This window comes from Peribacillus frigoritolerans (genome assembly GCF_040250305.1).
GTDB lineage: Bacteria > Bacillota > Bacilli > Bacillales > DSM-1321 > Peribacillus.
Map to the genome: position 1 here is coordinate 803,629 of NZ_CP158190.1, position 115,343 is coordinate 918,971.

At 34.7% G+C, this 115,343-nt stretch carries 132 protein-coding genes and 6 pseudogenes (2 of these 138 only partly in view); 115 read left to right on the forward strand and 23 right to left on the reverse strand.

Annotated features, from left to right (window positions below; translation table 11 throughout):
- Both ABOA58_RS03855 and ABOA58_RS03860 read left to right on the forward strand, forming a co-directional pair.
- Window positions 1-159 carry the final stretch of a cell wall hydrolase gene (locus tag ABOA58_RS03855; protein WP_137018548.1) on the forward strand. The gene continues 285 nt to the left of window position 1, outside the view, so the window shows 159 of its 444 coding nt (coding positions 286-444); the start codon falls outside the window, past its left edge; the stop codon is at window positions 157-159.
- Window positions 160-290: 131 nt separating this feature from the next.
- Window positions 291-485: a hypothetical protein gene (locus ABOA58_RS03860; RefSeq protein ID WP_350301282.1), complete on the forward strand. Its 195-nt coding sequence runs from the start codon at window positions 291-293 to the stop codon at window positions 483-485.
- A 111-nt stretch (window positions 486-596) separates the two neighbouring features.
- On the opposite strand, the gene ABOA58_RS03865 is transcribed toward ABOA58_RS03860, so the two are convergent.
- Window positions 597-959: a hypothetical protein gene (locus ABOA58_RS03865; RefSeq protein ID WP_350301283.1), complete on the reverse strand. Its 363-nt coding sequence runs from the start codon at window positions 957-959 to the stop codon at window positions 597-599.
- Between the two features lie 369 nt (window positions 960-1,328).
- On the opposite strand from ABOA58_RS03865, the gene ABOA58_RS03870 reads away from it, so the two are divergent.
- From ABOA58_RS03870 to ABOA58_RS03920, 11 genes are all read left to right on the forward strand, one after another.
- Window positions 1,329-1,487: an SDR family oxidoreductase gene (locus tag ABOA58_RS03870; RefSeq protein ID WP_350301284.1), complete on the forward strand. Its 159-nt coding sequence runs from the start codon at window positions 1,329-1,331 to the stop codon at window positions 1,485-1,487.
- Window positions 1,488-1,807: 320 nt separating this feature from the next.
- Window positions 1,808-2,899 carry a GerAB/ArcD/ProY family transporter gene (locus tag ABOA58_RS03875; RefSeq protein WP_350301285.1) on the forward strand — a complete coding sequence of 364 codons (1,092 nt, stop codon included), beginning with the start codon at window positions 1,808-1,810 and terminating at the stop codon, window positions 2,897-2,899.
- A complete protein-coding gene (locus ABOA58_RS03880; protein ID WP_350301286.1) occupies window positions 2,896-3,156 on the forward strand; it encodes a hypothetical protein in 261 nt (86 codons plus the stop codon). The genes ABOA58_RS03875 and ABOA58_RS03880 overlap by 4 nt, the downstream gene beginning before the upstream one ends.
- Window positions 3,157-3,185: 29 nt before the next feature.
- Window positions 3,186-3,416, forward strand: coding sequence for a hypothetical protein (locus ABOA58_RS03885; protein WP_350301287.1), 231 nt, complete (start codon window positions 3,186-3,188; stop codon window positions 3,414-3,416).
- A 582-nt stretch (window positions 3,417-3,998) separates the two neighbouring features.
- Complete coding sequence (locus ABOA58_RS03890) at window positions 3,999-4,814, forward strand: lipid II flippase Amj family protein (RefSeq protein WP_350301288.1); 816 nt, start codon at window positions 3,999-4,001, stop codon at window positions 4,812-4,814.
- 174 nt (window positions 4,815-4,988) lie between these two features.
- Window positions 4,989-5,522, forward strand: coding sequence for a hypothetical protein (locus ABOA58_RS03895; RefSeq protein ID WP_350301289.1), 534 nt, complete (start codon window positions 4,989-4,991; stop codon window positions 5,520-5,522).
- Window positions 5,523-5,942: 420 nt separating this feature from the next.
- Window positions 5,943-6,293, forward strand: coding sequence for a PadR family transcriptional regulator (locus ABOA58_RS03900; protein ID WP_350301290.1), 351 nt, complete (start codon window positions 5,943-5,945; stop codon window positions 6,291-6,293).
- The gene (locus ABOA58_RS03905) at window positions 6,280-7,122 is read left to right on the forward strand and encodes a permease prefix domain 1-containing protein (protein ID WP_350301291.1); all 843 of its coding nucleotides are present in this window, start codon (window positions 6,280-6,282) and stop codon (window positions 7,120-7,122) included. The genes ABOA58_RS03900 and ABOA58_RS03905 overlap by 14 nt, the downstream gene beginning before the upstream one ends.
- 543 nt (window positions 7,123-7,665) lie before the next feature.
- Window positions 7,666-8,697, forward strand: coding sequence for an alpha/beta hydrolase (locus tag ABOA58_RS03910; protein WP_350301292.1), 1,032 nt, complete (start codon window positions 7,666-7,668; stop codon window positions 8,695-8,697).
- Window positions 8,698-8,928: 231 nt separating this feature from the next.
- Entirely contained in the window at window positions 8,929-9,528 is a 600-nt protein-coding gene (locus tag ABOA58_RS03915; protein WP_350301293.1) for a hypothetical protein, read from the forward strand.
- A gap of 629 nt (window positions 9,529-10,157) precedes the next feature.
- Window positions 10,158-10,307: a hypothetical protein gene (locus ABOA58_RS03920; protein WP_048680414.1), complete on the forward strand. Its 150-nt coding sequence runs from the start codon at window positions 10,158-10,160 to the stop codon at window positions 10,305-10,307.
- A 59-nt stretch (window positions 10,308-10,366) separates the two neighbouring features.
- Here ABOA58_RS03920 and ABOA58_RS03925 read toward each other — a convergent pair whose 3' ends face one another.
- A complete protein-coding gene (locus ABOA58_RS03925) occupies window positions 10,367-10,591 on the reverse strand; it encodes a hypothetical protein (protein WP_350301294.1) in 225 nt (74 codons plus the stop codon).
- Between the two features lie 872 nt (window positions 10,592-11,463).
- On the opposite strand from ABOA58_RS03925, the gene ABOA58_RS03930 reads away from it, so the two are divergent.
- From ABOA58_RS03930 to ABOA58_RS03945, 4 genes are all read left to right on the forward strand, one after another.
- Window positions 11,464-11,970 (forward strand): DNA topology modulation protein, encoded by a 507-nt coding sequence (locus tag ABOA58_RS03930; protein WP_350301295.1) that lies wholly within the window; start codon window positions 11,464-11,466, stop codon window positions 11,968-11,970.
- 170 nt (window positions 11,971-12,140) lie between these two features.
- Window positions 12,141-12,674 carry a GNAT family N-acetyltransferase gene (locus tag ABOA58_RS03935; protein WP_350301296.1) on the forward strand — a complete coding sequence of 178 codons (534 nt, stop codon included), beginning with the start codon at window positions 12,141-12,143 and terminating at the stop codon, window positions 12,672-12,674.
- A 158-nt stretch (window positions 12,675-12,832) separates the two neighbouring features.
- The gene (locus ABOA58_RS03940; RefSeq protein ID WP_350301297.1) at window positions 12,833-13,762 is read left to right on the forward strand and encodes an aminoglycoside phosphotransferase family protein; all 930 of its coding nucleotides are present in this window, start codon (window positions 12,833-12,835) and stop codon (window positions 13,760-13,762) included.
- A gap of 134 nt (window positions 13,763-13,896) precedes the next feature.
- Window positions 13,897-14,457: a histidine phosphatase family protein gene (locus ABOA58_RS03945; RefSeq protein ID WP_350302783.1), complete on the forward strand. Its 561-nt coding sequence runs from the start codon at window positions 13,897-13,899 to the stop codon at window positions 14,455-14,457.
- 222 nt (window positions 14,458-14,679) lie between these two features.
- On the opposite strand, the gene ABOA58_RS03950 is transcribed toward ABOA58_RS03945, so the two are convergent.
- Window positions 14,680-15,903 carry an IS110 family transposase gene (locus tag ABOA58_RS03950; RefSeq protein WP_350299195.1) on the reverse strand — a complete coding sequence of 408 codons (1,224 nt, stop codon included), beginning with the start codon at window positions 15,901-15,903 and terminating at the stop codon, window positions 14,680-14,682.
- A 564-nt stretch (window positions 15,904-16,467) separates the two neighbouring features.
- Here ABOA58_RS03950 and ABOA58_RS03955 point away from each other — a divergent pair.
- Window positions 16,468-16,848 (forward strand): winged helix-turn-helix transcriptional regulator, encoded by a 381-nt coding sequence (locus ABOA58_RS03955; protein WP_350301298.1) that lies wholly within the window; start codon window positions 16,468-16,470, stop codon window positions 16,846-16,848.
- A 34-nt stretch (window positions 16,849-16,882) separates the two neighbouring features.
- Here the strand turns inward: ABOA58_RS03955 and ABOA58_RS03960 are convergent, their stop codons facing one another.
- Window positions 16,883-17,953, reverse strand: a complete 1,071-nt coding sequence (locus tag ABOA58_RS03960) for an SDR family oxidoreductase (protein WP_350301299.1) — start codon at window positions 17,951-17,953, stop codon at window positions 16,883-16,885.
- Window positions 17,954-18,400: 447 nt separating this feature from the next.
- Between ABOA58_RS03960 and ABOA58_RS03965 the strand changes: the two genes are divergently transcribed.
- From ABOA58_RS03965 to ABOA58_RS03980, 4 genes are all read left to right on the forward strand, one after another.
- Window positions 18,401-18,865, forward strand: coding sequence for a DnaD domain protein (locus tag ABOA58_RS03965; RefSeq protein ID WP_350301300.1), 465 nt, complete (start codon window positions 18,401-18,403; stop codon window positions 18,863-18,865).
- A gap of 712 nt (window positions 18,866-19,577) precedes the next feature.
- Window positions 19,578-20,000 (forward strand): DUF4181 domain-containing protein, encoded by a 423-nt coding sequence (locus ABOA58_RS03970; RefSeq protein ID WP_350301301.1) that lies wholly within the window; start codon window positions 19,578-19,580, stop codon window positions 19,998-20,000.
- Between the two features lie 195 nt (window positions 20,001-20,195).
- Entirely contained in the window at window positions 20,196-20,987 is a 792-nt protein-coding gene (locus tag ABOA58_RS03975) for a phosphotransferase (protein ID WP_350301302.1), read from the forward strand.
- 155 nt (window positions 20,988-21,142) lie between these two features.
- Window positions 21,143-21,508, forward strand: a complete 366-nt coding sequence (locus tag ABOA58_RS03980; RefSeq protein WP_350302784.1) for a DUF4440 domain-containing protein — start codon at window positions 21,143-21,145, stop codon at window positions 21,506-21,508.
- A 161-nt stretch (window positions 21,509-21,669) separates the two neighbouring features.
- On the opposite strand, the gene ABOA58_RS03985 is transcribed toward ABOA58_RS03980, so the two are convergent.
- The gene (locus tag ABOA58_RS03985; protein ID WP_350302785.1) at window positions 21,670-21,756 is read right to left on the reverse strand and encodes an IS3 family transposase; all 87 of its coding nucleotides are present in this window, start codon (window positions 21,754-21,756) and stop codon (window positions 21,670-21,672) included.
- 254 nt (window positions 21,757-22,010) lie between these two features.
- On the opposite strand from ABOA58_RS03985, the gene ABOA58_RS03990 reads away from it, so the two are divergent.
- The 9 genes from ABOA58_RS03990 to ABOA58_RS04030 all read left to right on the forward strand — a co-directional run bounded on the left by ABOA58_RS03990 (window position 22,011) and on the right by ABOA58_RS04030 (window position 33,395).
- Window positions 22,011-23,504: an aldehyde dehydrogenase family protein gene (locus tag ABOA58_RS03990; RefSeq protein ID WP_350301303.1), complete on the forward strand. Its 1,494-nt coding sequence runs from the start codon at window positions 22,011-22,013 to the stop codon at window positions 23,502-23,504.
- 143 nt (window positions 23,505-23,647) lie between these two features.
- The gene (dapA, locus tag ABOA58_RS03995; RefSeq protein WP_350301304.1) at window positions 23,648-24,550 is read left to right on the forward strand and encodes a 4-hydroxy-tetrahydrodipicolinate synthase; all 903 of its coding nucleotides are present in this window, start codon (window positions 23,648-23,650) and stop codon (window positions 24,548-24,550) included.
- Window positions 24,551-24,596: 46 nt separating this feature from the next.
- Complete coding sequence (locus ABOA58_RS04000) at window positions 24,597-25,988, forward strand: flavin monoamine oxidase family protein (RefSeq protein WP_350301305.1); 1,392 nt, start codon at window positions 24,597-24,599, stop codon at window positions 25,986-25,988.
- A gap of 426 nt (window positions 25,989-26,414) precedes the next feature.
- A complete protein-coding gene (locus tag ABOA58_RS04005) occupies window positions 26,415-27,791 on the forward strand; it encodes an MFS transporter (protein ID WP_350301306.1) in 1,377 nt (458 codons plus the stop codon).
- Between the two features lie 602 nt (window positions 27,792-28,393).
- Window positions 28,394-29,305: a DMT family transporter gene (locus ABOA58_RS04010; RefSeq protein ID WP_350301307.1), complete on the forward strand. Its 912-nt coding sequence runs from the start codon at window positions 28,394-28,396 to the stop codon at window positions 29,303-29,305.
- Between the two features lie 590 nt (window positions 29,306-29,895).
- On the forward strand, window positions 29,896-30,807 hold the full coding sequence (locus ABOA58_RS04015; RefSeq protein WP_350301308.1) for a MurR/RpiR family transcriptional regulator: 912 nt from the start codon (window positions 29,896-29,898) through the stop codon (window positions 30,805-30,807).
- 326 nt (window positions 30,808-31,133) lie between these two features.
- A complete protein-coding gene (locus tag ABOA58_RS04020) occupies window positions 31,134-31,508 on the forward strand; it encodes a hypothetical protein (RefSeq protein ID WP_350302786.1) in 375 nt (124 codons plus the stop codon).
- Between the two features lie 222 nt (window positions 31,509-31,730).
- Complete coding sequence (locus ABOA58_RS04025; protein WP_350301309.1) at window positions 31,731-32,591, forward strand: transporter substrate-binding domain-containing protein; 861 nt, start codon at window positions 31,731-31,733, stop codon at window positions 32,589-32,591.
- A 153-nt stretch (window positions 32,592-32,744) separates the two neighbouring features.
- On the forward strand, window positions 32,745-33,395 hold the full coding sequence (locus ABOA58_RS04030; protein ID WP_350301310.1) for a class I SAM-dependent methyltransferase: 651 nt from the start codon (window positions 32,745-32,747) through the stop codon (window positions 33,393-33,395).
- 145 nt (window positions 33,396-33,540) lie between these two features.
- Here ABOA58_RS04030 and ABOA58_RS04035 read toward each other — a convergent pair whose 3' ends face one another.
- Complete coding sequence (locus ABOA58_RS04035) at window positions 33,541-33,699, reverse strand: hypothetical protein (RefSeq protein WP_350301311.1); 159 nt, start codon at window positions 33,697-33,699, stop codon at window positions 33,541-33,543.
- A gap of 908 nt (window positions 33,700-34,607) precedes the next feature.
- On the opposite strand from ABOA58_RS04035, the gene ABOA58_RS04040 reads away from it, so the two are divergent.
- A complete protein-coding gene (locus ABOA58_RS04040) occupies window positions 34,608-35,102 on the forward strand; it encodes a helix-turn-helix transcriptional regulator (RefSeq protein WP_350301312.1) in 495 nt (164 codons plus the stop codon).
- A gap of 4 nt (window positions 35,103-35,106) precedes the next feature.
- On the forward strand, window positions 35,107-35,484 hold the full coding sequence (locus ABOA58_RS04045) for a hypothetical protein (RefSeq protein WP_350301313.1): 378 nt from the start codon (window positions 35,107-35,109) through the stop codon (window positions 35,482-35,484).
- A gap of 188 nt (window positions 35,485-35,672) precedes the next feature.
- Here the strand turns inward: ABOA58_RS04045 and ABOA58_RS04050 are convergent, their stop codons facing one another.
- Genes ABOA58_RS04050 through ABOA58_RS04065 form a run of 4 tightly spaced genes read right to left on the reverse strand, consistent with a single transcriptional unit; the run spans window position 35,673 to window position 39,071 of the window.
- Window positions 35,673-36,461 (reverse strand): carbon-nitrogen family hydrolase, encoded by a 789-nt coding sequence (locus ABOA58_RS04050; RefSeq protein WP_350301314.1) that lies wholly within the window; start codon window positions 36,459-36,461, stop codon window positions 35,673-35,675.
- A gap of 5 nt (window positions 36,462-36,466) precedes the next feature.
- Entirely contained in the window at window positions 36,467-37,735 is a 1,269-nt protein-coding gene (locus ABOA58_RS04055) for an MFS transporter (RefSeq protein ID WP_350301315.1), read from the reverse strand.
- A gap of 12 nt (window positions 37,736-37,747) precedes the next feature.
- A complete protein-coding gene (locus ABOA58_RS04060) occupies window positions 37,748-38,419 on the reverse strand; it encodes a DUF2848 family protein (protein ID WP_350301316.1) in 672 nt (223 codons plus the stop codon).
- Window positions 38,403-39,071 (reverse strand): GntR family transcriptional regulator, encoded by a 669-nt coding sequence (locus tag ABOA58_RS04065; RefSeq protein WP_350301317.1) that lies wholly within the window; start codon window positions 39,069-39,071, stop codon window positions 38,403-38,405. The genes ABOA58_RS04060 and ABOA58_RS04065 overlap by 17 nt, the downstream gene beginning before the upstream one ends.
- 173 nt (window positions 39,072-39,244) lie before the next feature.
- On the opposite strand from ABOA58_RS04065, the gene ABOA58_RS04070 reads away from it, so the two are divergent.
- The 9 genes and pseudogenes from ABOA58_RS04070 (at window position 39,245) to ABOA58_RS04110 (ending at window position 46,445) form a co-directional block, all read left to right on the forward strand.
- Window positions 39,245-39,718: a hypothetical protein gene (locus ABOA58_RS04070; RefSeq protein WP_350301318.1), complete on the forward strand. Its 474-nt coding sequence runs from the start codon at window positions 39,245-39,247 to the stop codon at window positions 39,716-39,718.
- Between the two features lie 238 nt (window positions 39,719-39,956).
- On the forward strand, window positions 39,957-40,382 hold the full coding sequence (locus tag ABOA58_RS04075) for a cytidine deaminase (RefSeq protein ID WP_048684121.1): 426 nt from the start codon (window positions 39,957-39,959) through the stop codon (window positions 40,380-40,382).
- Window positions 40,383-40,640: 258 nt separating this feature from the next.
- The gene (locus ABOA58_RS04080; RefSeq protein WP_350301319.1) at window positions 40,641-40,940 is read left to right on the forward strand and encodes a hypothetical protein; all 300 of its coding nucleotides are present in this window, start codon (window positions 40,641-40,643) and stop codon (window positions 40,938-40,940) included.
- Between the two features lie 569 nt (window positions 40,941-41,509).
- Entirely contained in the window at window positions 41,510-42,043 is a 534-nt protein-coding gene (locus tag ABOA58_RS04085; RefSeq protein ID WP_350301320.1) for an SF0329 family protein, read from the forward strand.
- A 724-nt stretch (window positions 42,044-42,767) separates the two neighbouring features.
- A pseudogene (locus tag ABOA58_RS04090) lies at window positions 42,768-43,019 on the forward strand (recombinase family protein); the annotation flags it as partial.
- 63 nt (window positions 43,020-43,082) lie between these two features.
- Window positions 43,083-44,045 (forward strand): helix-turn-helix transcriptional regulator, encoded by a 963-nt coding sequence (locus ABOA58_RS04095; RefSeq protein ID WP_054396776.1) that lies wholly within the window; start codon window positions 43,083-43,085, stop codon window positions 44,043-44,045.
- A gap of 76 nt (window positions 44,046-44,121) precedes the next feature.
- Window positions 44,122-44,754 (forward strand): type 1 glutamine amidotransferase family protein, encoded by a 633-nt coding sequence (locus tag ABOA58_RS04100; RefSeq protein ID WP_054396774.1) that lies wholly within the window; start codon window positions 44,122-44,124, stop codon window positions 44,752-44,754.
- A 402-nt stretch (window positions 44,755-45,156) separates the two neighbouring features.
- Window positions 45,157-45,684 carry a sigma-70 family RNA polymerase sigma factor gene (locus tag ABOA58_RS04105; RefSeq protein ID WP_350302787.1) on the forward strand — a complete coding sequence of 176 codons (528 nt, stop codon included), beginning with the start codon at window positions 45,157-45,159 and terminating at the stop codon, window positions 45,682-45,684.
- Window positions 45,681-46,445 (forward strand): LolA family protein, encoded by a 765-nt coding sequence (locus ABOA58_RS04110; protein ID WP_350301321.1) that lies wholly within the window; start codon window positions 45,681-45,683, stop codon window positions 46,443-46,445. The genes ABOA58_RS04105 and ABOA58_RS04110 overlap by 4 nt, the downstream gene beginning before the upstream one ends.
- A gap of 30 nt (window positions 46,446-46,475) precedes the next feature.
- Here the strand turns inward: ABOA58_RS04110 and ABOA58_RS04115 are convergent, their stop codons facing one another.
- Window positions 46,476-46,592, reverse strand: a complete 117-nt coding sequence (locus ABOA58_RS04115; RefSeq protein WP_350302788.1) for a peptidoglycan-binding domain-containing protein — start codon at window positions 46,590-46,592, stop codon at window positions 46,476-46,478.
- A 195-nt stretch (window positions 46,593-46,787) separates the two neighbouring features.
- On the opposite strand from ABOA58_RS04115, the gene ABOA58_RS04120 reads away from it, so the two are divergent.
- Entirely contained in the window at window positions 46,788-47,237 is a 450-nt protein-coding gene (locus tag ABOA58_RS04120) for a YrvL family regulatory protein (RefSeq protein ID WP_350301322.1), read from the forward strand.
- A gap of 364 nt (window positions 47,238-47,601) precedes the next feature.
- On the opposite strand, the gene fabF is transcribed toward ABOA58_RS04120, so the two are convergent.
- Window positions 47,602-48,837, reverse strand: a complete 1,236-nt coding sequence (gene fabF / locus ABOA58_RS04125) for a beta-ketoacyl-ACP synthase II (protein ID WP_350301323.1) — start codon at window positions 48,835-48,837, stop codon at window positions 47,602-47,604.
- A gap of 121 nt (window positions 48,838-48,958) precedes the next feature.
- Here fabF and ABOA58_RS04130 point away from each other — a divergent pair, with 121 nt between their 5' ends.
- The 7 genes from ABOA58_RS04130 to ABOA58_RS04160 all read left to right on the forward strand — a co-directional run bounded on the left by ABOA58_RS04130 (window position 48,959) and on the right by ABOA58_RS04160 (window position 53,452).
- Window positions 48,959-49,813, forward strand: a complete 855-nt coding sequence (locus tag ABOA58_RS04130; RefSeq protein WP_350301324.1) for a helix-turn-helix transcriptional regulator — start codon at window positions 48,959-48,961, stop codon at window positions 49,811-49,813.
- Window positions 49,814-50,097: 284 nt separating this feature from the next.
- On the forward strand, window positions 50,098-50,607 hold the full coding sequence (locus ABOA58_RS04135; protein WP_350301325.1) for a hypothetical protein: 510 nt from the start codon (window positions 50,098-50,100) through the stop codon (window positions 50,605-50,607).
- A gap of 106 nt (window positions 50,608-50,713) precedes the next feature.
- Window positions 50,714-50,863, forward strand: a complete 150-nt coding sequence (locus ABOA58_RS04140; protein ID WP_350301326.1) for a hypothetical protein — start codon at window positions 50,714-50,716, stop codon at window positions 50,861-50,863.
- A 53-nt stretch (window positions 50,864-50,916) separates the two neighbouring features.
- Window positions 50,917-51,225: a hypothetical protein gene (locus tag ABOA58_RS04145; RefSeq protein ID WP_350301327.1), complete on the forward strand. Its 309-nt coding sequence runs from the start codon at window positions 50,917-50,919 to the stop codon at window positions 51,223-51,225.
- A 324-nt stretch (window positions 51,226-51,549) separates the two neighbouring features.
- Window positions 51,550-51,777, forward strand: a complete 228-nt coding sequence (locus tag ABOA58_RS27735; RefSeq protein ID WP_434547761.1) for a hypothetical protein — start codon at window positions 51,550-51,552, stop codon at window positions 51,775-51,777.
- Window positions 51,778-52,023: 246 nt separating this feature from the next.
- The gene (locus ABOA58_RS04155) at window positions 52,024-52,791 is read left to right on the forward strand and encodes a hypothetical protein (RefSeq protein WP_350301328.1); all 768 of its coding nucleotides are present in this window, start codon (window positions 52,024-52,026) and stop codon (window positions 52,789-52,791) included.
- Window positions 52,792-53,119: 328 nt separating this feature from the next.
- Window positions 53,120-53,452 carry a hypothetical protein gene (locus tag ABOA58_RS04160; RefSeq protein ID WP_350301329.1) on the forward strand — a complete coding sequence of 111 codons (333 nt, stop codon included), beginning with the start codon at window positions 53,120-53,122 and terminating at the stop codon, window positions 53,450-53,452.
- A gap of 152 nt (window positions 53,453-53,604) precedes the next feature.
- Here ABOA58_RS04160 and ABOA58_RS04165 read toward each other — a convergent pair whose 3' ends face one another.
- The gene (locus ABOA58_RS04165) at window positions 53,605-54,828 is read right to left on the reverse strand and encodes an IS110 family transposase (RefSeq protein WP_350299195.1); all 1,224 of its coding nucleotides are present in this window, start codon (window positions 54,826-54,828) and stop codon (window positions 53,605-53,607) included.
- Window positions 54,829-55,233: 405 nt separating this feature from the next.
- On the opposite strand from ABOA58_RS04165, the gene ABOA58_RS04170 reads away from it, so the two are divergent.
- From ABOA58_RS04170 to ABOA58_RS04190, 5 genes are all read left to right on the forward strand, one after another.
- Window positions 55,234-55,539, forward strand: a complete 306-nt coding sequence (locus tag ABOA58_RS04170) for a cell division protein FtsK (RefSeq protein WP_137020893.1) — start codon at window positions 55,234-55,236, stop codon at window positions 55,537-55,539.
- A 471-nt stretch (window positions 55,540-56,010) separates the two neighbouring features.
- Entirely contained in the window at window positions 56,011-56,550 is a 540-nt protein-coding gene (locus ABOA58_RS04175; RefSeq protein ID WP_350301330.1) for a sigma-70 family RNA polymerase sigma factor, read from the forward strand.
- On the forward strand, window positions 56,543-57,958 hold the full coding sequence (locus tag ABOA58_RS04180) for a DUF4179 domain-containing protein (protein ID WP_350301331.1): 1,416 nt from the start codon (window positions 56,543-56,545) through the stop codon (window positions 57,956-57,958). Before ABOA58_RS04175 ends, ABOA58_RS04180 begins: the two co-directional genes overlap by 8 nt.
- Before the next feature lie 587 nt (window positions 57,959-58,545).
- Window positions 58,546-58,941 carry a hypothetical protein gene (locus tag ABOA58_RS04185; protein ID WP_350301332.1) on the forward strand — a complete coding sequence of 132 codons (396 nt, stop codon included), beginning with the start codon at window positions 58,546-58,548 and terminating at the stop codon, window positions 58,939-58,941.
- 199 nt (window positions 58,942-59,140) lie between these two features.
- A complete protein-coding gene (locus ABOA58_RS04190; protein WP_350302789.1) occupies window positions 59,141-59,632 on the forward strand; it encodes a DUF6584 family protein in 492 nt (163 codons plus the stop codon).
- A 136-nt stretch (window positions 59,633-59,768) separates the two neighbouring features.
- Here ABOA58_RS04190 and ABOA58_RS04195 read toward each other — a convergent pair whose 3' ends face one another.
- Window positions 59,769-60,413 (reverse strand): YczE/YyaS/YitT family protein, encoded by a 645-nt coding sequence (locus ABOA58_RS04195; protein WP_350301333.1) that lies wholly within the window; start codon window positions 60,411-60,413, stop codon window positions 59,769-59,771.
- A gap of 114 nt (window positions 60,414-60,527) precedes the next feature.
- On the opposite strand from ABOA58_RS04195, the gene ABOA58_RS04200 reads away from it, so the two are divergent.
- The 10 genes and pseudogenes from ABOA58_RS04200 to ABOA58_RS04245 all read left to right on the forward strand — a co-directional run bounded on the left by ABOA58_RS04200 (window position 60,528) and on the right by ABOA58_RS04245 (window position 67,724).
- On the forward strand, window positions 60,528-60,980 hold the full coding sequence (locus tag ABOA58_RS04200) for a MarR family winged helix-turn-helix transcriptional regulator (RefSeq protein ID WP_350301334.1): 453 nt from the start codon (window positions 60,528-60,530) through the stop codon (window positions 60,978-60,980).
- 25 nt (window positions 60,981-61,005) lie between these two features.
- The gene (locus tag ABOA58_RS04205; protein ID WP_350301335.1) at window positions 61,006-61,518 is read left to right on the forward strand and encodes a GNAT family N-acetyltransferase; all 513 of its coding nucleotides are present in this window, start codon (window positions 61,006-61,008) and stop codon (window positions 61,516-61,518) included.
- Window positions 61,519-61,547: 29 nt separating this feature from the next.
- Window positions 61,548-62,166: pseudogene (locus ABOA58_RS04210) on the forward strand (FMN-binding negative transcriptional regulator).
- A gap of 182 nt (window positions 62,167-62,348) precedes the next feature.
- Entirely contained in the window at window positions 62,349-62,531 is a 183-nt protein-coding gene (locus tag ABOA58_RS04215; protein ID WP_350301336.1) for a hypothetical protein, read from the forward strand.
- A gap of 122 nt (window positions 62,532-62,653) precedes the next feature.
- Window positions 62,654-62,785 (forward strand): DUF6254 family protein, encoded by a 132-nt coding sequence (locus tag ABOA58_RS04220; RefSeq protein WP_350301337.1) that lies wholly within the window; start codon window positions 62,654-62,656, stop codon window positions 62,783-62,785.
- Window positions 62,786-63,067: 282 nt separating this feature from the next.
- Window positions 63,068-63,496, forward strand: coding sequence for a hypothetical protein (locus ABOA58_RS04225; protein ID WP_350301338.1), 429 nt, complete (start codon window positions 63,068-63,070; stop codon window positions 63,494-63,496).
- Between the two features lie 441 nt (window positions 63,497-63,937).
- Window positions 63,938-64,282, forward strand: coding sequence for a hypothetical protein (locus tag ABOA58_RS04230; RefSeq protein ID WP_350301339.1), 345 nt, complete (start codon window positions 63,938-63,940; stop codon window positions 64,280-64,282).
- A gap of 139 nt (window positions 64,283-64,421) precedes the next feature.
- Entirely contained in the window at window positions 64,422-64,910 is a 489-nt protein-coding gene (locus ABOA58_RS04235; RefSeq protein WP_350301340.1) for a GNAT family N-acetyltransferase, read from the forward strand.
- A 643-nt stretch (window positions 64,911-65,553) separates the two neighbouring features.
- Complete coding sequence (locus tag ABOA58_RS04240) at window positions 65,554-66,309, forward strand: class I SAM-dependent methyltransferase (protein WP_350301341.1); 756 nt, start codon at window positions 65,554-65,556, stop codon at window positions 66,307-66,309.
- Between the two features lie 134 nt (window positions 66,310-66,443).
- A complete protein-coding gene (locus ABOA58_RS04245) occupies window positions 66,444-67,724 on the forward strand; it encodes an MFS transporter (protein ID WP_350301342.1) in 1,281 nt (426 codons plus the stop codon).
- 182 nt (window positions 67,725-67,906) lie between these two features.
- On the opposite strand, the gene ABOA58_RS04250 is transcribed toward ABOA58_RS04245, so the two are convergent.
- Complete coding sequence (locus ABOA58_RS04250) at window positions 67,907-68,623, reverse strand: vanadium-dependent haloperoxidase (RefSeq protein WP_350301343.1); 717 nt, start codon at window positions 68,621-68,623, stop codon at window positions 67,907-67,909.
- A 253-nt stretch (window positions 68,624-68,876) separates the two neighbouring features.
- Here ABOA58_RS04250 and ABOA58_RS04255 point away from each other — a divergent pair, with 253 nt between their 5' ends.
- Window positions 68,877-69,737, forward strand: coding sequence for a hypothetical protein (locus ABOA58_RS04255; RefSeq protein ID WP_350301344.1), 861 nt, complete (start codon window positions 68,877-68,879; stop codon window positions 69,735-69,737).
- A 52-nt stretch (window positions 69,738-69,789) separates the two neighbouring features.
- The gene (locus ABOA58_RS04260; protein ID WP_350301345.1) at window positions 69,790-70,701 is read left to right on the forward strand and encodes a VanW family protein; all 912 of its coding nucleotides are present in this window, start codon (window positions 69,790-69,792) and stop codon (window positions 70,699-70,701) included.
- Window positions 70,702-70,951: 250 nt separating this feature from the next.
- On the opposite strand, the pseudogene ABOA58_RS27740 reads toward ABOA58_RS04260, so the two are convergent.
- Window positions 70,952-71,032: pseudogene (locus ABOA58_RS27740) on the reverse strand (ATP-dependent DNA ligase); the annotation flags it as partial.
- A 183-nt stretch (window positions 71,033-71,215) separates the two neighbouring features.
- Here ABOA58_RS27740 and ABOA58_RS04265 point away from each other — a divergent pair.
- The 4 genes and pseudogenes from ABOA58_RS04265 to ABOA58_RS04280 all read left to right on the forward strand — a co-directional run.
- A pseudogene (locus tag ABOA58_RS04265) lies at window positions 71,216-72,288 on the forward strand (helix-turn-helix domain-containing protein).
- Between the two features lie 372 nt (window positions 72,289-72,660).
- Window positions 72,661-73,101: a CoxG family protein gene (locus ABOA58_RS04270; protein ID WP_350301346.1), complete on the forward strand. Its 441-nt coding sequence runs from the start codon at window positions 72,661-72,663 to the stop codon at window positions 73,099-73,101.
- Window positions 73,102-73,420: 319 nt separating this feature from the next.
- Entirely contained in the window at window positions 73,421-73,708 is a 288-nt protein-coding gene (locus tag ABOA58_RS04275; protein ID WP_350301347.1) for a hypothetical protein, read from the forward strand.
- 99 nt (window positions 73,709-73,807) lie between these two features.
- Window positions 73,808-73,912, forward strand: a pseudogene (locus ABOA58_RS04280) (IS3 family transposase); the annotation flags it as partial.
- A 323-nt stretch (window positions 73,913-74,235) separates the two neighbouring features.
- Here ABOA58_RS04280 and ABOA58_RS04285 read toward each other — a convergent pair.
- From ABOA58_RS04285 to ABOA58_RS04295, 3 genes are all read right to left on the reverse strand, one after another.
- Window positions 74,236-75,204 (reverse strand): hypothetical protein, encoded by a 969-nt coding sequence (locus ABOA58_RS04285; RefSeq protein ID WP_350301348.1) that lies wholly within the window; start codon window positions 75,202-75,204, stop codon window positions 74,236-74,238.
- Window positions 75,176-75,841 (reverse strand): ATP-binding cassette domain-containing protein, encoded by a 666-nt coding sequence (locus tag ABOA58_RS04290; protein WP_350301349.1) that lies wholly within the window; start codon window positions 75,839-75,841, stop codon window positions 75,176-75,178. Before ABOA58_RS04290 ends, ABOA58_RS04285 begins: the two co-directional genes overlap by 29 nt.
- A 76-nt stretch (window positions 75,842-75,917) precedes the next feature.
- Window positions 75,918-76,400, reverse strand: a complete 483-nt coding sequence (locus tag ABOA58_RS04295) for a hypothetical protein (protein WP_350301350.1) — start codon at window positions 76,398-76,400, stop codon at window positions 75,918-75,920.
- 548 nt (window positions 76,401-76,948) lie between these two features.
- On the opposite strand from ABOA58_RS04295, the gene ABOA58_RS04300 reads away from it, so the two are divergent.
- The 10 genes from ABOA58_RS04300 to ABOA58_RS04345 all read left to right on the forward strand — a co-directional run bounded on the left by ABOA58_RS04300 (window position 76,949) and on the right by ABOA58_RS04345 (window position 85,157).
- Complete coding sequence (locus ABOA58_RS04300; RefSeq protein ID WP_350301351.1) at window positions 76,949-77,506, forward strand: cysteine hydrolase family protein; 558 nt, start codon at window positions 76,949-76,951, stop codon at window positions 77,504-77,506.
- A gap of 153 nt (window positions 77,507-77,659) precedes the next feature.
- Window positions 77,660-78,418, forward strand: a complete 759-nt coding sequence (locus tag ABOA58_RS04305; protein ID WP_350301352.1) for a carbon-nitrogen hydrolase family protein — start codon at window positions 77,660-77,662, stop codon at window positions 78,416-78,418.
- A gap of 317 nt (window positions 78,419-78,735) precedes the next feature.
- The gene (gene map / locus ABOA58_RS04310; protein ID WP_350301353.1) at window positions 78,736-79,476 is read left to right on the forward strand and encodes a type I methionyl aminopeptidase; all 741 of its coding nucleotides are present in this window, start codon (window positions 78,736-78,738) and stop codon (window positions 79,474-79,476) included.
- A 292-nt stretch (window positions 79,477-79,768) separates the two neighbouring features.
- Window positions 79,769-80,587, forward strand: coding sequence for an alpha/beta fold hydrolase (locus tag ABOA58_RS04315; protein ID WP_350301354.1), 819 nt, complete (start codon window positions 79,769-79,771; stop codon window positions 80,585-80,587).
- A 318-nt stretch (window positions 80,588-80,905) separates the two neighbouring features.
- Window positions 80,906-81,346 carry a CoxG family protein gene (locus ABOA58_RS04320; RefSeq protein ID WP_350301346.1) on the forward strand — a complete coding sequence of 147 codons (441 nt, stop codon included), beginning with the start codon at window positions 80,906-80,908 and terminating at the stop codon, window positions 81,344-81,346.
- Window positions 81,347-82,288: 942 nt separating this feature from the next.
- Window positions 82,289-82,687, forward strand: a complete 399-nt coding sequence (locus tag ABOA58_RS04325) for a hypothetical protein (protein WP_350301355.1) — start codon at window positions 82,289-82,291, stop codon at window positions 82,685-82,687.
- Window positions 82,688-82,909: 222 nt separating this feature from the next.
- Complete coding sequence (locus tag ABOA58_RS04330; protein WP_350301356.1) at window positions 82,910-83,371, forward strand: flavodoxin; 462 nt, start codon at window positions 82,910-82,912, stop codon at window positions 83,369-83,371.
- 36 nt (window positions 83,372-83,407) lie between these two features.
- Window positions 83,408-84,181 carry a hypothetical protein gene (locus ABOA58_RS04335; protein WP_350301357.1) on the forward strand — a complete coding sequence of 258 codons (774 nt, stop codon included), beginning with the start codon at window positions 83,408-83,410 and terminating at the stop codon, window positions 84,179-84,181.
- Window positions 84,182-84,294: 113 nt separating this feature from the next.
- Window positions 84,295-84,420, forward strand: a complete 126-nt coding sequence (locus ABOA58_RS04340; RefSeq protein ID WP_350301358.1) for a hypothetical protein — start codon at window positions 84,295-84,297, stop codon at window positions 84,418-84,420.
- Window positions 84,421-84,593: 173 nt separating this feature from the next.
- A complete protein-coding gene (locus ABOA58_RS04345) occupies window positions 84,594-85,157 on the forward strand; it encodes an MOSC domain-containing protein (RefSeq protein ID WP_350301359.1) in 564 nt (187 codons plus the stop codon).
- Between the two features lie 320 nt (window positions 85,158-85,477).
- Here ABOA58_RS04345 and blaI read toward each other — a convergent pair whose 3' ends face one another.
- Both blaI and ABOA58_RS04355 read right to left on the reverse strand, forming a co-directional pair.
- Window positions 85,478-85,858: a penicillinase repressor BlaI gene (blaI, locus tag ABOA58_RS04350; RefSeq protein WP_350301360.1), complete on the reverse strand. Its 381-nt coding sequence runs from the start codon at window positions 85,856-85,858 to the stop codon at window positions 85,478-85,480.
- Complete coding sequence (locus tag ABOA58_RS04355) at window positions 85,839-87,650, reverse strand: BlaR1 family beta-lactam sensor/signal transducer (RefSeq protein WP_350301361.1); 1,812 nt, start codon at window positions 87,648-87,650, stop codon at window positions 85,839-85,841. The genes blaI and ABOA58_RS04355 overlap by 20 nt, the downstream gene beginning before the upstream one ends.
- Window positions 87,651-87,881: 231 nt before the next feature.
- Here ABOA58_RS04355 and bla point away from each other — a divergent pair, with 231 nt between their 5' ends.
- From bla to ABOA58_RS04415, 12 genes are all read left to right on the forward strand, one after another.
- Window positions 87,882-88,829 (forward strand): class A beta-lactamase, encoded by a 948-nt coding sequence (bla, locus tag ABOA58_RS04360; RefSeq protein WP_413015663.1) that lies wholly within the window; start codon window positions 87,882-87,884, stop codon window positions 88,827-88,829.
- Between the two features lie 238 nt (window positions 88,830-89,067).
- Entirely contained in the window at window positions 89,068-89,469 is a 402-nt protein-coding gene (locus ABOA58_RS04365; protein ID WP_350301362.1) for a DUF6157 family protein, read from the forward strand.
- A 145-nt stretch (window positions 89,470-89,614) separates the two neighbouring features.
- A complete protein-coding gene (locus ABOA58_RS04370) occupies window positions 89,615-90,040 on the forward strand; it encodes a hypothetical protein (protein ID WP_350301363.1) in 426 nt (141 codons plus the stop codon).
- A gap of 332 nt (window positions 90,041-90,372) precedes the next feature.
- Entirely contained in the window at window positions 90,373-90,606 is a 234-nt protein-coding gene (locus ABOA58_RS04375) for a cyclase (protein WP_350301364.1), read from the forward strand.
- Between the two features lie 74 nt (window positions 90,607-90,680).
- Entirely contained in the window at window positions 90,681-91,250 is a 570-nt protein-coding gene (locus ABOA58_RS04380) for a dihydrofolate reductase family protein (RefSeq protein WP_350301365.1), read from the forward strand.
- Window positions 91,251-91,719: 469 nt separating this feature from the next.
- The gene (locus tag ABOA58_RS04385; protein ID WP_350301366.1) at window positions 91,720-92,106 is read left to right on the forward strand and encodes a DUF192 domain-containing protein; all 387 of its coding nucleotides are present in this window, start codon (window positions 91,720-91,722) and stop codon (window positions 92,104-92,106) included.
- Window positions 92,107-92,303: 197 nt separating this feature from the next.
- The gene (locus ABOA58_RS04390; RefSeq protein ID WP_350301367.1) at window positions 92,304-93,182 is read left to right on the forward strand and encodes a CPBP family intramembrane glutamic endopeptidase; all 879 of its coding nucleotides are present in this window, start codon (window positions 92,304-92,306) and stop codon (window positions 93,180-93,182) included.
- A gap of 230 nt (window positions 93,183-93,412) precedes the next feature.
- A complete protein-coding gene (locus ABOA58_RS04395) occupies window positions 93,413-93,622 on the forward strand; it encodes a hypothetical protein (protein WP_063235826.1) in 210 nt (69 codons plus the stop codon).
- 281 nt (window positions 93,623-93,903) lie between these two features.
- On the forward strand, window positions 93,904-94,125 hold the full coding sequence (locus ABOA58_RS04400; protein WP_350301368.1) for a DUF4272 domain-containing protein: 222 nt from the start codon (window positions 93,904-93,906) through the stop codon (window positions 94,123-94,125).
- Window positions 94,095-94,511: a DUF4272 domain-containing protein gene (locus tag ABOA58_RS04405; RefSeq protein ID WP_350302791.1), complete on the forward strand. Its 417-nt coding sequence runs from the start codon at window positions 94,095-94,097 to the stop codon at window positions 94,509-94,511. Before ABOA58_RS04400 ends, ABOA58_RS04405 begins: the two co-directional genes overlap by 31 nt.
- A gap of 518 nt (window positions 94,512-95,029) precedes the next feature.
- A complete protein-coding gene (locus ABOA58_RS04410; protein WP_101226022.1) occupies window positions 95,030-95,827 on the forward strand; it encodes a fumarylacetoacetate hydrolase family protein in 798 nt (265 codons plus the stop codon).
- Between the two features lie 404 nt (window positions 95,828-96,231).
- Window positions 96,232-96,813: a hypothetical protein gene (locus ABOA58_RS04415; protein WP_350301369.1), complete on the forward strand. Its 582-nt coding sequence runs from the start codon at window positions 96,232-96,234 to the stop codon at window positions 96,811-96,813.
- A 355-nt stretch (window positions 96,814-97,168) separates the two neighbouring features.
- Here the strand turns inward: ABOA58_RS04415 and ABOA58_RS04420 are convergent, their stop codons facing one another.
- Complete coding sequence (locus ABOA58_RS04420) at window positions 97,169-98,164, reverse strand: zinc-dependent alcohol dehydrogenase family protein (RefSeq protein ID WP_350301370.1); 996 nt, start codon at window positions 98,162-98,164, stop codon at window positions 97,169-97,171.
- Window positions 98,165-98,588: 424 nt separating this feature from the next.
- Here ABOA58_RS04420 and ABOA58_RS04425 point away from each other — a divergent pair, with 424 nt between their 5' ends.
- From ABOA58_RS04425 to ABOA58_RS04505, 17 genes are all read left to right on the forward strand, one after another.
- Window positions 98,589-100,274, forward strand: a complete 1,686-nt coding sequence (locus ABOA58_RS04425) for a methyl-accepting chemotaxis protein (RefSeq protein WP_350301371.1) — start codon at window positions 98,589-98,591, stop codon at window positions 100,272-100,274.
- 417 nt (window positions 100,275-100,691) lie between these two features.
- Window positions 100,692-101,036: a DUF4181 domain-containing protein gene (locus ABOA58_RS04430; protein WP_350302792.1), complete on the forward strand. Its 345-nt coding sequence runs from the start codon at window positions 100,692-100,694 to the stop codon at window positions 101,034-101,036.
- Between the two features lie 139 nt (window positions 101,037-101,175).
- Complete coding sequence (locus ABOA58_RS04435; protein ID WP_350301372.1) at window positions 101,176-101,619, forward strand: GNAT family N-acetyltransferase; 444 nt, start codon at window positions 101,176-101,178, stop codon at window positions 101,617-101,619.
- 23 nt (window positions 101,620-101,642) lie between these two features.
- Window positions 101,643-102,173: a PepSY-associated TM helix domain-containing protein gene (locus tag ABOA58_RS04440; protein ID WP_350301373.1), complete on the forward strand. Its 531-nt coding sequence runs from the start codon at window positions 101,643-101,645 to the stop codon at window positions 102,171-102,173.
- A 14-nt stretch (window positions 102,174-102,187) separates the two neighbouring features.
- On the forward strand, window positions 102,188-102,610 hold the full coding sequence (gene fosM, locus ABOA58_RS04445; protein WP_350301374.1) for a FosM family fosfomycin resistance protein: 423 nt from the start codon (window positions 102,188-102,190) through the stop codon (window positions 102,608-102,610).
- 36 nt (window positions 102,611-102,646) lie between these two features.
- Complete coding sequence (locus ABOA58_RS04450) at window positions 102,647-103,339, forward strand: aspartate/glutamate racemase family protein (RefSeq protein WP_350301375.1); 693 nt, start codon at window positions 102,647-102,649, stop codon at window positions 103,337-103,339.
- Between the two features lie 429 nt (window positions 103,340-103,768).
- Entirely contained in the window at window positions 103,769-103,966 is a 198-nt protein-coding gene (locus ABOA58_RS04455; protein WP_350301376.1) for a hypothetical protein, read from the forward strand.
- Window positions 103,967-104,111: 145 nt separating this feature from the next.
- Window positions 104,112-104,663: a GNAT family N-acetyltransferase gene (locus ABOA58_RS04460; RefSeq protein WP_350301377.1), complete on the forward strand. Its 552-nt coding sequence runs from the start codon at window positions 104,112-104,114 to the stop codon at window positions 104,661-104,663.
- A gap of 268 nt (window positions 104,664-104,931) precedes the next feature.
- Window positions 104,932-105,381 carry a YrvL family regulatory protein gene (locus ABOA58_RS04465; RefSeq protein ID WP_350301378.1) on the forward strand — a complete coding sequence of 150 codons (450 nt, stop codon included), beginning with the start codon at window positions 104,932-104,934 and terminating at the stop codon, window positions 105,379-105,381.
- Between the two features lie 503 nt (window positions 105,382-105,884).
- Complete coding sequence (locus tag ABOA58_RS04470) at window positions 105,885-106,259, forward strand: STAS/SEC14 domain-containing protein (protein ID WP_350301379.1); 375 nt, start codon at window positions 105,885-105,887, stop codon at window positions 106,257-106,259.
- A gap of 306 nt (window positions 106,260-106,565) precedes the next feature.
- Entirely contained in the window at window positions 106,566-106,916 is a 351-nt protein-coding gene (locus tag ABOA58_RS04475) for a cupin domain-containing protein (protein ID WP_350301380.1), read from the forward strand.
- Between the two features lie 188 nt (window positions 106,917-107,104).
- On the forward strand, window positions 107,105-107,497 hold the full coding sequence (locus tag ABOA58_RS04480; protein ID WP_350301381.1) for a MarR family winged helix-turn-helix transcriptional regulator: 393 nt from the start codon (window positions 107,105-107,107) through the stop codon (window positions 107,495-107,497).
- On the forward strand, window positions 107,484-107,885 hold the full coding sequence (locus tag ABOA58_RS04485) for a rhodanese-like domain-containing protein (RefSeq protein ID WP_350301382.1): 402 nt from the start codon (window positions 107,484-107,486) through the stop codon (window positions 107,883-107,885). The genes ABOA58_RS04480 and ABOA58_RS04485 overlap by 14 nt, the downstream gene beginning before the upstream one ends.
- Before the next feature lie 586 nt (window positions 107,886-108,471).
- Window positions 108,472-109,377 (forward strand): macrolide 2'-phosphotransferase MphM, encoded by a 906-nt coding sequence (mphM, locus tag ABOA58_RS04490; protein ID WP_350302793.1) that lies wholly within the window; start codon window positions 108,472-108,474, stop codon window positions 109,375-109,377.
- Between the two features lie 434 nt (window positions 109,378-109,811).
- On the forward strand, window positions 109,812-110,300 hold the full coding sequence (locus tag ABOA58_RS04495) for a YjdJ family protein (RefSeq protein ID WP_350301383.1): 489 nt from the start codon (window positions 109,812-109,814) through the stop codon (window positions 110,298-110,300).
- Between the two features lie 91 nt (window positions 110,301-110,391).
- The gene (locus tag ABOA58_RS04500) at window positions 110,392-110,871 is read left to right on the forward strand and encodes a VOC family protein (RefSeq protein ID WP_350301384.1); all 480 of its coding nucleotides are present in this window, start codon (window positions 110,392-110,394) and stop codon (window positions 110,869-110,871) included.
- A 163-nt stretch (window positions 110,872-111,034) separates the two neighbouring features.
- Window positions 111,035-111,349: a hypothetical protein gene (locus tag ABOA58_RS04505; protein WP_350301385.1), complete on the forward strand. Its 315-nt coding sequence runs from the start codon at window positions 111,035-111,037 to the stop codon at window positions 111,347-111,349.
- 255 nt (window positions 111,350-111,604) lie between these two features.
- Here the strand turns inward: ABOA58_RS04505 and ABOA58_RS04510 are convergent, their stop codons facing one another.
- A complete protein-coding gene (locus ABOA58_RS04510; RefSeq protein ID WP_350301386.1) occupies window positions 111,605-112,375 on the reverse strand; it encodes a sporulation protein in 771 nt (256 codons plus the stop codon).
- A gap of 57 nt (window positions 112,376-112,432) precedes the next feature.
- Here ABOA58_RS04510 and ABOA58_RS04515 point away from each other — a divergent pair.
- The 5 genes and pseudogenes from ABOA58_RS04515 to ABOA58_RS04535 form a co-directional block, all read left to right on the forward strand.
- Window positions 112,433-112,546 (forward strand): annotated as a pseudogene (locus ABOA58_RS04515) (integrase); the annotation flags it as partial.
- Window positions 112,547-112,665: 119 nt separating this feature from the next.
- Window positions 112,666-113,172: a hypothetical protein gene (locus ABOA58_RS04520; protein WP_350301387.1), complete on the forward strand. Its 507-nt coding sequence runs from the start codon at window positions 112,666-112,668 to the stop codon at window positions 113,170-113,172.
- Window positions 113,173-113,363: 191 nt separating this feature from the next.
- The gene (locus tag ABOA58_RS04525) at window positions 113,364-113,858 is read left to right on the forward strand and encodes a DinB family protein (protein WP_350301388.1); all 495 of its coding nucleotides are present in this window, start codon (window positions 113,364-113,366) and stop codon (window positions 113,856-113,858) included.
- A 134-nt stretch (window positions 113,859-113,992) separates the two neighbouring features.
- Entirely contained in the window at window positions 113,993-114,373 is a 381-nt protein-coding gene (locus ABOA58_RS04530) for a hypothetical protein (RefSeq protein ID WP_056529874.1), read from the forward strand.
- Between the two features lie 572 nt (window positions 114,374-114,945).
- Window positions 114,946-115,343 carry the 5' portion of a hypothetical protein gene (locus ABOA58_RS04535; RefSeq protein WP_350301389.1) on the forward strand. 49 nt of this gene lie beyond the right edge of the window, so 398 of the gene's 447 nt are visible here — the first part of the coding sequence; its start codon is at window positions 114,946-114,948; the stop codon falls past the right edge of the window.

Here is a 115,343-nt window from a genome sequence, read left to right on the forward strand (position 1 = left end):
TGGAGAGAACACCCAGGTAAATATGCCCTTTGGTATTTTAATCCATATGCCCCGTGCCCGCCAACATGGTACGATCAACCTTTTGCTGGTCAATTTAAAAATCATTGTTATTATGAACCAAAACCTGGAACATGTGCAAGTGTTTATACCGGAGGTTGACTGGGAGTTATTATTTCATTTCAAGGAGCTGATCAGCAGCTCCTTTTTTTATATGCAACAATCGGGCATTTCAAAAAGGAGATTTGTGGTAAAATATAGTAAAAAATGGATTGCTTTATGGGGGATTTTTAGTGGAGGTTATTATATTTCTTGTTTATTTTACTATTGGGTCATTCATTCTCTATATAGTTATTGAAACAGCAGTAAGAAAAGGAATTGACAATTCAATTATCGGTCAATTTCTTGAAAAAAAGTATGGAGTTAAAGAAGATAAAAAGTCTTTTCTTGATGATGATTTAGATAATGAAAATAAAACGGATCATTAAAATAAGGGAGGTTGCTGCGGCAACCTTTTTTTAGTGGGGATTTTTTAAAAAATAAATTCAAAGACAACAATTGTCTTAGTCAAACAGGCGCCAGTTTGTGGAACAGCACACCTATTCAGCGTCTTTCCGAGGGCGACGAAATTCTCCGTAGTAGACCTTCCGCTTTTCTGGTTCGGATTCAATATTTTCAATGAAAGCTGTTTTGGCTTCCTCCATTAACATCGCCTTTAAATTCCCAAGCTTTATTGGTCCCACTCCTGGCAACTTATCAGGTATAAGAACTTCGAAATCACCCTGCCGTTTATAAAAACGAATGCTGCCAAGACCCGTTCTTTCGACTTTCCCCAAGGTATATGCGAATTCAAATCGTTGCTGAATGAATGAGGATAACTCAGGCAGCCCTAAACCTTCATAGAGGGGAGGGAATTCATGATAAACTGGAGGTTCTTTGAATGATATTGAAGAGATCTTCAAATGCATACTCCTCCTTTGGTGGAATAAAGTCAGACAGACGTTGCCTATATTATTGTGCTATGGGGCGTTTTTTTAAACATCCTTACAGTGATCGTGCTTTCCTGTAACCAGGAACAGTGCAGTTTTTATTAGGTCCGCATCGGCACTTTCCTTATACTACAATATCAACTATACAATCAATATTCCTAAGCTCGCCGAATATTATATAAATCAAGATAGTTATAAATCTATTAAATTTGGGTGCTAAAGTTCCATATGTAATAGCAATAAATCTTTAGCAAACGTGCGCGATTCTTAATAGGATCGCTTTTTTTATTGAACTAACGGGACACCTCAATAAGAAGTCTATGGTATGGTGAAACTGAAGAAGTGAAAAATGCTCTAGCTGCACAGCATATGCGGGAAAAGCTTATTCAACCGAAGCAAGTAGCTAGCGTAGTTACGTTCTTGTTTAGTGAAGGGGCAAGTGCAATTAATGGTCAAACAATTCCTGTTGACGATGGTTTCCTAAGCTTCAAATCTAAGTAAGAATTCTTAAAAAAAGACTTAACGGTGTGAATTTTTTACACCGTATTTTTATGTGAATGATAGTGAATTAGCTTTCAATTGAGAAGCATACCTAAGATTTTTAGATCTTAGAAGAGAAGGTTAATGGTTGTAGAATTAATACCATATTCTATATAAGAATGGAACCTTCCTTTCAGTTGTTGTTGAAATCCTAATAATTTTAGAGCAGTCGCGAGATTGTGATTAGTGTACTTAACGTTTATATTTTTTTGAATAAATTAATCCTGTAAAAGCCAGATTATTAACATAGGAAATACGAGTGATGTAAATGAGGGTCCTGTATGAACCAAGCTGGTGTGAATGAAAAGTATAAGGTATCGCCATTTTATGTGTTATTTTTAGTGCACTCCATGCAAATAGGATTAGGCGTGTTGAGCTTTCAAAGAGAATTAGCTAAGGCGACGGGAACGGATGGTTGGATTTCGATAATCCTAGCCGGACTGATCGTTCATATATTAATTTGGGTGATATATAAGATTTTTAGCTTTGTTCCTGGTGATATCATTTCTGCTAATAATCTTGCATTGGGTAAATGGATAGGGAATTTCTTCAGTCTCTTATTCATTCTTTATTTTTTTATCCTTGGAATGACGATCATTATCGGCTATATAAATGTCATTCATGTTTGGATGTTTGAAGAGGTACCTTCTTGGGCGTTAGCTTTGGTTTTCCTGATCCTGATTTATTATATAAATACGGGGGGGTTCCGAACCATTACGGGTATTGCCTTTTTAACTGTAATCGTTTCATACTGGCTTTTATTTGTACCATTATATGGTTTTAAATACGCTGAGTTCACCGGTTTTCTTCCCATTTTCGATCATACGTTAATGGAAATAATGAAAGGAACTAGAAGTACATCATTATCAATGCTAGGTTTTGAAATGATCCTGATGTATTATCCGTTCATCAAAAATCCTGAAACATCACAAAAATATGCTCATGGAGGAGCCTTGGCAACTACGTTATTGATCTTATTGATTTATTTTGTTTCGACAGTCTTTTATTCACAGAAACAGTTGGTCCTTACCCTATGGCCAACACTGACAATGACCAGTACTATTGAATTGCCATTTATTCAACGGTTCGAATACATAACTGTTTCTTGGTGGTACATCGTTATCATACCTAACATGGTCATTCCTTTGTGGGCTGCCAGCAGGGGTGTCAAGCGCTTATTCAATGTCCAGCAAAAGTATCCCTTATGGGCAATGTCCATAATCATACTGCTTGTCAGTATATTTTTTTTCGATATTGATTCCTTATATGTATTAAATAAAATAATCAATCCATACAGCGTGGGCTTCCTTGTTTTATACTTACCTCTTCTTTTTGTTTTATTAAGCATAAAAAAAGCGAGGAAACGTTTATGACAAATTATCATTTATATAAATATATTACTCAGACTGTAGACAAACTTGAAGAAAAGAGAGTTTGCCTGCACTTTTTCATATTAAAAAACGTTCCAGCTGATTTCAGAAATCCGCTCCCTTTCCGCCTAATGTCTGCAAAGCCTCACCAAAGCAAGCGTCTATTTTTAAATGAGCTATTACAGAACTTCAATCATCTTAGTTTAGGTCAAATTCACAATAAGTCTTATGGAGGTAACGGGGCTGAATTAGAGGTATAATTTTATAAAAGCTCACAGGTGGTGGGAAGATGACTTTAAAAGAGTTTATTGAGTTCCAAGAAGGTATAGCAATCGGGGAAGAATATTCATTTACATATCAAAATGAAGAATATTGGATAAGCCAAAATCCAGGTGCATATTATCTTACACGAGTCAGAGGTTCCTATACTCAAGTGTTTGGAGCATCTGAGGCTCTTTTTAAAAATGGAACAATCGAAGGAAGACTTCTTTCAGAAATTTATATGGATATTGAGTGGTAATATAAATCGTTAATATGTTCTTGTTGAACTAACGGGTGCGTTAGCTGAAAATCGGAGCTGTCTTTAAGGCAGCTTTTTCTTATGGAACTATCGGGGCAGGATAGTTGCATAAGATGATACAATGTTATTTAGCAGATGTTGCAGCAAGAGCGATAGTATTTTTCATACTCTAAATAATTTGGAAGTGAGTAAAAGATGTATTTATTTTTTTTGATATTGGTGGTTATTACTGGAATTGTCTCAATTGTTGATATTGTTTTGGGATTAAAAGATATTAACGAAGGAATAAAACTGTTAGTGAATTTGTCTAATGTTTTATTTTTTGTTTCTTTGCTATTTTTTGTGATTAAAAGTGGAAAAAGCTATAAGCATAAAAATAGACCCCTTTGAGGAACGGCAATTAGGTGGGTCTATCTTACTTTTAAGCCAACCTTTAGGGGTTGGCTATTTATAACTTCAATAAGAGAGTTGCTTTGACAGCACTTTTTCTTATGGAACTAAAGGGGCAGGTTAGTTCCATAACACAAACTGGAAATATATGTGTTAATATGGGAAGAAATATATTAAAGTAGGTAATTTGTTTTGGAACTCTTAACAGAAAAATTAATTCTTATATCTCTATTTATATTTATTATCCATTCTATCGAAACACTTGCATATGCAGTCAGATTATCTGGTGCAAGAGTAAGATTGTTAGCTTCAGCTCTATCCTTATTTAACTTGATGGTTATGATTTCTCGAATAGCGAATATGATGCAGCAACCATTTACAGGGAGCCTGGTTGATAATGCTCCTAAAGTAAATACACTAGAGTTTGTTGAAAATCAATACAGGATCATTATTGGTTCATCAACATTAGGAACAATAATAGGTATTCTTTTACTTCCTACTTTTATTGCTATTTTTTCAAGGGCTATTGTTCATTTATCTGAAGAAAGAGGCTCTATACCATCTTTGATTAAAAAGGGGTTAACTTTCGAATACATTAAGCGTGGGATAAAACACATTCATTTACCAAAGTTTTCTTACTTAAAGGATATTAGATTTAAAAATATTCCAATAAGATTGTTTTTAATTAATATGGTAATAACTGCAATCTATACAATTGGAGTGTTATCTGCGTTATATGCTGCTTTAATAGCTCCAGAAAGGGCAACAACTGCTATTATGGCATCGGGTCTTATAAATGGAATAGCTACAATTTTACTTATAATTTTTATTGACCCTAAAATATCTATTCTTGCTGATGACGTAATAAATCAAAAGGGAAGTTACCTTAATCTCAAGGGTGTATCTCTTATGATGGTTACTTCTCGGTTATTAGGAACGATTCTAGCCCAAGTGTTTTTTATTCCAGGGGCAGGATATATTGCGTGGTTTACTAAATTTATTGTCTAATAAATATCTGATTTCTAAACAACTAACGGGTGCGTTAGCTAAAGATCGGAGCTGTCTTTAAGGCAGCTTTTTCTTATGGAACTAAAGGGGCAGTTTAGTTCAAGAAGAATTCACACTTATTTCCGGAAATTATTGTTATAATAATACAGTTATGTTAAATAAAGGGGTGTTGAATTGATTGGTTGGTTAATTATTTTCTGTGAGATTGGATTTTGGGTGTTTGTTTTAGCAGGATTATTAGTTAGATATATTTTAAAGAAAAAGAAGCTTGGTACATTGTTGCTTATTTGTACGCCTATCGTCGATATCATTTTACTCATTGCTACTGTTTTAGATTTAAAAAATGGGGCAATTGCAACAACCGTACATGGACTTTCTGCCATTTATATAGGGGTAAGTGTAGCGTTTGGGCATCAGATGATCAAATGGGCGGATGCGCATTTCGCTTATAAATATGGAAATGGTGAAAAACCTATAAAAAAGAAAAGATTCGGATGGGAACATGCTAGACAGGAGCGTATAGGATGGTTCCGGCATTTTGTTTCTTGGTTAATAGGAGGATCTGTTTTAGCAGTGATGATCTTTTCGATTAATAATTCTTCTCAGACTCAAGCATTGCTTAATACTTTAAAATTATGGACATTGATCTTGGTTATTGATTTTATTATCAGTTTTAGTTATACCTTGTTTCCAAAAAAAGAAAGGTAAAGTTTTCTTTCCATCTTGAAAATAGTTGAAACGAATATGGTAAGAGGACTAGAAGATAAAAGAGTAAAGTCTCTTTTTTTAAGTAATGGAGGAGGTTAAGTGGAAGATGAAATATTGTCTTTATCCTGTTTCATATACACCTTGATGTAAATACAGTAGAGGAGGAATTGAATTTTAAAAAAGATTAGCATGCTTCCATTATTAATCTATTAAAAAAAAGCCAAAAAGTCACTCCAAAAACTGAAGCTCCTTTTTCAACTAAAAGGTGCTTTACTTCAATAAGAAAGGTTGCTGAGGCAGCCTTTTTCTTTATGGAACTATCGGGGCAGGTTAGTTAATTAAGGAACAACATGTTTTTTTGAAGGAATACCTTGCATTATAAGGTAATGTAAAATATATTTATACCAAGAGGTGGTAAAATTGGAAATTAATAAGGAAGTCTTGAAAGGTCATATAGACACTCTCATCCTTTCTCTTTTACATAGGAGGGATATGTACGGCTATGAATTAGCCAAAATCGTTCGAGAAAAGAGTGATGACCAATTTGAATTAAAAGAAGGTACGCTTTATCTATCTTTAAAGAGATTAGAAAAGAATGAATGGGTTTCTTCTTACTGGGGGGATGAACAAGGACCAGGAGGAAGAAGAAAATATTACAAGCTTACAGCCATGGGTGAAGAAGAATTTGAAAAAAAGCGTTCGGAATGGAAATTTGTAAAAAAATTAATCGATACGTTTTTGGAAGGGGGAGAAAAGAGTGAAGCAAATTGAAGAGTATGTTAATTCTGTTTATCGAAATGTTGATGGTGATAAAAATGAAATTGACGAATTAAAAGAGGAAATGCAATCGCATTTATTAGAGGCTGCCTATGAGTTAAAAGAAAAGGGAGTATCGGAAGAAGAAGCGAGCAGAATGGCTATTGAAAACTTCGGAGATAAAAAACATATGATTAAAGGATTATCAGAATTTTTTAGTGTACAAAAGAGATTTGCTCGTTATATCTTATTATTTTCATTGGTTTCACTTGTGCTAGGAGCTATCATTTTTGTAAATACCTCCTTAGAAATATATAATTTCAAGGAAGAAAGAAGCATCATCATGAACGATGTGTTAACCATTGTAGGTGATGATGATGTGATTTCTGACTCCAAAAAAGAGGATATTCAAACTCTTTTCGACGAACATAAGGATCATTTGAATTATCTTGCAATATTTAACACAGAAGAGAACGCTCAATTAAAAGATTGGTTGAAAGAATTTAATATAACACAAAAACCTTCTACCACTTACCCCATTGAATATCAGTATGCAACATTTATGATTGAAGATCCGTATGAAATTTTTAATAAAGAAGGAATTGTTAGCGATAATTATGATTTAGGAACAGTGGCGAGTACAAAGGATAATTGGATTGTTCAATATGAATATAAGGATACCTACCAGAATGTTATTGAAGCAAATAATTCATGGGCATTAGGAGATTACATGGATATTTTTCAGCTGCCGATTTTGTTCTTTGTAGTGTTTGGGGTTCTAATTATTGTTTGGGGATTCTTAAAAAAATATCATAAAACATATTTAAAAGGACTTATAAACTGAATTTCTTAATGAACTAACGGGTGGTTTAGTTCAATAAGGGAGGTTGCTGAAGCAACCTTTTTTTTATGCAACTAAAGGGGCAGGATAGTTCAATAAGGAAATGGAAACATAACCCAATATATCGGTCTTTATGCTATAGTTAAATAGACATATAGAGTATAGTGATGAAAAAAGCCGTTATTATATTTTATTAATTCAATAATAAAAAGGTGGTGAGATAAATGATGGTTTTTGTACCAGGAGTCTAAACAGTTATAGCTGCTAATTCTATTTTACAATGGTTTCGTAAACATAAGGGGACTAGAAGGGGTTGCTTAGGGGATTCTCTATGTCCTTTCAATTTGTTTTGCGATTTTATCGTTAATTATGGCAAAAAGGCCATCAAAGGCACGATAAAAAGAGCTTATTATTTCTTGAACTACCAGGTGCTTAGTGCAATAAGGATTATCAAAATTAATCAATATCCATCACATTAAATAAGAGCATGTTTTGATCAATCGTATATTTGGATTACATTAAGCAGAAAGGAATTAAAGGAATTAGATGAAAAATATAAAGAAATTAATAAAATATATCGGAGTAATTATTATATTAGTACTAATCATAGCACTTTTTTCCCCTACATGGACTCCGCATATAAAAGGTGATAACAGTATAAGTGCATTAGAACAAGTAGAGATAAATGGAAGTAGTCATGAAATTATGATACGTGGCAATGATAAGGATAATCCAGTTATTATTTTTGTACATGGAGGACCCGGATGTCCGGAAATACCATATGCCGATAAATACCAAGACTTATTGGAAACCAATTTTACGGTTGTTAATTACGACCAAAGAGCAAGTGGAAAATCATATCATTTTTTGGAGGACTATTCTAATCTTTCATCAGACTTACTGGTAGAGGACTTATTGGCTATGACCGATTATATATCAGAACGTCTTGGCAAAGAAAAGGTAATACTAATTGGTCATTCTTATGGTACATATATTGCAATGCAAGCTGCCTATAAAGCCCCTGAAAAATATGAAGCATATATTGGTATTGGACAGATGAGTGATACAACAGAAAGCGAGATTGACAGTTTGAACTACAGTATTAATCAGGCTCAAAATGTTGGTAATACGGATGATGTTTTATATTTACAAGGGTTAACTGAAAAAATCAAAAATGGCGATACGTTTACCCCACGAAATTATGTTATGAAATATGGTGGGGCTTCAAGACTTATTGATAACCCCGATGGTGATAACATAGGTATTTTATTGAGTAGTGAGTATAACTTATTAGATGTAATCCGTTATAACTATGGGTTATCCTATTCTCAAAAGACTTTGTTAAAGGAAGTATTAAAAAATCCATTACCTACTATAGTAACGAAACTTAAATTACCGTGCTATTTTATCATGGGTAAATATGACTATATGACTTCATCTAATGCAGCAAAAAAATATTTTGATATGATTGAAGCAAATAAAAAAGAATTTATTACTTTTGAACAATCAGCTCATTATCCACAATTTGAAGAGAAGGAAAAATTTTATGAATGGATGTGCGATACATTCATAAAATAAATATAAATAAATAGGGTAGCTTTTTTCTTACCTTGAAAGAGAGATTGTGAAGGATTGTACTTAAACTAACGGGTGCGTTAGCTGAAGATCGGAGCTGTCTTTAAGACAGCTTTTTCTTATGGAACTAAAGGGGCAGGTTAGTTGAAGAACATTATTTCTAATAAATCCATTATTTGTTAATATAGAGGTAACTAATGATTTGCTTTTGAAATAAAAATGAGGGGGAATACAATGAAACGAATGCCATTCGAACAACCAACCGACCATTATGATGAAAAGGTTTTTTCAATAGATGAACAACTTTGTGCATTATTAAAACAACGTAAGGAAATTTCAAATAATGATCCAGGTTTTCCACCTCATAAAAATATCTCAAATTGGGCAAAAAGGTTCGGACTGTACGAAGATTTGTTAAATTCGGTATTCGGTACATTGAGAAATGATGAAGAATTTAGACCACGTGTTGAACCAAAAGATTTTAGACGGCATTTACCCATCTTAAAATCAGTTGATAAAGGTGAATATTTATATACCGTAACTTTTATTCGGCAATATCAGAATGCAAGCGTGGTTCATCTTAATATCGATTGGGATTCGACGAAGGAGTCACCATACGACGGGCATCAACACAATTTTTTCGAATTGTTTTTAGGAGAACAATATGATTGTCGATGGGATACTGGAAGTGGTTCAACAGGACAATTCGTATATAGTTTTATCGTGTCTCCGCCGTTACCTGACGATATTTCAGGACTTGATTTAGTTTTTAGAGAATATAGCGTGCCTTTTGGGGACAAACCCACAGGTCTAGAGATTTCAATGCATTTGTAATAATTTCTAAAGAGTGATTTACTTCATTATTGGGAGATATTGGAAGCCTCCCTTTCTTAATTGTGCGTTTGCTGAAGATTGGAGCTGTCTTTAAGGCAGCTTTTTTTATAGAACTAAAGGGGGAGGTTAGTTGAATAAGGAAATATTTGGATTGAGGTAGATATAAGTAGAAAAGTTAAGAATAAGGGGTGATTTTTTGGAGAAAAATATTGGGGATGTAGATTTTTTTAAACAAGTAGTAAAAAGACTTTGCAAAAAAAAGAAACCTTAATTGAAATCATCGAGAACGTAATGGTTATTAGCATTAAGAATCATTTAAAAGATGGAGTAGACTTAGATTGTTTTAATATTTTAAACCTTATTTACCGAACAATTGGACCTTTAGAAGAGAGCTGAACAAACAAGAAATAGAATTATTGAGGCTTATGCAGAGTGCATTTTATTTTGATTATAGCAATGAAATGAATACCATTTGGCGATGAATTATTTACTAAGTTTTTAATGTTTTTACTGATATATGCAAAGTTACCAGTACACTAATAAAGTAATAAGGTTTATTTCAGTAAAATAAGGTATATTATATTTGTTGAATAGATTCTCTTTAAAGACAAGAAAAGTAGGTGAACAAAGTGGGAAAATATCAATTGGATACCAAAGGTAAGGTAGCTGTGACAAAGTTTCATGAAAAACAGAAGCCTGCCAAATTTGATAAAAAGCAGCAACTTGAAAAAATACGTGCGGAGTATTTGAAAAAGAAGCAAAAACAAACAGATAAATAATATGAATGAAAACATAGGAAGACTAAAATCTCCCTATGTTTTTCTTATTCGAAGTTCTTTTAGAGTTTATTATTCCCATAAATTTCAGATTCGGTGACAAAAAACTCGTCATCAGATATCCATTCCTCACTAAAAATTTCAGTAGCAGAATCAATAGACCAGCCGTTATTTTGGATACACCAGTAATCTCCAACAGAAATTTTTAAAACATTTGGATACTCACTTGGCTTAGGTAGCTGAATAAAAAGATAAGTCTCGATCTTTTCAGCAAGATACTTTCTCAACACCCCACACTCAAAGAAAGTCAGGGAATACCAATGCGCTGAATTTACTTCTAATAACTTAAAGGTAAACCAATGAGTAAACCTATAAAAAACCTACTATATCAACGTTTATATGTTAAAAGGTTTACAGGTTTATGCAATTATTGAATTCTTATATAAAAAAATAGATAGATGATGAGTTAGAGTTAGCCTTAGACAAAATTAGCTTATCAATCATCATTAGAAAGTTTGAAAATCGCTTAGAATGGTTTTCTGAACACACAAAGCTGATTAATAAGCATAGATGGAATGTAGCAAGCTACCAGCGTTTAGCTTAAAAGCTTTTATTGCTAGTAGTTTTCTTACCACAGCTAAACATTTCTGATATGCTCCAATAAAAAATAAAGCAACGCATTCCAATATAGAAACGGCTGCTTTAATTCATACTTTCAATTTTACGCTTGACGAGTTTTTTATAAAAATGGCTACGGTTTTGGTTACGTTTCTAAATAGTTGTAAATCAACTCTAGTCAAATGCGATAGTTAAGAAACATTGTATTCATCGTAAGAACTAATATAGAATAATTTAAAATAATTGGGAAAATATACCTCAAATAAATAAACTGCAATCTATTAAATTGTTGATATATCAATGTTTCTAACGTGTTTTTTGATGAATTTATAAACTTAGTTACGTTATTGATTACGTTTTTCCCAATTTTCTGTATATGGTGCAAACAAAAACAAGAAAATAGGTAAGTTATTCATCGTTCAAATTTTATGGGGCTGGAAACTGCTCCATTTTCTAATGGAACTAAAGGGGCAGGATTGCTTAAGAAGGATTATTACCCTTTTTTGTGGAATTAGTTTGCTTTTATAAGGGGAGGTATCTGGTGAAAAAAATTGTCATTATTGGTTCGGGGGGTTCTGGAAAATCCACTTTGGCAAAGCAGTTAGGCGAAAAGTCAAAAAGAAATGTTTATCATCTTGATGCATTATTCTGGAAACCTAATTGGATAGGTGTTCCAAGAGATGAACAAAGAAGAGTTCAAAAAGAATTAGTTAAAGAAGAAGAATGGATAATTGATGGGAACTATGGTGGGACAATGGAGATAAGACTTAATGCAGCAGATACAATAATCTTTCTCGATATTCCGAGAACAATTTGCGTCTTTCGTGCATTTAAAAGAATGCTTCAATATCGAAATAAAACAAGACCAGATATGGGAGAGGGTTGCGAAGAAAGGTTTTCCTTTGAGTTTTTTAAATGGATATGGGAATATCCCAAGACGAAAAGACCTAAAATTTTAGAGAGACTTGATCAGTTGTCTAAAGATAAAGAAGTTATTATCTTAAAATCACCAAAAGAAGTTCAATATTTTTTGGAAAAAGTGCAATAACTATAACTTTTTGTTTAGCTAACAGGTGCTTTAACTGAAGATCGGAGCTGTCTTTAAGGCAGCTTTTTCTTATGGAACTAACGGGGCAGGTTAGGTCATTAAGAATCTAATGAAATATATGGTATAATATGTAATAAATATACATAAGACCTAACAAGGGAGAGTTATTAATGTTTCCAATATTAGAGACAGAAAGACTAATACTAAGAGAAATAAAAAAAGAGGATGCAGAAGGTATTTTCGCTTGTTTTTCTAACAACAATGTAACACGTTATTATGGGCAAGAAACATTACGGAGTATAGAACAAGCAGAGAAGTTCGTTGATTTCTTTTCAAAAAACTACGATGAACAAAGAGGCATACGCTGGGGGATTGAAAGAAAAGAGACCAAAGGTATAATTGGAACAATTGGCTTTAATGCTTGGTTGCCTAAACATAAAAGAGCAGAAATAGGGTATGAAATCCATCCAGAGCAGTGGAGAAAAGGATATACTTCAGAAGCAATAGCTAAAGTTCTTTCATATGGCTTTGATGTTATGGATTTAACTCGTATAGGTGCTGTTGTATTTATTGACAATGAAGCATCTAATAATTTACTAATTAAAATTGGTTTTCAAAAAGAGGGAGTTTTGAAGAAATATATGTATCAAAATGGTGAAGCACACGATACCTATGTCTATTCATTACTCGAAAGTAATAATTAATTAAAGTTCTTCAGCCAACAGGTGCGTTCGTTTAACAAAGGGTTGCTGCGGCAGCCTTTTTCTAATGGAACTAAAGGGACAGGTTAGTGGAATAACTGAAAACTAAAGGGACATTTGTTAATGTTATAGAAGTGAAAAGATAAAAGTTGAGGTAATATATGGATGAAATTATAAAAACTCTTCGAGACAGAATAAAGTTTTTAAAAAACGCCACTAAAATTGAAAAACTATCAAAAGGGTACTCTCCCGATAAAAAATATGTGGTTTATGTTGATGATAACAAATTTTTGTTACGGGTATATGATATGGTGGGGCATGAAAAGAAGAAGGCAGAGTTTCAAATATTGAACAAAATGAAACAGTATAATGTTCAATCATCACAACCGATTGATATAGGTATTATTGAAGCGTTAAACGCCGGTTATAATATTTACTCTTATATCGATGGTATAGATGCAAAAGAGGCAATACATACACTTAAAGAAGAAGAACAATATAAAATTGGAATGGAAGCAGGTATACAACTATCGAGGATGCATTTATATGAAGCTCCTTCAACAGTTAAAAACTGGTATGAACGAGCGATGGATAAGCATTATAGATATCTAAATGCTTACAAATCTTGTGGAATAAAGATTAAAAATGAAGAAAAGATTATTGATTTTATTGAAAAGAATAAACATCATGTAAAATATCGTTCCAATCACTTGCAGCATGATGATTTTCATCTGGAGAATATTATTGTGAATGATAAGCAGTATGCTGGTGTAATTGATTTTAATAATTTTGATTGGGGGGACCCATATCATGACTTTGTAAAAGTAGCATTATTTCAAAGGGAATTAAGCGTTCCATTTTCAATTGGACAAATTGAAGGATATTTTGTTGGTAGTGTTCCTGAAGATTTTTGGATGCTTTATTCTATCTATACGGGAATGGTTATCTTTTCATCAGTTGTATGGTCTTTACGATTTGCACCAGACAATTTAGATGCAATGATAACACGATTATACGTTGTGTTGGAAGACCACAAAGATTTTGAATTACTAAAACCTACATGGTATGAACCAAATAAGTTATTAAACTAACAGGTGCTTTAATAAGGGAGGTTGCTGCGGCAGCCCTTTACTTATGGAACTAAAGGAGCAGTTTAGTTAATCAAGGAAAATAAAAGAGAATAGTAGAATAAGCTTTTACTATTTAATTGGGGGATACTTGTATGATAAAAAAGATTTATGTTGTTAGACATTGTGAAGCACAGGGCCAATCTTCTGAAGCACGATTAACAAAAAAAGGATTGAAACAAGCGAAATATTTATCTGAATTTTTCTCCAATACTAAAATTGACCGAATCATATCAAGTCCATTTTTACGTGCTATTCAATCAGCAGAACCAATAAGTAAGAAAAAAAACTTGAAAATAGAGATTGATGAACGTTTGTCAGAACGCACACTAAGTACAACGGACTTACCTGACTGGTTTGAAAAACTTAAAGCAACGTTCAATGATATGGAGTTGAAATTTGAAGGAGGAGAGTCGAGTCAAGAAGCAATGAACCGAATAGTAAACGTTGTAGGTGAAGTGTTTAAAAGTGAAACTGAAAACACAATAATCGTTACTCACGGAAATTTAATGTCTTTACTGCTAAAGAATTATAATAATAACTTTGATTTTGAATGTTGGAAGAATCTTAGTAATCCTGACGTCTTTCAATTAACTTTTACAAAAAATGATGTAAATATGGAACGTATATGGCAAGAAGAAACAATAATAAATATTTGATTAGGCGTATTATTTTGTTCAACTAACAAGGGATTTAATCAATAAGGGAGTTGCATGGCAGCTCTTGTTCTTATATTTGTGAAGGATGTACTTAAACTACCATGAAAATAGACTTCTGGAATTTAGGGGAAAAGGCAATACTTAAGAAGACGCAGCTCATTGTTTTTTTAAAAAGGGGAGAGCGCCTAATTTACTGATTTATTGTAGGTAAGTGGACTGAATTTAAGATGCTTCAGGTTCTTGTAACGTAACTGTGTATCCTAAACTTTCAAGTCTTCTTAGTGAGTGCCGAAAAATTGATTGTTGTCTCTGCTTATCAAAGTAGTCTTCGCCTAAGTCTACATACATTTCTTTTCGAGTTAAGAGATAATAGGAGATACGTAACATGGCATGAGCGACTACTATTCCTGCTCGTTTCTTACCTTTTCGTGATGCTGTACGCCTATACAGTGCTCCGAGATAGTTTTTAGATCCTCTTACAGAATGAGCTGCTTCTGTTAATGCTGATCTCAAATACTTGTTTCCTTTTTTTGTTTTAGCCGATTTTCTTTTTCCCGCACTTTCGTTATGCCCAGGAACTAGTCCTGCCCAAGAACACATATGAGCTGCACTTGGAAACTGTTTCTTAATATCAGTCCCAATTTCAGATAAAATTTGCTCAGCCATTCTTGTAGCTATGCCAGGAATAGAGTCTAATCGTTCCACATCTTCTTGATAGGAGCTTACTCTTTCCTCGACCTCTTGGTCGAGCATCTCGATTTGCTCTGTTAAAAAATCAATATGCTTTAAAATGGTTTTTAACATGAGGCGTTGATGCGAATTGATATAACCTTTAAGGGCGAGTTCTAGTTCATCTTTCTTCTTTTTCATTGTGCGTCGAGCAAAGTTTGCTAGTTTTTCAGGGTCTTCTTCACCTTCGGCAATTGCGTTAAGCATGTCACGAGCCGAAACACCCATAACGTCTGAAACCACTGAGCCTAGCTTAATATTTGCGCCCTCTAACACTTTTTGGATGCGATTATGTTGTCTAGCACGTTCTTCAATGATACTTCTACGGTACCGAACTAGTTCACGTAGTTCCCGTTGATTTCGATCTGGAATGTAACTAGCTTTTAGAAGTCCATGACGAAGAAGTTTGGCAATCCATTCTGCATCTTTAACATCTGTTTTACGCCCTGGCACTGCTTTCATATGTTGAGCATTCACAACTAAAAACTCAATCTCTTCAGCTTCTAATAAATTAACAATAGGTTTCCAATATACACTGGTACTCTCCATGGCAACATGAGTACAGTTATTCTGTTTAATCCAATCCACTAACTGAATTAGAAAAACAGTTTTTGTTGAAAACGTTTGAATCTCCTTTCCTTCTGGTGTCATAATACATGCAGTAATATTGTCCTTATGGACATCCATACCACATGCTCTTTCAATGACTACTTCCATTGAAAACATCCTTTCTACGGCTCTCAATATAATTGGAGGCTGGTGCAAAAACCAGAATAGGATTAATCTACCATGTGTGCTTCCCGTAAGGGAGCGACAGTCAGTGGTGCACCTTGGTCGTTGGAGTCAGACTAACGGATGGGCTCTAACGCACCATAGTTCATCGACCTTCCTCTCCCAGCCGTAGAATCAGTATTGACCGTTCTGAACCATTTTCATTCTCTGTGGTGAAGCGCTGATTTTTGCGCTTCATGGATGGCTAACGGGTGCATTAGCTGAAGATCATAGCTGTCTTTTAGGCAGCTTTTTCTTATAGAACTAAAGGGCAGGATAGTTAAAGAGTGCTGTTTGACCTTTGTTCAGCAATTGGGCCATGTTCTTGAATAAGAGAAGAGATTAATCGTAAGAATCGAACTATAAGTTATTCAATTAACGGGGGCAGGATAGCGCAATATTTTGCTTGCAGTTATAATGTTCAAAAACGGATATTTACTGGCTCCAATTCATATGATGTTTACCAGTGACCTGTGTCGAAATATTCTAAAAAGGGAGGTAAGGTGTGTAATGAAGGATCCTAATAAGATTTACAACACTGCGGTAGAGGGAACTTTGGAGGTGATTGGAGGAAAGTGGAAACCAGTAATTCTCTTTCATCTAACATTTGGAAAGAAACGTAACAATGAATTGAAAAGCTTGATACCCGCAATTACTCAAAAAATGTTAACGCAGCAACTTCGGGAGCTTGAAGAGGAAGGCGTCATCTTGCGCATTTCTTACAATCAGGTTCCACCAAAAGTCGAATATGAGTTAACAGACTACGGCTGGAGTCTAAAGGAGATCCTTCATCTGATGTGTAGGTGGGGGGATTTGCATATAGAGAGAAAGTACGGGGGAAGGGCTACCGTTCTAGCCAATCCACAGCTTGAAGACGTACATGACATATAAGAAGCCGACCTAATTTACAAGGCCGGCTTTTCGTTTATGGGATAACTTTACGTTTGCGGAAGTCGTCGAAGATGTTCATAAACATCGCTTCGGTATCGACGTATTCGTGAAAACCTAAGCGACGGGCCTTAGTTCCGTCGGCGAAGAAATCGTAATCCCAAGAGAACACGAAATCACCAAATCGCCAGGAGGATACGTCTTTATAGGAATGCCGAGCAAGCCCATGATTCTTGACCATTTTGTTCCAAAGTTGCTCCTTGTCCGCCATGACAACGTCAAGTGGCATCTGAAGCGGAGGCGCCGTCTCCAAGCCGAAGTAGTGAGCGATCTTCGGCCATAATTCATTCCAACGGAACAGATCGCCGTTCGTGATGTTGAATGCCTGATTAGCACAACGCTCGTCTGTCGCCGCCCATACTGTTGCCTTCGCGAGAAGCCCCGCATCTGTCATCTCCAAGAGGCTGTCATAAGCACCCGGTTTGCCCGGAAACCGTAGCGGAAGTCCAAGCTCCTTCGAAATTGAGGCGTAGATCGCAATAACCATGGCGAGGTTCATCGGATTTCCAAGCGAGAAACCGCAGACTACAGAAGGACGGAGCGCCGACCAAGTCCAAGCCTTACCTTTTTGCCTTTGTTCTAAGAAATCTTGCTGATCGATATTGAACTCGGGTGGCATATGGTTAGCGTCTGTCTCACGAGCAGGGGTCTTGAACGGGCCGAGATGTGCGCCGTATACCTTGTATCCCTGCATCAAACTGACATGTTCTAAACCCGACGCGATTGGTTCTATCGCCTCTACGGTATTCACTAGCATGGCGAGGTTGGGCGGAACAAGTTCGGCCCAAGTTGGACGGTCCTGATAGGCGGCATAGAAGATGTGTGTTACCTCAGTTAAACTGTTTAGCTTCTCGCGGGTGTCGTCTATATTGAGTAGATCTGCAGCCACATACCGGACACGGCCGACAGACTCTCCGCCTCGACGCGATACGCCGATCACGTCCCAGTCAGGGAGAGTAATGAGGTGATCAATAAGGTTGCGTCCGATAACACCATTTGCGCCTACGACCAAGGCGACTTTGCGTGTTGTTTGAGATTCATTATTCATAATGTTTCAGCTCCTTCTGTATTGTGCTTTGTTCACTGTTATTTTGCATCAAGAAACCACACTTGAGAAGTACGCACTTTGAAGTACCATAAGAACTTTTTTGTAATCCAGCAGTGCTCTTAAGACAAATATTTTGTATTAATAACATCAAAAAAGCCATCATTTTAAAATAATGCTAGTTTACTAAATTGTTATATAATCCTCTCACTTCTCTTATTCGTTCTTGCGCTAACGGGTACGTTAGTAAAATAACTTAGAAGCCATTTTTGAAGCTCTTTCATATTTTTCAATCTTTCGCAATCGGGCCATATAATTGAAAAGCACGTTTTAAAAAATCTTGAATTAGGTGAGATTGTGAAGAAATGTACTTAAACTATCGGGGCAGTTTAGTTCAATAGGCAGGGAAATATTGAAGGTGTAATGAAATAGAAATTTAAGGAGAAAAGGATGACGAAAAAGAAGAAAACATTAAAAAAAACAAAGGGTAAAATAATACAAGGTAAGACAACAGAAGATAGATTTAAAGAAATACATGGAATGACTATTCAGGAATGGAACGCAAAGCAAGAAGAAGAATTTAAAGCTAAAACAGGAATGACTTACGATGAATGGTATGTAAATCAAGTAAAAACAACGACACCGATTGAATTTATTAAAGAACCCAAAGGTACTATTACAGAAGAAGATGTAAAGTTAATTAAGGATTTGCAAGAATTGGGACTGAAAGATGAAGTAATAATCGTTTTACTGCATTATGTTATAGTGGTCAGTAGAATCGGAATGGTACACTCCTTGGTTAAAGAATTGGGTAAAAGTTGGCACGAAAACAATCTAACTACTGTTGAAGAAGCTTTTGTCTTTGTTAGGGATGAACAGAAAAAATACAAAGAATCACCAGGGAAAAATTACTGATATGGTCGTAATTAGAAATTTATTCTTTAAGTAACGGGTGCGTTAGCTTAAGATCGGAGCTGTCTTTAAGGGCAGCTTTTTCTTTATGGAACTATCGGGGTATGTTAGTTCCATAAAGATTTGGATTTTTATGGTATAATTTTAAAGGTTGCAACGGATCCTGTATCATGCTCACCCTTCAGTCACCTTGCTCTATATCATTACCGAACAAGATACAAATAACGTATTGAAAATATTAGTGTTTTTCACTGAAGTTTTGTTTCATTCGTAGTGATCGTTATAAATTACAAAAAAGGACGATTTATTATGTCTAAAAAAATAGTAATTATTCTAGGAGCATTTATATTAACTCTACTTACTTTAAATAACCCTTTAACTGTTATGTGGGAAACCTCTGGAGTATTTGAAGTTTGGAGTTTTTGGATTATAGTTCTTGTTCTATTTTTCTATTTATGATTCTGTTCTACATCACCTTTTTTAGATCCGTGGGCTGCCATTTGGCCTTTTTTGCTTAAACGGGTGCGTTAGCTGAAGATCGTAGCTGTCTATAAGGCAGCTTTTTCTAAGGGGCAGGATAGTTCAAGAGTGTATATGGAGTTGTTCAACAATTGGGCCACTTTATTGAAGATGGGTCTTGTTTAGAATGAGTATATTTGAAATAATTGGAGCTTGATAAAAAAGAAAGAGTTTTTTTGTAGGTGGTGATTCGTTCGTGGAGAGTGTTTTCGTAAAGTTAATTTTAATGTTATCCGTTTTTGGACTTTTTCTCTTTTTCATTAATAAAGTTTTGAGAAAATGGCTTAATGTTGAAAAGAAAAAATTGTTTTCCTATGGCCATGTAAATGATAAACACAAAAAAATTGATTGGACAATTAGAATCATTTTTATTGTCTTTTTGTTTATCGGTTTTTTCACTAACGTCAAACGTGAACCTTTAGAACATATTTGGTTTTTGGAAACGCATATCCTTTTGTTTGTTTTTATAATTGCATCTGAAACAGTTAGAGTAATTATGGAGAAGAGATATGCTGAAAATAGAAATGATTATATTTTTTCAACTATTCAATTAGTGATAATATCAATATTTTTACTTTCAGTGTTTACGACTGATTTTTTTGGGTTGTTGAAATGGTAAAAAATCTATCTTCAGCAATCGTGCGCGATTCTTGAATAAGGTTCGCTTTTCTTATAGAACTAATGGGTGCGTTAGCTGAAGATCGGAGCTGTCTTTAAGGCAGCTCTTTTCTTATGGAACTAAAGGGGCAGAATAGTTGGACAAACAGGAATTGGTTTACGGATATAGAAAGTCATAGTTGGGAGGTATATATAGATGTCAAACCATGAAAACGAAGAGATGCTAACAGGAGGGAATGTTTCTAATGTTTGCCATTCGGGAGATACAGTGCGACGGGAATTAAAGCCAGATAGTCCCAAAATTCATAAGCTATTAAAGCATTTGGAGAACAAAGGTTTCAGTTATGCACCAAAGTTTTTAGGTGTTGATGAAAAAAGAAGAGAGATATTATCATTTATTGAAGGAGAAGCGGGTAATTATCCTTTAAAGGAATACATGTGGTCTGATGATGTCTTAATGGATATAGCGAAAATGCTCCGTCTTTATCATGATTCTGTCAGTGATTTTTCATTTGATGGTAGCTGGGAATCGATAGATAACACCCCCCAACAATTTGAGGTACTATGCCATAATGATTTTGCAATGTACAACATTATTTTTAATCATAAAAGACCAATAGGCATTATTGATTTTGATGTTGCTGGACCTGGTCCAAGACTTTGGGACATAGCTTATACTCTTTATACTTGCGTTCCCTTAAGCAGATTTTATCTTTCTGAAACAGGTGAGAAAGTTTATTATAATTCATTACAGCATGCTAACCGTATAAAACGAAGAGTTAGATTGTTTTTTGAATCTTACGGTGAGGGAATAGAAGAAAATTATTTGGAAATGGTATTGCTGCGATTAGAAGGTTTATGTAAAACCATTACAAGAAAAGCCAGGGAAGGTGATATTCCTTTTCAAAAAATGATTGCTGAAGGGCATCTTAAACATTATCAAAATGATATCAATTTCATTCGACAACATGGAAAAGAGTGGATTTAAGGGTAGGTTTTTGTTGAACTAACCGGTGCTTTACTTCATTGACAGAAGCTGATCAGCAGCTCCTTTTTGCAACAAACGGGGCAGGTTAGCTTGAGGAAGGAAAAGCGAGTATTTGGGATGTTTTTATAATGGACAGTAAAAAAGGGGAGTGGAAAATGGAAAGTGAATCTTCGTTAGAAGAACATTTACGTCAACTGGAAGAGAAGTTGTTAAAACCAGAAATTCGTACATCCAAAAAAGAGCTTAATAATTTACTTGCAGACAATTTTTTTGAATTTGGAAGTTCTGGTAACGTCTTGTACAAAGATGAGGGGATTGGTGAAGAAGGAATAGGTGAGGTAAAGATGACATTGAGTGATTTTGAAATACATCCATTGTCTGAAGAAATAGTGTTAACTACCTACCGAATATTTAACGAAGGTAAAAAACAACATTCATTGCGAAGTTCAATTTGGAAATTTAGAGATGGAAGATGGAAAATGTTCTTTCACCAAGGTACAAAAACAACTCCTTCGCTTTAGTTACTTAATGAACTAACGGGTGCGTAGCTTAAGATCGGAACTGTCTTTTAGGCAGTTTTTTCTTTATGGAGCTATCGTAATTGTACATCCTTCACAAAGTAAGAAAAAAAGCCAACCTCTACTGAAACTATGCTCCATTTTTCGAAAGTATAAAAAAGTGCCTATGCTGCTATTAGGCGGCCCCGGTATTGTACCGGGGCCATTTTCTTTAGTCCCCATTGATAACGACACTCATTGTATTCTTCTATAACTCAATTAACTTCTTCCTTCACATCCGTTAAATTAGTTTTTTACGTTTTCAGCCAATTAACATTAGTATGCCTGAAAATACCCGAATGTTAGATGTTATGAATATTAAACGAATGAATAAAAATATTCCCTTTTAAAAAAAATGGTTTACAACAATTCATTTTGTTGGTAACATTTGTTTTAATAAATAATTTGAAAAATTCAGTTATTTATCGTTTGGAAACTTAAAAACTAAAAAGGAGAGATAAATAAAATGGAGGCAACTGATTACAAATTAAAACCGAAAGTAAAAAAATTCTTGGAAGAATCTATAGGTCTATATATTAATGGAGAATACGTACCAGCGGTTGGTGGAGAAACATTCGATGTCATTAACCCTGCTACTGAAGAGGTAATTGCACAAGTTAGCGAAGCACAAACTGAAGACATCGATATTGCCGTGCGAGCTGCAAGAAAAGCATTCGATGAAGGTGAATGGCCGGAAATGAAAGCGGCTACACGTTCGCACCTTCTTTATAAGTTCGCAGATCTTTTGGAAGAAAACCGTGAAGAGCTTGCGCAACTCGAGTCCCTTGATAACGGTAAGCCATATAAAGTCGCATTAACAGATGACGTTGATGGTTCAATCCAACACTTCAGATATTATTCGGGTTTCGCAACGAAAATACAAGGAAAAACGACACAAGTATCACCAGAATATGTGAATTACACTGTTCATGAACCTGTCGGGGTTGTAGGCCAGATTATCCCTTGGAACTTTCCTCTTTTGATGGCTGCTTGGAAGCTGGGATCGGCTCTGGCTGTTGGTTGTACAGTGGTTATTAAACCGGCAAGTGAAACACCACTTTCTCTACTCTATATAGCAAAACTGTTCAAAGAAGCTGGTTTTCCGGACGGCGTTGTTAACATCACTCCTGGCTCCGGTAGAGTTGCTGGAGAAGCAATTATCACTCATAAAATGGTGGACAAATTGTCGTTCACTGGATCAACAGCTGTCGGAAAAGAAGTCATGAAGAAAGCTGCAGATCAAATCAAAGGAGTCACGCTAGAGCTAGGTGGTAAATCACCTGCAATCATCCTGGAGGACGCCAACCTAGAAGAAGCGATTGAAGGGGCATTCAATGGCACGATGTACAACCATGGACAAAACTGTAGTGCTTGTACACGTATCTATGTTCATCGTAAACATTACGAACAGGTAGTGCAGGCATTGGCAGAACGTGTGAACATGTTGAAACTGGGCCCAGGAATGGATCCGGAAACAGATATGGGTCCCCTCGTCTCAGCAAAACAGCAACAAGCTGTTCTTGGCTACATCGAGCAAGGAAAAAGAGAAGGCGCACGTCTTGTTACGGGAGACGAAAATGCATTTAATAAAGGCTATTTTGTTCCACCAACGATTTTTGCGGATGTAGAAGATGACATGGCCATTGCGCGTGAAGAAATCTTTGGTCCAGTAATGTCGGTTTTGGTTTTTGATACGGTTGAAGAAGTTATTAAAAGAGCAAATGATAGCGATTATGGTTTAGCAGCTAGTATTTGGACAGAAAATATCAAAACCGGTCACTATATTTCCCGTAAACTGCAAGCGGGGACAGTTTGGATTAATGATGTTGGTCTTGAATGGGAGTCAATGCCGTTTGGCGGTTACAAACAATCTGGTATTGGACGCGAAATGGGCGGGGAGTATGGCTTAGAGAACTACACGGAAGTGAAAAGTGTGTATGTGAATCTTAAACAAAAGTAGACTGGGAGATTTTAAAATCATGCAAGTCTGTAAAAACTACACACCACCTATATAGATAGATGTAGCTTTTCCATGTGTTTTATCAAGGTTCAAGAAATCAATTGGTAGAAAATCTTTTTAACATGTATGAGGAGGAGAAATATATGTATAAACCATTTGGAATGATTCCAGCTTTACCTACACCTATGAATGAGGATAACAGTATTGATTATAAGGGGCTTGAACAAATAATAGAACATTTGATAAATGGAGGAATGAACTGTCTTTTAGTGGGAGGAAGTACTGGAGAATACTCACTAATGAGCATGGAAGAGCGAAAAGAAGTAATTAAATTTGTGTGTGAAACATCAAACGGTAGATTACCAGTTATGGCGGGTACAGGATGTCATCGAACAGAAGATACAATTGAACTTACTCAATACGCAGCCGAAGTTGGTGCAGATTGTGCCTTGGTCATTAATCCTTATTATATGACAACTAGTAGACAGGGAATTATTGATCATTACAAGGCAGTGGCGGAAAACTCCAGCATTGGGATTGTCATCTATCATTATCCAGATGCTACAGGTGTTGAACTTGATCCAGAATTAATTAATGAAATAAGTCAAATAGATGGAATCGTTGGCATTAAAAATACTGCTGATGGACAGCATACTTCTAAACTTATTGCATTGACAAAAGACAATCCTAACTTTGCGGTACTTACTGGATTTGAACATTTAATCTTACCTACATTAGCATTAGGGGGACATGGTGCTGTTGGATTAGTCCACAACCTGGCTCCGAAAAAAATAGCAAAACTATATGATTTGATCGTAAATGAAAACAACTTAAAAGAAGCAACTAAATTAAATCAGCAATTGTTGGATTTATATAATGTTATTGAAGAAGAAACGATTCCAGGAACATTAAAGGCAGGCTTGGAAGCACTAGGATTACCAGGAGGATCAAGTAGATTACCACTAGTGCCTGCTTCCGAAAAGTTCAAATCAAAGATTGAAACAATATTAAATGAATTAGGGGAACTAAGGTTGAAACAACATTAATTGAATTAGGAGAATGATAGACATACAAGGGATGGGAGGAAATCCAATGAAAGATGTAATTATCATAGGCGGCGGACTTGCTGGTTTGTCTGCTGCCTGGCGCCTTAAACACCATGATATTTTACTTTTAGAATCCGATGATCGTATTGGCGGGCGTGTACGATCTGAACGCCGAGGAGATTATTGGTTGAATTGGGGCGGACATCTATATGCTGGAGCTGGTTCAGCTACAGATGAATTATTTCAATCTGTAGGCATAACTGCATTACCTGTACCAGGAATTTTAACGGCAATGTCTTTGAATGGGAAGTTGCTTTTAGATGGTCCGGTTGAACTGTATCCATTTAGGGCCCCTATGGCATGGAAAGCTAGATTTGCTATGATACGTGCAGGTGCTAAAGTGCGTGCAGCTGTTATCAAGTATGGCAAAGTAGCAAAAAAACGTCCGGGAGAGGACTATAGAGTTCGACAACAACGAATTTTAGAATTTATGGGTGATCGAACCTTTGCCGAATTCACTGGTGAATTACCACCAGATGCAGATGCAATTTTTAGACCTACAGTTAGCCGTTCGACTGGCAGTCCTGAGACGATGACTGCAGGATCAGGTGTAGGATATTTCCACACTGTATGGAACAAAGATGATGGGTTAGGGAGAAATATTGTTGGGGGAGCATCAACGCTTACAAACACGATTGCAACAACATTAGGTGAGCGGGCTCAACTAAATGCAAAAGTTTCAGAAGTTCTTCAGAAAGAAGACTCTGTCGTCGTACACTATACTCAAAATGGCGTGAAGCATGTGGTGGAAGCACGTTATGCAGTCCTCGCGACTCCTGCCACAATTACAAAAAATATTGCGAAAAACATTGATCCGGAAATCGCAGACGCTCTTGGTAAGGTTAAATATGGTCCACATGTTAGTGCAGCATTTTTAACAAATGAAACAGGACCTCAAGTTTGGGATAATGTATATTCTTTTGCTACGCCTAAAAGGTCATTTGACATTATTCTTCATCAATCTAATCTAGTCCGTTCAATAGAAACTGAGAGACAGCCAGGTAGCAGTCTTATGACATTTTCACCGGGGGAAAGCGGGCGTCGGTTAATGGAAAAATCTGATGAGGAAATTATTCAAATATATTTGAAAGATTTAAATGAAATATTTCCTGGTTTTAGTGATCATGTAGTGGAGGCTCACGTAGAAAAATTTCCATTCGGATCAGCTTATATTTTCCCAGGTCGTGCAGAAATACAACCGGTTTTAACAAAATCTGCGGGTCGATTGTTCTTAGCAGGTGATTATTTAGGCTCCTATTATACTGAAACAGCCATTCAAACAGGATTCACTGCAGCCCAGAGTATTAATAGCTTCCTGGATTTCGAGCTTCCCGCATCCCAAAAAGAGAAGAAATTAAAGACTGCAGTTTCTAATTAATTAACATGGCTTTGTTGAGGGAATCAGTTAAACTCATTTTGAAATTATACTAAAGCATGTATATGATTTGCTTGGTCCTTTTTTATAGTACATGAGGCAACCATCTGAGGGATTTCCCAGTTCCTTCAGTTGAGCAGATGTGCTGGATTCGTCCATTCGCCGGAGTTCCCTTTTCTTGTTCTTGAGACAGAAAAGGAGTCGTCCCGGTGAAGCCCCATCCTGTCTAAATTTCGTGACATACTTAGGAATTGTCAATTGAAGTTAACGCAGGACGTACAATACTTAAGCAATAACCCTTTCTATAACTTTGATGAAGTATAATACATGCGCAAAATGGAAGCGTTATCTTTATAACCAAGGTGCTACTTCGCTATTAGGAGCAGATGAATCGAAATTAAAATTTTTTAAAATAATGGGAGGGAATTTATGAATAAAGTCCGTACAATGGATGAGCTGCCTTTAAGTAGATTCCATTATAAAATGTTTGCCTACGCCAGTGGGAGTACATTCATTGATGGTTATATTATCGGAATTATTGCGGTAGCACTTTCTGTCATGCAGTCCCAATTCGATATGTCTTTGACCATTATGGGGTTGATTGGGATGGCAACTCTTGCGGGTATGTTTGTTGGTGGAATAATAGGGGGCTATCTTACAGATATTATCGGCCGGAAGAAGATGTTTCTCATCGATATGCTTATCATGGCTATTGTGTCAATCCTTCAGTTTTTTATCGAAGATCCCATTCAGTTAATAATTTTGCGATTTATTTTAGGTGTTGCAATAGGGGCAGATTACCCAATTGCAGGAGCGTTGATGGCGGAATTTTCTCCGAAAAAAAATCGGGGTTCCTTGCTTGGAGGGCTTAATGGACTCTGGTATGTCGGTTACGCCAGTTCCTATTTAGTCGGTTTCTTTTTGCTATCCATAGGTGATACGAGCTGGAGATGGATGCTTTTAAGCAGTGCGATTCCAGTGATCATCATGCTTGTCGCACGTTTAAATATGCCAGAATCCCCTCTTTGGCTGGCTAGCAAAGGAAGAGAAAAAGAAGCAAACGCTATTGTTCAGAAAATATTCGGGGATCATGTCATCATGTCAGACGAACCAGAGACCAAGGAGAAAACCGCCTTTCTCGATATGTTTCGAAATGGTTATGGAAAATGGATATTTTTCGTGTCTGCATTCTGGTCGCTTCAAGTTATCCCCACCTTTGGAATAGGAACCTATATCCCTGAGATCCTTGCACAATTTGGTTTTGCTAATGGAACGAGGGAATATCTGGGATCGGCAGTCATTAATATCGTCTATCTTGTCGGCTTGCTTCCTGCCCTTTATTTAATTGAAAAATATGGGAGGAGACCTACGCTTATTATTCCGTTTTTGGTATCTGCCATCTCTTTATTCGTACTGGCAGCAACCTCTGGAATGAATACATCGTTTGTTTTTATCCTAGTCCTCTTTATAATATATGGAACGTTTAATACTGCGATGGGAGCTCATGATTGGATCTATCCTAACGAGCTTTTCCCCACTCATATTCGGGGCACGGCAATGGGCTTTATCACAGGAGTAACCCGTATCGCCTCCGCCATCGGAACGTTTTTCTTTCCGTTCATTTTGGAGAATTATGGTTTGGCAGCTACGTTGTATATTTGTGGGGCCTTGTTCTTCATTGGATTTTTAATCTCTCTCTTCATGGCCCCGGAAACAAAGAATATGAGTTTAACGCAAACCAGCTCCATCAACAAATCCAGAAATAAAAGACAAGACAGCTTCGCACCGAAAAAAAACATTAATTAGAAAAGAGAGAGCTTTTAATAAGATTTAGAGAAAAGTATTTTGTCTTCGTTTGGAAGGAACAGTGTTGATAGGAGGTGAAAACGAGGGAGAATTGCTGGAACCAATGGGATGTTGAATGTCTGGAGAGGGTTTGACCCGGCTAGTGGCAAAGTGATTGGCCGGCCTCATTCCCTTTATAGGAAAAGTCATGCCTTTGTGTGAAGGGATCCAGCAAGGGAAGTACCGTACTATTGAATGCAATCGTTACGGGAAATGCCCAGCTGGCTTACCTCTAAAACGAAATCCTAGCCTTGGGAGTGGTCGACTGTTAAAGAACTTTTCCCTGGGGTATATTTTATGAGTGATGAACATAACACTTATCATGAACAAAAGGAGGCGGAGGAGCATGACTCATCATGACATTTGACTCTGCTTCCGTTCAAAAAAAATCTCTGCATGTTAATTTTATCAATATTTAGATTTAATAAAACCACTAGTCATCTTCCGCCTAGACGGATAGGTGGCTTTAAATTTGATGTTATAGTTATGGAGATTCATACTTAATGGAAGCTAAATATTTTGAAGATTGAAATTAACGTACAACTGAATAGGGGGTGAATGAAATGAAAAAATTATCGGGCCTGAGAATTTACTTCATTACAATTGCTGGTGCGGTATGTTGGGGGCTTATTGGTTTATTTATTGCTCCACTGTATGCTCGCGGCTTCACGGCTTGGGATGTAGTTGCCATTCGAGGTATCTTTACCTTTGTAATCTTAATTCTACTTATGGCAGTTTTTTATCGTGATCAGTTACGTACCAGATTAAAAGATCATATTTTTTTCGCTGGTGCGGGAATCTTTAGTATCGCCTTATTTAATTTTTTTTACTTTGAAGTTTTTTCTCAATCGAGTTTATCCCTTGCAGTAACACTTTTATATACAGGTCCCTTGTTTGTAACCATCCTATCTCGGCTCTTTTTTAAAGAGCCCTTGACCATTCGTAAAGGCTGGGCACTTGCTCTTGCTATTACAGGTTGCGCATTTGTTGTAGGTTTACTGCCATTCGGCCAAGAAAGTATACCTATGAATACCTTGTTAATGGGGATTCTATCTGGATTTTGTTATGCGTTGTACAGTATTTTCAGTAAACCTGTAACGAAACGTTATTCTGCATTGACAATTACCACGTACACATTTTTTTATACGAGTATTTTCATGTTATTGACAAGTGACATAATAAGAAAGACCGATAAATTTCAATATGCAGATGTTTGGATGTCAGCGGTGTTGTTAGCGTTAGTATCAACGGTTGCAGCTTTTGTTTTGTACACTTCAGGACTAAAGTATTTAGAAGCTAGTAAGGCTTCCATTTTAGCAACGATAGAACCAATCGTTGCAGTAGTAACTGGAGTACTTTTTCTTGGGGAGCATCTGCGGGGATGGCAGGTGTTAGGGATCGCATTGGTTTTGTATTCAGCAATTCTTGTCGCAGGCGGACGGTCTAAGAGTAAGAAAGCTGTTGATATACAATGATGGACTGGATTGGAGCCCGTTCTCCTATCACTTGAAGTGAACCCGAAAAGTTAGACACTTTATTTAATTAGCAGCCTTGAGGGAATGAACCCGGTAATCCACCGGGCTCATTCTTTTTAATTCTCTTTGATTCGTCTGTGTGATTATGAATATAATCTTCTAGTTCTTGTTTTAAATGCTCAAGCATCTTGAAGTTAAGGAATAAATAGGACGTGATTCGATATTGTTAGCAATAATCTCCCCATTAAATAAGTCAAGAATGAACATAAATACAATTTCAATAGAAGAAGTATGGACAAGATTCAAACAAGGATCGGGAGAAGACCAAGGAAGAGAATTTATTTAAAGCACGATCCTTTGTTATTACTAATCTAATAAACAAAATGTATCCTCCCCAAACTCCCGTGAGAACCCATTTGATTTTTCCGTATACACATTCATTCCTCCGGCTACCTTAACCTATAAATAATTGGCTAATCAGATGAAAGGATTCACCTTATAATACGAACCGGCGCCATTCAGAAGTGTCCTTTTTGATTCCGGCCATTTTCTTTTAATATAAGATATAATGAACCCAAGGTGGATCAATTTTGACGTATAATCTGCAAATTGAAGGTGAAAAGGGGATTGTAATGAGTTTATATAATCAAACAACAACCATTAATAAAATAGTTGATATTAAAGATTCTTTACCAAAAAAACAAAGACAGTTATGCGATTATATTCTAAAAAATTATCAGTCAATAGGATTAATAACAATTAAAGAGCTTGCCGATAATGCCGAAGTTGGAATTTCAACTGTGGTGCGTACGATAAATGCATTAGGGTATGAAAATTTTAATGACTTACGAAAAGATATCTATGATGAATCGGTGCCTTCTGTCTCAAAATGGACATTGAAGAAGTCTTTTACAGAAATACAAAATGAAGGAGGGAAGGTTCCAACCTTAGTGCAGGTTTGGAAAGAATCAGTTAATTTATTAAACAAATCATTAGATGATAATTTAATGGAAAATTTCGAAAATGCAATTGATTGCATTTTAAAATCAGGTTATATCAATGTTTTAGGTACTAGACCTTATAAAGCAACTGCATTATATTTCGAACTGTTGCTTCAAGAATTCTATCCCAAGATAAGGCAACTAGGCCATGATACGGAAGTGATTTATGACAGGATTTTGCAATTTGAAAAGGATGAAATCTTAGTAGTTTTTGCATTCGAACCCTACACTAATCGAATTATCGAAGCAGTTAAGCTGACCTATGAACAAGGAAATAGCATTATATTGATAACAGATCATATCTCATGTCCAATTATTTCATATGCGTCTGTAACGTTGAAAGTAGAGGTTAGTGAAGAACAATTTTCAGTAATACCTATTATGGCATTAATTGATGCATTGGTAATTGAAATTGGTAAACGGTCATCAGAAGAATCGATTAAAAAGTTGAAAAGACTTGAACAAACACTTATAGAAAAGAATATAACGTTTACTTATTAATACTAGAAAATGGGGATTGGTGTTGAGTTAGTAAGAGAATGAACGATATGGATTAGAAATTGTTACCTTAACGTATGACCATAAACATAAAAACTTTTATGAAACTTGTGGCTTTAATCCCTGTTCAGGAGGGGTGTGAAAAAAATTTTAATGAACTAACGGGTTCTTTACTTCATTACCAGGATTCGATCAGCATCTTTTTCTTATGGAACTAGGCAGGATAATTCAACAAGGATAATGGTCATTGGTGTTAAAATAGTTCAGGAAGGAATAACTAGGAGTGAGTAGAAATGAGTTTGGCTTCCTATATTGGGTGTAATAAATAAATTCCTTTTAATGATGATGAATATTCAGATGCACTTTTTTATATTGGCTGTTGTTTTGCCAGTGAGTTTGACTTGCTGAATGTAAAGAAATATCAGTTTACTACTCCTTACGTTTATGAGGTATCAAGTCATTGGGGAATTGAGATTTCAGAATATATGAACCCCAAAACGTGTGCCGAATCAAAAATGAAGCTAATCGAATTATGTGAAGTTATGGACAGTTACCTTGGTAAAGGTGATTTTTTTGAATTGTATAGTTGTTGGATAGGAGAAGAAGCTGAAAAGCGAGATGGTGAGATTACCCTCCAAATCAATAACTTTGATATTGACCAAATAGAAATTCCCGAAAAAACATTAGTTAGATTTAAAAAATGAATTTTTCTTCAACTAACAGCTGCTAGTTCAATCAGAAATTAAATTAGGACTACACATTTTAGATATGACTAATATGTGTAGTCCTTTTCATATCTACTGCTATGCTAATCTAACCTAAATATAAAAAAGTGTTTTTTTTTGAAGGTGATTCATTTATTTTGTTGTATTTTTAATAATTGGTAGATCAATTAAAAATATAGAAAAAAATGGAGGTAAAATCACATGTATAACCATTGGAAAAAAGCACTGATGGCTGGAGTGATCAGCTTATCCTTGCTAGGTACTGGTTACGTCGGTCACGACCTGATCTCCTCGCAAAACGTCTCGGCTGAACCGGCATCTGAAAAAGCACCAGGGCATTTGAAAAAAGTTGACTCTTCTCAGCTTGATGAAATAATCAAACGTGGGTACATCCGGGTAGGAATGACCGGGGACTACAAACCATTTACCTATTTGAACCCTGAAACAAATGAGTATGAAGGCTTTGACGTGGACGCTGCCAAAGAGCTTGGCAAAGACCTTGGTGTGGAGGTGAAATTTGTCGCTACCACATGGCCTGCGATGATGAAAGACCTGCAAGCGGACAAATTTGATATCGCTGTGGGAGGTGTGACTCGCAACACAGCCAGACAAAAAAGCGCTTATGTATCCCAAGGTTACCTTTCATTCGGTAAGGTGCCTTTGATTCGCAAGGAAGATAAAGACAAGTATCTTACCATTGAAGATATCAACAAGCCTTCTGTACGCATTGGCGTAAATCCAGGCGGAACAAACGAAGAATTTGTTCGTCAGTATCTAAGCAATGCTAAAGTAACGGTTGTAGAAAACAATCTTGATATCCCACATCTTGTTGCAGAAGGTACGTATGATGTAATGATCACTGACACAGTAGAAGCAATGCTGTATGCAAAAGCTGATTCCAGACTGTATGCGGCTCAAACTGACAAGCCTTTCACAAATAGTGAAAAAGGTTATATGATTCCAAGAGGTGATTTCATTTATGCAAGCTACTTGGAAATGTGGATGGATGAAATGAAGCTTCAAGGGAAATTTGAAGCCCTCTACAAAAAGTGGATGGAATAGAATAAGGAGATGCTCCCAAAAGCTACTCTAATACTGCCGTGTAGGGAAGCATTTTTTCACTAACAGGTGCTTTGATAGTATTAGAATGCCACAGTGAATTTAAAAAAAGAATATAGTTTTGAGTTAGATGAAAGCAAAAACCGGGGGTGACAAATGAAACAAAATATATGGGAGAAGGAATATAGAAATGTGGATAGTTTATGGGGTTTCAATCCTAATGGCATCTTATCTCAATACGTTGAAATGCTTCCTGAAAACGGAGAGGTTTTAGACATAGGTATTGGAGAAGGAAGAAATGCCCTTTTTTTCGCTGAACAGGGATTTGCTGTTGAGGGTATTGATATTTCGGAAACAGCAGTAGAGCGATGTTTGGAACTTTCAAAAGAGCACAATTTGAATGTTAACGCTAAAGTTCAAGATATTAATTCTTTTGAGATTGAACCAAATAAATACTCTTTAATCATACTTTCGAATGTACTTAATTTTTTTCCTGATAATGAAATTAAAAATATTATCGACAAGGTGAAAATTGGGTTGCAAAAAAATGGGTTTGTATATATTAATGTCTTTGATGATAAAGAACCAGGTAGAAAGAAAGCACCAGAGAGGTATGAACAGTTAGCAGAGCATACGTTTTATAATGAAAATTCAAATATGTTTCTTCATTATTTTACAAGAAGTGAATTAGAAGGCTTTTTTACGGATTATAAAACCATATGCTTGTCTCAGTCGTACTCTTTGGACATTACGCACGGTCAACCTCATTTCCATAGTACATTAGAAATAATGTCACAAAAGTCTTAAATAGGTTAACATTCTTTATTTAACCACCTGTGTTAGTACCTTAAATTAGGCCATCATTTGATGGCCTATTAAATGTGAAAAAATATCCTTAATTAACTAAAGGGGCAGGCTAGCTAGAAAAATAAAAAACCACTCAGAGTGTTTTTTAATCGCGCATTGCTCCTGCCTCTCGGGAAGTCATTGCACCTTGTCCTTCGCTTACATCTTTTTGAATTTCTTGTTTTACTTTTTGTGCATCAGTTCCGGAAAATTCTGGTTTCATAACAGAACCCAAATTCTCTTTAGCTTGTTGATTCTGTTGCATACAAAGTCCTCCTCAATTCATTGTTCAACAATTGGGCCAGATTGTTGAAGAACAAAAGCAAATTGCTTTTGCAAAAATAGCCCTAAAACCATTAACACCTCTCGGAAACTCAAGTGATACTCTACATACTTGATCGTATTATTTTGTGGGAGTTGAAGGGAATATATGTGTCGTAAAGAATATATATTGAAAAAAATTATATTGATGAGAGGGAATATATCATGATTAGTGAAAAGAGCAAATAAATCATTGAAAATTATATTATGACCTACAATTCATTTGATATTTGAAAGTATCGTTAAACTCCTTCATAAAGAGATAATGTTTAGGAATTTCACGAATGGCGAAATGAACACAGAGACCAGAGGAATACAGGAGTTTAGAGAACTGGCGGAAAAGTCGTCAAAGATTTTCTCCAGTCGCCGTCAGACGGTTATTGACTATAGTGCTATAGATGATAAAGCAGAAGTGCAAATTATATGAAGCAATACTGGCTGTTGATTTGCCTAACGGATTAAAAAGTGGAGATAAGATTCAATTAAAAGAAAGTCCATATTTGGACTTACTGAAGGGAAGATATCATTAATTGAAGATTATAGTTGAGTGCATCTAACATTCTAACGGATTTCTTTATTGCAATAAACGCGTGAACAGGCTTCAAAAGCCTTTAATAATATTGTCGGTATTCAACAAAAGGGAGCGGTTCTTTAATAAGAAATGCTTAATGAATTAACAGATGCTTTACTTCATTATCAGGAGCTGATCAGCAGCTCCTTTTCTTATGCAGCTAACAGCTAAAGGGCCAGGACAAACAATTAATATGCGAGGTTTTATTCAAGAAGGGTATTTTTTGTTGAAAAATAATACTTTTAGTGTAAAATTACACTAAAAAGGAGTATTTAGTATATATGGAAAAAGAAGAATTCATCAATTTAATATCAGAAAAAATGAAACTTGTCCGAACAGAACAAAGCTTTTCTCAAGATAAGATGTCTGAAATTCTAGGGATTTCAAAAAAAACACTAGTTCAAATTGAAAAAAGAAGAACAGAAGCCAATTGGACCACCGTTGTTGCCTTTTGTGCTTTGTTTAATCATAGCCAATTGTTGATATCTTCAATTGGTGACAATCCTGTTGATTTTGTTCAGTTAATTGCTAGCAAAAATGGTGGGACGCCTAAAGAAAAAACAATGGGTGGTAAGATATGGTGGAAAGAAATCGAGTATAGAGGGGATTTTCGTTTGCAACAAAATTTGATTAGTAACCATTACCGTATATTGGATCAATATGATTATCGTTGGCATAGTTCTTTTGATAAAGAAGAGAGTTTAAGTCGTTTAAATGAATTACAGGATGTGGGGAATATCGAGATAGACAAAGGTATAGGGATATATGAGGAATAAGATTTTGCTTGTTCTAAGAAAAATAGTAATTGGTATTCTAATAGTCTGTTTATACTGTTTTCCTTTTGTTTATTTTTCAATGCACCAAGATTTTGCTAACCGTTCAATGCTTGGCTATTTAATTATGCTTGTAGTGACTTCACTTCTTGCTTTCTTCGGCAAACTCTTTAATAATTCAATCTCTCTTATTATTGGTAATATATTATCTGTAATAATTTCATTTTATTTTATAAGCGAGATGACAGGGAACGAACGATGGGGTGGCTATTTTAAGCCATTAACTCCATATCAATTATTAATCTTGGTGAGTTTTTTGAATTTGATTCCTCAGTTCTTCGCTATGAAGTTAGCAAATAGAACCAAAAATAAAGTTAAAGATTAATTTGATTAAGAAGAGTAACTTCTTTGAATTAAAAATTAGTTCTTTTCTTCTGGAGCTAACAAGGCAGTTTAGGTGTTTTTAATTATCCCAATATATAACTGTCTGAATTTTATATCAAATTAATGCTTTGTTGAATTAAACCTGAAAAGCTACTCCTAAAGGTTGGTATCTCTGGAGTAGCTCCTACTTTATAACTTTCTATACTTTTCTGGTACTCTGGAATCGAATATGGGAACATCTTTTCTTATTTGGGGTACTTTTTCTAAATCTAAAGTTGCCTTTAATTCACCAACTTCTTGATCTAATTTTTGAACAATGTCTCCCCATGGATCTACAATTTGTGAGCAACCTGCGAATTCCACTCCTAACTTTGTTCCCGTTACATTTGATGCAACAACATACATTTGGTTCTCAATTGCGCGCGCACGAAGTAACGTATTCCAATGTGTCTCCCTTGCGAGTGGCCATTCTGCTACGATATGTAGCACTTGAATACCTTGTAATGCTAAGTCACGAATAATTTCAGGGAATCGTAAATCGTAACAAATAATAATCCCCATTTTCACACCTTCAAGTTCAAATACTTCCACTTGATTATGACCGCCTGTTAAAAACTTGGGTTCATCTAACATCGGAACAAGGTGCATCTTGTCATATGTATGAACAATATCACCTATTCGATTGACAATAACTGCACGATTAAAGATATCTTTACCTTCTAGTACGGCAACCGAGCCACCCACCAAGTTTACATTAAACTTCTTAGCCAGTGATTGTAAAAATTCAATTGATTGATTACCATCCACTTTGCAGAGTTCTTTCAATTCTTCTAACGCATAACCCGTAGACCACATTTCAGGAAGTACTACAACGTCCAAATCATCACTGTAGTTAGCTTCTAACCAGCGTTCAATGATTTTCCTATTCTCTTCTGGATTCCCAACTTCTAATTCCATTTGAAATACCAAATAATTCACATTATTCACTCCTCAATATTATTTAGTAACGAAGTATCCGGTTTTACAAACAACCATAATATAGCTGCAATAAACACTGGGATTACAGTTACTCCTAATGTGATATTCCAACCAAAATTTTCTGCTAACCATCCACATAATAACGGTGAGACAAATGCTCCTAGATTTCCCCACAAGTTCATCCAACCTGAAACGGACCCTGAAAAGTTTCTGCCTAAGTCTGTAGCAGAAGCCCAAGAACAAACTACTGTGAATCCTAGTGACCCCAAGCATAATGATAACCATAAAACATTCATATAAGGCGATACTGTCATAACAGCCAGGTACATTGAAATAATAAATACTATTAAACCTGATATAGCTAACGAAGTTCTAGATATTTGTTTAGAAAAACCTTTACGTACTAAATAATCAGAAAGAATACCCCCAGTCATTACCGTTATTAGTATTGCTAACCATGGTAGGCTTGCAGCAAATCCCATTTTACTTAATGAGAATCCTCTATCTTCTAGTAGATAAGTAGGTAACCAAACTAAAAAGAAAGTAATAATATATAAAACAACAAAATACTGCATTCCTAACGCCCAAAATCTATAGCTTTTTAGAAAAGTATTCCATGGTGCTCTAACTTTAGCGGTTTCGACAAGTTCTCTGTCTTCAAGTATATATTCTTTTTCTTGTTCATTTACTAACTTGTGAATTTCAGGATAGTCTCTAGCTACAATGTACCATACACCTGCAATGATTATTCCAATTAATCCAAAAATATAAAATACAGCTTGCCAGCCAAAATATTGATATATATAAACTGTAACGATAGGGGCTATAACTGGTCCAAAATATGAACCTGCCAATAGAGCACTAGATGCTCTAGCCTTTTCATCTCTTCTAAACCAGTTTGTATTAAATACGGCGTTAGCTGGGAACATTGGTCCTTCACCGATCCCAAAGAAGAATCTCACCATATACAATAGACCGTGAGATTTAACTACACCCGTCAAACCCGTAAATACTGACCACCATACTAGAGCAAAAGTGATCATTTTTCTTGGGCCAAACTTTTCTGCCATAAGTCCTGCTGGAATTTGAACTAACGCGTAACCTAATGAGAATAATGATGCAAGCATACCAAACTGAACTTTATCTAAGCCTAAATCATCCATCATTGGTTTTGCTATTATTGAAATATTTGACCTATCCATGTAAGCGATTACACCGATGATAAAGAAGAAGAATGCTAGTCCCCATCTAACTTTTGTCGGTTTCTTTTTCAAAACAATCCCCCCTTAATAAACAATGGAATAATGATGTTTAATTTTTCTGTTTAATTTGGGGTGTTCAATTTCGTATTCAAATTTATCACCAAAAACAAATCCATTTTTTGTAGGCACGGTACCTGAAAAAATAACAGTATGTTCTAAATCTTTTTCCCCGAATTTGTCCAGCTTTTCCAATAAAACATCAACCTCTAAAAGAGCTTCTAGTGTGTCTTCTTGATATAAACTTTTTTCTCCATTTGAAGTAACATAAGAACGTAAAATAATATTATCCCAGTCTTCCTTTAAATCTGCTAATCTCCAAAAGTCAGTTGCAAGAGGTTTATCACATATTGATTTAGACTTTAAAATATCTTCTTTTTCTACTTCTCGATCTGTATGATCGCTTCCAAGGGTAACCAACCATTCTTTTCCGTCATGGAATAACACATATTCTGTTTCCCCAGAGGAGAATTTGCTTCCATGACATTCATTAGAAAAATTCAGTTGTTCTATTTTTTGTGGATAAATCATCGGTACATTAGGTGGAGGTGCAATTCCTAATTCTTTTAATTCATCTATGTGTTCTTGGATCTTTTCTATATTTCTTCCACCATACCCAACAACAATTACTTTATTAATATCAATTTCATGTTTTTTAACCTCTCCATTAGAAAGATGTAAATTAATTTCTTTTCTCATTTGAATTCCTCCTCAATTGATTAACAATTTCATTTTTTGTATTTTCGACATGGTTATTTGATGCTATCAGAAGTTGATTTATATCTTGTGATTTTAAAGCTTGTACAATTTCTTTATGTTCAGATATTGTTTCCTCAATACGCGACTTTTCAGTTATTGCTTTTAACCCAAACCATCTAATCTGATCGCCAATTTCCTCAAACCATTTTTCTAATCGCTGGTTTTTAGTTAATAATACAATTTCAGAATGAAACTCCTTATCTAATTCAATAAATCTTTGGTGATCTGTTTTATTTTTTTCTTGCTCCTCAATGAAACCTTCCAAAACTTTTATTTGTTCTTCCGTAATATTTCCACATATTTTCTCTAGTGAGAATCGGTCAAAAATCATTCGTATTTCCATGACTTCAATTACATTTTCTTCTGTAATTTCATTAATAAACGTACCAACTCGTGGCTTTGAAATTATCCACTTTTCTCTTTCTAATAACGATAGGGATTCTCTTACAGGAGTTCTACTTACACCTAATTTTTCACTGAGGTCTCTTTCATATATTGCTTGACCAGGTAGAAGTTCATAATTCAAAATTGATTTCTTAATTGCCTCAAAAGCTATATCTCTTAACGGCATAACTGTCTCTATTTTTTTCATTTTTCCTCCTCTTGGTATGTGGTATACCAACTGTATCACATGCCGAAAATTCAGTCAATTCAAATAATATGTTTTATTCGGTAGCCCTTTTCTTAATGAACTAAAGGGGCAGGATAGTTGCATAAGGAATGGAGAATATAAGCTATAAAAATTATGAATGCGGGTGATGTTTATTGAAATTTCCTAAAGGAGTAACTGGTTTTTATAATGTAAAACATAATAAGCCACCAACAATTGATAGGAAACAATTTAAACAGCAATGTTTTAGTATCATTAAAAGGAATAACGGAAAAGTGTTGGCATTCATCGAACCACAGTTTCCAACTAATTTTTTAAATGTCGAAGTTAAAGTTTTTAATAAACATTTGCATATATTGCTTAATGAACATTATCCTTTTTTAGCTTTTGCTTCTTTTGTTGATTTTGAAAATATTAAATTTATTGATGAACCCGAATTATTGAAACAGTTTAGTCCTTTTTATAGGGTTTTGAGTATGGAGGAACTTAACAAACCATTATACATTAAAGAGAGTACTGGAAAGATTATTTTAGAAAATGATAATGAATTGAACAGTGCTGAATTGGAACAAATAGCGTATTGGAAGCCAAAAAGTTCTGGAGAGGTAATCTTTAACTTTTGGGATTAGATCTAATAACGCTATTGAACAAACAGGTACGTTAGCTTAAGAAGAGCTATCTTTAAGGTAGCTCTTTCTTATGGCACTAAAGGGGCAGAATAGTTCAACAAGGATTTTTGGTAAAAACATAATAATATTTATATTATTCATAAAAAGAACACTTCTTAAGTTAGAATATAGAGATACTGTAAATAAAAATACTTTAAATATAAGTAGGTAAACAAATAAGAAAAAATGAGGGGAAATTATGAAAACTTATCCTTTAACAGAAAATGATTTTAAATTAATTGATGAAGCTAAAAGTAAAATTACTCATCTCTATGAAGATGATAGGCATCATGTAGGAGCAGCGTTAAAAACAAAGTCAGGAAATATTGTTTCTGCGGTACATATAGAAGCATACATTGGACGGATTACAGTATGTGCTGAAGCTATCGCGATTGGAAATGCAATTTCAAACGGAGAAAAATACTTTGATACAATTGTTGCCGTTAGACATCCTTATTCCGATGAAAAAAATAGAGAGTTAAGAGTAGTTAGTCCGTGTGGGATGTGTAGGGAACTAATCTCCGATTATTCACCAGATTGTTTTGTTGTTTTAGATATAGATGGCGAGTTACAGAAAACTAAAATTGGTGAACTAATTCCACTAAAATATAGTCGCGAATCATAAATGAAAAACCTTAATGAACTAACGGGTGCTTTAGCTGAAGATCGGAGCTGTCTTTAAGGCAGCTTTTTCTTATGGAACTAACGTGGCAGTTTAGTTGAATAAGCTTAGTGTATTCACAAAGCGCCATAACAACTGATGGAACCTTGCTAGGATTGGTTTTTTAGGGTGTTTCTATGATTAATCTTTAAAATATTTTACAGAGATTATTCCCTTTTCCGTTTAGGTAAATTTTGGTAATATAGGGGTAGGGGTGATATTTTGGAAAACCAAAAAGTTAATAAACAAGCAGCTATACCAATGATATTGACTGTAGTTTTAGTGATTGCTGCACTACTAGTTTTTTATATCGGCAGATTTTTCCCAAACTCGGATTTAAGGATACCCATTTTTTTATTTTTTATAATTGATATTGGATTTTTAGTAGCTCTGATTTTGGGAATCAAGACAAAGCAATTTGGTATAAGAGTAATCAGTGTTATATCGAATAGCATATTTTTTATCGCTTTAACTCTTTTTACTTTGGCCCTAACTTTAGCCTATGGGATTTCGGAACCATAAAAGGCATTATGAGAATAGGAGACAATAATAATGAGAAGAAATGTACTTAAACTAACGGGTGCGTTAGCTGAAGATCGGGGCTGTCTTTAAGGCAGCTTTTTCTTATGGAACTAAGGGCGCAGGTTAGTTTTATATGAAATATCTACTATAGATGAATCAAACAGAAAAAACTAGAGGCTGTCGAGGGTTTCTCGACAGCCTGAAGAGCTTTTCAGCTCCTTTTTATTTTTGCGATTATACTTCTTTTTTTACATATATTCTGTTAATTAATCCGACTATGCTAATAAAAATCATGGCAGCCACATTAGTAACTATATTAAATTGTTCATTATCACTAAAAACATTAACAACGCAAACTACGAAAAAAATAACTAATAAGATGTTTTTGTAGTTATTTGCAATAGTTTTGATAGTAAACATCCTTTCTTTATTATCATTATTCTATTATACATAGCGAAGATTGTGAAGAAATGCACTTAAACTAACGGGTGCGTTAGCTGAAGATCGGTGCTGTCTTTTAGATAGCTTTTTCTTGTGGAAATAAAGGGCAAAATATTTGGGGGTGTAAATTGTTATATAGTCCAAAATGGAGTAAAGCAAAAAAACGTTTATCGAGTTTTCTATGTGAGCCATTGCGTTCTAGAGTGGATTTTCAAGTTATCAATTACCGTAAAGCTCATGATCAATTAGGCAGAGCTATAATTACCGTTGATAAAGTGGAAATATTAAGTATGTGTACAATTACAGCTGAAAGAGAAGAGTTTTATAGAGAAAGTGACATACGAGCCAAATCTAATCAGTATAACGATGATGATGTAACTGAAAATCTAGCTTTACAAGATCAAGCTCATAAAATGCTTAAAGCAGATGGAATTTATGGTCAATATGATTTTTTCTTTGCAATAGAAAAATACTTTAACTCTCCAATTGAGGAATTAATAAAGTCTTCGGATACTTTGATTAGAATTCTTTGTCTATTAGATCGTCGTATAGGAAAAAGAACACTACTCAAGATGGAAGAAACAATTTTAAAAGAGCATGAACTTATTCAATATTTTTATAAACTACGTTGTGATGTAGAAAATATAAAAGTTATCATATAGTTCACTTATATAGGTGACAAGTACCATCCTTTGGGAAGTAGTTCAAGAATTTATGAGAGTAATAACCAAAAATCATTTTTGAGCTTAGCGATTTTTTATTAAACCAATGGCTTTTCTTAATGAACTATCGGGGCAGTTTAGTTCATTAAGATGATATAATAAAATTACAGGGATTAAATGTAAGTACCTTGTTCCACTAACAGCTTCAAGAGTTGAGGAATATATGATTAAATTGAACTTTATCACTTAAGGAATTATAGTTGAGGAGTCCAAAAGTAAATGGAATTATACCCCAAACGAACCGAAAAATATAAAAGGAAACAGCCTCCAGGTATTTTGTTTTTTTTTGGAAGTTGTTATCTATTAACTGAATTACTTCCTATCCAATATAGGAACATATGGACAACATTGGGTGTATCCCTGGGTATATCTCTTATTGTTATTATTACTCTTTTTGTAGTTATTGATAGAATAAAGGGCTGGTATTATACAAAGTGGATTGTGTTTATTCTTATTTTTATATTGGGTGTAGGTTTATATATCTTCAATGACATAAATGGGAATTGAAATACCACTATTCTAATTTAACTAACGGGTGCTTTAGGTTAGGATCGGAGCTGTCTTTAAAAGGCAGTTTTTTCTTTATGCAACTAACGGGGCAGTTTAGTTGAAGATGGAACCACCCATTTTTTAGCAATTCACTTAAATTCGATGGCCAACCGGGATACCGAAGATGGCGGGTGTAAACCAATTAGAACGTGATCTTATCCGTATGCGGCAGCGTGAAGGGATTGAACTGGCTAAGAAAGAAGGAAAGTTTAAAGGTCGGTTAAAGAAGTACCATAAAAATCATGCAGGAATGAATTATGCAGTAAAGCTTTATAAAGAGGGAGATATGACTGTAAATCAAATTTGTGAAATTACAAATGTGTCTAGGGCCTCATTATATAGAAAGCTATCGGAAAGGAACAGTTGATGAGTTATACCAAAAATCGGAAATATATAATAGAAAATAAATTCCATATAGAGGTGGAATTATATGCCTAAAATTGACAATATGTTAGCAATTCTATGGATGCTTCGTTCAGGTGAAAAAATTACTGCAAAACAAATTTCAGAAAAGTTAGAGATGAATATAAGGACTGTGTATCGTTATATTGATACAATTTCAACAAGTGGCGTACCTATAATTTCAGAACCAGGACATAACGGTGGATACACTTTATTGAACAATTTTATTGAGGCTCCTCTTTTTTTTGATTTTGAGGAGCAAACTTCACTATTTCACGCTGCTGTTTTTGCAGAAGAAGCCGGATATTATGGAAGTGAAGCACTAAATAGGGCCATTTCAAAACTAAGTAAATACTCAAATCAAGAGCAGGAAACAAAGATAAACCAACATTTAACTAGTCTTGAAGTAATAAGTCGATTAAGTTCAATCTCTATGGAACCTTTTTTGAAGGAGTTGGAGCAGGCCGTAGCTGACGGGTACTCAGTAAAAATTCTTTACCATAAAAGTGGCGAAAAGCAATTAAATTATAGATTGGTAGATCCGTACAGAATTATCTATTGGAATAATAAGTGGTATGTGATTGGATTTTGTCATCTTAGGGATGATATCCGTAGTTTTAGAGTAGATCGAATTGAAAGTCTAATGCTAACCGAAAATAAGTTTAACCGGCCAGAAAATTTTTCAGCACGTGACTTTTTTATGAAAAACCTCCTTCCAACTATAGAAGATAAGGGAGGGAATACTTCTTTAGTTATTAATGGGAATACAAGGACGTTGGGAGATATTTGCCAACATTGGTTTTTAGGACATTATTTACAAGAACGGACTTCAAATCAAGCAGTATTTCTTCTTGAAAAGGATATGATACATACATATGTACCTTATTTACTTTTACCGTACGGTAAATCTATTCAAGTTATTGAGCCAATAAGTCTAAAGAAAAGACTTATTGAAGTTCTGTCGGAATTAATAAAATTTCATCAAGTATGATAACTTCCCTGACGTTAGCTGTCAGGGAAGTTATATTATAATTGGCTATATCAATTGTGATTGGGAGTGTTATTGGATGCAAACAAAAAAAGTTTATCTATATGTATTTAACACAATGTCAGACTGGGAATATGGATATTTAATTGCCGAACTAAACACAGGAAGATATTTCAAAAAAGATATAGCACCTTTAAAAGTAGTTACAGTAGGAGCTAATAAAGAAATTATTACTACGATGGGGGGACTGAGCATAAAACCAGATATTCCCCTTGATGAGTGTACTCTTGAGAGTAAAGATCTTTTAGTTTTGCCTGGAGGGAATACTTGGGGAGAAGTTATTCATCAACCAATCATGAAAAAAATTGGCGAAGCTTTAAAGCTTGGCACTATTGTTGCTGCAATTTGTGGCGCAACTGAGGCCCTTGCGAATATGGGATACCTAGATTCTAGAAAGCATACAAGCAATAACTTAGAGTATATTAAAATGGTTTGTCCTAATTATAAAGGAGAAAAATTTTATGAGATGGGACCTGCGGTATCTGGTGAGAATTTGGTTACTGCATCAGGAGTAGCTCCTCTGGAATTTGCGATGGAAGTACTGAAAAAATTAGATGTATTTGCACCAGATACATTACATTCATGGTATAACCTAAATAAGACTCACAAACCTGAATACTTCTTCCAGTTAATGAATTCAATAAATAGATGAGCTAAAAAAATCAACTTAGCAGATTTATATTAGTTTAAATAATTACCATGCTTTAGACAATGTCAAAGCATGGTTTTTGAATATAACTTAAAAATGCTTATGGAGTAATGAAAAAAGCCCAATTTCTCTTAATTAACGATGAAGTTGGGCTTTTTAGTATTGAAAATTCCTTAACGTTGTAAATCCGCATTTTCCTGACGGTACCCCTAATTGTATTCCTTATGGAACTAACGGGTGCGTTAGCGCCATAAGAGTGCCGCCAATTGGCGGCCTTTTGAATGTGCGATCTTTAAAAAAATTATACATTCAGATTCAAAAAAAAATATATAAACAAAATAAAAAAAGTAAAGCCAAATACTCTAGATTTTCGTCTAATATTTGTAATAAGAGAAAAAGAAGGTGATGAAAATTGAAAGGTTAGTTAGAAAAGCACAAAAGGGTGATAAAAACGCTTTTGAAACATTATTTCAAAACTATAAAGAGGAAATATATCGAACTGCTTTTACTTATATGGGAACTCAAGAAGATTCTTTGGATATTGTACAAGAAGTAGCGTATAAAGCTTTTAAATCAATCAAATTCTTAAAAGAACCAAAGTACTTTAAAACATGGTTAATAAAGATTGTAATAACTTGCTCTATTGATATGTTAAGAAAGCATAAAAAAGTTTTTGCCTTAAAACCCGAACACATGGAATTAATAACTATTGATAAAAAAGAAGAAGATACCGCATTATCTTTGTATTTACAGACTTTAATTGGAGAGATTAGCGAAGTCGAAAAAAGTGTTATTCTTTTAAAATATTTTCATGATTACACTTTAAATGAAATCGCAATCACATTGGATATGCCTTTAGGTACAATAAAAACCACTTTGTATAGAGCATTAGAAAAGTTAAGAAAAAGATTAAATAAGGAGGATATCCTATGAAAAATAAGATAAAACAAGAACTCGAAAATATTGAAATACCCAAAGAGTTCGAACTGATGAGTCAAAAAGGAATTAACAAAGCCTATAGTGAAATGAATAACAATAGAAAAAAGTTAAAATGGTTAATTGGGTTTATTGCAAGTGCTGCAATTCTATTGCTTAGTATTGGATCATTGTCAACACCCGTTGTAAAGGCATCCATTCAAAACGCTCTTAACGTAATACTGGCTGATAAATTCGAAAAAATGGATAGTGGTAGCAAAATATCACCCGAAGAAATACTAGTAAGTGTTGAAGAAAACAGCAACGGCGAATTAATCACAACATATATTTCTGGTAATCAAGAACGAACTGAAAATGAAAACGGGGATTTTTCTGTATCGGATGGTAAAACCATCGCTTCTTACACAAAAAATGATAATCAATTTTTAATTGAAACAAATGATAATCCAGGGCCATCTATTGAATCAAAGATATTTTCTGAATTTGAAAAAGAAAAAATTCAATCGTTAGGGACGAAAAAAATATTAGATAGGGATGCAGAAGTCTACAAAATAACAATATCAAACGAAGAAACACTTGAGCTTTGGTTTGATAAAAATACTGATGTGTTAGTAAGAGAGATACAGATTATTGATGGTAAAACTTATGAAGAAGGGAAACTAATTTCACTTAAAACAATAGATAAGAAATCTAATTTGGACCTGTTTAAAGTCAAAGCGCCTAAAGAGGCCAATATAATTGACCATACAAAAAAGTAAGCTAGGAAAAATCCTAGCTTACTTTTTAATTTAATATGCTGCAAATGATAGATAATGATAAGTCTTTTTACCAACTTGTCCATCAACCGTTAATCCTCTTCTCTTTTGAAAAGCTTTAACGGCTGCTTCAGAACCATCACCATATATACCATCAACTGTACGGGTGCGTTAGCTGAAGATCGAAGCTGTCTTTAAGGCAGCTTTTTCTTATGGCACTAACGGGTCAGGTTAGTTCAACAAGCGTAGTGTAGTTCGAATGGTCAATGTTTCTAAAAAGCTTAGTTATTGGTAAAATAAGTTAGGGTTTCAGAAGTAAAAGATCTAACGAAGAGAAACAGAACTATGCCAGAAAATAACAATGATTCATTTCGCGATATGAATATAAAAGAAAAGATGGCAACAGTTACCGGATTAGCATTTCTCATTATCCTGGTAGTGGGCTTTGTATTGGGGCTTTATTTCTTTGGACTGGCAGGGGTTTTTGAACTGCTCGGCGTTCAATATGAATCTATCTGGTCATTGATTGTTTTTGTTGTCAGTTTCTTTATTTTAGGAATCATTGTCGAATTGTTTTCCAAAGCAATTTTCAAGCTTTCTGTCCGAAATATTGCAGGGAAAATAAAAGTATTTTTTGTCCGAATCAGTTTTGAAGGCACATCGAACTGGTTAGTCCTGTTCGCAGTGGATGAGTTTATGAAAAGTATTACACTCTCCTTGAAAACAGAGATTATTATTGCATTGCTACTTGCCATAATAGAAATTGTTTTCGACGATGATAAGGAAATCTCCTAATAAAAAATTCACCTAAGTATAATTGGGGATTTTTTGTACCTCGGGTAGAGAATAATGGAATTGGGATTTGGGAAGTGCACAGTTCGAAAATAATGAAGAGAAGTCTTGTTCAACTATCGGGTGCGTTAGTTCATTAAGAGGAAGGAAAAAAAGTCAACTCCTTAACGACGAGGAGATTGACTTTTCAGGTTGGATTCTCTTAACGTATAAAATTTCCGAAATGGGCGGTATAGCATTGTTGCTGCCGTTCGTAAAAGGACACTTTTATGAACAAGAAAAAAGCCCTTAATAGAAGAAAAAAGGGCTTTTTCGTATTTACTTTTATATAAGACCCATTATGGTAACTAACTAAAGGTTCTTTAATTCACTCGTATTTTTTTAAAACGATAGCTGCATTATGACCTCCAAAGCCAAATGAATTGGATAGACCAGTACTTATTTCCACTTTACGCGCAACACCTGGTACATAATCTAAATCACATAATGAATCAGGCTTTTCTAAGTTGATGGTTGGAGGAATAATTCCTTCCTTTAAACTTTTTGCCAAAGCAATTGCTTCCACGCCTCCAGCTGCTCCTAACATGTGACCAAGCATAGATTTATTAGCTGTTATTGGGATTTGATAAGCTTTTGATTCAAATAGTTTTTTAATGGCTAGTGTCTCAGATCGATCTCCCACTTCTGTACTTGTTGCATGAGCGCTAATAACATCAATCTCTTCAGGAGAAATTTTTGCATTTTTCAAAGCCATTTTCATTGCAAGATAGGCTCCTTTACCTTCTGGGTGTGTAGCTACCATATGATAGGCATCAGAACTCGCACCATACCCAATGACCTCTGCATAAATTTTTGCATCTCTACTTAAAGCGTGAGACAAAGATTCCAAGATTAAAATTCCTGCCCCTTCTGACATGACGAATCCATCTCGATTTACATCAAAAGGACGGCTGGCTTTAGTTGGATTATCGTTTCTCGTTGATAATGCTGTAGCATTACCAAAACTAGCTAAAGATAAATCAGTTATAGCTGCCTCTGCTCCTCCTGCAAAAACGGCATCTGCTTCTCCAAAGCGAATAAGTCTGAATGCTTCGCCAATAGCTGTATTTCCGATCGCACAAGCAGAAACAGGTGACATAGTAGGTCCCATTGCGTTCCACTTGATACTAATTTGGGCTGCGGCAGCATTTGAAATCATGGCTGGTACCAGGGTTGGACTAACTCGTCTTGGTCCTTTCTCTCGAAGAGTATCCACATTATCAATCAATGTTTCAATTCCTCCTATCCCCGAACCAACATATACGCCAAGTCTTTCTAGATTGATATCATCAATATCTAAATTAGAATCAGTCCAAGCTTGTTCAGCAGCAGCCAAAGCAAATTGAGAAAAGCGATCTAGACGTCGTGCTTCATTTTTTCCTAAAGTATGATCTGCATTAAAATCACGAATAATTCCTGCAATTTTTGCTTTATGATTGCTTACGTCAAATGTATCAATAGAGGAAATGCCCGACTTCCCTTCAGTCAGATTTCTCCAAAATTTTTCTACGTTGTTTCCAATAGGAGAGACTACTCCCATTCCGGTAATAACGACTCTTTCCATTTTTCATCACTCCAAATGAATAGTATACTTGTATTATACTTCGGAATTATCCTATTACAAGTGAGTGTTTATCCTGGTATAATAACTACTAGGTTAAATTGTTATGATGGAGGTTTTAGAAATGAATGATAAAACCAGACTTGAAGCTTTGTCTTCATTTTTGAAAACGAAGCGATCCCAAATAAAGCCTGAATCTATAGGTATACCTGCTGGTACACGGAGAAGAACACCTGGCTTACGAAGAGAAGAAGTTGCACAATTGGCGGGAGTTAGTACTACTTGGTATACGTGGCTAGAGCAAGGTCGGGATATAAAGGTCTCTTCAAGCGTATTGGATTGCATATCTACAGCCCTACAATTAAATAATGATGAACGAGAGTATCTATATGATTTAGCTTTAGAAGTGAAATCATCCATTATTCATCGAAAAAAGGATCAGCCAAAACTTAGTCCTTCTTTGGAAAGAATTTTAGCTGAGTTAACGTATTGCCCTACTATCATTACAGATCGACATTGTCATATTGTAGGCTGGAACAATGCTGCTGCTCATGTATTTTTAGATTTTGAACAACTCCCAGATGACCAACGAAATTTGATCCATCTAGTATTTACAAGAAAAGAATTAAAAACATTAGCTGTGAATTGGGAGCATTTTGTTAAAGGATTTCTTGCCATTTTTCGTGCATATTATGGTCACTACTTAGGTGATGAATGGTATAACCTATTTATTAAAGAAATGAGTAATTCTCACCCAGAATTTCAATCTTTATGGCAAGAAAGTCAAGTGAGTAAAGCTCCAGAAATGATGATTGAATTTAGACATGCTAAAGCCGGAAAGATGCTGTTTAATTTAACTTCTCTTCAAGTCCAGGGGGACATGGACTTAAGGTGCAGTATCTATACACCAGTAGAGGGAACAGCTACAGAAGATAAATTAAAACGATTAATGAAGAAAATCTCCATTGAAAGTTCATAAACCAGTATATTTACTGTGCTAAAAAATGTAAACTAAGGTGTTTTTTCATACTAAGCTAAAGGGTGCGGAGCTTAAGATCGGAACTGTCTTTAAGGCAGTTTTTTCTTTATGGAACTAACGGGTGCGTTAGCTGAAAGATCTGAGCTGTCTTTAAGGCAGCTTTTTCTTATGGTACTAACGGGGCAGGTTAGTGGAATGAAAAATTTTCAATTGAAACTTAATGGAAAACCTTTAAATGGTAAAATTGAAAAGAAATGCAATTTTATCATTCGGGAGGAGTTAAAGTGAAGAAAATCTTTACTGTATTATTTTTAATGATGGTTTTAACAGCTTGTGGTTCCAACAGCTCTAACAAAGATTTTAATTCGGATACCATTAACTTGGAAACCACTAAAAAAGATACTATTTCGGAGGAAAAGACTGAACATAATTATCAATTTACAGGAGAAAGCGAACATTGGGAAGCTGTATATTCTTATGAAGCAACTGAATTCTGGGGAGAGAATGACGAACAAACCACTCATTCTAGCAAAGATAGCTATGAACTTGTATTAAAATATAAGGGGTCTTTGAATGAGTTATCTTCCATGAAAAACCTTGAATATACTTATGAAACAACCACTTCAAGTGGAACTAAAACTGAGGCATACAAAGAACCACTTAGCGAAAAAGTATTTACAATTAGAGGTGGATCAGAAAATGGAGCAATAATAGGTGAAGGCGAAGTTATAAAAGTAAATGTAAAATGGGATGGCTCTGAAGAGTCATTTGATCTGCATAATAAGGCTAAGTGATTTTGTTGAACTAACGGGTGCGTTAGCTGAAGATCAGAGCTGTCTTTAAGGCAGCTCTTTTCTTATGGAACTAAAGGGGCAGTTTAGTTGAAGAGAGGTTTTTAACTTGTGTTCAACAATCGGGCCATATTGTGGAGGATATTCCCTAAAGATAATTGGAGATTTTGTTAAAATAGATGGAGATTGTGAAGGAATGTACTTAAACTATAGGGGAAGGTTTGCTGAAGAAGGAAATAAAGAGTGGGAAAGAGAATAATAAATATGTAATCTTTGAAGCAAAAAAAGGATTAGGGATAATGAGGGTGGAAAATGGTAGAGTTATTTGGATTGATTCTTTTATGGGGAATCCCAGCACTATTATTATGGAGCGTTGTTTTAAGTATCATTCATATAGCAAAAGAGCCTATATCAGGACAATTCTTAGGGCGAACACTGACGTTTATTGGCGCCATATATACCTATACTGTCAGTTCGCTGTCTTCCTGGTTTGGTCTTATTTGTATAATTTTAGGAATCGTCGGTTTTGCAGAAGATGCGATTTTTGGCCCGATCATGTTCATATTATTCGGCGCATTTATGGTGTATAACTTTTTCCCGCGTTATAATATGCCAGAATGAATAGAAAAACAATCATCTTTCTTGATCTTCAACAAAAGGGCGCTTTTCTTTAATAAGAAGGAGGCGCTTTTTGTATTGCACTAGATTCTGGAACAACACATTTTAGGGATTGGATTATGTTAAAATTTAGAAGAAATTGTGAAGGTTTCTACTTAAACTAAAGGGTGCTTTACTTCATTATCAGGAGCTGATCAGCAGCATCTTTTCTTATGCAACTATAGGGGCAGGTTAGTTCATTAACACCCATAATATTACAGATTATGATAAACTGAGAATATACGTTCGATAAAGGGTCATAGTCTTAAATTTTTAGGGGGTAAACAAATGAAGGAAACAAAGTATCTGCAAGTATGGAGCTTGGATGAATTGTTTCAGGATGGAAACCAATCATCTCAATTTCGTGAACATTTAAAACAATTGGAAATCAAAGTTTCTAAATTTGAAGAAAAATTGAAGTTTTTTGAAGGTTGTATCAGACAAGCAGAATGGTTGTATGACCATTATGTTGACCATATTGTTTACGGTATGTTAGTTAAGGATTGGAATAAGTAGTAATACCTTAATGAACTAAGGGTGCGTTAGCTGAAGATCGGGGCTGTCTTTAAAGGTAGCTCTTTCTTTATGCAACTAACGGGGCAGGTTAGTTGCATAACAAATATGGGCTATTGTGGTAATCTTAGGGTGTAGAGGGGTGACTATATAAATTGTTTCTTTATTAACTTTTGTAGGAGTGTGCTGTAATTGTGGAATTATACTATTTTCGTTCTAAATAAATATACAACTAAAGGGAGGGATTAAATGGATGTTGAAAGTCTGGTAAAGAGGAAAATAACAGTCACATATGTCACGACAACGGTTACTTCTATTATCTTAGCTTATTTGTATATGGCTGGCGGAATTAAGGTAGGAACTCCCTATAATTTAGGAGGTGAATTTTTAGGCTGGTTATCTATATATAGTATGTATGTGGGTGCAATTGTCTTGATTTATGGAAACCTGGTTTCGGTAGGCATAGAATATCTACAAAAAAAATGGTTTATTAAACATACATGGCTTTACGTTTTGTTTCATGGTTTTTTCGGTTTATCAAATGGTTTGCTTTTTCAGGAAACGACATTAGCATTAGCCGGAATGGTAGTTGCTTTATTCTATGCTTTTATTGATAGATGGCTATATGTTAGAGCTAAAGTTCAACTGAGTACAAAGATGTTTTTTCTTTTCCCTGTCTTAGCATGTGGTTTGCTTTCGGGATATTTTCAGATAATATCAGAACCTTTGCCACCCTTTTCAATGAAAGAGGCTGTTGAATTTGCCACTGCTGGTAATGGTACTGTTACTGATGTTTTCCCTAAAAATATTGGCATATGGGATGGAATGATTGACGGTTATCATGTCGAGAGAGAAACATCTGCAAAAGAAATAGGAAAGGAAAAATATATCATTACTTTTACTGAGAGATGGGACAAAGGAAAGGAAAAGGGTTCCTGGTTCTTTTCGTATGAAGTAGAACGTGGAACTTTATCCGCTAATGGTGGTGAGGGGGGGGACCCTCCATACAATAAATAAATGATTGGAATCTCCCAGACTCTTTTAGCTATTTGTCTTGTCTTTAATATCATACTGGCTGATTTGCTTGTAAAATTCTCTAACTAAATAAAGGTTGCTGCGACACCTTTTTCCTAATGAACTAACGGGTGCGTTAGCTGAAGATCGGAGCTGTCTTTATGGCAGCTCTTTCTTTATGCAACTATCGGGGCAGTTTAGTTTAATAAGAGAGAAGCCTATTTTATGTAGCTTTTAATCATCTAAATACCAGATAGTTCTACAGATAGATAAATATGATAAAGTTAAAAAGGATGTAAAAGAGACAGAATTTTGGACAAGGAGATATAAAGTGAAGAAATTAAAAAAACGTGTTTTTCTAGGGTTAGGTGTGCTCATGGCTGCGTATATACTTTTTGTAGTCTATGATTACTTAGACAATCAGAAAAAGGAAGAACAGAGCCGAGTATTCATGGAAGAAAGCAATAAGGTATTTAATGAATATGATATTATATCGCTCGGAGTCAATCCAAATAACAAAACGATTAAAGTCCATGTGCCGATAGAGGAAGAACAACGGAATGAACTGGCCTATTCTTTGGCTCAAATCGCCCAAAAGCATGGCATGAAGGATTATGAAGTCATAGTTAGAGCTATAAGAGATGGGTACCCAATTTCCAATTGAAAGCCTTGTGAAGGATTGTACTTAAACTACCATGAAAATAGACTTCTGGAATTTAGGGGAAAAGGCAATACTTAAGAAGACGCAGCTCATTGTTTTTTTAAAAAGGGGAGAGCGCCTAATTTACTGATTTATTGTAGGTAAGTGGACTGAATTTAAGATGCTTCAGGTTCTTGTAACGTAACTGTGTATCCTAAACTTTCAAGTCTTCTTAGTGAGTGCCGAAAAATTGATTGTTGTCTCTGCTTATCAAAGTAGTCTTCGCCTAAGTCTACATACATTTCTTTTCGAGTTAAGAGATAATAGGAGATACGTAACATGGCATGAGCGACTACTATTCCTGCTCGTTTCTTACCTTTTCGTGATGCTGTACGCCTATACAGTGCTCCGAGATAGTTTTTAGATCCTCTTACAGAATGAGCTGCTTCTGTTAATGCTGATCTCAAATACTTGTTTCCTTTTTTTGTTTTAGCCGATTTTCTTTTTCCCGCACTTTCGTTATGCCCAGGAACTAGTCCTGCCCAAGAACACATATGAGCTGCACTTGGAAACTGTTTCTTAATATCAGTCCCAATTTCAGATAAAATTTGCTCAGCCATTCTTGTAGCTATGCCAGGAATAGAGTCTAATCGTTCCACATCTTCTTGATAGGAGCTTACTCTTTCCTCGACCTCTTGGTCGAGCATCTCGATTTGCTCTGTTAAAAAATCAATATGCTTTAAAATGGTTTTTAACATGAGGCGTTGATGCGAATTGATATAACCTTTAAGGGCGAGTTCTAGTTCATCTTTCTTCTTTTTCATTGTGCGTCGAGCAAAGTTTGCTAGTTTTTCAGGGTCTTCTTCACCTTCGGCAATTGCGTTAAGCATGTCACGAGCCGAAACACCCATAACGTCTGAAACCACTGAGCCTAGCTTAATATTTGCGCCCTCTAACACTTTTTGGATGCGATTATGTTGTCTAGCACGTTCTTCAATGATACTTCTACGGTACCGAACTAGTTCACGTAGTTCCCGTTGATTTCGATCTGGAATGTAACTAGCTTTTAGAAGTCCATGACGAAGAAGTTTGGCAATCCATTCTGCATCTTTAACATCTGTTTTACGCCCTGGCACTGCTTTCATATGTTGAGCATTCACAACTAAAAACTCAATCTCTTCAGCTTCTAATAAATTAACAATAGGTTTCCAATATACACTGGTACTCTCCATGGCAACATGAGTACAGTTATTCTGTTTAATCCAATCCACTAACTGAATTAGAAAAACAGTTTTTGTTGAAAACGTTTGAATCTCCTTTCCTTCTGGTGTCATAATACATGCAGTAATATTGTCCTTATGGACATCCATACCACATGCTCTTTCAATGACTACTTCCATTGAAAACATCCTTTCTACGGCTCTCAATATAATTGGAGGCTGGTGCAAAAACCAGAATAGGATTAATCTACCATGTGTGCTTCCCGTAAGGGAGCGACAGTCAGTGGTGCACCTTGGTCGTTGGAGTCAGACTAACGGATGGGCTCTAACGCACCATAGTTCATCGACCTTCCTCTCCCAGCCGTAGAATCAGTATTGACCGTTCTGAACCATTTTCATTCTCTGTGGTGAAGCGCTGATTTTTGCGCTTCATGGATGGCTAACGGGTGCGTTAGTTGAATTACAGGGTCCGAGGGTACGGTGATGTTTCTACAATTTTTTTACAAATCAAGTTAACCAATAATTAACAATTATGGTAAGCTTAATTTTGTTATAAACATCATTTTTCAAGGGAGGGTGCAAGGGATGCTTAAACGAATAATAACTAAGTACGAACACGAGGGTCTGACCCCGGAGGAAATTGAGCATTTAAATACTATAAAAGGACAAAATCCTTATGGGATGCTAACTCTATTATTAGGTTTAGTATCCTTTATTTTTGGGCCACAGTATATAATTATTCCTATCGTATCTTTGTTATTGGGTTTTATTACTTACCGAACCTTTGATTCTGAAAAAGAGGATAATCCTTGGACTTTTTACATTGGACTATTATTTGCTTTTATAGGATTAATATTGAACTTTTTACATTATGTACACGTATTGAACTGATGTTATGGTTCATTTCAGCAATAAAAGAAGAAAAGGAATAAGAAGGCAGAAATAACGAAAAATTTCTATTGGTCGTAAGATGCGTTAAATTAAAATTGAAGTGAGTTTCTTCGATAACTCCTTTTTTTCTTGATGACCTTACTAACGGGTGCATTAGCTTAAGATCGGAGCTGTCTTTAAGGCAGCTTTTTCTTATGGAACTAACGGGGCAGGTTAGTTCAATAAGAGATTTTGTAGAATGAAGTGTAAACTCACAACACCTTTGAGTTGCAGAATACACTCAACAAATTCAAAAGCTATCAAAAAAAAGCAACAGTTTAAATAAGCAGAAATCGCAAAGTGGTTTCTGTTTATTTTGTTAAACTTAGGTTTTTATTTGCATGTTATGCTTTTTCTAAAAATACTTTAACTTTTTGAAACTTTTTCTGAAGATATATTCCACTAATAGTTGAAAGGAGTTGAGAGAGAGAGATGGAGTTTGAGAATGATAAGATGGTTAAAAAAGCAATCAGGGGCAATAAAAAAGCTTTTGAACAACTCATAAAGCAGCACTATGAACGAATCTACCGGACTGCTTATCTTTATGTACATAACGAAGAAGATGCATTGGATGTCGTTCAAGAGACGACATATCAAGCTTATAAGAGTATTCACTCGTTAAAGCAACCAGATTACTTTATGACTTGGCTTACCAGGATCATTATCCGATGTGCTGGTCATATTCTCAAAAGAAGAAATAATATTGTGCCACTAACAGACGAAGTATTGTCTAATTTAACGGTAACCTATCATTCAGGTCATGACGAAGCAATAGATCTATTAAATGCGATCGGACAGTTAAAAGGGAATTATAGATCCGCCATTATTTTGTTTTACTACTATGATTATTCTATTAAAACCATTAGTGAAATCATGGAGATCCCCGAAGGGACTGTAAAAACTTATTTAAGCAGGGGGAAAGCCGAATTAAAAAAGTCCTATAAAGATGAGGAGGGCAAATGCAATGGATAACAAAGAAGTAAAAAGTGCTATTGAAAAAATAGTTGTACCAAAAGAAAAAGTGTTTGGCGCTATTGATAAAGGCTTAAAAATGTCAGGGCAAGGTAGGAAAATAAAGAAAAAGAAAGTTCTTGCAGGTTCAGCTGCTGTAGCTGCTCTTCTTGGAATCACCATTGCTTCTGGATTTGTTAATCCTACAATGAATAGAGTATTGGCTAATACCCCTATAATAGGCGGAATTTTTCAAGAATTCAATGATTCAATGGGCGTTGAACTTGCGAATCAAGATGCAGTTACAGAATTAAATCAATCCTTAACTAAAAATGGAGTGACTGTAAAACTCACCAGCGCTTATTTTGATGGCAATGTGGTATCAATTACAGGATTTGTAGATGAAGATGTTGAAAAAGGGCATAACGAAAAAGGGGAAGTAAGCTTTGATATGAATTTCGAACACAACAAAGGGGATAATGACCCTTGGTTGAATGGAAAGTCGACAGACATTAGAAAGGTCAAGGGGGGATACAATTTCCAATGGAAAATGGAATATCCATATAAATCATTTAAGGAGAATTCTACTCTCCCCATAACAATTCATAATATTAACGGGATAAAAGGTGAATGGAATTTTGATATCCCAATTCAGCAAGAAAAAAACAGTACACTTGTTATTGATCAGGAGCAAGGATACCCGGATGATGAGGTCAAAATCCGTATTAAAGAGATCCTAACCGCAAGGGTGTCATCTTCGCTTATTTATGAGACGGTGGAAAAATATAAAGATGATGAAATTTATATACTAAAAGCAATTGATAATAAAGGAAAGGTATATAGGTTTGGAAACGGAACATCTCTAGAGGGGGCAGCACAAGAGGATGGATATCATAGTACTGTTCGAACAAAAATGACCAAGCTAAAGTCAAATATTACCTCACTTACTTTTTATCCGCAGCTTACTGTGGCGGACCCAAAAGTACAACAGCTATTGGACAAAAAATCGTTTACATTAAAAAGTAAACGATTCAATGTAGGCCTTCAGGTAAATGATATAACTAAAAAGGGCAGTAAACTTGTAATCGATTATCAATTTACAGGGCTCCCCAAGGAATTGAGTAAGCATCAGCTTGAATTGTTTGAAAATAACTTGCAGTATGTATTACTGCTAGTAGATAAAGAATATATTGGTAAAATCGATCCTGAAAATCCAGTACCACCTAAAAATCATAGTATTCATCTGAATAAAGTGAAAACTATCGATAAAAAAGCAGCGCACTTCCAATCTACATTCGATTTAAATGGGGAAGAAAAAATAATGAACTTTAAGTTGGAAAATACAATTTTGCAATTTAATTTTTCAAGCTTTTTCCCAGCTAAGGAATTACAACCATTTACTGTTGTACTTCCAGTGGGGAATGAATAAACTATTAAAGTAGCTTATTTTAGGGACCATATAGTTGACGAGTGGGATTCTACTAGTGCATTGAATAATTAGTAATATCGGGGCGATGACTTATGTAAGTCACCGTCTTTTTTTTATTAGTTTTAGAAGTTTGTGAAATATTGTACTTAAACTATAGGGTGCGTTAGCTGAAGATCAGAGCTGTCTTTAAGGCAGCTCTTTTCTTATGGCACTATCGAGGCAGGTTAGTTCATTAACCTTAGCGGAGTATAGTCGAACTGTGCGGTAAACATTAATACTCCTATAGAATGATAAAAAGTTAATTAATGTGGTATCCTACTAATTAGTAATATTATCCAGATAAGGAGTGTGTAAAAGAGTATGAGTGACAAACAATGCCCTAAATGTAATTCAAACAACATTAAGAAAGGTGTTCTAGGAACCGGGTTTAAATTTGTTCTAATGTTTTCCCATGATAATCCAAAGAATAAACCTTCCAAGATTATCTCTTATTATTGTTCAGATTGCGGCTACATACTTAGTTCTAATTTGGAAAACCCATCTAATTTAGATTAATAAACTAAATGTATAAAGTGGAGGCTTTTAACATGGGTGAATACACTGGTTTCTTCGTGATGATGGGACTTTTATTTATAGTTGTAATTTCCAATAAGTTTTTATTTTGGTGGGTTAAGCTCACAATAGTAGCTTACTATTTTGTAATTTCTTATATCTTTATCAAAGTTACAGCCAAAATAAATGAAGAATATGAAACTCCTCTTCCTGATGCCTATTGGGATAAAAATACAGGTTGGGTAGATACCATTGCAGGTTACATATTCTTTCCGTTGTCATTTATACTTCTTTTTATCTTTTACAAATGGTATTCAAGCCGGAAAGATCTGCAAGCTAACGGTTATGTTATAGCTATGTCTGTTCCTACAATTGCTATTGTCCTATTTTTCTTTTTGATGTTTAAGTTTGTATACGGGTACAGACCATAAGGGTTGTACTTTTTTATTGCACAGTTTGTGTCAACTCTACACTAATCCTTGATGAACTAATGGGTGTGTTAGCTGAAGAACTGAGCTGTCTTTAAGACAGCTTTTTCTTATGGAACTAAAGGGGCAGTTTGTTGGAGAAGGAACTATTTTGAACGATCTAGAAATAAAGACTATAAAGAAAAGATAATGAGGTGTTTGTATAGAAAAGATACCTGTTAAAACGATTAAGAAGATAGAAGAGGACATTGAAAAAAATGATTTAGGGAAAGCAAGGGATAGGCTACACGGGTTAATTTCGACCTATCCTAATGAGTTAGAACTCCGCAGAAAGTTGGGGGAGATCTATTTTGCATTGAAATACCCTTCAATGGCAGGTCGTTACTGGTATTTAGAAAAGAATAAGACATCAGAGATGGTAAAAGCTTGTATTTTGTTCGAAAAATCTATGGGAAACGATCCTTTCAGAATAGCACGAGCTCTGAAATTTAAAGGTGATAGTGAAATTTTAATAAGACTGGAATTGAATCAGGTAATTTCGCCTATACAAAATAAAGTGAAAGAGAGTCTACTGGAACAACCTGACGATCTATTGAAAGATAATTTGGTTAGTTTGGGTTGCTTCTCAATAATCATATTAACAATTCTCTTTGCATTAATCGGAGTTTACGCTCTTTTCAACTGGATTTTTTGATCCGTAATCTTGCTTTATAAGAGAGTTTTATAGTACTTGTTCTTTACCTAACGGGTGCGTACTTTTAAAATCTGGCTGCCATCGCTGGCAGTCTTTTTAGGGGCAGGTTAGTTGAGCAATAAAGATAAAAACCATTCTATAATGAATGGTTTTTATCTTTATCATAATTTGGTGATGTACTGGAATGTGTTAATATGCGGTCTATTACTTTTTCAGTAACTGGCATAAAGAAATTAAGTATTAGCCCCCCTAAACAAACGGTTAATAAAGTTCCAACGCCAATTGGTCCATTTGAAATCATTGCCAATATCAAGAATAGGAGGTAAATGGATGTTCTCGAAAGGAATATATTTGTTCTAGTTAATTCTTGTATGATTAATGTTAATCGGTCAACTGGAATCGGTGCAAAATTTGTGTGTAAATATGTTGCCGTTCCTAATCCTACAACAACCAAGCCGATTCCAAAACAAATAACTTTGCTGAACCATAGTTCAGGTGTTATCAAATTGTGCAATAAAAAAAGCCACATATCAATCCCGATACCCGTTATAAATGCTGTTAACAACCCCAAAACTTCTGGTCTTTGCCTTTTTAAAAATGAATTAAAACATATCAAGATCAAAGCTATTATTATTTCCCAACTTCCCACAGTAAGCCCCACATTTATGGAAAGTCCCACCAAAAGAGCATCAAAAGGTGAAGTTCCAAGGTCTGATTGTATAGTGAATGAAATACCAAGGGTTAATATTAAAATTCCCAATACATAAAAAACATATTTCACTTTACTTGACCCCTTTATCATATTTTTTGTTGCAAACGCAACAAAGTTGAGTTAAATTAAATATATGTCATTTTTATTGCATTTGCAACAAAAATACGTGCTAAGGAGTTAATTATGAAGGAAATTCTTCGTGAAATTGGAATGATAGCAAGGGCATTAGATTCCATAAGTAATATTGAATTTAAAGAATATGACCTTACAAAAGGGCAGTATTTGTACCTTGTCCGAATATGTGAAAACCCAGGAATCATTCAGGAAAAGTTAGCTGAGATGATAAAAGTAGATCGAACAACAGCAGCTCGTGCTATAAAAAAACTTGAAATCAATGGCTTTGTTGAAAAGAAAGAAGATAAACATAACAAAAAAATTAAAAAACTCTTTCCAACAGAGAAAGGGAATAATGTTTATCCTTTTATAAAAAGCGAAAATGATTATTCCAATATCGTTGCATTAGAGGGATTTTCCAAAAGAGAAGTAGAAAGCATTTCCAATCTTCTTCAAAGAGTAAGGGAAAATGTGGAAAAAGACTGGGAATTTGTAAAAAAGGGAAACAAGAGAAATTATTGATTATATAAAGGAGCGGCATATTTAAATGACTATTAAAAAGTGTACCCTAGACGATTCACGCATTCTTCAAGAAATTAGTTATGAAACATTTAATGAGACATTTAAGCATCAGAATTCACCCGAAAATATGAATGCCTATTTGGAAAGGGCATTTAACTTAAAACAATTAGAAAAAGAATTATCCAATATTTCTTCGCAATTCTTTTTTGTTTATTTTAATAACGAAGTCGCTGGATATTTAAAGGTCAATACCAATGGTGCTCAGACTGAAGAAATGGGTGATGAATCACTTGAAGTCGAGCGAATTTATATAAAGAACAAATTTCAAAAACATGGGCTTGGTAAATATCTGCTAAATAAAGCTATGGAAATTGCGATGGAACGTAATAAAAAGGAAATTTGGCTAGGCGTATGGGAAAAAAATGAAAATGCCATTGGTTTTTATAAGAAAATTGGGTTTGTTCAAACTGGAGCCCATTCTTTTTATATGGGTGATGAAGAACAAACGGACTTTATAATGACCAAAACACTTCTATAACTTATTTTGAAAGGTGGATCATTATGTAAATTCCAAAATATTTTAAGGTCACTAATGTTGACTGAAATTTGGGATATTGTTCAAAAAAACTCTTTTGGAACGATTGTCACAACAGAACAAGGAAAACCAATTGCGACTCATTTGCCTTTGGGGTTAAATAAAAAAGGTGATGATTACTATATTACTGGGCATCTGGCAAATGGAAATCCTCAGTGGAGAACATATGAAACCTGTGAAGATGTGCTTGTAATGTTTCAGGGACCGAACGCTTACATTTCTTCTTCTTGGTATGGGCATGAAGGAGTTCCAACATGGAATTATCAAGCCGTCCATGTATATGGTAAAGCAAGCGTTTTAGAGAAAGATGAATTAATCGAGGAATTAACAATAATGCTGGAAAAATATGAAGAAAATCGTGAAAACCCTGTTTTATGGGATAAACTTTCTCCTCAGCTCTTAGAAAGTGAACTGAAAGGTATAGTTGGATTTAGGATTAAGGTGGGAGAAATTCAGGCTGCATATAAATTAAGTCAGAACAGAAATGAAACGGATTATATTAACATCATTGATAAATTACAAAATGAAGGAAATCAAAATTCTAAACAAATGGCAGAACTGATGGAAAAGAGATTAAAAAATTACATATAAGCCCACTTTATTTTGATGGTACTGCACTAATGGTTTCGTTAGCTGAAATACGAATGGAAGAACTTATTATTCACTTTATTATTTACCCTAATTACATGACGGATTCATGTTACTATCGGTTTTTATTCGGGGTATATTTCTTCTTTCTGATCTCATACTAAAGATAAGAAGGAGGGGTTTACATGGCAAAACGAACAAAGAAAAATGATGCAGATCAAAAAAACAAACAAGGATTTGATTCAAGCAAAACTGATTCTGAATTCTCTAAGGAATTTGGCAGTACAAATGCTAATCAAGCACATAAAAATAAAGCAAAAAAAGAAAAAGCATCTAAAAATCAAGGTGAGTGGAAAGGCATGCATTAAGCATTAATTAATAATTGCCAGACTCGAACTCATGATAAGTGATGCCTGCACCGAGTTCAAAGGGTGGAGGCTTATCGTGCTTCAAACTTTTTACTGAACTTTATGTAAAGGAGCTTATTTAGATGACTCAATCTAAGCGACAACAAGAACGCCAATGGAAAGATCGTAAACAATCGCAGAATCCACATGGTAAAGTCAATTCATTTGAACAATTAGCCGAAGATACGGGCAAAAATGAATCTGAAACTAAGTAAAACTGTTTAAGAATGAGGCCCAAGGGTGATGGCACCCACATAATAGTGAGTTCGCTCCCTTGGGTACCCCTAAAAGGCCGTAATTATCGGTAGTGATGATTATGGCCTTTTAGGTTTACATATACGAGCTGTTTTTTTTATGGTAATAGTATGGACAATGATTCGTATGTCATCCCCTCAATTAGATACTGTAAAGACAAAAGACGAAGACTACATAAAAATACGGATTATTACAAAACCTTTTAGTAAGGAGTTTTTTGGAAGGGGGAAAAGATCAGATATATGTTTTCATTACGGGGAGATGCTCATAAAATTTATCTTCAATTAAAAAAAGCATCATACAAAGACCGATCTTTCAAAGGTATGAAGAAACTAATTGAAGTGGAAGAAATTCAAAATTTTTATAATTCCATTGATAGCGATACGTTAAAAAAAGTTTATTATTGTATGATAAAAGAGAAAAACGGATCGGGGATCATTCCTATTATAATATCCTCTGGACCTTGGCTTTTTCTTCTGTTTTCAAATCAATTGCAAGATTTCCTTTTTAGAGATGGGAGTTTGCTTTGGGTCGTCTTCAGTTTAATATATATTTCCATTCTTTCCATAAGTGTGTTTCTTCACTTTCATGAAAGATCATGGTCTTTTGTTCATATTGAAATCATTCAAGAAATTTTACATGAACGAAAAGGGATAAGGGAAAAGGCCTGAGGTGAGAACCTATAACGGAGTCCCTCAATGGGGAGTTGTGCGAGAAAAACATATACTTTCGTACTGTTTTCTTGTGTGTTTTTAGCACGAAATACTATAGCAAAAAAGAGGCATCGAAACCGATGCACATTTTATGAATAGTGATTATATTTCTACAAATGCAATCTTAATCCCATTTACTCTTTCATCCAATTCGTAAGTTCGGATGTTTTTTTTTATACAGTTTTTTAGGGGCTTGTACACTTTGAACGTTGATTTCCTCTCCAAGCACTCGCTCCAATCAACTTTGTTTTACTTTTAGATAGAACCCTTTTGTCTACAAACTCAGCGATTCTTTAAGAAGAATCGCTTTTCTTATTAAACTAACAGGGCAGGTTACTTTAACAAATAGTAATGTAAAATATAATAAAAAGGTGTGTAGTAGAGGAGTCAGAAAATAATATGGAATGTTTTTGTGAACAAAAAGAAACAAATGAGTTAAAAGTTGAAGGTGATGTTGGGGCGGACCCTATATGGTGCAATCAATGTGGTTGTAATTTGGATATAGAGGACGTTCCGATTTCAAATACGTTAACAAATGAATTGATTGAATGGGTAAATATGTATGGTGAATGGATTGATTGGGATGAAGATAAATTGCTTCCTAATGGGATTGAACTTGAAGAGGAACACAATAAACAAGGATTAAATTTAACAGAAAAAATTAAGAAAGAACTTGAAGGGAAATATAGAATTAAATTTTCACCTTCGACAATGGCAAGTATGTATGCAAATAAAAATTATTAACCCTTTTACCACGGAGCTGTCTTTAAGGCAGCTTTTTCTTTATGCAACTAACAGGGCAGGTTAGTTCATGAAGGACAAATGAAAGTTTATATCGAAATTATTAAGTAAGAGATTAATTAATTATAAAAGAGGTAGAACAATGACTGTTTCAATCAACCCCATTTCCGAAGATGAAAAGCATATTCTTCAGAATTTATATTCCCTTTATTTACATGACCTTTCGGAGTTTACCGAGGGTTTAGACATATCAATAGATGGTTCATTTGAATTTGATTCATTTGAATTAATTTGGAAGAAGGAAGGATTAACACCATATTTTTTGAAAAAAGATATGAAAATTGTTGGGTTTTTATTACTGTTAGAAAGGCCGTTTTTAAATAAGGACTATGATTACAGCATTAATGATATTTTCATTTTAAAAAAATATAGAAGAAAAGGTGCTGCAATTTCATTATTAAAGGAATTGTTTAAACAAAAAAAAGGTAGTTACTTTGTTGTTCAATTAGCTAAGAATATTCCTGCTGTTATATTTTGGAGAAAGATTTTTAGTGAGCTAAATATAGATTTTGAAGAAGTAAAGAAAATTGTCGATAATGAAGAATGTTTGGTTCAATCCTTTCAAATTTAAACAGATATTAAACAACGGGTGCGTTAGCTGAAAATCGGAGCTGTCATTAAGGCAGCTTTTCCTATGGACCTGTGGGCAGGTTAGTTCAATAAGGAATTGGTGTATTATGGTATAATTTTTAGGTGATTGTTTTCGATACTCAATGTTAGGGTGGTAATTTAATGGTTTGAAATTTACCTCAACTTGGAATTGGTCTACAAGTAGTTTTCTTTATTTTATTCTTTGGAACTTTATTACCAAAAATAAATAACATGGTAGCCGCCTTCGTTTGTCTATTTATAGGTTTTTCAAGTTTAATTGTTGGTATATACTCTGTTATATGGCAAAAAAACTTAATTTTATCTATGGCAGTCATCATTATTGCATTTCTTATTTTAGGCTTTACAATATTCGCATATTTTTTGGGCGAGGCGGGTTACCCACCACTAATAATGCAATGAAAATTTCAATCTGCATTATATTAACTGTGAAGATTGCAGATAAAGATATCACCTTTTCTTATGGAACTGAAAGGGTGCATTAGCTGAAGATCGGAGCTGTCATTAAGGCAGCTTTTTATTAATGCAACTATCGGGGCAGGTTAGAAGAAGCTTATCGAAGTGACGGGAATGAATTTAAAGCAAAAGAACAGGGAGGAGTTAAAATGAATCAAAATATTGGTACAGAAGAAGCGATTAAAAGGTGGGATAGTTTCGCGGATACATATTCTGCAAATCATACCGAGCAAGGAGACCTTCATAAAGAAGTTTTTTTAAATCCAACTTTATTATCACTTATGGAAACATTAAGTAATAAAAAGGTTTTAGATGCCGGGTGTGGTGAGGGGTATTTAAGTCGAATTTTAGCGAGGTCTGAAGCGACTGTAACTGCTGTGGATTATTCATCACGGATGATAGAAATTGCTAAGGGAAGAACTCCAAATGATTTGTTGATTGATTATAGGCAGGGTAATTGTGAGGACTTGAATTGTTTAGAAGATAAAAGCTTCGATTTAATAGTATCCAATATGGTTATTCAAGATCTTGCAAATTACGAAAAAGCATTTCAAGAAATGTATCGTCTATTAGTAGATGGAGGCTGTTTTATATTTTCGATTTTACATCCTTGTTTTGTTACTCCAGAAAGTGGTTGGGAGAAAACAAAAGACGGTAAAAAGTTGCATTGGAACGTAGATAAATATTTTTATGAAGGTGTGTATGAACAAGGTATAGGAGATAAAGAAAAAATGCTATTCTTTCATAGAACATTAACAAGTTATATAAACACTTTAATCAAAACAGGTTTTATTTTAGAAAGCATAATAGAACCTAAGCCATCAAAAGAGATGTTGGAAAAATATCCTTCATTTGAAGAAGATTTCAGATGTGCTGATTTTATGGTTTTTAAACTTAAAAAGTAAAGGTGAATATTTCTTTTAGAAATCATTTGTTCAACTACCAGGTGTGTTAGTTGAGGATCCAAAGGTGTTAATGCTTTTCGTCTAGAGGAAGGTGTACATGAGAAATTTCAGAATGATAAATGAGGTCTTAACAAATGTCCAGTAAAAAATATCAAATGAACCAGAGTTATGTAGATTCCCAAGAAAAACAAAAAATGTTATACAAACGTACATTAATTATTATAAGTATTTCACAAATTTTTGGTGGTGCCGGGTTAGCGGCTGGAGTTACGGTGGGGGCACTTCTTGCACAACAAATGCTTGGCACAGACGCATTTGCTGGACTTCCTTCGGGTTTATTTACTTTAGGGTCTGCAGGGGCTGCTTTAATCGTAGGTAGACTTTCTCAACGTTACGGTCGTCGTACAGGTTTAACAGCTGGTTTTATGATAGGTGGACTTGGAGCAATAGGAGTCATAACCGCAGCTATAATAAATAGCGTTTTCCTTTTATTTGCTTCCCTGCTTATTTATGGTGCAGGAACAGCGACGAATTTACAAGCTCGTTACGCTGGTACGGACTTAGCAAACAATAAACAACGAGCTACTGCTATTAGTATTACTATGGTGTTTACAACATTTGGTGCAGTTGCAGGTCCGAATTTAGTGAATGTAATGGGGGATTTTGCACTTTCTATTGGCGTTCCATCACTTGCTGGTCCTTTCATTTTATCAGCAGCAGCATTTATCTTAGCAGGTCTTGTACTTTTCGTTTTGCTTCGCCCAGACCCATTAGTAATAGCTAGAACAATAGAAGCGTCCAACCAGGAAAGTAATCGAATAGAATATTCGACTGATACTGAACAAATAGAAAACAAAAGAGGTATTATTGTTGGTGCGACAATTATGGTTCTTACTCAAATTGTAATGGTAGCTATTATGACAATGACACCAGTTCATATGAGACATCATGGACATGACTTGGGTGAAATAGGTCTCGTTATTGGATTTCATATAGCTGCAATGTATCTTCCTTCACTGGTTACAGGTGTCCTTGTTGATAAGTTTGGCCGTACTGCCATGGCTATTGCCTCTGGAGCTACGCTGCTTCTGGCAGGTTTAATATCAGCGATTGCACCAGGTGATTCTATGATTCTCCTAGTAATTGCTCTTTCTTTACTTGGATTAGGATGGAATTTTGGTTTAATAAGTGGGACTGCTCTTATTGTGGATTCAACTGACACTTCAAATCGGGCTAAAACTCAAGGTACAGTGGATGTTTTAATTGCATTATCAGGAGCTTCTGGTGGCGCCTTATCAGGAATGATTGTGGCCGGTTCAAGCTACACAACATTATCATTTATTGGAGGGTTATTATCTTTATTATTGATTCCAGTGGTTATCTGGTCTCGGGGAAGTAAAATAACCAATTTCTAAAGAATCCATACAATAAGAGAAAAAAGTCATTTCCTAACGTACAGGAAACGGCTTTTTTTGCTGCGATTTGCTTATCATACAAAAATGAGTGACTTCACCGTTAACAGTCATTCGACCAATTTAATGCAGCTCTTTCTTTATTTAACTAAAGGTTCAGGTTAGCGCAACCTGAACCAAAAATATTATTGAAGCGTATTTAGATTTTGTGCCCTTAAAAAGCTTACAACTACCTCTCCAATTTGTCTGCCTAACCTTAAGCCTTCATTGTTATCCACGTTAAAATGTACGCCAGCGTACAAACGAGATTGAGCACTTTCTTCCATTAGTTTTTTTATTTCGGAAGACTCTTGAGGGAAGATATAACTTAATACTGTCTCTGCACATCCCGCCACAGTTGCGTGTGCAGATGGGTAAGCTGGAAAACGAGGGGTAAACAACACAGTAGACAGATTTCTGCCATATTGATTTGGACGTGCAACATCCCATTGATATTTAAAAAACCACGTGATAACAAAGGTATCATTCATAGCAGCGTGGAAATAACTCTGAACCCTTGCAACACTCGGTGATCCCAGCATATACTTTTCAGCTAAATTGAAAATTAGAGTGGTAATTTTCGCGGTTAATTCACCTGTTCCCCAATATTGTGCGATGCGTATTTGCTGGGAAGTCAATGACTTTAATGTCTCTTCTACAATGAATAACTCTGTTTCCCAATCTATATCTAGAGGATTTTTAATTCGCCAAATGATTCGTTGATGAAAGGGGTCCAGGAAATCATTATCTCTTCCCCTTGAAATAAAAAACATTGGCCAATTTCCTGCCTCTGGAGAACCTTTAGGTGGGTTACTTTCCCCTGGGTAAGGAAATTCTGTCCATCTTCTATAACTTGTTCTCATAAAGACCACCCCCTAATAAATGTTCTCCTTGTTCCTTATGATTACGAGTAATGAAATATGACCATTTAACTTTTGGCTCCCTTATCAGAAAGATCAGGGGTTTTAGCCATTTTAAGCTTTTATAGCTGATTCCCCCAAACCTTTACAACATAAATTAACATTTCAAAGTTTTATTTGAAAAATTTCCAAATATTCAAAGGTATTCAAATGATCATGTCCTGAAATAATAAGAAAAACGCAGGAGAAACGCTATATGAACAGAAAAAAATGTTATAAAGAATTTATCGCTATTTTTATTTTTATATTCGTCTTAATGGTGAATCATTCGGTCTATGCAATTGATTGGGAAGATGAAGAAGTACCTATAAACTTTAAAATTGAGGTATTACCTTGGGAGATAGTAAACGACACTATTCCTAATAGAACAAATTTCACCATCATAGACATTGAAACCGGATTATCATTTAAGGTTCAACGAAGAGCAGGTAGTCATCATGCAGATGCTCAGCCACTAACCAAGGATGATACTCAGATTATGAAGGAAATTTATCATAATCAATGGAGTTGGAAAAGAAGAGCAATTATTGTATTAATTAATAATCAAATGATCGCTGCCTCTATGAATGGAATGCCTCATGGCGCAGGCTCCCTTCAAAATGGTTTTTCAGGTCACTTCTGTATTCATTTCTATGGAAGTTTAACACATCGTTTAAAAAACGAAGATTCCGCTCATAAATTGATGATATTGAAAGCGGCCGGTAAGCTTGATGATTATTTAGGCACGGTAAGTCCCTATGAACTTATCCATATTTTTACCATTTCCATAAATCAAGGAGATCGAAAATTATTATCAATGACCTTATCAAATCCGGATCATTCCAAACGTTTCATTAAACTTGCTGAAAATATTACATACTTTGGGGTTAAAGATTTTTCAAGACAACCACTTGAAGACGCAAACGGGTTAATATTCGTGGATGTACCGGTTCAAGTGAAGATTTATAAAGAGAGAAAAGGGAGTGAAAGCAAAATCATCCATTTTATGATCCGAAGGGAGAGTTTGACTGATCGTTGGTTCATTGATCAAGATGCGATCTATGAAGCCTTAAAATGAGATTTGTAAGATTCGGAAAAATAAATTCCAATCCATTGTGGGGGTGCATTTTATGCGATTATCATGGATTGCCGGACTTTTACTATTCGTTCAACCAGTGAATATTTCTGAAAGCATATCGGTAACCCACCAAGGACAAACGATTGCCAGTGTCAACCATGCTGATATTACTTTGCCCTTACTAGATGTTCCTATCATGGACGTGGATAAATACAATCAATTTGTCGAGAAAATAGATCGACAAGTGTACCAAAAACCTGTAAATGCCACAATAGACAAGCAAGGTAATATTCTTCCTGGGCGGGTAGGTTACAAGCTATACCATCAAGCATTTAAAGAGCAATTTTATTCCTTTTTGTACAGTAGTAAAGCATACAAACTAGAAGTACCTTTACTTGCTATTCATCCAAAAGTTGACAACGAATTACTTGCGGAGATTCGTGAAAAAAAGATAGGTGAATATAGAACTTATTTTAATGTGAACAACAAAAATCGTACAAATAATATCTCGCTTGCTACAGAAGCCATTAATAATTATGTCGTGTTTCCTGGAGAGGTGTTTTCTTTTAATCAAGCCGTTGGCAGAAGATCAGTAAATAAAGGATATATGCTCGCTCGAGTTATCGTTAAAGGAGAGTTTTCCGAAGGGATTGGTGGGGGGATATGTCAGGTGTCATCCACCCTGTTTAATGCTATCGACAATGCAGGGTTGCAAACTATTCAACGCTATTCCCATACTAGGAGCGTTCCGTATGTTCCATCTGGCCGCGATGCTACAGTAAGCTGGTATGGTCCTGATTTTAGTTTTAAAAACATGTACAATCAACCTATTCTAATCCGAGCTACAACCCAAGGAGGAATGGTAAGTATCATGGTTTACTCTTCAGATATGATAAATTATAAGACACGAAAAGTTCCCGCTGCTTCAAATCAGAAATCAAAAGAACAGATTTACCGTTCCTAAAAGTACACTTTTACGAACGGTTACTTTTTTATAAAATCATCTACTATAATATTTCTGATAAATTTCATTTTCAATCCAACAATATGGACGGAATACGCAATAGCCCCTCCGTTGTATAATTTCTGAGCCTTCCCTTGCACCTAATCTTCGGATCTATAAATGAATTTCACAACAATTAAATCCGGATACTAGCTATAGAATTGTTTCCTGGCTGCAGGAGTGACAAACTCCTTTATGCCGGCTGGCTTTCTCCGGTTATTAATGCATCGGTATATTGATAATTAATAACCTTAAGCCAATCATGTGATCGTTTTCCAATCTCTAAGGTAGATTATGTGAATGAAAAGCCGACACTATATTTTAATAGTGTCGGCTTATATTGTAGCTTCAATATAAAGTTAGATAATTTTAAACAGTATTTCGAGATTTTTTGTAGGTTTAATTTTATGTATCACAAGAAATATCAAATAAGAGAAATTGATACCTCTAATAATTTTATTAAGGAGTGAGATAAATGAATGAACAGATACAGCTTATGATTGATTGGATTGAAGCCAATTTAAAAAATCAATTTTCATTAGATGAACTATCTATTTATATGGAATATTCCCCTTATTATTGTTCGTTTAAATTTCACCAAGTAACTGGTATAAGTATTAGGCGCTATGTTCTTCTTAGAAGATTGTATTCATCCACGGAAGATTTAGCAAATAACAGGAAGATAATTGACGTCGCCTTTGATTACGATTATTCTTCGCAAGAAGCATATAGCAGAGCCTTTAAACTGTTTTTGGTATCAATCCTAGAGAATATCAACTTAACAGGTTGCCTGTCCAGTCAATTATTAAACTCAATATTAATAAGAACGGGGAATGGTGTAGAATGAATGTTTCTAGAAAAATTGAGGTTGAACAGTTACAAAATGAGAAGAGTGAATTGTTTTATAAAGACGTACTCAACATTTTGAATGGTCAAGTTATGTATGAGGAGTTTAAAGATAACAGACTAATGGGAGATTCTGATTACGCTCCATTTAATGAAGCGATGTGTGTAAACGCGACTACTAAACAAGTTTTTAATGAAGAATTTATAAACACACGAGCTTCTGGACATCATGAGTCAGTAGAGAATTATTTCAAAAAGGTCATTGTTCCATTAGACAATCTTTTTAATAAAGAGTATAAATGTATCGTTTTATGGTTTGGTGAAGACATGTTTTGTCAAATGAACCTACTTACCATACTTTCCTATCTTGAACAGTCCGGATATGAAGGCAAAGTGTTCTTAAATTGCTTCAGAGAGGATGAATTTAAAATTAATCAAACTGAACTTAAATTAGGTCATTATTATTCTGTATACAAGGAAGTATTGGTCAATCATAATAAACCATCAAATGAACTACTTCCAGTCATGTATCAGGCAATAGACATATATTTAGATATGCTAAAAGAAGATAATGCAGTAGTAAAGTATATTTCCAAAAATAAAGATTTACCAACATCAGAATTAATTAATAGGTTATTTGCTCTGTTCCCAACAGTAGGCTATGGAGATTTACAATATAGAGAGCTTATTAATAAAATTTAAAATTGGAAGTGGAAACAAGAATTTTTAAAGACAATCATTGAAGGGGTTTCCAATACAGTGAAAAAAACTAAACCTCTTTTTCCTCATCCGGGACTATTCTGAACGACTTGTCACATAAACTTTTGTTAAAATGGATAATTCCATAAGGAATACTGTTAAGTGACATTAAAGTCGTTTAAAAACGTCAGTCCTGTTATTCCATTAAAGGGCCGGATTGTGGAGGATTGGGAAATTTTGATTCTGCAAATAATTGGGGGATTGAAAAAAGGAAATCTATGTATAATTAGTGATGTAAGTTTATGCTTTTTATGTAATAATTATTTTGTAGAAATGTAAAGTTACAATTCATACATAGTGAAGGTGGGGATCATAATGGCAACGGGAACGCATACTGTAGTAGTTCCAGTAGATGTACAAGCAGTTTGGGATTATGTCAGTGATCTCGAAAAATGGGCAACGACAGTACCAGCCTATAAAGAGCATGAAATCATAAATGACAAGCAATCTATTTGGACATTTGAAGGTCGTGTGAAAGGTATTAAAAAAACAATACAAGCGCAGGTAGATATTACCGAATGGAATGAACCTTCAAATATTAAGTTTGAACTAAAAGGTTTATCAGATAATTTTACAGGAAGCGGTCACTTTACTGCAGAAGATGTTAATGGAAAAACAATAATGACTTGTACGGTGGAAATCCATGCAGGCGGATTATCTGGTGCGGTGTTAACACCAATTATTAAATGGGCTGTTCCAAAAGTAGCATCTCGTTTAACAGAATCTATCGCACGTAAAATTGCAGTATTCTCATAGTTTTCAAAGATTGAAAGCCAATTCATTTTGGAGATACCTTCACTGAAGTATAGATGGTAACATTCTGAAGTGACCAATATAATGATATCGAGCTCTACTAGAAATTTTATAATTAGCGGAAAGGGGGCTGTCCAAAAAGGATAGCCTCTTTTTATCAATATTCCAGAATCGCTTTTCTTAATGAACTAACGGGTGCGTTAGCTGTAGATCTGAGCTGTCTTTAAGGCAGCTCTTTTCTTATGCAACTATCGGGACAGTTTAGTTGAAGAAAGAAAACACCCAAATCAAATTGTATAATCTAGACAAAGGGGTGATTTGGTTGAAAAGTGTTCCGAAGGTAAGGGAAATATTGCTTGACGAAGAAATAGATGAACAGGAGTTTGTTGGTATAATCAATGGCATTTATAAGCAAGACTGTTATATCTATGCCGTTATTCCTGATTGGGAACTCTTTAACGAACTTTCAAATGATTTTATTATAATTAATAAATTTCCGTTCCCTCTAACACGCATTTTTCCAAGAACAATTAGGTTTTTAGGATATGTAAAGGATAGAAAAAAACAAAATATATATAAATTTTACTTACGACTGCACCCCAATTGTTAGACACAACTAACAATTGGAGGTGCAGTTCAAGATTGGAAATTGGCTATGGGGAGAATTTTCCTTAGCGTTGTAAATCCGCATTTTCCTGACGCTACGCCTTATATAGCTATTCAGGAGTATATAGACTTCTACAATACCGATCGCTTCCAAGAAAAATTTACCGGCCTTTCCCCAATTGAATACCGAGAAAAGGCCGCAGCTTGAAATACTCTTTTTTTATTGTTCGGTCTACCTCCTCTTATTAATCATGATATTCAGTAAAAGGTTTCAACACCCTTTCTGGATAACTGTAGCTGTATGTAAAAGGAACTAATCCTTTCTCATTTCTATCTTTAGGTTTAGATAGGCTTGAATCAAATTATTGATGTTGTAATATATTTAATTCTAAGGTCTTAAATTAGTATAGCCCCGTTCTGTTTTTAGGACGGAGAGTTGTTTAATTTTTGACGTAAAACACAATATTTAAGTACCTTGATATTAAAACAACTCATATTGGAACCGAAATCAAATAGGGCATAAACATTATACTAGATAACATATTTACTTCGTTTCTCTGATATCTTATATATGAAGATTGTGAAAATAGTTCCAATAAAAAATAATAAAGAGAAAACTAAAGTAGTTGAAACATCTTTCGGTTCAAATAATTTAAAATTCCCTGTGAAACTAAAAATTTTATGTGCTAACACAGCAATTAAATTTCTTAGGTCATATTCACCGAATACCGGTAAAATAAAATTATATGATATTAATAAAATAGTTGGAGCAATAATACCTTTAAAAAGAAGTCCTAGATAAAATCCCAAAGTAGAATAAATTATAGCAACGCTTAGGCTCAATAAAAATTGTAGAAACATATTATCATCAGGAGTTTGAATATTTAATTGGAATTCATTAATAGGAATTCTATCGGAAAGCATCTTTAGGAAAATACTTCCTGTTACATACGAAACCAATAGACTAGAACTTAATATTATTATAGCTGAAAGATACATTGAAAGTTGTTTACTAAATAAAAGCAAAAAGAAATTTTGTTGTACAGCTTTAATTTTAATTGTCTTATATTTCAAATCATATGTACCTATATATATACCAAATATTGCGAAGAAAAAGGGGAAAAATACAAAAGTTAACCATTCTAATGTTATACTCCCAATTCGCTCCATTTTTAAATTATTCACTGATGAGGCAACATTTTCATAGTCGTATCTTACGATATTACTTACAATTTCCCCATTAGTACTATCTTCTCCTTCCAAACTTTGAACATCTATTGGAGAATTTAAAGCCTCTTTTAAGGATTCATCAGTATTTGCATACTTATCTACACTATGTAAATATAACTCATAATTGTATTCTGCAGTTAATTTTTGAGAGTACAAGTTCCATATAGAGAATAACGAAATGGATATAAATAAAATTATTAATATTTTTGAGTAGTGCTGAAATTTTAATTCCTTTAAAGTGTTATTTGACAATTCTTTTATATATTTCACTTAACTCACCACTTTCTTTACTATAATCTGTAATGTGAGTTATTGAACTATCTTTTAAGAGAAATAACTCATCAATAATTGTAGAATAAAAATCAAATTGATGTCCTACTGTTAGGATAGTCATGTTTTTTGACCACTCTTGCAATTTTTCTTTTAAAAATTCCATAGTTTCAAAATCTAACCCATTTGATACTTCATCCAAAAATAAATATTTTGGTTCTGAAAGTGTTGCAATTATTAAACTAAGTTTTTTTCGTTGACCGTATGAGTATCCCTTAACTTTTGATTTTAAGATATCATCATTTAAGTAATGTGAAGCTACTTCTTTAACTCGATCAAGTGTAACTTTTTTATTTAATAGTAATGTAATATTTTTATATCCGGATAAGTGTAAATAAAATGGTGTGTCATCATATACAACGTAAATATCATTTTTTGCACTACTAAATTGATTTCCATCGAATAAAATTTCACCTTGGTAATTCTCTAAATTTAGTAAACATTTTATTAATGTTGTTTTTCCAACACCATTTTCACCCATAAGGAATGAAATTTTATTTTCGGGTATTTTAAAATTTAAATCTCCTAAAATGATTTTTTTTTTATAAGATTTTACCAAATTAGATATACTAATCATTTACTTTCACCTTTTTCTAGAAAATATTAAACCAGTATTAGATTTAAAAAATTCTAATACTGGTTTTAAAATACTTTTAAGATCTACTACCAGTACCGTTTTTATTAACTTTCATGATATCGACATATGTTCGGCTATAAAAGTCAATATCTCCCCACGGAGTAGGTATTCCATGTGATAAAGTTGTTGTCCCACGGTACTTATGATAAGAAGACATTTTTTCTGTACGTTTTATACCTTTTAATGAAACTTTATTCGGGAAGACCCAACCACTAGATTGCCACGCAGAACTGGAACTAACTTTTGATCCAGTATAATTCCATTCTACAATATTTTTAGACCATGCCAAGGCTCCACCGCGCTTAACTGTGAATCTTTTAGATTTACTACTAGAAGTACTGGCCATTATATCCATACTTTGTTCCAGTTGATTAATTTCAGCTTTCTGATAATCTGAAAGTTGTTCATAAGTTGCAGCTGATGCGGGTGATGTAAAAACAGTAAAAGCTAAAGCAGCTGTTCCTAATATCCCTAAAATTTTCCCTTTTTTCATTACCAATATTAATACCTTCTTCCTATTTTTGGATTTACATTTTTCATTATATTACAAATATTTCATTTATCAACAATTTTATCCAATTTAGTTGAAAAAATTATTTTTTTTGTATAATTATAGGTGAATATACTTATTGGAGGTTATTGGTAAAAGTCCACTTGTGAAAACCATATTAGGTAAAGCCTTCAGCTTTAAATTGTCATTCAAAACTCCCTTTGCCTTAATGTTGTGAAAGACAGTTATATTATCATTTCAATCAAAGAGCAAATAGAATAATTTTATTAATCCAAAATTAAAAAAATAACGAAAGAATTTCTATTGGTCGTAAGATGCGTTAAATTAAAATTGAAGTGAGTTACTTCGGTAACTCTTTTTTTCTTGTTGGACTTACTAACGGGTGCATTAGCTTAAGATCGGAGCTGTCTTTAAGGCAGCTTTTTCTTATGGAACTAAAGGGGCAGGTTAGCTCAATAACAATAAAGTTTTTACATTTAGAGTCTGAATATAAAATGTAATAATTGTTAAAGAAAAAAAAATAGGGGGGAATTATCATGGATAAAGGAAAAAATGCTTTAATTATAGTTGATGTACAAAAAGCTTTTGAGGATAAAAAATGGGGAGAACGAAACAATCTAAGTGCAGAAGAAAATATTAGAAAGATTCTAACATTATGGAGGGAAAAGTGCTGGCAAGTAATACATATTCAACACATGTCCGATAACCCTAGTTCTGTATTCCATCCAAAGAATGAAGGATTCGCTATAAAAGAATTGGTTGAGCCTCTTGGAGAAGAAGTAATTATAACAAAGAAAGTAAATAGTAGTTTTATCGGTACAAAATTAGAAGAGTTTTTAAAATTAAATGATATCACAACAGTAGTAATAACAGGTTTGACTACGCCCCACTGTGTGTCTACTACCACAAGAATGAGTGAGAATTTAGGTTTTAATACATACCTTATTTCAGATGCGACAGCAGCATTTGGCATAAAAGACCAAAATGATAACTATTATGATGCCGAGACTATACATAATATTTCTTTAGCTACCTTAAATGACGAGTTCGCAACTATACTTACAACAGAACAATTAATAAATGAAGTATTTTAAGTTTGTTAAACTAACACGGTGCTTTTACTTCAAAAAGGGAGATTGCTGCGGCAATCTTTTTTCTTAAGGAACTAAAGGGGCAGGATAGTTGAACAAGCAATTCAATGTCATGCTACAATTATTACAAGCAAAGTTGATGTTTGGGAGATCACTATGGGAAAAATAAAAATAGCTTTATTACACCTATTGCCAATCGCTGGTGATGTGGAGTATAACCAAAAACTAATTGAACAAGCCATTCATATAGCATCAAATAATAATGCCGAATGGATTATAACACCCGAACTATGTGTCAGCGGACTTCAATTCAATCATAAGATTGGGACTGGATGGATTAACCGGCAACCTGATGTCTGGATGAGTAATTTGAGCCGTAAACTAAAGAATTTGAAAAGCACTGTATTTTTGGGGTGCCCTGAAAAAGGCAGTAACGGAGAGTTGTATAATTCTGTGTTTGTCATAGATAAACAAGGTCATTTATTAGGCAAACAGAGAAAAATAAGTGTTATTGATGATTGGTCAGCATCAGGGGATGTAATAGAGCCAATAAAAACAGACAATGTTGAGGTTGGTATTATGATTTGTGCAGACGCCTATCCCAAAGATATTGCTTACAACTTATTTGAAAAAGGAGCAGAAATATTAATTGCACCGTCTTCCTGGGGTCCCGGATTACACGGTCCAGAGGGAGAATGGGAACAAAGGTCATTAGAAACAGGACTGCCCGTATTTGTCTGTAATCGTACTGGAGAAGACGAAACTGTCCGTTTTTGGGATGCAGAAAGCATGATCATAAAAAATGGAGTACGCCTTTTAACACATAAATCAAAACAATCAGCCATCCTTACTTTTGAATGGGATTTACAAAGAATGGAATTAATATCCCCTCATTTCGTTATTGATTACATATAATGAGTACATACTAATATACTACACTCTTGTTGAATTAAAGGGTGCGTTAGTTCTTTAAGGGAGTTGCTTTGGCAGCTCTTTTTTCTTATGGAGCTAAAGGGGCAGGTTAGCTCTATAAGAAAAGTGGAAGTTAAATCCAATTAATAGTATAGTCATATGTACTAGATCCTTTTTGTAGTCTATTTCTTAATCTAAGAAAAATTCAGCTGAGGGGTATTGTACCATATTATTTACATTACTTTTATTTTTCGAGAAAATAAAGGTACAATTAATACTTATATAGTTTATATGATAAAAGATAATGAGGTAGGAATAAAATGATTGCAAAAACAGAAGAAGATTTTAATGGTTTGAAGGAAATTGGCAAAATTATTGCCTCCATTAGAGATGAATTGGTACAAAGAACAATTCCTGGCATAACGACCAAAGAACTTGATGATATCGCCGGAGAACTTTTAGAAAAAGCAGGTGCAGTTTCAGCTCCAAAAGGTGAATATGATTTTCCTGGCTATACTTGCATTAGTCTTAATGAAGAAGTGGCACATGGTATTCCGGGTCATCGGATTATTCATGAAGGGGATCTAGTAAATATAGATGTATCTGCTTCAAAGAACGGTTATTTCGCAGATACAGGAATCTCTTTTGTAGTAGGAGAAGGAGAAGAAGTATTAACGAAAATATGTGACGTTGCTAAAAAGGCATTTGAAGCAGGTCTTAAGAAAGCAAAACCCGGTTCTAAAAAAAGTAGAATCGGAAAAGCAGTATTCGAAACAGCGAGACAGCATGGATTCACTGTTATCAAAAACCTTACAGGACATGGTGTGGGACGTAGAATACACGAAGCACCTGACCATATTTGTAATTATTATGATCCATGGGATAATGAAATATTAAAGGAAGGGATGGTTATCGCATTCGAACCATTTATCTCAACCTTTGAAGAAGATGTATTCCAAAAAGAAGACGGTTGGACCTATGCTACAGAAAAAAGCTATGTAGCCCAAATGGAACATACGATTATCCTTACTAAAAATGGTCCGATTATTGTCACGCTTTAATTCAAGCATAGACGGAAAAGACTCGTATTAATATAAGTAGTTCGCTTACCTTGTAGGAAACTTAAATGGAGTAACATATAAATTCGTAACAATTTTAAAAAATGTTACTCGCATCAAAAAAAAGAAGGATTCGATTGGTGTATCCCACATCAACCTACTCAAATAAAGGAGTTGCTTTGGCAGCTCTTTTTCTTATGGAACTATCGGGGCAGTTTAGTTGAAGAAGGAATGAAGAAACAAAAAGAGAATAGGTACTGATAGTTAAAATGATTTTATAGAAAGAAGGATTAAAATGGCATATTGCAAAGTTCGCCAAGCTGAAATATATTATGAAGATTTAGGGGAAGGTATACCAATTTTAATGATACACGGTTATTCTCCGGACCATCGATTAATGAGTGGTTGTATGGAACCTATATTTACTAATAGGGAGGGGTGGCGACGTATTTATATTGACCTACCTGGAATGGGATTAACAAAAGAATATAACGAAATATGCAGTTCTGATGAAATGTTGAATGCTGTTTTAGATTTTATTCAAGCTGTAATTCCTAACCAAGAGTACGTAATTGCTGGGGAATCTTACGGTGGCTATATAGCTAGGGGCATTATTGAAAAGCATCAAGAACAAATACTCGGTGCAGCATTTATATGCCCTCTTATTATTCCTCTTCCAGAAAATAGAACAGTTGAGAAACATAAAATAATGAAAACGGATGAAAAATTTATTGGAAATTTATCAAAGGATGAATTAGAAGATTTTAGAAATAACAACATTGTACTTGATGAGTACACTTGGGTAAGGTACAACAAAGAAATTCTAAGTGGTTGTAAAATTGGAGATGAAAAGTTTCTAAATAAGGTTAAGAATAAATATGGGTTTTCTTTTAAGATTGACCAGTCTGATTTTATTAAACCCAGTGTATTCCTGTTAGGTAGACAAGATTCTTCGGTTGGATATAAAGATGCTCTTGACTTAGTAAACAAGTATCCGCGAGGAACATTTGCTGTGTTGGATATAGCAGGCCACAATTTACAAATTGAACAACCACAACTTTTTAGCAATCTATTAAATGAGTGGTTGGATAGAATTGAAGAGTTCCAAAACTAATACTTAACGTAGTAAGTGAAGTTTGTGAAATATTGGACTTAAACTAACGGGTGCTTTACTTCAATAAGGGAGTTGCTTTGGCAGCTCTTTTTTCTTATGCAACTAAAGGGGCAGGATAGTTCCATAAGGAATACTGTTAAGTGACATTAAAGTCGTTTAAAAACGTCAGTCCTGTTATTCCATTAAAGGGCCGGATTGTGGAGGATTGGAAGAAGGAAATATTTGTATAATTAGTGATGTAAGTTTATGCTTTTTATGTAATAATTATTTGTAGAAATGTAAAGTTACAATTCATACATAGTGAAGGTGGGGAACATAATGGCAACGGGAACGCATACTGTAGTAGTTCCAGTAGATGTACAAGCAGTTTGGGATTATGTCAGTGATCTCGAAAAATGGGCAACGACAGTACCAGCCTATAAAGAGCATGAAATCATAAATGACAAGCAATCTATTTGGACATTTGAAGGTCGTGTGAAAGGTATTAAAAAAACAATACAAGCGCAGGTAGATATTACCGAATGGAATGAACCTTCAAATATTAAGTTTGAACTAAAAGGTTTATCAGATAATTTTACAGGAAGCGGTCACTTTACTGCAGAAGATGTTAATGGAAAAACAATAATGACTTGTACGGTGGAAATCCATGCAGGCGGATTATCTGGTGCGGTGTTAACACCAATTATTAAATGGGCTGTTCCAAAAGTAGCATCTCGTTTAACAGAATCTATCGCACGTAAAATTGCAGTATTCTCATAGTTTTCAAAGATTGAAAGCCAATTCATTTTGGAGATACCTTCACTGAAGTATAGATGGTAACATTCTGAAGTGACCAATATAATGATATCGAGCTCTACTAGAAATTTTATAATTAGCGGAAAGGGGGCTGTCCAAAAAGGATAGCCTCTTTTTTGAATATTCCAGAATCGCTTTTCTTAATGAACTAACAGGTGTGTTAGCTGTAGATCTGAGCTGTCTTTAAGGCAGCTCTTTTCTTATGGCACTAACGGGGCAGGTTTGCTCAACAGGAAATAATAAAATAGGGTGTTGAAAGGTGTTGATGGTGAATGAATGTATTCCCGGAAGCAAACGACTTTCTTTCGTTGTTTAAGTGTGAACCTAGAAATATTTACCATTTTACTATAATAAAGCAACATATCAATTTTCCAATGGGGAGGAAGACTTTATTGTTACACTTTCTCCATCTTACGGTGAAGTAAAAATACAAGTAACCCAAATGAATTCAAATAAAGTTTTATCAATCTTGAATTTAAAACGAGTTAACAAGTTTGAGATTACAGCAGACAAAAGAGAACTTTCAAGTGTACTTTTAACGGTTCTGTATGACGATTCCCAACAAACAATAGAAATTGATTTTAAGCCAAAATATAAACTGATTATTAGAGAACATTATTTACGAGCTTAATAGAATATTTCAGAAAGATGCTTTTACTGACGGATCGATTATATAACTTATATGGCTAAAAACTGATTGACATTGATAATCATTATCATTATTATATAAAGTAATATTTGATATTGATAATCATTTTCATTTAATACTCTTAAAAGTTCCTGATTCCTGTCAATAAAAATTCAGGAAGAAGAATGAAAATAGGTCAACCTTACAGTCAACTGACTATGTTAGCGATAACAAATAAAATTCAATAAATACTGAAGATAAGTGGAGGAGGAACATCTGTGGATAAAAATTTTATAATATTAGAACAATTTCAGCATCAAGTAAGCTGCTGCTGTCCTGGGCAAAAGCACCAACATATGATTGAATTCCTTCAAGGTGATGTTTGGACAATTACAAACGAGCGGAAGTATGTTGATTGTTTAGGATGGCACTTTTTAATAGATATCAACAACGAGTTTCAGTTTTTTATGCATGTGGAAGATATTGAGGAACTGTATTCCAAGGGAAGCATTTGCTCCATTTTGGATTTGAATCTAAAAATTAACCATTTAAGCTTTAAAATAAACGAAGCACTCGATGCACATGATAGGCAGTCGTTTTTTTCATTTGCAGATGAACTGAGTAACGTACAGAAAATAAAGAATAAAATTAACACTGGAGATTTACATGCTTTTTAGGAAAACACGACAAGTTTTTGAACATATTAAATAAAGATGCAATTGACTTTTATATTTCATGCCCTTTTTGTGGTGTGAGCGGACATGATTCCCGTGTAAGTTTGTTAATTAAAATAGGAAAAAACAAAAAACATCGATACCACCAAAGTTTAATTAAAGGTAATGCTGCTAAGTAGTTTGAATTTTTACTAATAATCATCAGTGTTGGAAGGGGAACTTATCATGTCTAAAATCGTTATGATTTTTGCCAGTATGAGTGGAAATACAGAAGAAATGGCGGATATCATTATAGAAGGAATCACAGAAATCAGTGATGTGAATATCGAAAAGATAGATATAATGGAAGGTCCTGAAGCCTCCATACTTGGAGAGTATGATGGTATCTTATTAGGCGCATATACGTGGGGAGACGGAGAATTACCGGATGATTTTTTAGACTTTTATGAGGAAATGGATCATATTGATCTAACTGGAAAGAAAGCTGCGGTGTTTGGTTCCTGCGATTCATCTTACTCACAATATGGTGCGGCCGTAGATATTTTGACTGAAAAATTAAGGGAACAGGGTGCTGATATCGTCCTAGAAGGGTTAAAAGTAGAATTAAATCCAGATGATGAGGATATCAAAAACTGCCAAAATTTCGGGAGGGATTTTATAAAGAAAAGTCTTGTCTCTTCAATATAGAATTAGCTATTTTATGAGGAAAGAGAGGTGAGGGGAATGATGGGTAAGGAACATCGGATTTCCATTGCTACTTTAACTGATTACCATTTACAAGATTTTATAAGATGTCCTTATCAATTTTACTTTCAACATATAGAAGGAAAAATCACAACTCAATTGGATTGGAGGAAGATGGTTCAAGCTGTGGTTAATCAAGTTGTAAGTCGCTATTACAAACTGCCTCCAATATGTCAGACAACTAAGAAAGTTATGGAGTTCATAGATGATCATTGGAGTGCCATTGATGTACGTCAGTTCGAGTCAAGGAGTCATTATTATATGGCTCTTGCTAATATAACTGACCATTTACTCCAATTTTTAACTTCCACGAAAATTCAATATCCCCCTTTATTTTTATATGAAAAGTTTAACATCAATATTGAGGAGTTGGGGACCGAACTCTCCTTGACTTTTGAAGTAGCAGAATGGTCAAGAAGCTCATACATCATAAAAAAATATGTAGTTGATACACACGAAGAAATGAACTTATTATTTACTAATATGATTTCGGTATTTTGTGAAAAGGCATTTGGTCAATTACCGGAAAGAATAGAGATATTCTCGCTTATGGAAGGTAAAATAGAAACTTATATTCCAACCATGAATGATGTTTCGAATGGATTGGAATACCTCAACATAATCAAGAATCTTTTACAAGAACCCAAAAAGTATTTGAAAACGAATTCTTTACTGGTTTGCAAAAGCTGCTCTTATCAAAATAGGTGTTATGACGGTAGTAAGATAAACCAAGAAACTGTTAATTTTCAATAATTTTGTATATGTTCAGAAAACCTCGATTTATAACAGGTTATGGAACAAAAGCATACATACAGATCAAGGTCGCTCCAATACTATTTCTTAGTATATAAAGGGTGCGTATGAGGATGGATTATAAGATTGGTGCCGAAGAAAATGATACAAGCACTCTTGTTAATGATGGTTTTCAAATAAAGCCAGAAAAAAGTTCACGAACAAGGAACAGGAAGAACACTTCGTCCATAGGGTCTTAAAAGCATAGAAATTATTCAACAGATAATTGATGCAAAAAGTAGAAGCTTAAATAAGATTCTAATTGAGCTTACAAAGGGAGGTTGCTAAGGCAGCCTTTTTCTTTTTTGATCTTTCTTGGCAGGATAGTTGAATAAAGATATCAAATATAAGTATTGGGGGGAGTTGAAAGAAAATGAATGACGAAAGTATCGTCTCGGCTAGCGGAGTAGTAATAGCTGTAAGTAAAAGTGATAAACACACATTCAGCAAGGAAAATTGTAATAGTATAAATCTGTTGAAGGGTTTGGGCGTTGAAGGAGATGCCCATTCAGGTAAAACCGTTAAGCATCGTTCACGTGTAGCGAAGAACCCAAATCAACCTAACCTGCGGCAAGTTCACCTTATCCACTCAGAATTATTAGATGAATTGAAAGACAGGTTTAATGTTACAGCTGGACAAATGGGTGAAAATATTACCACAAAAGGTATTGATCTGCTTGAATTACCGAAGGATTCGTTACTATTTATTGGGGAAACAGCAGTTATTAAAGTAACAGGTCTACGAAATCCATGTGCCCAGATTGATCAATTTAAATCAGGACTTATGAACGCTGTTTTGGATCGGGATCAGCATGGGAACTTGATACGTAAAGCAGGAATCATGAGCATAGTTTTGGAAAGTGGTGAGGTTCACCCTGGAGACCAGGTTAGAATTCAATTACCACCGTTACCTCATACACCACTAGAGAGGGTTTAATATTTTCAATTGAACTGTTTTTATTTTACATAAAACAAATAGGGGGTTGCTAAAGGAGGCAGCAGCCTTTTTATTATGGAACTATAGGGGCAGTTTAATTGAATAAATATATCCTTCACAGTAATGGCTCATTTCGTGTGTAACTCTACACTTGTTTTATTATTATATGACTAACAGGCGTAGTATTTACAGAGAATAAAGCTATTCCTTTTTAATCTAGTAAGAAAGTGATAATTACTTGAGAAATATGTCCCCCGCTATTTTGATTTCGACAGAAAAAAGCGATTTGGAAAAATTCCAAATCGACTTTTTTAATAGGATTACTTTTTGGGTTTTTTATTTAAAATAGTGCGCAGTTCATTGATATCATCATCAGATAGGGTATCTTCGTGAATGAATTGGACAAGCATGGATTTCATGGTCCCTCCATAGATACGTTTGATAAATGATTCGGTCTCGGCACGCTGGCACTCTTCCTGTGTATAGAGCGGGTAAAAGGTGTAAACTCTTAGATCTTTATTGACACCTACCACATCTTTTTGAACCAATCGATCGAGAAGGGTACGTATGGTTTTCGGTTTCCAATCGGTACTTTCCTGTAAGGAAAGTATGATGTCATTCGCTGTTTGAGGGGCTTTATCCCAAAGTACGTTCATGATTTCCCATTCTGATTCTGATATACTAGGAATGTTTTTCTCCATATTTCTCCCCTTCATTTTCATTATAGATTCCTAAATCTTTTAAAATTGATAAAGTGATTTCTCCCGCTTTGCTTCCAGATGAATCATCTTCATTTTGTATATTGGTAGCAAAGAAATAAGTATTGTTCTTCGTCTCTACATACCCGATAAACCAACCATTGATGTTTTTTCCATTCACTGCTCCTGTACCTGTTTTTCCTGATAGGCGAGCTTCTTCATGCTTTTCTAAGAGTAGTGCTTCCTTCACAGCTTGGATATGCCTTTCCTTATATCCAAATTGATTGTTATAAAAGGCTTGCAGCAGTTGGACTTGCTCGACTGGAGAAATTTTTAATGAGGACTCGTTCCAGAATTCACTAAATTCCCCAGATACATCGGAATTTCCATAGTTTATCTCTTGTAGATTGGATTGAATTGTTTCAAATCCTGTTCGACGATCTAATTCTTGGAAATACCAGTTTACAGATTTTTGTAAAGCAGATGAGACATCCTGATCCATATTCCAAGCTTCATAGGGTTGCTCCGTCCCATCCCATGAAAGTTTGGATTCTTCGGTTGATATCACATTTGATTCTAGAGCAAATAAGGCACTATAGATTTTGTAAGTGGAATCAGGTGATACCCGCAAAGTGCTTTTCTCTTCATTATAAATGCGATATTGCTGTGCGTTATGATCATATAAAACAAAGCTTCCTTCATACCCTTTAAAGAATTGATGTAAATCCTCATAAACTACTCCGTCATTTTTAAAATAGTATCGGTCGTTTTCCGTCGCAAATGCGGAAACGAAAGGTAATTGGATTGTCAAAATGATACTGGCCAACACATAAATGAAGACGCTTTTTCTTAATGATTTTTTTGCGGAATGCTTATAGGCAGAAATTTGTTCAATTCGTTTTTTGATTTGAAGCTTCGAACCGTTTAATTGTGTCACTAACTGTAGATTACTTGACCGTTTTGAAAGATCCAAAAAATTAATGATAGTATTTCCATATTCATTAATAGAATGATCATCTAGTAACTGTAAAACAGATGTATCACACGCGATTTCCCGATCCAATCTCATTTCTCTAAAAGCAAGCCAAACAAGGGGATTAAACCAATATATGATTTGATAGAACAATATCATGTAATTTGTCAGCAAATCCTTGTTTTTATAGTGATTCAGTTCATGAAGAAAGATATACTCGTAATTTTTCAAGCTAAGCCAGTTTTCATGCTGAGAAGGTAAGACGATATATGTTTGAAAAAGCCCGAATATCATTGGAGATTGGACTCTATTCGAAATAACAATCTCTATTGGTTTTTTTATCTGTAGTCTTTTCTTGCATTCTTCGAAAAGCACGAGAACTTCTTGATTGGAAAACGGAGAAGAATAATTCTTTATCCTTCTGATTGTGAGCCATCCACGAACCATAGTAAAGGTAAATAAAAGCATCCCTGACATCCATAAACCCATCACTCCCCTATTAAGTAAGGACAGGTCCGGCCGATTGACCGATACAGAAAAGTCTTGTATGAGGTGTAGGCCCTGCATCATATCAGTCCCAGTTTTTTTCATATTAGAGCTGGGTACATTAATCTGATTTATATCCCCGCTGCTAAAGAGAGAACTAAAATTATATAAATCAGTAGGTATGAATGGAAGTGCTAAAGCGATAAAAAGAAACATCCACAAATGATAGTGCCATTTTGCTGTTAATTGTCTTCCAAACCATTTTCGTATAAGGAGGATAACAGTAACGGAAAATGAAGACACCAATAGACCTATTATAAAGTAGGTTAAAAACATGTCCTTCAATACCACCTCTCTTGACTTTTAAATTTTAAAAAATAGGAATTTAGCAAATTTATAGTGGCTTGATGGTAAAAAAATAAAGAATTGACTTTGTTTGATTACATATGTAATACTATACTACAGATGTAATCAGACTACAAACGTAATCTGTTAAAACTCCTTGCATGAGGTTGTTTTTTCAATTCGTACATAAGAGTCTAATCAAATAATTAGGAGGTTTACATTATGAACAAAAGATGGTTTTATCAAATACTGGCACCAATAGGCTTGGTGCTTATGGTTGCAGGCTGCTCAGATGAGAAAAAACAGGTTGTACAACAATCGGAAACAGAACAAACCGGGGGAACTAACCAAACGTCGGAGAATATTACGGCAAAAGAAACCACAATCAAGAAATTTGAACAACTTGAGAAGGAATATGATGCAAAGCTTGGGGTCTATGCCATTGATACAGGAACGAAAGAAACCGTGAAATTTCATGAGAACGAACGATTTGCTTATACATCTACTCATAAGGCTCTGGCTGTAGGAGCACTTTTACAACAGAAATCAATAGAAGACCTTAATCAAAGAATTACCTATACAAGTGAGGATCTTGTTAATTATAATCCGATTACAGAAAAGCATGTTGATACGGGGATGACTCTTAAGGAGCTTTCTGATGCTTCGCTTCGATACAGTGACAATACTGCTGGAAACCTTATCCTTGAACAATTGGGGGGACCGGCTGGATTTAAAAAAGAACTAGAGGGAATTGGAGATAATGTTACCAACCCTGAGCGAATTGAGCCAGATTTAAATGTAGTTAATCCTGGTGAAACGCATGATACGAGTACACCAATAGCACTTGCTACTAGTCTTCAGGCTTTTACATTGGGAGATACACTTCCAACTGAGAAACGTGAACTTTTAATAGATTGGATGAAAAGAAATACTACTGGAGATGCGTTAATTCGTGCTGGAGTGCCGAAAGGTTGGGTAGTGGCTGATAAGACTGGAGCAGGATCATATGGTACGCGAAATGACATTGCGATCATTTGGCCATCAAAAGGAGACCCTATTGTTCTTGCTGTACTTTCAAGTCGTGATAAAAAAGAGGCTGATTATAACGACGAGCTTATTGCTGAGGCAACAGAAGAAGTAATTAAGGCCCTTAAAGTCAAAGTTAAATAGAAAATGATTGTACTAAAAAGGGTTACGTTAAGTAGCCTTTTTTAGTAGATTAATTCCTATAATGATTGGCCTTCTTCAACTCCCTTTAATGAACGAAAGCCTTTCATCAACTGTATTAATATGAAGACATGTGCGATCCTTCAATAACGAAGCGTCGCTTTTTTTATAGAGCTAAAGGGACAGGATAGTGGAGGGAAATAATGGTATGATATGGTATGTAGACTAAGGAGGTTGTTATATGAGTTATAAGAACACACTTATTACCATTTCAGATGATTCAAAAGTTTCTTCAGCAAAGGTACCTGTCATCAAAAACGGTAAAACCACCATTGCTTATATCGAGCATGATTTAATTAACAATAACCCCTATAAATTTACACAAGAAGACGTCCAATTCAAAACATATTTAATTAAAAATCAAATGGAAGCGGAAAATGCAGCTGAACTTCGAGAACAGTTCTTTTCAAAATCCAAGGCTTGCTTCAGGGCTTCTCCTTTAGTGAAAAATTATGGTTGGGGAATTCATTATAATAATCAAGGGAAAATTGCCATATATGATGTTAACAGTGAAATGTATAACCAATTGCTTAAGCAAGATGACATTACAAAACTTAAAGGCATGCGCTCCAAAAGAAAATAAATGCAGGATAGTTCAACAAACGTAGTGACTAGAACTGTAAAACGATGAAGATGACGCAACCAAAACATGTTTAAAGCTAAGAAGGTATAGTCATTTTTAATCATTTTAATAATCAGTTTATTCTGATATTATAAAGTGGATAAAGATGGGAGGAGGAAATAACATAAAAAACTTATTTTCAATCTTAAGTATGTTTGTGTTAGTTCTGGTAGGTGGAATGGTATTCGGTAATTCTTCTGCACAAGCAAGTGTTCCTCAGTATTCTTTTCAAACAGAAGATGGAAAATGGGATGGTGAAATTGGAAATCCTAACAGAGGTAGTGACTTACAGGTAGAACTGGTTTCCCCAATCTATTTAAAGACCTCTTCTGGAAGTAAGTTATTGACTAATTATAGTAACATATGGTCCCGTCTATGCAATGCCAGTACTGGAAAGTGCACAGGCTATCATAGCTTAGCTGGTGGAAAGACATTATTCACAGATATGAAAATTGGTAAATTTTATGTAGATGTGAAAGATGGATACTCTTCTGGAAGAGTATCTGGAAAACTACAAATTGTTTTCAAATAACTTGTATTACTTGCTACCCACTTTTAATGGGTAGCTTTTTTATATGAAAAGTTTCTGACATAAATAAATATCTAATGGAAGACTTTTTGAGTATATAGCAGATTTGAATGGATTCACTTAAAAAACGGTGCTTTAGCTGAAGAGCGGAGCTGTCTTTAAGGCAGCTTTTTCTTATGGAACTAAAGGGGCAGGATAGTTGAAGAAGGTAATTGTCTTTTTCGTCTAGAATATATCTTTTGAGAACTGTGAAAAGGTGTAAAAAGCCCTGTTTTGCCAAAAGGGTAATTTATCAATGCAATTGCAGTATCAATCAATATTTTAGGAGGGTTCAAATGGATAAAAGAGTTCAATTTGACTTTGAAATAGAGTTTACTAATGGCGGTGGGCTACAAGGGCAGGAATTCCGCCTTGATATTGATGGAGATGCCATCACTGACCAAGAGTTAGCCAAGTATATTGTAGAGGATATGAGGTTACTAATGGTTGGAGAAGTTAAGATATTTAATAAAAAGATAATTAATGAAAAACATAAACGAAAACCTGTTGATGAGAACTCTAAAAAGTAATCGACTTCAGCTAACAAGTGCGTTAGCTGAGGATTGGAGCAAACAATATTTAAATGATTAAGGGAGGAAGAATTATGTCCATTAACGTAAGATCAAGAAGAATGATTTTAGATTTGGCAGTTACTTTAGATGGTTTTATAGAAGGGAAAAATGGGGAAGTTGATTGGTGCATCATGGACCCTGAGATGGGGTTTATTAATTTCTTAAATCAAATTGATACCATTTTATATGGAAGAAAAAGCTACGATTTATGGGGACAATACACTCCAGGAATTGAAGATGCCGATACAGAAAAAGAACTTTGGAAAATAGTTCATAGTAAAGAAAAATACGTGTTTTCCAGAACGCAAAAAGGGACTGATAATAAAGCAATATTTATAAATGATAATATTGTTGAAGAAGTAAATAAATTAAAGAATAAGCCTGGTAAAGACATCTGGCTATATGGCGGAGCAAGTCTTATTACAACATTTATCAATTTAGGGCTTGTTGATGAATTTAGATTATCTGTTCATCCTGTTATTTTGGGAGAAGGAAAACCTTTGTTTATTGATATTAAAAAGAGGTTGAATTTAAAATTGGTTAATACAAAAACGTTCTCCTCTGGTGTTGTGCAACTAATTTATCATTTGAATGAAAATTAATAATATTGTACATTCCAAGGATAAAATACAATAAATATCATTAAGAAATAATTGATAGTTATTGTTGTAAATTCTTCAACAATCGGGTGCTTTAATGGTGCAAGCGATATTAGACATTCTAGATGATGAGAGGGAAAAATGGTTTTAGTATGCTATACAATTGCACCAACCAGAACAAAAATGGCTTAAGCAGGAGCTGTACAACAGCTCCTTTTTTTTATGCAACAAACGAGGCAGTTGAACAAATCTTCATATATATTGTTGCTGTGATTATTGAAAACGAAGAATTAAATTTAAAACCATAGAATAAGTATTAGATGTGAAAAGGGATTTCCTTAGTTATTTTTTTTTTCGTTTTATCTTCAACTTTCTTCCTTTTTATTATTAAGGGAAAAGACGATTTTATCAATCTCATGAACTTCTTTTAAATTTCTTTCCTGCTTATAATACTACTCTAAGGTGAGTGAACATGAAAAATAGAATGAAAACAAAAATGATAAAAATACTCAGCGGAAACAGGGAAACTAGATTAACGGTTCAAGTTGCAGATACTCAAAGAAAAAGAGATAAGGGCTTAATGTTTGTTGGGAATTTACCCGAAAACGAGGGGATGTTATTTGTGTATCCAGTTAAAATATATGGTGGCTTTTGGATGAAAAACACATTAATTCCTTTATCTATTGCTTTTCTTGATTGGGATGGGGAAATTCTAAAAATACTTCATATGGAGCTTTGTAAAGAAGATATATGTCCTACTTATGATCCAGAAATTCCTTATCAATATGCAGTTGAAGTGAACCTTGGATGGTTTGAAAAGAATCAAATTAAAGAAGGGGATTATGTAAGGTTTTATTGAATTGATCTCACCTCTAGTTTTTCTGGTGAGGTGATTTTTTAGTTCATATTACTAAAAAAATTGTGAAGAAATGTACTAAAACTTACGGGTGCGTTAGGTGAAGATCGGAGCTGTCTTAAAGGCAGCTCTTTCTTATGCAACTATCGGGGCAGTTTACAGGAGTGCTGTTAAGTAACATGAGGGGGAATTTACTTTATATGGTATTGTATATGCAAGGACTTATTCAGCTAAAGAGCAGTTATTCCGAACGTTTAGCTGAAACGATTGAATTGTGCTTTCTTAAAGGGGGGATTAGCATAAATCACTCACGGACAAATATGTTTCTCTTATTTTTGGCAATCTTATTTTTCGCAGGTATTATTCTTTTTTCATTTAGGATGTTTGTTTGGGGATTATTGCCACTCATATTCTTGCTTATTCTCTACATTTCAACTAATAAATACCGTTCATCAGTTTCCTTGTTTATTTTCTTCTTATTAGGTACATTGGTGTATCAACTCGGAAGCATCTATATCAATGAATGGAACATATCCAAAGAAATGAAAATCATAATAAACAGATGTTTACTTATATTTATTATGATTGGAACAGTGATTTCACTAATGTTGTCTAAGCAGAAGATATTTTCCTATGCACGATTACCAGATTGGCACAGGCGTATCAAAATGCCGTTTCATACAATTAAATTACCGTATTTTTTACTTATTGGGCTAATGGTATCAAGCACAATACTTATACCATTATTTAGTCAAGAAATGAGCGATTTAAAAACAGTATTACTTTTCGGTATATTGTTTGCCATCATAAACGCTACACTTGAAGAAGTAATTTGGAGAGGTATTATGTTATCTAGTTTAAAAAGAAATGTTTCCACCTTTTATGCTGTCGTAATAACCAGTATCGGATTCGGGCTACTGCATATATCAATTGGAATTCCTGTAATAATAAGCTTACTTTTTTCTTTTGGGGGGCTTTTTTATGCAATCGTAGTTTTAAAGACCGATAGTATATATCCATCCATAGTTTTTCATATTGTTATCAACTTGGGTATGGTTTTCAATGGATGGATAATTTGATCTTATTCCATACAGGGTTTCTTAATGAACGAACGGGTGCTTTAGCTGAAAAATCGGAGCTGTCTTTAAGGCAGCTTTTTCTTTTTGCAACTTCGGGGCAGATTAAGATACATCCATCTGTTTAATTGAGTGCCAGCTCATGTTATAATGAATAACTTACGATAATTACTGTTTCTGAACGGATGCCAGAAAAGCCTCCGCATAGCGATAAAATATGGAGGTGTAAGAGAATGAATAAACAATGGACGATTGGTAAAATTAAAGAATTTGTTGAGAACAATTCGGAAAGTAAGTTGCTGACGACGGAATATCACGGTTTTTCTCAAAAGTTACTATTTAAATGTACATGTGGCAGCAACTTTGAAAAAACATTCAAGAAATTTAAAAATAATAACCAACGTAAATGTGATGTGTGCCAACCGCCTAAAGCGGCACGATAACGTATAGTGAATAAACTGAAGTGCTAATTTCTATTAAAGAGAAGTTGGCACTATTTTTATTTTGGGAAATAAAAGTGGATTTCACTAAAAGGGGAAATTAGAAGAATATTCCTTCTGGAACTAACGGGTGCTTTAACTGAAGATTGGAGCTGAAGCTTTTTTCTTCATGCAACTAATTGCCCGGGAAAGTTGAGTAGCAGGTTACAATAAAAGACGGTCTGTGGAAAGCTTTCCTAATAATAATTTTAAAGAAGCGGGATCAGCTAATAGTGAGGTGCTGAATGAGTAGTTCGAAAAAGAGAAAAAAACAATCCGAAAAAATATTAAAGACCCTAAAGGTACCAATAAATAAACATTTACCCTTAACGGAAAATGAAGAAGAAGCTTCCCTTAGAACAAAGGAAGAGATTATAGATAGAATTATTTCATTAGCGATAGTCTCAGCGAAAGCCATGGAGGCTCCGCCAGAAAAATATTCACAGAAGAAGAACAAAAGTTTTTAAAGAAAAAACATCCTAATCACAATGAGCTGATCCAATACTCGTGGAAGTTAGAATGCATTTGGCTTCTGCTTTGGTCTGTAAATCTAATAGCCGATTTAGATGTTCCAGTCGATACTTGCAATGCTGAATATGTTTTTGAGACGGTTTTTTCTCTTCATTCTAAACAAGAGTTGCTTGATGAATCCACTTTAAAACCAACTAGTGATATATTAGATAGTCTTGATTTTATTTATAGGGCACATTGGGCGGTACGAGAAGCCCAAATAAATCATTTGGAAGTTCCATCATCTCTAGATGAAGGCGTTGTATATGAAAGGCACTACACCCTTAATTGGCTAGTAAATTATATGGATCAAGAATGGGAGGAAATAAGTACAGATACATAAAAGCTGCAATACATACTTTTATGCTCCTATCTCAGGGTTAAATGTGAAGTTACCTACTTGATCTAACAGGCAGGAAGGTTGCTGGGGCAGCCTTTTTCTTATGGCACTAACAAGACAGGTTAGCTGAAAAGGGACGAATTACCAGTACAAAAGTTTTGATATTTTGAGATAATCAATAAGCACCAAGTCTTTGATTGTAATAGAATGGATTTGTGTAGAAAATATTATACAAGTTTGGGTGGTAAACATTTCATGGGGAATGTATTACTGGGACTACCAATCTGAATATTTATTGCAGCCTATATAAGGCAATACACAGATAAAATTATAAAAAAATTGTAGGTTCCATAAAATACATAGTTAAATAATTTCTTATTGAACTAAAGGTCGGTTTAGTTGAAGATGGAGTCGTGACGAGAGCTCTTTTTTCCCGTAAAAGAACAGGCATGTTATAGTATAGGAGAACCGGATTTTATTTTATCTGTGGTAATCTTAATCATCAAAGGAGTTTATTCATAATGCATGTGCTACAAAAAACACAAAAAATAGTTCGCTATCAGAATCAACAGGGCAAAATACATTACGGTATTGTTGAGGATGACATGATATTACAACTGTCTAGCAGTTTTGCTGAACTTGTCAACAAGGAAATAAAGTATGACGGGGTCGAGCTGAAATATAGTGACGTGAAAATCTTGGAACCTGTAAAACCTTCGAAAGTGGTTAATTTCGGCTGGACATATGCAGGTCATGCGAAGGAAACGGGTGGAGAGGCAAACCTTGTTGAACCATTCCTATTTTTAAAGCCATTATCTTCGCTTATTGCAGACAAGGAGAATATTATCCTTCCTCCAAACGAGCTATCCAATCAAGTGGAACTTGAAGGGGAAGTGGCCCTTGTCATTGGAAAGCGCGGAAAAAACATTAAAGAAGAAGACGCGCTGGATTATGTATTTGGGTGCACGATATTTAATGACGTCACAGCAAGAGATCTTACAAAAAAAGATCCACAGTTTACGCGGGGCAAAGGATTTGATACATTCGGACCTTTGGGACCGTGCATCGTTACCGGGGTAGATCCTACAAATTTAAGGATTGTGACCACTTTAAACGGCCGTGTTGTCCAAGACGGAAATACCAATGAAATGTCTCTAAGCATTCCGTTTCTAATCAGCTGGCTTTCACAGGTAATGACACTTGAGCCCGGTGACATTTTGGCCACGGGTTCACCATCTGGCAGCTGCACGATCAAGTCGGGGGATGAAGTCGTTGTTGAAGTCGAGAATATCGGTCGGTTATGTAATGGTGTCCAGTAAGATTTGCTGGAATTCTTAATACGTTAAAAAAGATCAGAGCTGCCTTTAAGGCAGCTTTTAGTTTGTACACAAAATGGTTTCTATCTGAATTTTAAAACAAAGTTGATTGGATCGAAAGGTGCGAGACTCCTGCGGGAAAAGCGTGTCCAGGGGAGACCCCGCAGGCGCAATGACAAGCCGTAGAAAATATAGAGAAACTCGATGAATACCGAATTTGTCTACAGTCTGTAAGCAGTCTTTAAGACAGCTTTTTCTTTATGCTAATTAAGGATATAATGGAAGATAATTTGTTGAGTCACAGCTGCATAAGTACGGAGTGCCAGTCAATGGCCGTCTTGTCAATGTAGTAATCATACATAAGCATGGCATCTATGAAAATATTTTTTGCTAACATGGCTTGATATATGTCTATAAAATTTAATAATGATTGGAATTTAATGATGTTTACAATAAGTACATATCTAGTTGAAATCAGTGAAGGTGAAGAGAGCTATATATCCTTGGATGACTCTTTAAGATTAAGAGAAGTTTTTGATCATCATAAATTTACTCCGGAGCATATTCAAATGCATATAATGATTCAGTTTAATAATCAAATTGTTATTGGAAATGATATTCCTAGTGGGTTAAATTTATGGGATGATTATATAGTTGGAATAGAGAAATTTTTAAACGGTGAGAACGTTGAAATACCTTATGGGATCGATCCATATCTTATGAAGTTGATCTCCATAAACAGCAATTCATTGGAACTTTCTATAGTGGGAGATTGGGAACCTGTTAAGGTGTTTGCACAAGATATATTACCAAAAAGAGAATTATTTACAGCCATTTTAGATGGAGCAGAACACTTTTGGAATACATTGATTGATTATAAAGTGTTTGAGGAAAAAGATATAAAGGACACAGCATCTAGAGAATATCCGAAACTAATGATTAAAGAAATTGAAAAATTGAGTGCGAAGGTAAAAACTTTGTTTAAATAAAAAGAGCTAAACTTGAGGCAGCCTTTTAAGGAACTAACAGGGAAAGTTCGTTTCAGAAGGAATTTCAATTTAAATTTTTTGAGATAAACAAAAAGCATTCTCTTAGGTAGATAATGTAAAATCAAAAGACAAAGACTACTCTCCAAAAAAGTAGTCCATTGTGCAGTAAAAAGGGCACCAAAAGTGCCCGACCATTCACTTAGTAAGCGTGTAAGTAAAGATTTTCCTTGAATTTTCTGCCCTGAACTTCTTTGTGGTTTGTTTTATTATAGGCTTTGAAATTTTTGGATCTATAGAGATTCTCACTGTACCGTCTATTTTTAAATGAACATGAAGTTGTTAAAGTGCCTATTCATTACCAATCATTTTTCAAAACAATTTTACCTATCGCCTTGCCTGACTCCAAGTACTCATGGGCCTTTGAGACTTCATCAAACGTGAACATGTTTGGATCCACCAGCGGGCGCAGCTTACCTTCCTCAACCACCTTGGCAACCTTCTTTAAAATTTCTCCATATTGCTTATGCATGTCCTTATTTAATATCTTCAACAACATAAAGGTAACATGTAGAGAAAGTCCCTTTGAATGCACTGGGGAGAGGTCATGAGTCGAACGGGCAGCAATGGCTGCCACCGTTCCATGTACCGCAGCCGCCTCAAAAGAGCGATCAAGGTTTTCTCCCCCCACCGTGTCAAACACAACGTCAAATCCTTTTCCGGCTGTATATTTTTGTACATAGTCGTGGACGCTTTCTTCTCGATAATTGATCGTTACATCTGCCCCAAGGCGCGTGCCAATCTCCAGCTTCTCTTGCGAAGAGGCAGTTGTATAGACTGTCGCGCCTTTCCATTTGGCTAGCTGAATGCCAATGTGGCCTACACCGCCGGTTGCTGCATGGATCAGTATATCTTGACCAGTGACTAGATTTGCCCGATTGAATAATGCTTCCCAAGCGGTAATGGCAACCAATGGTAAAGCAGCGGCTTCTTCCATCGTCAAATTTTTCGGCTTGTGAGCAAGTAAATCAGCATCTGCCAGCATAAACTCCGCAAGTGCACCGCCAGTCCCTTTAAAACCACCCGCACACCCAAACACTTCATCGCCAACTTTATACTCAGTCACTCCTTCACCCACTGCAGATACCAATCCTGCAACATCACCATGTAAAACGGCTGGAAACTCGGGGGCAACGGCTGGAACTGCACCAGCACGGACTTTCGTATCAATAGGATTTACACTTGAAGCCTTGACTTGAATAAGTACATATCCAGGTATTAATTCGGGTTTTGAAATCTCTTCAAGCTGAAATACGGATGGATCACCAAATGATTGAATAATTTGTGCTTTCACTTTAGTCACTCCTATTTATTTTTATGGGGAATGTCTCATTACCTATGCATGTTAAGGATCGTAGGCAATAACATGAAAAGTAAGAATATTTAGTCTTTGTTTGTAAAATCAATGATACTTTATCTACTATAAAATTAAAAGTTAAGCACATTTTTTAAAGGGAATTTAAGAGAAGTCTCTTAAATCATTAAAATATTAATATGATTTTTATTACTAATATATCAGTGATGGTAGCGTGAAGGTTGGAGCAAATACTTAAGTGCAGTTTTAAGCAATATCTATATTAGTTGAAGAGTGAGCTGTAATATAGGCGGCTTTATTTTTATTGTTACAGAAGGTTTTTATCTTCATAAATAAGCTGAAATTCCGATATAAAAGGTGAGTGAATGTTAAAAATTTATAGCTTTTTAGGAGATGTAAACAATTGAAAATTAAAACGAGATTGATAACTACAGTTTCCATTCTTATTGGAACTATTCTAATACTGGGGAGCTTTGCTGTTTATGTAATAGATGCATTATCCGAAAGAAATTCTATACTTCAGGATAAGATGGAAATTCAAAAGGCTGTTATTGGAATTCAATATCGCCTGGCAGGTTTATCAAATGATGAAAGGGCATTTATCATAACTGGGGATAAACAGTTTGCCGAAGGGATGGAAGAAAAAGCAAATGATGTACAAAAGAAAATCGAAAGAATTAAGGAACTTAATAATGAAAAGAATTACGGGGAGAAAATAAATAATCTAGAAGAAAACTTTAATGATATTTGGGAAATGAACCAGCAGGTAATTAGCATTCATATAGAAGATCCTGAAGGAGCTAAAAACTTGCACTTTGGAGAAGAAAGAACTCTTAGGAAAGAAGTGCTGGATCCATCAGTAGATGAATTGGTGGAATCTCTCAATGCCGATGTTACCAATATACAATCGTTAAATGACCGCAATTCTGATTTTAGTAGGGGAGCCTTTCTCTTCCTGGCAATTGCTTCATCGATAGTTGGACTCGCGTTATGTATTTTGCTATTAAGGTCAATTCTAATGCCACTTGGAAAGTTAAACCGCCAACTAGAGGAAATAGCCACAGGTGATGCTGATTTAACTAAGCATATGGAGGTTACAGGCAATAATGAATTTGGTCAACTGGCTAAATCGTTTAATATCTTCGTGGACTCGCTTAGACAAATGATTTCTCAAATTGGCATATCATCCGAACAAGTGGCAGCTGCTTCTGAAGAGCTTTCGGCCAGTACCGAACAGTCTATAGTAACATCGGATCACATCTCGGAAACGATGCAAGCGATAACTCATAGCAATATTGAACAAAGCCAGTTAACAGTTAACAGTCTAAAGGCGGTAACCGATTCACTAAACAGCATCATTTTGGTAGCTTCGAATACATCAAAGGTAGCAGAGGTTTCATCAAATATGAGAGGGCAAGCTGAAAGTGGTGAAAGCTCGGTAAAAGAAATGCTCGAGCAGATGAAATCCATCAATCTGTCTGTTGACATGGCGGATAAAGGAGTCACCTCGTTAGTATTTAGCGCGACACAAATTAAAGAAATCTCCACTCTAATTACTGATATTTCAGGTCAGACGAATTTACTTGCATTAAACGCTGCAATTGAGGCTGCTAGAGCCGGGGAGCATGGCAAAGGATTCGCAGTTGTTGCAGAAGAGGTTAGGAAATTAGCCGATCAAACCAGTCAATCTGCAAATAATATCCATAAGCTTGTTTCAACCATCCAAAATGAATCAAACGAGACCGTTAATAATATTCAAATTGTAAGAGATAATGTGGACTCTGGAATAAAGCTTTCAGAAGAAACGGTTACAAACTTTGAAGAAATTTTAATTTTAATTGAGCAGGTAACATCTCAGATTCAAGAAGTGGCAGCAGCTACCCAGTTTATAAAGAATGGCTTTGAAGAACTGCAGCAAACCATTGAAATAATTGCTGAAGGGTCGCAGGAAACATTAGCTGGCACTGAAACAGCTGCTGCTGCCAGTAAGCAGCAATTGGCCTCAATTGAGGAGGTATCGAATGCAACAATTTCCTTGACCGGATTGGCGGAGGAATTGCAGGAGATGATTTCTCGTTTCAAGGCTTAACGAAAAAAATGCCCCCAAGCGATTAGGTTTTGGGGCATTTTTTACATTTGAAACTATTTATCTGGTATTTGTCATGCTAAAAAAGTTAATCAGAATAGAGATACAGCATTATGGAACGGGTATGCGAGACTCCTTCGGGAAAAGCGCATCTAGCGGAGACACCGCGGGCGGACCGCCTGCTTGAAAGCAAGTGCCTGGAATGGAAATCCACATCCCAATTGTACAACCATAAAGAAACTGTCGACAAACTCAATTACTATCGAGTTTGTCTCAGTCTGGAGCTGTCTGGAAGGCAGCTCTTTTTTTATGCAGCTAAAGAGAAAGGTTGTTTGAATAAGATATAAATAATTTTGTGGTAAACTATATATATAATGTAAATAAAAGGGGAAAATTTAATTGGGATTCTTAGTGTTCATTATGTTCTTTATCATTATTATTATTCTTGCTCTCTTTATAAATAAATTTCTAACGAAATGGCTTGGTGTAGAAAGGAAAGAAAAGTTATCAGAAACTCCTGGTAAGAATATTGACCGATGGGGAAGAGGTATAATCTTATTAATTTTTTTATGTACTCTTCCCTATGCAATAGAGAACAGAAATGTTATAAAGTGGTATTGGATATGCTTTTTAATTGTATCAATTGGTTTTCAGTCGTTTATGGAGTGGAAGTACCTGAAAACCTCAAAACAATATGTCATTACACTTACTTACATATTGTTAGCTCTAGTTATCATGTATTTTATAGATTATTTTATTTACTGAATCTATCTATTGTCAAAAAGGGGTTGCTGCGGCAAGCCTTTTTCTTATGGTCCTATAGGAACAGGTTAGTTCAACGAAGATAAGATATAATTTGGATTAATATACAAAATTTTAATGAAAATAGAAGGGAAGCGTGAATATGACAGAAATGGTACCACTGACATCGGAGAATTTGGAGCTATGTATCGAACTCTACATGAATGTTTTTAATCGTGAACCATGGAATGAAAGATGGACATATGAAACGGCTAAAGAGAGACTTTCCGACTTATTGAATACGCCTAAATTTCTTGGCTTTTTATTTCATGTAGATCACAATCCAGTTGGTTTTGTTGCTGGAAATAGTAAGGTGTCTTATCAAGGTTTAACTTATTATTTGGCAGAGCTTTGTGTGAATAATGAAATGCAAGGCAAAGGGCATGGCTCAAAAATGCTTCGATCTTTAGAAGCTGAACTGCAGAAGAGAGAGATTAAAAGTCTATATTTATTAACGGCTAATGACGGTCATGCAGAAGCATTTTATCTGAAAAATGATTATGTTGTAAATGAAGATAGGGTGGTTATGAAGAAAAATTTATTTTGAAAAGTAGTCAAGGGGGGATGGAATTGTCGAAATCTGTAAAGTTGTATCAATTAAGCCGAAAAATACATAAATGGACTGGATTGGTTTTATCCGTTTTTTTTATGTTCATTGCAGTCACAGGCCTCGTACTTGTTTATATGATGCCACTCGGAGTGGCTGATGAGTTAAGGACGGGGAAAGAAGCGAGTCCAGATCAAGCGATACCTATGGAGAAGGTCGTGTCCATTGCTACGTCTCAGGATCTTCCAGGTGCGGATTCGGTTGAAGATATATTTAGAATTGAATATAGACCAAGTGCAAATGTGTACCAGGTTCGCTTTCATAACGGTCAAGGTGTTCAAATAGATGTAAGTACGGGAAAAGTGTTATCCACAAATCCAGATTACTCGACTTTCCTGATTACTTTGCATGATGGATCCTTCTTTGGCGATTGGTATAGATACAGTATCCTCACAATGACCGGTTTATCCTTAATACTGCTGTCATTTTCCGGGTATTACATGTTCGGGTATCCTCTCTATAAGCGTCTAATGGCGAATAAAAGGCAATCTTAATCTGAGGTGGTAATGTGTCTATAAAAGGTTTGAATCACTTTTTATTTTCAGTTTCCGATTTAGAGAGTTCCATAGAATTTTATCAAAAGGTTTTTGATGCAAAATTATTAGTTAAGGGCAGAACTACAGCCTATTTTGATTTGAATGGAATGTGGATTGCCCTGAATGTTGAAAAAGATATTCCCCGTAATGAAATAAGCCATTCATACACACATATAGCATTTTCCATAGAAGAAGCTGACTTTATTAACATGTACGAGAAACTAATCGGATTGAATGTAAACATCCTGTCAGGACGTCCAAGAGATGAAAAAGATAAGAAGTCTATTTATTTCACTGATCCAGATGGTCATAAGTTTGAGTTTCATACAGGTACTTTACAAAATAGAATAGATTACTACAAACAAGAAAAAGCACATATGGAGTTTTTCGACTGATAAGTAAGCTATTTTCAAATGAAAAGGGGAACGTTCATGAAAACTATTGGCCTTATTGGCGGCATGAGCTGGGAGTCATCTTTAGAATATTATCGAATCATTAACGAAGAAGTAAAAGCCAAATTGGGAGGATTGCATTCAGCCAAGTGCATTTTATATAGCGTGGATTTTGAAGAAATCGAACGCTACCAAGCTGAAGGGGATTGGGAAAGCTCAGGCAAATTATTAGGCGATGCAGCTTTGTCTTTGGAAAAGGCAGGTGCCGAAATGATTCTTATTTGTACAAATACGATGCATAAAGTGGTCGGATATATTGAAGAAAAAGTCAATTTACCGATTTTACACATTGCTGATTCAACGGCAAAACAAATTCAAAAGTCCAAAATCAGTACGATTGGTTTACTGGGCACTAAATATACGATGGAGCAAGACTTTTATAAAACACGAATAGAGTCTAATGGTATCAAGGTTTTGATACCAAATGATGAGGATAGAAAAGTCATCAATAAAGTAATTTATGAAGAATTATGTTTAGGGGAAATTCAACAATCATCAAGGGAATATTACAAAAACGTAATCAAGGGGTTAGTTGATGATGGAGCGGAAGGAATAATACTAGGCTGCACAGAAATTGGATTACTAGTAAAACCCGAGGATTCCGAAGTGCCATTATTCGATACAGCTGTAATACATGCCATTGAAGCCGTAAATATGGCATTGGAAAAATGATTTGATGACATTGTGCTTTAAAAAGGAAGGTTGCTGTGGCGGCCTTTTTTTGTGGAGTAAAAGGGGCAGGATAATTCAGGGAATTTTCAATCAAATAAATGGAATTATGTGTTAAAGTTTTACTATAAGAATTGGGACTCATCAAATTTAAAGGGAGAAAAAGATGAGAAATGTAATATATATATATTTATTACTATTTTAATTTGGATCTTATCAGGAACTTTTTTGTTCATCCATAGTAAGGGTCTGATGAATGTTAATCCTTGGGGGATGCACAATTTTGATACAAATAGCAGTTATTCTATTACCGGTTATTGGACTATTTTTGTCAATTCTTATTAAGAAAGCTTTTCTTCATGCTTAAGCTGTGCTTATGCAGCTAATTGATTAGAAATAAAATTTATATTGCAGTAAAGGAGAAGGTTGGACTTGATAAAGATAGATACAGTTTTTTCATATATTCTTCTAGGAGTGATCGTATTTTACGCCTTGGAGTGGTTAGCTGTTGGTTCAGGTTTCGGGGTACTTGTTGGCGGGAGTTTTGGTTTACTTTTATTTATAGCCAATCATATTAGTAAAAATCAAAAAAACATGGGTAATACGGAAGAACCTGATGACAAGCAATAAATATTAATATACTAGTCTAACGGGTGCTTTACATTAATAACAGGGTTGCTGTGGCAGCTCTATTCTTATGAAAAGGGGCAGGTTAGTTGAATAAGATATTTTGGATAAATGTATGTAAGAATTAGTAATATAAGGGGGGATTCTTATGATATATGATAATCTAAATAAAACAATTACCACTAAAAGGCTAGTACTAAGACTTTTTCAAATATCTGATGCAGTAGCTGTTACTAAACTTTGTAATAATTATAATATTTATAAAAATACATTGTACCTACCTTATCCATATACTATAGATGATGCTTTATCATGGATTGAGCATCATCTTAATAATTTTAATGCTAATAAATCATATGAATTTGCTATAACAGATAAGGAAAGTGGAGAATTATATGGAGCTATAGCGCTATCTAACAACCACAAGTTTAATCATGGTGAAATAGCCTATTGGATTGGTGAAAAATTTTGGGGAAATGGATATGCTACAGAGGCAGCGCAAGCTATATTACATTTTGCATTTGAAGAAAAGCAATACCATAAAGTATTTGCTCGTTACTTTAATTCAAATCCAGCTTCAGGAAGAGTAATGCAAAAATTAGGCATGAAAAAAGAAGGGGTATTAATTGACCATGTGAGGAAAGAAGACCGATTTGAAGATCTAGTATGTTATGGGATTATAAACTCAGTAGGATTATAGATTATACTGAGGGAGATATGCTAAATTATTAGCCAAATGGTGGACCGATGGTTTAATGGGTTCAACCAGATATATTTGGCTGAACTTCTTTTAGTAAAGGGTTCTTTACTTCAACTTATTGCTATTGTCATAAAAACATCCTGAAAACAAGAAATATAAAGATTATGATTATGAGCGTGAGGATGATTTTATAAATATAGATATGGAATATTTAATAAGTAGGATCACTATCTCGTTAATGTAGTACTAACGGAGGAGAAACAGACATATGCCAGAAAATAAAAATGATTCATTTCGTGATATGAATATAAAAGAAAAGATGGCAACAGTTGCCGGATTAGCATTTCTCATTATTCTGGTAGTGGGCTTTGTTATGGGGCTTTATTTCTTTGGACTGGCAGGGATTTTTGAACTGCTCGGCGTTCGGTATGAATCTATCTGGTCATTGGTTATTTTTGTTGTCAGTTTCTTTATTCTAGGCATCATTGTCGAATTGTTTTCCAAAGCAATTTTCAAGCTGTCTGTCCGAAATATAACAGGAAAAATAAAGGTGTTTTTTATCCGAATCGGTTTTGAAGGCACATCGAACTGGCTAGTACTGTTCGCAGTGGATGAGTTTATGAAAAGTATTACACTTTCCTTGAAAACCGAGATTATTATTGCATTGCTACTTGCCATAATAGAAATTGTTTTCGACGATGATAAGGAAATCCCCTAATAAAACAATTTACTTAAGTATAATTAGGGATTTCCTGTACCTCAGGTGTAGAATAATGGAGTTGGAAGTGAACTTAGCTCGTGATTTATATTATTTAAGGCAAAGACAGACTCAAAGGTAAGACAAATTAGCCCATGCTGAGATTTTTCCATATTCACCGTGCATTTTTGGTCCACCATTTATAAAAATCTTCTTTGAAAATTTGAATCAAGATATCCTAATAATGGGCTTCTGTATATCCGGTCACGTACGGACCTTATATGTTTAGAGGCCATCCTGGAATCTTAGGTAAAGGCGTATCAACAGGTAATGAACCAATTTTCGCTGCTTCTTTTAATAAAAGTTCTTTATTTTAAATCCCCATTCATTCCACGATTCTTCTAAACTCGGCTAATTCTTTCATGTGAATGACTCCTTCCTTGTTTATTCGAACTGTGCAACATTAAAACTCATATAATTTTCCACTATTTGGTTTATAATGATAGTAAGGAGTTGTTGTTTAATTGAATGTTACTAATATAAGTACATCCATTTGTGAAGATATTATAATTACTAATTTGACAGGTTTCATAACCCTTGCTGATGTAAACACCTGGTTTAATTCATTTGAGAAAACGTGCTATTCATTTATTAGACAAGGAAAAAAGTATAAGTTGTTAGTTAATCGTAAAGGTTATACTCCAGAACATTTTTCTGTACAAAAATTGTGGAAAGACAAATTTTTCTCTAATAATATATTAGAGAACACCATTGCAGTCGCTTTTTTATTAGAAGAAGGTGATATTCTAATTCACCTTGAACAGTCTAATACCAAAGACAATGCAATGTTCTCAAGTAATTATGACCAATTAATTGACTGGCTTACTAAATATAAATAACGGATTATTACTCCTAAGTTGCTGAAAGGTAACTTTTTTTAATGCACAGTTTGTGTCAACTCTGCAATAAGCTATAGAACTAACGGGTGCGTTAGCTGAAGATCGTAGCTGTCTTTAAGGCAGCTTTTTTCTTATGGAACTAACGGGGCAGGATAGTTGAAGAGTGCTGTTTGATCTTTATTCAACAATTGGGCCATTTAATGGAATAAGGCTTAATGAACGGTCAGTTGAAGAAAAAAGGTTATTTCGTTCTATTGTCGAATTTAGTCTATTTAAGAAGATTAGGATTTTCAAAGGAGAAAGAGTATGCAAAAAAAGGGACAATTAGAAGTTTTTAACCTACACGAATTAATAAAAGACCAAAAGGACTACACAAATTTTATCGTAAGTGAAGTAAATGACCACGCTCTTAGAATAGCTGTGATAAATGGAGAATTTCACTGGCATAAACACGACGATTGCGATGAATTATTTTATGTATTAGAAGGTGAACTTTTCATAGACCTAGAAAACAATGAAACAGTTTCTTTGAAACCAGGTGAAATATTTACTGTTCCTGCTAATACAATGCATCGTACTCGTTCAAACGAACGGACAGTTAATATATGTTTTGAAAAGGCGAGTATTGACGTAAAAGGAAGTAACAGTGAGTTGTAATTATCTATGGGGTTATTTCACTAAAGGGCGCATTTCATTAATATGAAATGCGTTATTTTTGTTTAACAATCATTTACAAAAAATTATTAATCAGTTAAACTGATAATATGATTAACTGATAATTGGAGGTGATTAATCTGTATTTAAATAATTCTTATGGTTTTTTGCTAGCAAAAATTGAGGAAGAGATGGAAGAACGCTTAATAAATAATCTTTCGCCACTAAAAATCAACGCAAGACAATTTGGAATCTTACAATTTATTGAAGATAATCCAGATTCCTCACAAATCACAGTTTCCAATGCACTATTTATTGACCGTACAACAATGGTGGCACATGCTGATCATTTAGAGGATTTAGGTTATATCAAAAGGATTAAAAACCCAAATGACAGAAGGTCATTTGTTCTAACCATAACGGATCAAGGTGAAGAAAAATTAAGGTTAGGAAGAAATTATCTTGAGGATACTGAATTAAGCGTTTTATCATCTCTAACTAAGGAAGAAAAAGAAAAATTAAAATCACTTTTGTTAAAAGTTTGGAGATCAATTCAAAAGGAGGAAAAGGATGAATCGTATTGAGTATTTTAAAGCAAGGTTAGAAGCTAACATGAGTCCAATGGAATATAGAAATGCAATAAAAGATTTCCCTGAAGGCTATGTTTTAATTGATGTAAGAGTGGGACCCAATGAAATGAAGAAAGAGAAGTTGCAAGGTGCTCTCGTTATGCCTTTAGATCAAATTCCGAATAGGATAGATGAATTACCAAAAGAAAAGACACTGGTTTTATATTGTTGGGATACTTGGTGTACACTTGCTGCAAAAGCAGCCATTCTTTTATTAGAGAATGGTTTTAATGCTAAAGAGCTTTACGGTGGATTAGCAGCTTGGAAGACATTGGGGCTTCCAACTGAAGAACTTGGAAGCAATCAAAACTCTTTAACAAGTTCTGTAAACTGTGAGTGTTAAATGAATTTAATATTAAAAGTAGGCTTATTCAAGAAAAGGGCGCGATTCTTGAATAAGTTTCGCTTTTCTTAATGAACTAACGGGTGCGTTAGTTCATTAAGGATCACAAAAATAATCAATCTTTTTATAAAGTAAACAAGAAGATTAAAAATATATGTTGTTCGAAAAAGGGGAGGGTATAGATATTCCTTCCCCTTTTTGTTTACAGTTAAATTTGTATGACTGTATTGTTTATAATGTACTCGATTTTGTATCTCAAAACAGTTTAGTGATTGAATTGGTGCGGTTTTGAGTGGATTAATAACTCTATGTACTCAAATCCATGTCCCCAATGTACTTATCTTTGTGTCTTCGTACAGCGACTAGGATGAATAGATCTAAAAACATTTTTCATCGTATTTTATTCTGGAGAAGATAGATTACTAAAAACATTTTTCATCGTATTTTATTCTGGAGAAGATAGATTAGATGATATATTATAAAAATGTATTAATTGAGATTTTTTGGAAATATTTTTCTCAGAAAGAAAAACAGGTTATTCCAATAAACTTGCTTTTTTTTACAAAAAGAATAGGAGAAGGAAGTGATCGCTTTGAAGAAACAGCAAGCAGCAGAAATAGCAAGAAAGTATGGTTTGAAAGTGAAAGAGGAGTCTCTTGTATTCAACCAATCAGGTTTGGACTTTCTAGTTGTCTATGCAGAAGATGATAAATGCGAGGAATGGGTGCTAAGGTTTCCGAGACGAGAAGATGTGATGCCTAGGACCTCAATCGAGAAGAAAGCATTGGATCTTGTCAACAAATATGTCACTTTTCAGACTCCAGTCTGGTCGGTTTATGAAGATGATCTGATAGCGTATAAAAAGTTAACTGGAGTACCAGCCGGCACGATCGATCCAGAGATTCAAAACTATGTGTGGGAGATGGATTATGAAAATGTTCCTGAACAGTTTCATCAGACATTAGCCAAAGCTCTGGCTTCGCTGCATACAGTGCCGAAAGCAGAAGCTCTTAAAGTAGGACTGATTGTCCATACAGCAGAGGAGGCAAGAAAATCAATGATCGAGCGTATGGAAAAGGTAAAAGCGGAATTTGGCGTAGGTGAATCCCTATGGAAACGTTGGCAGACCTGGGTGAAAAATGAGGAATTGTGGCCTCAGGAGACAGGTTTGATTCACGGAGATGTTCATGCTGGGCATACGATGATTGATAAGGATGCCAACGTAACCGGTTTAATCGACTGGACTGAAGCAAAAGTAACAGATGTATCAAATGATTTTGTTTTCCATTACCGCGTATTCGGGGAAACAGGCCTGGAGAAACTGATCGACTACTACAGGAAAGCAGGAGGGATTTACTGGCCTGCCATGAAGGAGCACATTATTGAACTTACTGCGGCATATTCTGTTGCAATTGCTGAGTTTGCAATCATCTCAGGCTTGGAAGAGTATAAGCAGATGGCAAGAGAAACATTGGAATTGGATGACCGTTAGCATTAAGCAAAAAATAAAGTAATTATGGGAAAATACAGTTCTTCTCAATGAATAATAACTGCTAAGTTTTTCTCTTGGATTACTTCAGTGGTGTGAATAAAGAATTCACAAGCCAAAACGCATGCGTTTTCACAGAGAAAATCTTAAACCTTTACACAGTACGACTAACTCACGACAAAAAAGGTCACGATGAAAGGCATAAAGTTTTTTTTGTAACTACACACCCAAAATTATAAATATGTAAAGATACATATTAGTTTAACGGGTGCTTAATTAGGGAGTTGCGTTAGCAACTCTTTTTCTTATGGAACTAACGGGGCAGGTTAATTGAAGAAGAAAATAGGATTTTAATGTTACTATTTAATGTTACTAATTGAAATTAATGTTAAAGTAAGTGTGGAAAAAATTTCAAAAAATAAATGAGGGTGTTTAATATGTTTAGGTTTAGTTTTTTGTTTCAGTTTGGTATAGCATCTATTTTACTTTTAATTTCTACTGTTTGTGCTTTATATGAAGGTAGTGCAATCGTAGATCATCCTAGCGAATGGAAGTACTCAACACCATTTTCCCAATTTTTATACGGTGAGGTAAATAGTAATAGCTATATATCACAACTTGACTACTTTATATACGCAGCTAAATTTCAACCAACTTTTCCTGCCATTATGGTAATAAGCAGTTTATATTTGTTAATTCGTATTGGATACCATTTATTAAAGCAACAGCATAAACGGTTTGCTTATTATTTATCTTTTTGGGGTGGAGTATTATTCTTACTTAGTTATTTTATTTTTAATTCTCCTACATTTGGTGGTCAAATTTTTTTCTATATTTGGTTAGTGAGTGGTGTATTGTGCATTGTAATTGCTGTAATAACTTATTTTCAGATTTTAAATCGTAACACAAACGAAATTACAAATTAAACTTATTGAACTAACGGGGCAGATTAGTTGTATAAAACATGTGTTTATCTATAATTGGTAATATATTCATAATTGTAGAGGGGTTGAGAACTTGATAGTAGGAATATTTGAAGCACATTTGCCTGTAAAAAACTTAGATGTTTCAATGGAGTTTTATAAAAAGCTGGGTTTGGAATTTGCATGGCGTGATGAAGAAACTGCTTTTTTTTGGGTTGAAAAAGGAAAAAGTTGGTTAGGTTTGTGGGAGGGAAATGAGTATCAAACGCCATACCATCCTTCCTTACGACATATTGCTTTTCGAGTTTCATATGAAAATTTAAAAGAATCTTTAAAATGGTTAGATTCTATTCAAGTTAAAGTCGTGCCATTTGGTAGTAGAAAATCTATTGAGCCATTTATTCGACCATATTCAGAAAATGCTTCCGTTTACTTTGAAGACCCTGATGGTAACAGTTTGGAAATGATGTGTTCTGTTGAAGTTCCTAATGCTTTAAAACATATTAATGATAAGCTGTCCTTTGAAGATTGGGAGGAATTAGCTAAAAGTAAATTAAAAAAAGAGAAGGCATAATTATTTATATTGCTTATTGAACTAACGAGTGCGTTAGCTGAAGATTGGAGCTGTCTTTAAGTTAGCTTTTTCTTTATGCAACTAACGGGGCAGGTTAGTTGCATAAGGATAATGGTTTTTTGTGGTAAAAATCAATAGGAAAAGGATAATAAGGGGGATGACTATGGAAGGGTTGGAAATATACGATTTTTTAAGATTAGTTTTTATTACTTTTATCATTAGTTTAATTGTTATTACCATTATTTTATTGGTTCAAAAGAAACGGAGCAACCTTGTTAATGGATTCACAGTTAGTATTACTTCAATAATTTCAATAATTGTTTCTGGTATTAATCTTATTATTATGGGATACATAGCTGATGAATTAAATTTAGGAGGAGATGTTATTTCCTCATATTTGTTTCTTATAATTTTAGGGTTAAGCATATTTAATTTGTTTATTTACTTTGAAAATAAAAACAGTATTATTAGTGCCTAATAAATAAATTTTGTTCTTAAAGGAGTTGTTAGGGCAACTCCTTTAACGGGTGCGTTAGCTGAAGATTGGAGCTGTCTTAAGGCAATTTTTCTTCTTTAACTAATAGGTGTTATTGTTTAATGAAAAATCTACTATTCTAGTATAATAGTTCTTCTTTTGTCTATACTGTCTATTAATATGGTATAGATTGGAGAGAAACAGATATGATCTTAACTGAAGTATGGGGTTTATATAAGGCAGATAATCAAATCCAATTTATCGAGAATAACGGGATAGTATATCCATTAGTTCTTGCTTGGCTGTTTCTACACTTTCTTTTTGGAAATGTTTGTATTGCACTCGGATCTTGGATTCATCCATTCCTGCTGCACTTTCCAAAAACCCAGAAAGTCCTCTTGCTTTTCTATCCACTTCGATGAATAAATCTACGGATTGAGCGTCCGCGACGAATCCGATTTCAACCTCATCAAGGCTTCTTTGGAATGGACCGCCCTTTGGCTTGTATTCGAATTCCTGAAAGACACCCGTTTTGCTACGTTTGAAGGGTATATTTTTCACTTTGTTCAAGTAAAACCCTAATGATTCGATTGCTTTTAGGAAGCTACTGACTGTTTCATTTTCAAATACGTTTATATAATCGTTATCTTTAGGGTCCAATGCGAACGTCACATCCATTTCCGTCTTCATCCACACAGACACGTCTCCTATCGTGATTGGCGTTTCGTACGGAAGTTGCAAGGAAAACGGAATCACCTTTTCTTCGCCTTTTTCAATGACGAATGCATCCGAAACCTTTATTTTGTAAAGGGTAACATCATCTAAATACTTACGGTCATCCTGTTCCCTCAAAACCTGTGTCATCACATGGATGTACAGCCCATTGATTTCCTGTTGGGTGTTTCCGCCAAGGACAAACACGTTCCCTTTTACCGTTTCTCCTTGTTTGTATGAATCTTTTTCTAATTTTGTATCCACTTTCGCCGCACCGATTCCGATGCTTGCTTTCATTTTATCAAAAAATGACATGTACATAATTCCCCCTTTGTAAGTCTATAAATAGCATAGCATAATAGGTTCATGAGCGCCTCTAGAAGTGTGGTTCAAAGTTTAATGGGCCATGAAAAAAGTGAAACCACAAAAATTTATGCATATCTAAGTGGTGCAATGCGGAGAGACTTGTATAGAAAGTATTTTTAAGGGACCAAGGGTCCTTTTTATTTTGTTCTTAATAAACTATCGGGGCAGGATAGTTTGATAATCATGGATAATTTTCCAATTTCAGTATAGTGTAGAAGGAAGAAATGGAGGGATGAAATTTGAGATTTTTCAAGATGTTTTCTTTTTGCACTTTAATGATAGTATTCTTAAATGCTTGTAGTTTAGAAACTACAAAAACGAAAAGTGAAATTTTAGAAATACCTAATATAGATGAATATACAACCTTATTAGTGCAAAGTGTTGATGAGAAAGGGGTATCTTCCAATTCAACTTCAAAGGTCATTACAGATATTAATGAAGTACAAGCTTTTATAGAGAAAGTGAACAAAATGGAAGTTGTGCAACCTCCTAATAAGGAGTTATTGGAGAAGAGTAAAGAATTAAATAAAAAAGGGAATTACTTTTTTGTATTATCCGATAAAGAAACCATGGATAACAAAGTGTACACTATGAATTTTTTTAGTGATGGAAGGATTATGTTTCAAGAACCGAACGGAAAGAAGCAAGAAGCAAATGGAGCAGAACAGAAAATGATGTATTTATCAAAAGAAAAACATACTGATGTTCTTCTTGAAATGAAAGAATTATTAAACATTAAGTTTTAATTAATCCTTAATCAACTAACTGGTGATTTAGCTGAAGATCGGAGCTGTCTTTAAGGCAGCTTTTTCTTATGGCACTAACGGGGCAGGTTAGCTTAATAAGAACAGGACAATCAATATACTATGTAGAATATAATAAGATGATATTGTTTAAAGATTTAGAAAAAACAGTATAAAAATTAGGAGTGTTTGTTATGGTTCATGCAAAAGATGTTTTATCGGATCAGTTGTTGTCAAATGCTAATGACCCAAGTTGGTACCTACCATTTTCAGATTCAATAGAAAGATTGTCTGAGGAACATGCATTTTGGAAGCCAAACGAAGAAAGTAATAGTATTGCTGAAATTGTGCAGCATCTACTATATTGGAATCAAACATGGCAAACAAGGTACCAAAAATCTCACGTTGATGCTGTGCCTTCAATAGGAAATAATAATAACAGCTTTATTATTCCTGAAAATCATACTTTTGCTGACTTAAAAAAACAACTATTAGAGGTGCTTTTACGTTGGCAAGAGTTATTATCTGAAGAAAAAGTTGAGAGAGAAGTTAATGGCTATCCTGGACACGTGAAATGGTGGGCAATACTCGGAAATGTGTCAACTCATAACGCATATCACATTGGTCAGATCATTTATATCCGGAAGTTGCAAAATAGCTGGAAAATAGATGCAGGAGTAGATAAATAAATAAAAGTTGCAACTAGTGCCTACTTGAACTATCGGGTGCTTAATTCAATAAGGAAGGTTGCTGAGGCAGCCTTTTTCTTATGGCACTAACGGGGCAGGTTAGTTCATTAAGTAATGTTAATTAGAGGTGGAAAATGAGAAAGCGATTAAAGAAAAAATTAGAAAATAGATATAATGCTTTAAATGAAGCCAAACGTCAAAGATTTAAACGAAAAGGCAATCGATGTATAAGATATGAGTTTTTACCAATTGGAGAAAGGGATAAGTATGCTCTGAATAATGATGAAATAACACCTGAATACCCTTATGCTACACACTGGCTGATTGAGGCATTTGATTGGAAGCATTTTTCTCAAATAAGGATTTTTCCTTGTTCAAAAAATGGAGGTACTACAAGTAGCTCCCCAGTTCAAATGATTATATTTAGTGATGAGAATGTTAAACAGATTTTAAATACATTTAAAAAAGTAGTTGAAGATATGAAAAGTGATAGGTTTTGGCAAACCATTTATTAAACATACTTCAACGCTTAATTTGTTAATAAACTAACGGGTGCTTTACTTCAATAAGGGAGGTTGCTGAAGCAACCTTTTTGTTATGCAACTAAAGGGGCAGTTTAGTTCATTAAGCGTAGCTTAGTCGAACCATAATTATAGACTATTTTTATAAAAAAAACTAAAATTTGGATAACGATATTAATTGGGCGGTGTGTATTTGTTGAGTAATATAGGTATTCCAGGATTAATTCTATCTTCTCTTTTCGTAATATTAGTATTGTTTTTACTAAGAAAACTAGTGAAACCGAAAAAAGAGCTTCAACAAAAAATAGATAAACTGGAAGAAGAGGTTCGAATATTAAAAAATCATAAATAATAAAACTATGCTTTAATGTACTAACAGGTGCATTAGCTGAAGATCAGAGCTGTCTTTAAGGCAGCTCTTTCTTTATGCAACTGTCGGGGCAGGATAGGCTTAAGACCGATATTAATTTAGTGTAGATGTATAGTAATAATAATCAATAAATGTTAAAATTTTCTTAATTTAGTAAGTGATTGTATGAATTTTATTCTTTGAGGAGACAACAATTATGAAAAAAGTTTGTATGAAATTGATATTTGCTTTTAGCGTATCTATATTTTTATTCGGGTGTAGTATAGAAAAAGAAGATAAGAAAGACCCTGGGCTTGATAAATCCCAAAAGATAGAAGTATCGTCAGAAGAAAATCCAGAATTGGTTTTAAACGTTATAGATAATCAAGATGATGTAAATGAATTTGTTAATACACTAGAAGTTGATAAATGGAGTATTGTAGATATTCCTTCAAATTCAACTAAAGGGTATATTTATAAGATGTACCAAGAGGATACAGTCAAACTCGGAGAGCCTAATACAGATAAAAAGGAACTTATACAAATCGCTACAATTATTACATATAAAGATAGTCCTTATATCGAATTAAAAACCAAGAAACTAAATTTAAATTT

What these genes read in the sequence shown, in the direction of transcription:
- ABOA58_RS03875 (WP_350301285.1), top strand. Translation starts at nt 1,808, where the DNA reads ATGAACCAAGCTGGTGTGAATGAAAAGTATAAGGTATCGCCATTTTAT.
- ABOA58_RS03880 (WP_350301286.1), top strand. Translation starts at nt 2,896, where the DNA reads ATGACAAATTATCATTTATATAAATATATTACTCAGACTGTAGACAAA.
- ABOA58_RS03885 (WP_350301287.1), top strand. Translation starts at nt 3,186, where the DNA reads ATGACTTTAAAAGAGTTTATTGAGTTCCAAGAAGGTATAGCAATCGGG.
- ABOA58_RS03910 (WP_350301292.1), top strand. Translation starts at nt 7,666, where the DNA reads ATGAAAAATATAAAGAAATTAATAAAATATATCGGAGTAATTATTATA.
- ABOA58_RS03915 (WP_350301293.1), top strand. Translation starts at nt 8,929, where the DNA reads ATGAAACGAATGCCATTCGAACAACCAACCGACCATTATGATGAAAAG.
- ABOA58_RS03935 (WP_350301296.1), top strand. Translation starts at nt 12,141, where the DNA reads ATGTTTCCAATATTAGAGACAGAAAGACTAATACTAAGAGAAATAAAA.
- ABOA58_RS03940 (WP_350301297.1), top strand. Translation starts at nt 12,833, where the DNA reads ATGGATGAAATTATAAAAACTCTTCGAGACAGAATAAAGTTTTTAAAA.
- ABOA58_RS03950 (WP_350299195.1), bottom strand. Translation starts at nt 15,903, where the DNA reads ATGGAAGTAGTCATTGAAAGAGCATGTGGTATGGATGTCCATAAGGAC.
- ABOA58_RS03955 (WP_350301298.1), top strand. Translation starts at nt 16,468, where the DNA reads ATGAAGGATCCTAATAAGATTTACAACACTGCGGTAGAGGGAACTTTG.
- ABOA58_RS03960 (WP_350301299.1), bottom strand. Translation starts at nt 17,953, where the DNA reads ATGAATAATGAATCTCAAACAACACGCAAAGTCGCCTTGGTCGTAGGC.
- ABOA58_RS03965 (WP_350301300.1), top strand. Translation starts at nt 18,401, where the DNA reads ATGACGAAAAAGAAGAAAACATTAAAAAAAACAAAGGGTAAAATAATA.
- ABOA58_RS03975 (WP_350301302.1), top strand. Translation starts at nt 20,196, where the DNA reads ATGTCAAACCATGAAAACGAAGAGATGCTAACAGGAGGGAATGTTTCT.
- ABOA58_RS03980 (WP_350302784.1), top strand. Translation starts at nt 21,143, where the DNA reads ATGGAAAGTGAATCTTCGTTAGAAGAACATTTACGTCAACTGGAAGAG.
- ABOA58_RS03990 (WP_350301303.1), top strand. Translation starts at nt 22,011, where the DNA reads ATGGAGGCAACTGATTACAAATTAAAACCGAAAGTAAAAAAATTCTTG.
- dapA (WP_350301304.1), top strand. Translation starts at nt 23,648, where the DNA reads ATGTATAAACCATTTGGAATGATTCCAGCTTTACCTACACCTATGAAT.
- ABOA58_RS04000 (WP_350301305.1), top strand. Translation starts at nt 24,597, where the DNA reads ATGAAAGATGTAATTATCATAGGCGGCGGACTTGCTGGTTTGTCTGCT.
- ABOA58_RS04005 (WP_350301306.1), top strand. Translation starts at nt 26,415, where the DNA reads ATGAATAAAGTCCGTACAATGGATGAGCTGCCTTTAAGTAGATTCCAT.
- ABOA58_RS04010 (WP_350301307.1), top strand. Translation starts at nt 28,394, where the DNA reads ATGAAAAAATTATCGGGCCTGAGAATTTACTTCATTACAATTGCTGGT.
- ABOA58_RS04025 (WP_350301309.1), top strand. Translation starts at nt 31,731, where the DNA reads ATGTATAACCATTGGAAAAAAGCACTGATGGCTGGAGTGATCAGCTTA.
- ABOA58_RS04030 (WP_350301310.1), top strand. Translation starts at nt 32,745, where the DNA reads ATGAAACAAAATATATGGGAGAAGGAATATAGAAATGTGGATAGTTTA.
- ABOA58_RS04035 (WP_350301311.1), bottom strand. Translation starts at nt 33,699, where the DNA reads ATGCAACAGAATCAACAAGCTAAAGAGAATTTGGGTTCTGTTATGAAA.
- ABOA58_RS04040 (WP_350301312.1), top strand. Translation starts at nt 34,608, where the DNA reads ATGGAAAAAGAAGAATTCATCAATTTAATATCAGAAAAAATGAAACTT.
- ABOA58_RS04060 (WP_350301316.1), bottom strand. Translation starts at nt 38,419, where the DNA reads ATGAGAAAAGAAATTAATTTACATCTTTCTAATGGAGAGGTTAAAAAA.
- ABOA58_RS04065 (WP_350301317.1), bottom strand. Translation starts at nt 39,071, where the DNA reads ATGAAAAAAATAGAGACAGTTATGCCGTTAAGAGATATAGCTTTTGAG.
- ABOA58_RS04075 (WP_048684121.1), top strand. Translation starts at nt 39,957, where the DNA reads ATGAAAACTTATCCTTTAACAGAAAATGATTTTAAATTAATTGATGAA.
- ABOA58_RS04095 (WP_054396776.1), top strand. Translation starts at nt 43,083, where the DNA reads ATGCCTAAAATTGACAATATGTTAGCAATTCTATGGATGCTTCGTTCA.
- ABOA58_RS04100 (WP_054396774.1), top strand. Translation starts at nt 44,122, where the DNA reads ATGCAAACAAAAAAAGTTTATCTATATGTATTTAACACAATGTCAGAC.
- ABOA58_RS04105 (WP_350302787.1), top strand. Translation starts at nt 45,157, where the DNA reads ATGAAAATTGAAAGGTTAGTTAGAAAAGCACAAAAGGGTGATAAAAAC.
- ABOA58_RS04110 (WP_350301321.1), top strand. Translation starts at nt 45,681, where the DNA reads ATGAAAAATAAGATAAAACAAGAACTCGAAAATATTGAAATACCCAAA.
- ABOA58_RS04120 (WP_350301322.1), top strand. Translation starts at nt 46,788, where the DNA reads ATGCCAGAAAATAACAATGATTCATTTCGCGATATGAATATAAAAGAA.
- fabF (WP_350301323.1), bottom strand. Translation starts at nt 48,837, where the DNA reads ATGGAAAGAGTCGTTATTACCGGAATGGGAGTAGTCTCTCCTATTGGA.
- ABOA58_RS04130 (WP_350301324.1), top strand. Translation starts at nt 48,959, where the DNA reads ATGAATGATAAAACCAGACTTGAAGCTTTGTCTTCATTTTTGAAAACG.
- ABOA58_RS04145 (WP_350301327.1), top strand. Translation starts at nt 50,917, where the DNA reads ATGGTAGAGTTATTTGGATTGATTCTTTTATGGGGAATCCCAGCACTA.
- ABOA58_RS27735 (WP_434547761.1), top strand. Translation starts at nt 51,550, where the DNA reads ATGAAGGAAACAAAGTATCTGCAAGTATGGAGCTTGGATGAATTGTTT.
- ABOA58_RS04155 (WP_350301328.1), top strand. Translation starts at nt 52,024, where the DNA reads ATGGATGTTGAAAGTCTGGTAAAGAGGAAAATAACAGTCACATATGTC.
- ABOA58_RS04165 (WP_350299195.1), bottom strand. Translation starts at nt 54,828, where the DNA reads ATGGAAGTAGTCATTGAAAGAGCATGTGGTATGGATGTCCATAAGGAC.
- ABOA58_RS04170 (WP_137020893.1), top strand. Translation starts at nt 55,234, where the DNA reads ATGCTTAAACGAATAATAACTAAGTACGAACACGAGGGTCTGACCCCG.
- ABOA58_RS04175 (WP_350301330.1), top strand. Translation starts at nt 56,011, where the DNA reads ATGGAGTTTGAGAATGATAAGATGGTTAAAAAAGCAATCAGGGGCAAT.
- ABOA58_RS04180 (WP_350301331.1), top strand. Translation starts at nt 56,543, where the DNA reads ATGGATAACAAAGAAGTAAAAAGTGCTATTGAAAAAATAGTTGTACCA.
- ABOA58_RS04185 (WP_350301332.1), top strand. Translation starts at nt 58,546, where the DNA reads ATGGGTGAATACACTGGTTTCTTCGTGATGATGGGACTTTTATTTATA.
- ABOA58_RS04200 (WP_350301334.1), top strand. Translation starts at nt 60,528, where the DNA reads ATGAAGGAAATTCTTCGTGAAATTGGAATGATAGCAAGGGCATTAGAT.
- ABOA58_RS04205 (WP_350301335.1), top strand. Translation starts at nt 61,006, where the DNA reads ATGACTATTAAAAAGTGTACCCTAGACGATTCACGCATTCTTCAAGAA.
- ABOA58_RS04215 (WP_350301336.1), top strand. Translation starts at nt 62,349, where the DNA reads ATGGCAAAACGAACAAAGAAAAATGATGCAGATCAAAAAAACAAACAA.
- ABOA58_RS04220 (WP_350301337.1), top strand. Translation starts at nt 62,654, where the DNA reads ATGACTCAATCTAAGCGACAACAAGAACGCCAATGGAAAGATCGTAAA.
- ABOA58_RS04225 (WP_350301338.1), top strand. Translation starts at nt 63,068, where the DNA reads ATGTTTTCATTACGGGGAGATGCTCATAAAATTTATCTTCAATTAAAA.
- ABOA58_RS04230 (WP_350301339.1), top strand. Translation starts at nt 63,938, where the DNA reads ATGGAATGTTTTTGTGAACAAAAAGAAACAAATGAGTTAAAAGTTGAA.
- ABOA58_RS04235 (WP_350301340.1), top strand. Translation starts at nt 64,422, where the DNA reads ATGACTGTTTCAATCAACCCCATTTCCGAAGATGAAAAGCATATTCTT.
- ABOA58_RS04240 (WP_350301341.1), top strand. Translation starts at nt 65,554, where the DNA reads ATGAATCAAAATATTGGTACAGAAGAAGCGATTAAAAGGTGGGATAGT.
- ABOA58_RS04245 (WP_350301342.1), top strand. Translation starts at nt 66,444, where the DNA reads ATGTCCAGTAAAAAATATCAAATGAACCAGAGTTATGTAGATTCCCAA.
- ABOA58_RS04250 (WP_350301343.1), bottom strand. Translation starts at nt 68,623, where the DNA reads ATGAGAACAAGTTATAGAAGATGGACAGAATTTCCTTACCCAGGGGAA.
- ABOA58_RS04255 (WP_350301344.1), top strand. Translation starts at nt 68,877, where the DNA reads ATGAACAGAAAAAAATGTTATAAAGAATTTATCGCTATTTTTATTTTT.
- ABOA58_RS04260 (WP_350301345.1), top strand. Translation starts at nt 69,790, where the DNA reads ATGCGATTATCATGGATTGCCGGACTTTTACTATTCGTTCAACCAGTG.
- ABOA58_RS04270 (WP_350301346.1), top strand. Translation starts at nt 72,661, where the DNA reads ATGGCAACGGGAACGCATACTGTAGTAGTTCCAGTAGATGTACAAGCA.
- ABOA58_RS04290 (WP_350301349.1), bottom strand. Translation starts at nt 75,841, where the DNA reads ATGATTAGTATATCTAATTTGGTAAAATCTTATAAAAAAAAAATCATT.
- ABOA58_RS04300 (WP_350301351.1), top strand. Translation starts at nt 76,949, where the DNA reads ATGGATAAAGGAAAAAATGCTTTAATTATAGTTGATGTACAAAAAGCT.
- ABOA58_RS04305 (WP_350301352.1), top strand. Translation starts at nt 77,660, where the DNA reads ATGGGAAAAATAAAAATAGCTTTATTACACCTATTGCCAATCGCTGGT.
- map (WP_350301353.1), top strand. Translation starts at nt 78,736, where the DNA reads ATGATTGCAAAAACAGAAGAAGATTTTAATGGTTTGAAGGAAATTGGC.
- ABOA58_RS04315 (WP_350301354.1), top strand. Translation starts at nt 79,769, where the DNA reads ATGGCATATTGCAAAGTTCGCCAAGCTGAAATATATTATGAAGATTTA.
- ABOA58_RS04320 (WP_350301346.1), top strand. Translation starts at nt 80,906, where the DNA reads ATGGCAACGGGAACGCATACTGTAGTAGTTCCAGTAGATGTACAAGCA.
- ABOA58_RS04330 (WP_350301356.1), top strand. Translation starts at nt 82,910, where the DNA reads ATGTCTAAAATCGTTATGATTTTTGCCAGTATGAGTGGAAATACAGAA.
- ABOA58_RS04335 (WP_350301357.1), top strand. Translation starts at nt 83,408, where the DNA reads ATGATGGGTAAGGAACATCGGATTTCCATTGCTACTTTAACTGATTAC.
- ABOA58_RS04340 (WP_350301358.1), top strand. Translation starts at nt 84,295, where the DNA reads ATGGATTATAAGATTGGTGCCGAAGAAAATGATACAAGCACTCTTGTT.
- ABOA58_RS04345 (WP_350301359.1), top strand. Translation starts at nt 84,594, where the DNA reads ATGAATGACGAAAGTATCGTCTCGGCTAGCGGAGTAGTAATAGCTGTA.
- blaI (WP_350301360.1), bottom strand. Translation starts at nt 85,858, where the DNA reads ATGGAGAAAAACATTCCTAGTATATCAGAATCAGAATGGGAAATCATG.
- ABOA58_RS04355 (WP_350301361.1), bottom strand. Translation starts at nt 87,650, where the DNA reads ATGTTTTTAACCTACTTTATAATAGGTCTATTGGTGTCTTCATTTTCC.
- bla (WP_413015663.1), top strand. Translation starts at nt 87,882, where the DNA reads ATGAACAAAAGATGGTTTTATCAAATACTGGCACCAATAGGCTTGGTG.
- ABOA58_RS04365 (WP_350301362.1), top strand. Translation starts at nt 89,068, where the DNA reads ATGAGTTATAAGAACACACTTATTACCATTTCAGATGATTCAAAAGTT.
- ABOA58_RS04370 (WP_350301363.1), top strand. Translation starts at nt 89,615, where the DNA reads ATGGGAGGAGGAAATAACATAAAAAACTTATTTTCAATCTTAAGTATG.
- ABOA58_RS04375 (WP_350301364.1), top strand. Translation starts at nt 90,373, where the DNA reads ATGGATAAAAGAGTTCAATTTGACTTTGAAATAGAGTTTACTAATGGC.
- ABOA58_RS04380 (WP_350301365.1), top strand. Translation starts at nt 90,681, where the DNA reads ATGTCCATTAACGTAAGATCAAGAAGAATGATTTTAGATTTGGCAGTT.
- ABOA58_RS04385 (WP_350301366.1), top strand. Translation starts at nt 91,720, where the DNA reads ATGAAAAATAGAATGAAAACAAAAATGATAAAAATACTCAGCGGAAAC.
- ABOA58_RS04390 (WP_350301367.1), top strand. Translation starts at nt 92,304, where the DNA reads ATGGTATTGTATATGCAAGGACTTATTCAGCTAAAGAGCAGTTATTCC.
- ABOA58_RS04395 (WP_063235826.1), top strand. Translation starts at nt 93,413, where the DNA reads ATGAATAAACAATGGACGATTGGTAAAATTAAAGAATTTGTTGAGAAC.
- ABOA58_RS04400 (WP_350301368.1), top strand. Translation starts at nt 93,904, where the DNA reads ATGAGTAGTTCGAAAAAGAGAAAAAAACAATCCGAAAAAATATTAAAG.
- ABOA58_RS04410 (WP_101226022.1), top strand. Translation starts at nt 95,030, where the DNA reads ATGCATGTGCTACAAAAAACACAAAAAATAGTTCGCTATCAGAATCAA.
- ABOA58_RS04415 (WP_350301369.1), top strand. Translation starts at nt 96,232, where the DNA reads ATGTCTATAAAATTTAATAATGATTGGAATTTAATGATGTTTACAATA.
- ABOA58_RS04430 (WP_350302792.1), top strand. Translation starts at nt 100,692, where the DNA reads ATGTTCTTTATCATTATTATTATTCTTGCTCTCTTTATAAATAAATTT.
- ABOA58_RS04435 (WP_350301372.1), top strand. Translation starts at nt 101,176, where the DNA reads ATGACAGAAATGGTACCACTGACATCGGAGAATTTGGAGCTATGTATC.
- ABOA58_RS04450 (WP_350301375.1), top strand. Translation starts at nt 102,647, where the DNA reads ATGAAAACTATTGGCCTTATTGGCGGCATGAGCTGGGAGTCATCTTTA.
- ABOA58_RS04460 (WP_350301377.1), top strand. Translation starts at nt 104,112, where the DNA reads ATGATATATGATAATCTAAATAAAACAATTACCACTAAAAGGCTAGTA.
- ABOA58_RS04465 (WP_350301378.1), top strand. Translation starts at nt 104,932, where the DNA reads ATGCCAGAAAATAAAAATGATTCATTTCGTGATATGAATATAAAAGAA.
- ABOA58_RS04475 (WP_350301380.1), top strand. Translation starts at nt 106,566, where the DNA reads ATGCAAAAAAAGGGACAATTAGAAGTTTTTAACCTACACGAATTAATA.
- ABOA58_RS04480 (WP_350301381.1), top strand. Translation starts at nt 107,105, where the DNA reads ATGGAAGAACGCTTAATAAATAATCTTTCGCCACTAAAAATCAACGCA.
- ABOA58_RS04485 (WP_350301382.1), top strand. Translation starts at nt 107,484, where the DNA reads ATGAATCGTATTGAGTATTTTAAAGCAAGGTTAGAAGCTAACATGAGT.
- ABOA58_RS04495 (WP_350301383.1), top strand. Translation starts at nt 109,812, where the DNA reads ATGTTTAGGTTTAGTTTTTTGTTTCAGTTTGGTATAGCATCTATTTTA.
- ABOA58_RS04505 (WP_350301385.1), top strand. Translation starts at nt 111,035, where the DNA reads ATGGAAGGGTTGGAAATATACGATTTTTTAAGATTAGTTTTTATTACT.
- ABOA58_RS04510 (WP_350301386.1), bottom strand. Translation starts at nt 112,375, where the DNA reads ATGTCATTTTTTGATAAAATGAAAGCAAGCATCGGAATCGGTGCGGCG.
- ABOA58_RS04525 (WP_350301388.1), top strand. Translation starts at nt 113,364, where the DNA reads ATGGTTCATGCAAAAGATGTTTTATCGGATCAGTTGTTGTCAAATGCT.
- ABOA58_RS04530 (WP_056529874.1), top strand. Translation starts at nt 113,993, where the DNA reads ATGAGAAAGCGATTAAAGAAAAAATTAGAAAATAGATATAATGCTTTA.